Origin of the sequence: Streptomyces sp. A2-16, from assembly GCF_018128905.1 — a bacterium.
GTDB lineage: Bacteria > Actinomycetota > Actinomycetes > Streptomycetales > Streptomycetaceae > Streptomyces.
Genome location: NZ_CP063808.1, coordinates 8,771,137 through 8,886,479, shown reverse-complemented (window position 1 = coordinate 8,886,479; position 115,343 = coordinate 8,771,137). Strand labels below are relative to the sequence as shown.

Sequence of the window (115,343 nt, the reverse complement as noted above, 5' to 3'; positions counted from 1 at the left end):
CTGGGCTCCGGTCCAGCCGGCTTCTCGCGGTCCCCAGGGACGCTCAGGAGGGCCGGGCGCCGAGCCGGTGTCGGGGATGTCCCTCGGTGCGCCCGAGCCCGTGCGCGTGGACGGAGTTCAGAGCACCCGCTGCTTGGGCCGGGTCGGCTTGCTGCTCGCCGCCTGCTCCGCTTCCTCCAGGAAGGACTCCGCGCTCGCCACGGCCTCGCGGGCCGGGAGGGTCTTGAAGACCCAGCTGCGGTAGGACCAGAAGCGGAAGAGGGTCGCGATGCCGATGCCGACGAACTTGAAGATGTTGCTCTGCAGCGGGCTGTCCCAGCCGAAGCCGTAGGTGGCGGCGTACAGAATGCCGTTCTCGATGACCAGGCCGACCACGCTGAACAGCAGGAACAGGGTCAGTTCCTTCGTACGGCCGCTCTTGTCGCGGTCGCGGTACGTGAAGTAACGGAACCCTATGTAGTTGAAGATGATCGCCACGACCGTGGCGATCACGCTCGCCCGGACCACCGGAAGCTCGGTGAGATGGCGGACGAGGTTGAAGACGACGAGGTTGACGAGGAGCCCCGCGCCGCCCACCGCACCGAATTTGGCGACCTCGCGAACGATCCTTCGCAGCCCTGAGGAACCATGTCCCATGGTTGTACAGTCCCCCAGTCGGGTCGGTCAGTCGAGTGATTTCGTCAACTCACTCATGCTAACCATCCCCTCTACCCGTTGCCTGTGGATGAACTCACACACAGGGAAACAAGCTGGTAAGAGGACCGGTAAGAGGCGCGGAATCCGGCCGCCGTGGCGTGACCGATACCCTGTCGTCGTGACGTTCCCGGTAGTCGGCATGGTCGGCGGGGGCCAGCTCGCGCGTATGACACACGAAGCAGGCATCCCGCTCGGCATCAGGTTCAAGCTTCTCAGTGACACCCCTCAGGATTCCGCGGCGCAGGTGGTGAGCGATGTCGTCATCGGCGACTATCGCGACCTCGACACGCTCCGCGAGTTCGCGAAGGGCTGCGACGTGATCACCTTCGATCACGAACACGTACCCACCGAGCACCTCAGAGCCCTGGAGGCGGACGGCATCCCCGTGCGCCCCGGCCCCGACGCGCTCGTGCACGCCCAGGACAAGGGCGTGATGCGGGCGCGGCTCGACGCGATCGGCGTGCCGTGCCCACGGCACCGGATCGTGAGCGACCCGGCGGACGTCGCCGCGTTCGCGGCCGAGGGCGACGGTTTCCCCGTCGTCCTCAAGACCGTCCGCGGCGGCTACGACGGCAAGGGCGTGTGGGTGGTCGACTCCGCCGAGGAGGCCGCGGACCCCTTCCGGGCCGGAGTGCCCGTCCTCGCCGAGGAGAAGGTCGACTACGTCCGCGAGCTCGCCGCCAACGTCGTACGGTCGCCGCACGGCCAGGCCGTCGCCTACCCGGTCGTCGAGTCCCAGCAGGTGAACGGCGTCTGCGACACCGTGATCGCCCCCGCGCCCGAGCTCGACGAGGCCCTCGCGCTCAGGGCCGAGGAGATGGCGCTCAGCATCGCCAAGGAGTTGGACGTCGTCGGCCACCTCGCCGTCGAGCTGTTCCAGACCCGCGACGGCCGCATCCTCGTCAACGAACTCGCGATGCGCCCGCACAACTCCGGGCACTGGACGCAGGACGGCGCGATCACCTCCCAGTTCGCCAACCACGTCCGGGCCGTCCTCGACCTCCCGCTCGGCGACCCGCGCCCCCGCGCGAAGTGGACCGTCATGGTCAACGTCCTCGGCGGCGACTTCCCCGACATGTACTCCGCGTACCTGCACTGCATGGCCCGCGACCCCAAGCTGAAGATCCACATGTACGGCAAGGACGTGAAGCCCGGCCGCAAGGTCGGCCACGTCAACACCTACGGCGACGACCTGGACGACGTTCTCGAACGCGCACGTCACGCTGCCGGCTACCTGAGAGGCACGATCACCGAATGAGCCCCGTTGTTGGCATCGTCATGGGTTCGGACTCCGACTGGCCCGTCATGGAGGCCGCCGCGCAGGCCCTCGACGAGTTCGAGGTCGAGTACGAGGTCGACGTCGTCTCCGCGCACCGGATGCCGCGCGAGATGATCGCGTACGGCGAGCAGGCGGCCGAGCGCGGCCTGAAGGTCATCATCGCGGGGGCCGGCGGAGCCGCCCACCTCCCGGGCATGCTCGCCTCCGTCACCCCCCTCCCCGTCATCGGCGTCCCGGTGCCGCTGAAGTACCTCGACGGCATGGACTCGTTGCTCTCCATCGTGCAGATGCCGGCCGGCGTCCCGGTCGCGACCGTCTCCGTCGCCGGCGCCCGCAACGCCGGTCTGCTCGCGGCCCGCATCCTCGCCGCCCACGACGAGGAACTCCTCGGCCGGATGCGGGAGTTCCAGCAGGAACTGAACGACCAGGCCACCGAGAAGGGCAAGCGCCTGCGGTCCAAGGTCGAGGGCTCCAACGGCTTCGGCTTCGGCAAGTGACGGCCGCGGGAACGCTGGGGACGGCCCGGGAACTCCTGCGCGAGTTTCCGGTCGTCGACGGCCACAACGACCTGCCCTGGGCGCTGCGCGAACAGGTCCGCTACGACCTCGACGCCCGTGACATCGCCACGGACCAGTCGGCCCACCTGCACACCGACCTGGCACGCCTGAGGGCCGGCGGGGTCGGCGCGCAGTACTGGTCGGTGTACGTCCGCTCGGACCTGCCCGACGCGGTGCCGGCGACGCTGGAACAGATCGACTGCGTACGGCAGTTGATCGCGCGGTACCCGGCGGAGCTGCGGGCCGCGCTCACCGCCGCGGACATGGAGGCGGCGCGCGCACAGGGCCGCATCGCCTCGCTCATGGGGGCCGAAGGCGGTCATTCGATCGCCAACTCCCTTGCCACGCTACGCGCGTTGTACGCGCTCGGCGTGCGCTACATGACCCTCACCCACAACGACAACGTGGACTGGGCGGACTCGGCGACGGACGAACCCGGCGTCGGAGGGCTCTCGGCCTTCGGCCGCGCGGTGGTCCGGGAGATGAACCGCGAGGGCATGCTCGTGGACCTCTCGCACGTGGCGGCGACGACCATGCGGGACGCGCTGGACGCGAGCGAGGCGCCGGTGATCTTCTCGCACTCCTCCTCGCGCGCCGTGTGCGACCACCCGCGCAACATCCCGGACGACGTCCTCGAACGCCTGCCGTCCAACGGCGGCATGGCCATGGTGACCTTCGTCCCGAAGTTCGTCCTCCAGGCCGCCGTCGACTGGACGGCCGCGGCCGACGAGAACATGCGCGAGCACGGCTTCCACCACCTCGCGACGACCCCCGAGGCGATGAAGGTGCACCGCGCCTTCGAGGAGCGCACCCCGCGCCCCGTCGCCACGGTCGCGACGGTCGCCGACCACCTGGACCACATGCGCGAGGTGGCCGGCGTGGACCACCTCGGCATCGGCGGCGACTACGACGGCACGGCCTTCACCCCCGACGGCCTGAACGACGTCTCCGGCTACCCGAACCTCATCGCCGAGCTCCTGGACCGCGGCTGGTCGCGCACCGACCTCGCCAAGCTCACCTGGCAGAACGCGGTGCGGGTACTGGGCGCGGCGGAGGACGTGGCACGCGACCTCCAGGCCACGCGGGGGCCGTCCAACGCGACCCTCTCCGAGCTCGACGGCTGAGCTCCCGCGGCACCTTCGACCTGGTGGCGGGGCGGCCCACGGCGCCCGGACGGCCGTACCCCCGAACGCCCCGCCCACCAGGAAGCCCCTCGCGCTCCGTGCGACGGTGACCGTACGGCGATCAGGAAGATCACGACGTACGGAGCCCGTCATGGCAGATCTCCAGGACGAACTGCACCCCCCGGCCGGCGTCGAGGAGCTGCCCCAGCTCTTCGACGCCGTGCCGGAGCTGTACACGCCCGTCTCCGACCCGGACGCCGAGCCCCTGGAGCGCGCCCGCGCGATTCTCGCCGCCCACCCCGTCGCCGACGGTTACAGCGGACTGCCCTGGGCCCTGCGGCACCTGCCCTGGTTCGACCTGGAGCTCGGCGAGAGCGCCGTGGACACCGATGTGCCGAGGCTCAGGGAGGGACACGTGGGCGCCCTGATGTGGTCGCTGCACCTGCCCGAGGGGCTCGACGGGGACCGTGCCGTCGGCGCCACCCTGGAGCAGCTCGACCTGGTGAAGACGGTCGTACGGAACCATCCCGAGGGGCTGCGCCTGGCCCGCACCGCGGGGGAGACCACCGACGCCCGCAACTGCGGACGCGCCGCCGTCCTGCTCGGCCCCGCCGGTGCCGCCGCCCTCGGCGACTCGCTCGGCATCCTGCGCTCCCTGCACGCTCTCGGTCTGCGCGCCCTCACGCTGTCCGGGGTGTCCTGGGCGAGCGAGGCCGGGCTCACCCGGTTCGGCGAGGAGGTGCTGCGCGAGATGAACCGGCTGGGAGTCCTCCCCGACCTCTCCGGTGCCTCCGAGGCCACCATCCGGCGGGCCCTCGCGGTGTCCAAGGCGCCCCTGCTGTTCACCCGCTCCGCGGCCCGCGCCCTGCGCCCCCACCCCGCGAACCTGCCCGACGACCTGCTCGCCGAGCTGGGCGCCGCCAAGGGCCTGTGCATGGTGCCGCTGACCGCCGAGCAGACCGGCCCGACGGTCCGGGACGTCGCCGACCATCTCGACCATGTGCGCGCGGTCGCGGGCGCCGAGTGCGTGGGTCTGTCCGGCACCTACGACGCCGGCACCGCCCACCCGCAGGAACTCGGCGACGCCTCCTGCTACCCGCACCTCGTCGCCGAACTCCTGCGCCGTGACTGGGACGAGGCCGACCTCGCGCTGCTGACCTGGGGCAACGTCCAGCGGGTGCTGCGCGAGTCCGACTTCACCGCGAGAGCGGCACAGCAGCGACGCGAGCCGTCCACCGCGAAGATCGCCGGGCTGGACGGCTAGCGGACGGCGCGGTGCGGGACCGATCCGGTGGCGGGTGGGACGGCCCGGCCGGGCGGCCCGGCGATCTTCGCGGTGCGGAATCGATCCGGTCACGCGTGAGCGCGAGCCCGGGCGGCCGGCCGGCGCCGCCGCCCGGGGCTCAGGGCCGGTCCGGCACGGGTCGCCTCGGCGGATCGCCGGACCGGCGGATGACGGCCGGCGCTACACCGGGTCGATCCGGCAGAGGCAGAAGGGGTGGCCGGCCGGGTCCGCGTAGACCCGGAAGTCCTCCTTGTCCTCGGCGTGCAGCAGCCGCGCGCCCAGCTCCAGCACCCTGGCCTCGGCCGCGTCGATCTCCTCCCATGTGGACCCGCCGTCGAAGTCCAGGTGGAACTGCTGGGAGTTGCGATCCGCCCGCGGCCACTCCGGCGGGGTGAGTCCCGGCGCGCTCTGGAAGGCCAGCCGGGGGCCGCCTGGGACGCGCAGGACGACCCAGTCGGGGTCGTCGTCCTCCGGGGTGCCGCCCACGATGCCGGCGTAGAAGCGGGCGAGCGCGCGGGGGTCGGGGCAGTCGAGCACGACGGAACGGAAACGTGCGACGGTCACGAGAGCTTCCTCCTGTTCGGCGGGCGGTTCAGCAGGCGCAGAGGCAGAACGGGTGCCCCGCCGGGTCGGCGTACACACGGAAGGTGCGGGAGCGGTCCTCGGTGTCCAGCGGCTTCGCCCCGAGGGCCAGCACCTCCTTCTCGGCGGCGTCCAGGTCCGGGACGGTCAGGTCCAGGTGGAACTGCTGCGAGGCGTCGGCCGAGGGCCACTTCGGCGGTACGAAACCGGGGGCGGCCTGGAAGGCCAGCGACGGTCCGGCCGGGGTCTTCAGGTCCACCCATTCGCCCTCCCCCTCGACGGTCCCGCCGAGGACACCGGCGTAGAACCCGGCGAGCGCGCGGGGGTCAGGACAGTCCAGTACGACGGCTCCGAGCTCGGCTACGGCCATGGCTTCCTCCTTGAAGCGCGGTTACCTGTAGAGGCGAGTAACCAGTAACGGTTACCGCATGCTCCCGCATCGGGGGTAACGTCGCAAGGGAATTCCCTAGCTAGGTGGCCTGCAGTCATGAGTGAGAGATCGCCCGCGCCCGGGGGGCTGGTCCTGGTCGAGTCCCTGGTCAACACGGTGGATCTGGAGTCGGGCGCCGACGCGCTGGACTCGGCGGAGGGGCGGGCGCGGTTCCGGATCGCCGAGGGGGAGCTGGCGCAGGCGCGTGAGCTCCGGGAGTCGCTGCGGGTCGCTCTGCTGGCCCACGCGGGACACCCGCCGCACCGCGCGGTGACGCCGCTGGGGGAGCTGCTGGCGGGCGCGCCGCTGCTGCTCACGGTCGCCGAGGCCGACGGCGCGGCCGCCCTCGCTCCCGCCGACGCCGGGCCGCTGCTCTCCCGCGTCGCCGCCGCCGTCGCCGAGTCACTGGTCGCGGGGACGTGGAGCCGCCTGAAGGCCTGCGAGGCCGTGGACTGCCACTGGGCGTACTACGACCGGAGTCCGGCGGGGCGGGGCCGCTGGTGCTCGATGCAGGTGTGCGGGGCGCGCGCCAAGATGCGGCGGTACCGGGCCAGAGGGTGAGAGGACGGGGAGTGAGAGGACAGGGTGACGGGTGTCATCCCCAACTCCTCGGAAAGCGGTTCCCGAAATGTGGCGGGGGTGTGGAGAATGGCCGTGGACGCCGTTCCGGCCGACTGAGCCTCGGCCGGAACGGCGTTCACCCATGAGACATGCCCGCGCGGACGCCGTCCTGCGTCCGGAGCCGCCCGTCCTCAGGCCGTCGGCCGCCCCATCGCCCGGTACGTCCAGCCCGCCTTGCGCCACAGGGCCGGGTCCAGGGCGTTGCGGCCGTCGAGGACGACCTTGGCCGCCGCCACCTCGCCGAGGGCCGCCGGGTCCAGTTCGCGGAACTCACGCCACTCCGTGAGGTGGAGCACGACGTCGGCGCCCCGGACCGCGTCCACCGCGGTGTCGGCGTAGCCGAGGGTGGGGAAGAGGCGGCGGGCGTTGTCCATGCCCTTCGGGTCGTAGACCGTGACCTGACCGCCCTGGAGGTGGATCTGCCCGGCGACGTTCAGTGCGGGCGAGTCCCGGACGTCGTCCGAGTCGGGCTTGAAGGTGGCGCCGAGCACCGCGACCCGCTTGCCGAGGAACGGCCCGCCGCCCAGTATCTGCCGGGCCAGCTCCACCATCTGACCGCGCTGGCGCATGTTGATCGAGTCGATCTCGCGCAGGAAGGTCAGCGCCTGGTCGGCACCGAGCTCTCCCGCACGGGCCATGAAGGCGCGGATGTCCTTCGGCAGGCAGCCGCCGCCGAAGCCGATCCCGGCCCGCAGGAACTTCTTCCCGATCCGGTCGTCGTAGCCGATGGCCTCCGCCAGCTTGGCCACATCGCCGTCCGCGGCCTCGCACACCTCCGCCATCGCGTTGATGAAGGAGATCTTGGTCGCCAGGAAGGAGTTCGCGGAGGTCTTCACCAGCTCGGCCGTCGGGAAGTCGGTCACCACGAACGGCGTGTCCTCGCCGAGCGGCGTCGCGTACACCTCGCGCAGCAGCTGCTCCGCGCGCTCGCTGCGCACACCGACCACGATCCGGTCCGGGTGCAGCGTGTCGTTCACCGCGAACCCCTCGCGCAGGAACTCCGGGTTCCAGGCCAGCTCGGCGTCCGCGCCCGCGGGGGAGTGGTCGGCCAGGTAGCGGGCCAGCCGGTCGGCGGAACCGACCGGCACCGTCGACTTGCCGACGACGAGGGCGGGCCGGGTCAGGTGCGGGGCGAGCGAGGCGATCGCGGAGTCGACGTACGACATGTCGCAGGCGTACTCGCCGTGCCGCTGAGGGGTGTTCACACACACGAAGTGCACGTCACCGAAGGCGCCCGCCTCGGCGAAGTCCATGGTGAAGCGGAGCCGGCCGGTGGAGCCCTCGATCCCGGCGACATGCTTGCGCAGCAGGTCCTCCAGGCCCGGCTCGAACATCGGGACCTCGCCCCGCTGGAGCATCTCGATCTTCTCGGGCACCACGTCGAGCCCCAGCACCTCGAACCCGAGCTCGGCCATGGCCGCGGCGTGTGTCGCGCCGAGGTAGCCGGTGCCGATCACGGTGATCTTGAGGGCCATGGAGACTCCAGACGGGGGGACGGGCCTGTGCGCGCCCGAGCATAGTCGGAGCGTCTGGCGGGCATTTTTCCCGCTGTCGCCAAGCTCACGTATCACTCCCGTGGGCGGACCCCTAAAATTTGAGTTACTTAACGGTAATTAGCGCAGGCAATGCAGCGTCCTTGGAGCGTGAGAGACCTTGGCCGGATCGGCTGACTTCGACCTGTACCGCCCGTCCGAGGAGCACGACATGCTCCGGGACGCCATCCGTTCGCTGGCGGAGGCGAAGATCGCGCCCTACGCCGCCGCGGTCGACGAGGAGGCCCGCTTCCCGCGCGAGGCGCTGGACGCACTGGTGGCGAACGACCTGCACGCCGTGCACGTCCCCGAGGAGTACGGCGGCGCGGGCGCCGACGCGCTCGCCACGGTGATCGTGATCGAGGAGGTCTCGCGCGTCTGCGTCTCCTCCTCCCTGATCCCCGCGGTGAACAAGCTGGGCTCCCTGCCGGTGATCCTCTCCGGCTCCGAGGAGCTGAAGAAGAAGTACATGACCCCGCTCGCCAAGGGCGAGGGCATGTTCTCGTACTGCCTCTCCGAGCCCGACGCGGGCTCCGACGCGGCCGGCATGAAGACCAAGGCGGTCCGCGACGGCGACCACTGGATCCTCAACGGCGTCAAGCGCTGGATCACCAACGCGGGCGAGTCCGAGTACTACACGGTGATGGCCGTGACGGACCCCTCCAAGCGCTCCAAGGGCATTTCGGCGTTCGTCGTCGAGAAGTCCGACGAGGGCGTCTCCTTCGGCGCCCCGGAGAAGAAGCTCGGCATCAAGGGCTCCCCGACCCGCGAGGTCTACCTCGACAACGTCCGCATCCCCGCCGACCGCATGATCGGCGAGGAGGGCACCGGCTTCGCCACCGCGATGAAGACCCTGGACCACACCCGCATCACCATCGCGGCCCAGGCCCTCGGTGTCGCGCAGGGCGCCCTCGACTACGCCAAGGGCTACGTCCAGGAGCGCAAGCAGTTCGGCAAGGCCATCGCCGACTTCCAGGGCATCCAGTTCATGCTCGCCGACATGGCCATGAAGATCGCCGCCGCCCGCGCCCTGACCTACCAGGCCGCGGCCGCCTCCGAGCGCGGCGACAAGGACCTCACCTTCCAGGGCGCGGCGGCCAAGTGCTTCGCCTCGGACGTGGCGATGGAGGTCACCACGGACGCCGTCCAGCTCCTCGGCGGCTACGGCTACACCCGTGACTACCCGGTCGAGCGCATGATGCGCGACGCCAAGATCACGCAGATCTACGAGGGCACGAACCAGGTCCAGCGCATCGTCATGGCGCGCAACCTGCCGTAGCGCGCAACCTGCCGTAGCCGGTCCGACCGGCCGACGACCGAGCCCCCGGACGTGTTCCGGGGGCTTTTGTCGTGATGCGGGTGGGGTGTTTCGGGGTGGATTGTTGGCGTCCGCCCGATGGCGCCCGGCGGGGCAGGGGCGTAGGACGGAAGGACACGGGGCCCGCCCCGGGCTCCCGCGTCCCCCAGGAGGAGCCATGACCCAGGCCGAGAGCATGTCCGCGATGAGCAAGGAGATGCAGGACTGCGTGGCGGCGTGCATGGAGTGCCACAGCGTCTGCGAGGAGACCATGAGCTCCTGCATGCAGATGGGCGGCCAGGGGCAGATGCCGATCATGCGCGCGCTCATCGACTGCGCCGACATGACTCGCATGTGCGCGGACATGATGATGCGCCGCTCGCCCATGTCGGCGGAGATGTGCGCGATGTGCGCCAAGGCGTGCGAGATGTGCGCCGAGGCGTGTATGTCCATGCCGGACGATCCCCAGCTGATGCGCTGCGCCGAGGCGTGTCGCCGCTGCGTGGAGACCTGTCGGGCGATGGCGGGCATGGCGATGTGACACCGGCCGGCCGTGGTCGGGGGCACCCTTCTGGGTGCCCTCGACCGTGCCTTGGGCAGGCTGGCGCCATGACTGATGCGACGGAGACCTTCGACGCGACCGAGCGGACGATGTGGTCGGGGCGGACCGAGGCGTACGCGGGCAGCTTCGCACGGCTGTGCGCCCACCCCGTGGAGACCCTGCTGGATGCCGCCGGGGTCGGGGCGGGAACGCGCGTCCTGGACGTAGGCACCGGCACCGGTACGGCGGCTTCGGCCGCGGGGGCGCGCGGGGCACGGGTGAGCGCGGTGGACGCCGACGCCGGAATGGTCGCGGCGGCCCGGACCGCGGGGGTCGACGCCCGGATCGGCGTACTGCCCGAACTTCCTTACGCGGACGCCGAGTTCGACGCCGTCGTGGGCAACTTCGTCCTCAACCACGTCGGCCGTCCCCGCACCGCGCTGGCGGAGCTGCGGCGGGTGCTGCGCCCGGGCGGCACGACGGCCCTGACCGTGTGGGCCGGAGGCCGCCAGAGCGGCATGGAGCTGCTGGGACGGGCCTGCGAGGCCGCGGGGGCGGTACCGCCCGACCACCTGCCCCGCCTCGCCCCCGAGGAGGACTTCGGCCGTACGGCGGAGGGGTTCGCGGCGCTGCTCGCGGAAGCCGGCCTCGCTGACGTCCGGTGCGCGGAAGTGGTCTGGGAGCACCGCCCCAGCGCCGAGGAGTGGTGGAGCGGGGCCGCCGCGGGCATCGGCACCATCGGGCTGATCGTCACCTCGCAGAGCCCCGAGACCGTCGTACGGATCAGGCGGGAGTACGACCGTCTCGCGGCCGAGTTCGCCGACGGAGAAGGCCGGTTGGTGCTGCCGTACACCGCGCTGCTCGGCTCCGGGCGGCGGGCGTAGGGCGGTGGGCGCAGGCCGGACATGACGAGAGGGCCGGCCCGCCGGACCGGCCCCGCACGGTGACTCCTCGCCCTCAGTTGCCCGTGACCGTGACCTTCTCGTCGTTGTTCAGCTCCTGCACCAGCTGCTTCACCTTCGCCTTGTCCCAGACGAGGTTGCCTCCGCTGGACCCGGAGATCGGCATGTTCAGCGAGGTGCCGTCGCCGCCGTTGACGCCCTTCATCGCGAAGAACATGGACCCCAGGTCGTACAGGCCCATGTCCTTGTCGACGATGAGCGAGTCCAGGCCCGCGCCGAGCGTCGGGTAGAGCTTGAAGGGGTTCAGGACCGTGGCGGGGGTGGCCACCTGGTGGGCGAGGGCCGCGAGGAACTTCTGCTGGTTCTTGGTGCGCTGCAGGTCGGACGCGGCGAACGCGTGCCGGGTGCGGACGAAGGCGAGCGCCTGGTCGCCGTTCAGCTTCTGCTTGCCCGCCTTGAAGTCGGCGCCGGAGTACTTGTCCTTGAAGCCCTTGTCGATGTCGATCTCGACCCCGCCGACCGCGTCCACGATGCTCGCGAAGCCCGCGAAGCCGATCTCGACGTAGTGGTCGATGCGCAGCCCGGTGTTGAACTCCACCGTGCGCACCAGCAGCTCGGGCCCGTCCTCGGCGTACGCGGCGTTCAGCTTCACGTGCCGGCCCGTGCCCTTGTACGTCTTGCCGGACTCGGAGCCCACGAAGGTCGGGATCTCCACGTCCGAGTCACGCGGCAGCGAGATCAGCGTGTCGCCGTTGCTGCCGGTGTGCAGGATCATCATCGAGTCGGTGCGCTTGCCCTCGGCGGAGCCGGTGTGCAGCTGCTTCTTCTGCTCCGAGGAGAGCCCGGCGCGGCTGTCCGAGCCGACGATCAGGTAGTTGGTGCCGTCGCCCTGCTCCGGCCGGTCGATGACCTTGGACAGGTCGACCTCGCGGTTGAGCTTGGAGTCGGCCCAGAAGTAGGTGGAGACGGTCGTCACGATCAGCCCGGTGATCACGACGATCGCGGTCCACTTGATCCGCTTGCGCCAGTTCGGCGCGGGCCGCGGACCCCGGCCGCCGGCCGGGTCGCCGGGGCCGTCGTAGCCACCGCCGCCGGGGCTGCCGTAGACCTGACCGGTGTTGTAGCCGCTGTCGTAGTCACCGCCGTAGCCCTGGCCGTCGACGTACGACGGCTGCTGCTGCGGTACGCCGTTGCCGTACGGCGGCGCGGACGGGCCCTGGCGGCCGTACGCGCCCTGCCCGGGCGCCGCCTGACCGCGGCGGACCTGCCGCATCACGCGGGCGCTCTCGGGCTGTGCGCTCGCGCTGCCGCGTCCGTACCGGTCTCCGCGGTTGTCGCCGGACCATCCCTCGGGCCAATCGTTCATGCGCCCCAGTGTGCCGGTACCTGCTGTGCCCTATACAAGGGTCGTCGGAAAATCAGGGCAGCGCTGTTGCCAAGCTGACACAAATTCCCGGATTGTCATCACGGCATAGGGTGGGGGCATGACAGACCAGGCCACCGCCACCCCCGCCGAACCGGGGACTCCGGAGATCCCGGGCAAGCCCACCTCGGCGTCCCGCACCACGCTGAGCCACATCATGACCCAGGCCGACACCAACCTCCTCGGTACCGTGCACGGCGGCGTGATCATGAAGCTTGTGGACGACGCGGCGGGCGCAGTGGCCGGGCGGCACAGCGGCGGGCCCGCGGTCACCGCCTCCATGGACGAGATGGCGTTCCTGGAGCCGGTCAGGGTCGGTGACCTCGTCCATGTGAAGGCCCAGGTCAACTGGACCGGCCGGACCTCGATGGAGGTCGGGGTGCGGGTTCTGGCCGAGCGCTGGAACGAGTCCACGCCCGCCACCCAGGTCGGCTCCGCCTACCTCGTCTTCGCCGCGGTCGACGCCGGGGGCAGGCCGCGCCGGGTCCCGCCGGTGCTCCCGGAGACGGAACGCGACAAGCGCCGCTACCAGGAGGCCCAGATCCGCCGCACCCACCGCCTGGCACGCCGCCGGGCGATCATGGAACTGCGCGAGAAGCGAGCAGCGGAGGGCTTCGAGGACTGACAGGTCGCCGCCCCTCCTCCCCACCGCCTCCGGCGCCGGTCCTCCGCTCCGCACGGGCGCGGTCGGTGCATGCGGGCGCATTCCCGCACCAGCACCGTCGTCCCGGCCCGCGCACCCACCCCCGACGCCGTACCGGGCACGACGAGGGTCCCTCGATCTCCGCGCGCCGGGCCGCGGCCTCCGGGCGGGCGCGTGCCCGCTGCCGCGGCGGACCCGGACTCCGGCTCCTCGCCTACGCGCAGCCGACCTCGTCCCCCGTCACCACTCCGAACTCCCCCTGGAGCTCGTCCTCGGCGCGGACCTTCCGTACGCGTTCGAAGTCCGTGCCCGCGATCACCTTCAGCACCGCCCCCTGGCCCTTCACCGCCCGCAGCTCGCTGCCGGGCAGGGCCGCCGACAGGGAGCGGGCCGAGCGGTCCCAGCGGGGGTCGTAGGCGACGACCGTGCGCTTGACGGTGTGGTCGGCGGAGTTCACCGGGTTCCCCGTCGTGCGGAAGCCCGTCGACGCCAGCGCCGCGTCGACCCGCTTGCCGAGGCCGCCGGTCGCCGTGCCGTTCTCGACCTGGACGCGGATCTGCTGCGGGGCCACGGGGACGAGGAGCGCCTTGCTGCGCGGCTTGTACGCGGCCAGCGGCTGGTCCTCGCGCAGCGACTTGAACAGCCGCGCCGACTTCACCGGGTCCCACTTCAGGGTCGACCCCACGCCCTTGACGGCGTATCCCATCTGCCCGATCGGCACGGTCGTGAACTCCGACGAGGAGGGGGAGAAGTTCCGCATCGCCCGGCCCAGGTCGAGCAGCTCGTCCGTGCCGAAGCCCTTGTCGGCGCGCACGGAGCCGAGCACGGCCCGGGTCACGTCGCGGAACTTCATCGGGTTCAGCAGGATCCCGGACGACGTCGCCCGCTCGATCAGCGCCGCGAGGAACCGCTGCTGCCGCTTCATCCGGCCGAGGTCGGAGGAGCCGTCGGCGTGCCGGGAGCGGACGTACTGGAGGGCCTGCCCGCCCATCAGCCGGTGCCGGCCCGCCGCCAGGTCGAGGCCGGTGTACGCGTCCTTCAGCGGGTCGGCGTTGCAGATCTCGACCCCGCCGAGCACGTCCACCGTCTTCATGAAGCTGGTGAAGTCGACCTCCAGATAGTGGTCGACCTTCACATGGGTCATGCTCTCCACGGTCCGCACGGTCAGCTGCGGGCCGCCCTCCGCGTAGGCCGCGTTGAGCTTGATGGGGTGCCCGTGGTGCCGTTCCCCCGTGGTCCCGTCGACATGCGCCGGCGTCATCGCGTACGAGTCCCGCGGCAGGCTCACCACGCTCGCCCGTTCCCGGTCCTCCGAGATGTGCACGATCATGATCGTGTCGGTGCAGTGGCAGGGCGCCCCGCCCAGCCGGTACTTCTGCCGTTCGGCCTCGGTGATCCTGTCGCGCCCGTCGGTGCCGACCAGCAGCACGTTCATGCCGTGCCCGGCGCGCGGCCGGTTCTTCATGTCCTTGAAGGGGTCCACGCGTGCGATGTCCGCGTCGAGGCTGGTCATCACCGCGTGGCCGATCCCGGCGGAGGCCAGCACGACGACGGACAGCGTGGTCGCCGCCCGCATGGCCCAGCGGGGCCGTTTCCGTCGTACGGGTGGCCGGGCGGGCCGGCGCTGCGGCGGGCGGGGACGGGTGGCGGAGGGGCGGGGCGGTGTGGCGGGCATGGGGGGACACCTCCGCGAGGAACAGCCGAACGAGGGATCCTGAGCACCGTAGGCCCATACGATCTGCGACGACCGGCACCGCCCCGGGCGGGGCGCATCGGTGTCCCCCGTTCGCGGTAACGTGAGCCCCCTATGAACGCCAAGCCCGATGTGCGGCTCCCCGCCGTATCTGTGATCATGCCCGTCCTCAACGAGGAGCGGCATCTGCGCGGAGCCGTCCAAGCGATCCTCGCGCAGGAGTACGCCGGTGAGATGGAGGTCGTGATCGCCCTCGGTCCCTCCACGGACCGCACGGACGAGATCGCGGCCCGGCTCGTGGCCGAGGACTCCCGCGTCCACACCGTCCCGAACCCCACCGGCCGCACCCCCGCCGCCCTCAACGCCGCGATCAAGGCCTCCCGCCACCCGATCGTCGTCCGCGTCGACGGGCACGGCATGCTCTCGCCGAACTACATCGCCACCGCCGTACGGCTCCTGGAGGAGACCGGCGCGCAGAACGTCGGCGGCATCATGCACGCCGAGGGCGAGAACGACTGGGAGCACGCGGTCGCCGCCGCCATGACCTCGAAGATCGGTGTGGGCAACGCGGCCTTCCACACCGGCGGCGAGGCCCAGCAGGCCGAGACGGTCTACCTCGGTGTCTTCCGGCGCGAGGCGCTGGAGCAACAGGGCGGCTACAACGAGGAGTTCATCCGCGCCCAGGACTGGGAGCTCAACTTCCGGATCCGCGAGGCGGGCGGGCTCATCTGGTTCTCGCCCGAGCTCAGGGTGTCGTACCGCCCGAGGCCGAGCGTGAAGGCCCTCGCCAAGCAGTACAAGGACTACGGCCGCTGGCGGCACGTCGTCGCCCGCTACCACGAGGGCTCCATCAACCTGCGCTACCTCGCCCCGCCGACCGCCGTGTGCGCGATCGCGGCCGGGATCGTGGTGGGCGCCGCGCTGACCCCGCTCGGCTTCGTGATCCCCGGCGGCTACCTCGCGGCGATCGTGCTGGGCTCGCTGCCGGCCGGCAAGGGCCTCCCGCTGAAGGCCCGCCTCCAGATCCCCGTCGCCCTCGCCACCATGCACATGTCGTGGGGCTACGGCTTTCTGACCAGCCCGCGCTCCCTCGCGAAGCGGGTCATCGCCTCGCGCCGGCCCGCGGTGCTGAACGAGGCGTGAGTCGCATCACCAGGTGAACCCCGGGTTGACGTGCATGCAGGCCGACTCGTCCGCCCCGTTGAGGGCCTCAGCCGTCTTCGGGGTGGTGTCGTCCTTCTTGGCCGCCCTGTACGTCGTACCCTCGCGCCAGTCCGCTCCCACGACGAGCGTGACCCCGGAGACATCGGTCGACTTCTTCACCGAACTCAGCGGAATGCCCAGGGACTTGGCGACCGCCTGGGCATCACCCTCCAACTCGGCGCTCGGGTAGCGCACAAGCGTCTTCGCCTCGGTCAGGGACCCCGTCCGGTCGGAGACCGCCTTGTCGTAGCCCTTCTCCGCCAGCAGTCCGGCCACCGTGCTCGCGCGGCCGCTCGCCGCGGCCAGGGCGCTGGTGCGGGTGCCGTTCTGGACCAGGACCCCGATCTCGTCCTTGGCGGCGGCCGGGTCGGTGGAGGACTCCTCCGCCTTCTCGGCGGTCGCCTTCTTCGCGTCCTTGCCGTCCAGCGCGATGTCCTCGCGCACCAGCCGGAACAGCTGCTCGGCGTCCTCGGTGGGCTCCACGCGCGCGCCGACGTATCGGTTCGGCATGGTCGTCATCGTGATGCGCTCCGGCTCGACCTTGCGCAGTTCGTTGCTGAGGTCGTAGAGCTCCTTCACGGTGCCGAGCCCCGAGTCGACCGTGATGGCCCTCGTGGCCTGCTCGGCGAGCTTGCGCAGCTTGTTGGGGCTGCTCAGGGTGGCGTTGGCACGCAGCTCGCGGACCATCGAGTTCATGTACATGTGCTGGGCCTTGGCGCGGGCGAGGTCGCTGCCGTCCTCGAAGCCGTAGCGGGTGCGCAGCCACTGCAGGGCCTGCTTGCCCTTGACGGAGGTGGTGCCCTCCTCGAGCTTCAGGCCGGAGCCGTGCCCCTGGCTGTCCCGCGACAGGATGTTGGCGTCCACGCAGACCGGGACACCGCCGATGGCGTCGGCCATCGACACCACGCCCGAGAAGTCGACCATCATGAAGTGGTCGATGTGGATGCCGGTGAGCTCCTGCCAGGTGGCCACCGTGCAGCCCGGGCCGCCGTGGCCGAGGCTCTGGTTGGTCATCGCCCGCCCGTTGCTCGCCGCGTACACCTTGCCGTCGTCCGGATCGGTGCACTTGGGGATCTTCACGAGGGTGTCGCGGGGCATGCTGACGACCGAGAGGTTGGTGCGGTCGGCGGACAGGTGCAGCAGCATCTGCACATCCGCGAGCGGGGTGGAGCCGAAGGTCTCCCTGGCGCCGCCGAGTTCCTGGTTCTCCTTGCTGTCGCGGGCGTCGGACCCGATCAGCAGGATGTTCAGCGGGGTCTGGCCCGCCGCGTTCGGCGTCGGCTCGGCGACCTTGTTGTCGCCCAGGTTCAGGTCGTCCTGCTCGATGTTGGAGTTCAGGTGCCGGTAGTAGAGGTAGCCGGTCCCGGCCACCGCGAGTATCAGCACCGACAGTGTGGCCGCGGACCATCTGAGCACCCGGTGCTTGCGCGGCGCCCTCCGACTGCCGGGTCCGCCGTCCGCCTCTGTCTCCGGAGCGACTTCCTGCACGCTGTATTGCGTTGTCAACGTTCCTGTCCTCCCCACCCACCCCACCGGACCCGCAGCCATGCCACGGGCCCGCCGCACGTCTTAGACATACGACGGGCCCGTGAGGTTGCCCTACGAACCTGTGCCGGACCTGGGGACCGGCTCGCGGTCCCCCGTGGACCTCAGCTCGCGCACTGCGGCTTGTCGGCGGTGGACTTGTCCACGTTCGGAGCGGCCGTGGACGAACTGAGCTTCACACCCGCGCCCTTGAAGTCCTTGCCCAGGGTCAGGGTCATGGCCGGCAGGCCCTGGGCGTTGGTGACGCTCTTGCCGGGCTTCAGAGCCGAGCCGGACAGGCCCATGATGTCCGCGAGCCGGCGGGCCTGGTCGGCCTGGTCGGGGTCGTACTCCAGGGTCGTCTTCGCCAGCGTCGCCTCGGCGTTGCCCCCGTTGTCGGACTTCAGCACACCCGCCTCGGTCTGGAGGTAGGCGAGCTGCTGCTGGGCACTGCCCGCGGCCGCGCCGCCGTTGAGGATGCGCACCCGTACGTCGGACGCGGCGGACTTGGTGCCCTTGAGCCGGGCCGCGACCTCGGCCTTCTCCTTCTTCTGCTGGGCCTTGACCTCGGTGAAGGAGACGTCGGTCCGGATCGCCTCGAAGATCGCGGGGGCCTTCGCCTCGTCGACCACCACCGTCGCCTTGATCTTCTCGGCGGGGTTGTCGACCACCGGGATCGTCATGAAGCTGATGTTCTTCGTGGGCACCTTCTTCAGCTCCAGCGCGATGTCCTTGAGCGTGCCGACCTTGCCGATGGCCGTGTCCACGGTCAGCGCGTTGGTCGCGGCCTCCGCCAGCTTCAGCAGTTTGGTGGGGCTGGTGAGGGTGTCGCCGGAGGTCATCTTGCGCATCAGCGAGCCCAGGAACTGCTGCTGCACCTTGATCCGGTCCAGGTCGCCCTCGTTGCCGAAGGCGTGCCGGGTGCGCACGAAGGCGAGGGCCCGCTCGCCCTCCACGGTCGACTTGCCCGCGGGCAGGACGAGCTTCGACTTCTTGTCGTCGACAGCTTTCTCCACACAGACCTCGACCCCGTCGACCGCCGTGGTGAGGGTCTTCACCGCGTTGAAGTCGGCCATCACGAAGTGGTGCGGCTTGATGCCGGTGGCCGCCTCGACGGTGCGCATCGTGCAGCCCGCGTCCCGGCCGGCCTCACCGAGGCTCCGGTTGAAGCGGACGCCGTCCAGCCCGGCGACGACCGTCTCGGAGCCGTCCTCCTTCTTGGTCTGGCAGTCCGGTATGTCGACGATCAGGTCGCGCGGGATGCTGAGCGCGGTCGCGTTCGAACGGTCCTTGGCGACGTGCAGCAGGATCGTGGTGTCCGCGTGGCCGACGCTGCCCGCGTCGCCGTAGCCCTCGTTGCCCGCGCCGGTGCGCTTGTCGGTGCCGATGATGAGGATGTTGAAGGCCTCGTCCTTGCTGAAGTTGCTCGCGGCCGCGTCCCCGACATCGGTCGTGCCGACGTTGCCTTCCAGGTGCTTGAGGTAGAAGTAGCCCGTCGTGGCACCGGCGACCAGGACGAACGCCATCGTGCCGCCGGTCCACAGCAGGGCCTTCTTCGCCTTCGACTTCTGCTTGACCGGACGCCGGCCGCGCCGCCCCGGCAGCGGTTCCTCGGGCGGCGCGCCCCGCCGTCTGCGCGGCGGCGGGACGTCCCGGCCGGGGGCCACGGGCGTGGTCGTACGGGCGCTCGGCGCACCCGTCCTGCTCGGTACGGGTGCGGGTCTGCGCGGACCGGGCACGGCCGACTGCGGTGCGGAAGGGGTCAGTCGCAGTTCGTATTCGCCGGTGTTCGGATTGAGCACCCACTGGTCTGCGGGGTCGACGTCGTCCGCCCGCCCACGGCCTTGTGCGTCCACGTTGTCCGAATCCTCCGTCAGGGCCACGCGGCGATCGCTGGATCGCTCACACTATCCGCCCGGTTGGGCCTTGAGCGACGTGAGTTGTTCCTGCTCCGATCCTGTAAGTATGTACGTACGCCCGGCCCGCTCCGTTCGGCCCCCGCCCGTTCCGTTCGACTACCAGCGGTAGACCCAGTAGACCTCCATGCACTGCCCGGTGTCCGAACCGTTGATGGCGTCCACGTTGCCCGGCATGTCACCGGCCTTGGCCTCGGGGCGCTTCGGATAGGTCGTCCCCTCGCGCCAGTCGGCGCCCACGACGAGGGTGACCCCGGAGACGTCGGTCGACTTCTTCACCGAACTCATGGGGATTCCCAGGGACTTGGCGATGCGCTGGGCGTCGCCCTCCAGGTCCGCGCTCGGGTAGCGCACGACGGTCCGGTCCTCGGAGAGCCCCGCCGTGGCGTCCTTGGACGCCTGCGAGAAACCTTTTTGCACGAGCTCCTGGGCGAGCGTGCCCGCCCGTCCGCTCACCGGGCCGAGCGTGGAGGTCGCCGTCGCGTTCTGCACGAGGACGCCGATCTCGCGGTCCGGTGCGGAAGGGGCCTTCGTGGGCTGGGCCTTCTTCTTCCCGCCCGAGGACGCCTTGCCGTTCTTGTCGAGGGCCACGTCGTCGCGGAGCATCTCCCACAGCTTGTCGGCGTTCGCGCCGTCGGGCACCACGTGATCGCGGTTCTGCTGATCCTGCACGTTCGGCATCGTCACCGAGGTGATGCGGTCCGTCGGCACCGACTTGAGCTGCATGCCCAGGTCGTAGAGCTTCTTGACCGAGCCGATCTCCTCGGAGACCTGGAGGGACTTGGTGGCCGCCTCGGCGAGACCCATCAGCCGCGGGGTGTCCGTGAAGACGTTCTGCCCCTTCAGCGTGCGCATCATCGAGTTCAGGTACATGTGCTGGGCCCTGGCCCGCATCAGGTCGCTGCCCCAGGCGTGCCGGGTGCGCAGCCACTGCAGGGCCTCCTTGCCCTGGACCTTGTGCGTTCCCGCCCGCATCTTCAGCCCGGAGCCGCCGGGCACCGCGGCCGTGGGGCGGTCCCACACGTTCTGCTTCACACAGACGTTGACCCCGCCGATGGCGTCCGCCATCCGCACCACGCCCGCGAAGTCGATCGTCATCCAGTGGTCGATGTAGACGCCGGTGAGGTTCTGCCAGGTCGCGAGCGTGCAGCCGGCGCCGCCGCGGGCCAGGGAGGCGTTGATGATGTCGGTGGTCGCCGGAAAGGTCTTGCCGGTGTCCGGGTCCGTGCACCTGGGGATGTCGACCCGGGTGTCGCGCGGGATGCTCACCATGGCGGCGCTCTTGCGGTCCGCGGAAAGGTGGATGAGCATCTGCACGTCGCCTCGCGGCGGGTCGCCGCGGTTGTCCCGGCTGCCGCCGAGCTTCACGTTCTCGTCGGAGTTACGGCTGTCCGAGCCGATCAGCAGGATGTTCAACGGCGTCTGCCCGGCCGCGTTGGCCTCGGTCCTGTGCGCCTTGGAGTCACCGCTGCTGCGCTCGCCCTTGCGGATGTTGCCGTTGAGATGCTGGTAGTAGAGGTATCCGGCGCCGGCCGTGCCGAGTATCAGCACGGCGAGCGTGGTCGCCCCCCATCTCAGCACCCGGTGCTTGCGCTTGCCGCGCCGCCGCCCGTGCCGCCCGCCGCCGTCCCCTGTGCCCCCGCTCCCGCCGCCCCCGTCGGCTTCCCGCGGCCCTGGAGCGGGCCGGGAAACCGGCCGCGTCCCCTCCTCGTGCACACCACTGTGCGCCATCCCCTGTCTCCCCACCCTCACGCCGAACCAACGAAAAGACCTGTCGTGCGTCCTCTTAGACGCATTACAGGCCCCTGAGGTCACCGCGGAACCGGCGAACACGCTCCCACCTGCGCCGCCCCGCCCGAAACGAACGCCCGACGGCCCCTGCCGGGACCGCTCGGACACCGCGCGCTCGCCCGCGGCGGACGCTTCGGCACCCGCCCGCCCCGACGCGCGACCGGCCTCTCAGGTCACCTCACTTGGCGCACTCGACCTTGTCGGCCGTGGACTGCTGCACTCCCTCGGGGGCCTTCGTCGCCGTGGTGAAGGAGACGCCGGCGCCCTTGAAGTCCTTGCCCAGAGTCAGCGTCATCGTGGGCAGGCCCTGGGAGTTGGTGACGCTCTTGCCGGGCTTCAGCTGCGCTCCGGACAGGCCCAGGATGGCCGCGAGCCGGCGCGCCTGGTCGGCCTGGTCCGGGGCGTACTCCAGGGTCGTCCTCGCGAGCGAGGTGCCCGCGTTGCCCGCGTTCTCCGACTTCAGCACGCCCTCTTCGTTCTGCAGGTACTCCAGCTCGGCCTGCGCGCTGCCCGCCGCCGCACCGCCGTTGAGGATGCGCACCCGCACCTCGGACGCGGCGGACTTGGTGCCCTTGAGCCGGGCCGCCTCCTTCGCAGCCTCGGCGCTCTTGGACGCGCTCGCCTTCTTCTTGACCTCGGTGAAGGACACGTCGTTCTTGATCATGTCGAAGACCGTGGGGGCCGTGGCGTCGTTGAGGACGACCGTCGCCTTCACCTTCTCCGCCGGGTTGTCGACGACCGGCACGGTGGTGAAGGTCAGGTTCTTCACGTTCAGCTTGCCCAGCTCCAGACCGAGGTCCTTCAGCTTGGAGATGCTGTCGAGCTGCGAGTCGACGGTCAGCGCCTTGGTGCCCGCCTCCGCCAGCTTGATCATCTTCGTCGGATCGGTGAGCGTGTCGTTCGACTTCAGCTTGCGCATCAGCGCGCTCAGGAACTGCTGCTGGAGCCCGATCCGGCTCAGGTCACCGCCGAAGCCGACCGAGTGCCGGGTGCGCACGAACGCGAGGGCCTGCTCGCCCGAGATGGTGTGCGTGCCCTTCGACAGCTTGAGCTTGGAGTCCTCGTCGTCGATGTCCTTGCCGAGACAGACCTCGACCCCGCCGACCGCCGTGGTCAGCGTCTTGACCGCGTTGAAGTCGGCCACCATGAAGTTGTCGGCCTGGATGCCGGTGAGTTCCGTGACGGTCCGCACGGTACAGCTGGGCGTGCGTTCGTCCTGGCCCAGGCTCGTGTTGAAGCGGACGTTGTCCGTGCCCGGGATGACCTTGGTGCTGCCGTCCGCCTGGGTGGTCGGGCAGTCGGGGATGTCGACGATCAGGTCGCGCGGGATGCTCAGCGCGGTCGCGTTCGTACGGTCCTTGGAGACGTGCAGCAGGATCGTGGTGTCCGCGTGGCCGACGCTGTTCTTGTCGCCGTAGCTCTCGTTGCCCGCGCCGGTGCGCTTGTCGGTGCCGATCAGCAGGATGTTGATCGCCTTGTCGGTCTGGAAGCCACCGGTGCTCGCGCCGTCGTCGGAGACGGACGTGATGTTCCCGTTGAGGTGGCGGATGTAGAGATAGCCGCCGCCCGCGGCCGCGATCAGCACGAACGCCATCGTGCCGCCGGTCCACAGCAGGGCCTTCTTCGCCGTCGACTTCTTCTTGACCGGCCGGCGTCCCCGCCGGCCCGGCAGCGGTTCCTCGGGCGGGGCACCCCGCCGCCTGCGCGGCGGCGGCACGTCACGGCCGGGCGCCACGGGGGTGGTCGTACGACCGGCGGGCACGCCCGCCCTGCTCGGGGAGGGCATGGATCCACGGGGACCGGGAACACCTGACTGCGGTGCGGAAGGGGTCAGTCGCAGTTCGTATTCACCGGTGTGCGGGTTGAGTACCCACTGGTCTGCGGGGTCGATGTCGCCCGCCCGCCCACGGCCTTGTGCGTCCACGGTTGCTGAATCCTCCGTCGGCCGGATGCACCGGAGCGCTCACACTAGCCGCCCGATTCGCCGACAGGTTACGACGGTGACAAATTCCACGTCCCTACAACCGGGCAATCCGCCCATTTGCTCGGACACCGCTTCCCCGCCTTGGTAAACGCTTTACCCGCAGGTGTCCTCGGCGGCCGTGTTGCCGCGGAAGGTGGGCGTCCCGCCGCCGTTCTCAGTTTCTTCATAGGGTTCTTCGTCATGCGAATGTTCTGAAACCCTCGGGGCTTTCTCCGTCACCTTCACCGGCGCATCCTTGCGCAACCGTTCGAAAAGCCGCCGGGCCTCGGGTTCCGCGAGTTGATCACGATTGCGGTCGTGGACGTACGGCTCCCGCGGCACGGTAAGGAATTGCACATGCCCGGTGGGGATGTGCCGCAGCCCGCGCACGAGTTCGTAGAGCCCGCGCAGACTCGCCAGACCGGGATCGGTGGTGAGCGAGGAAGTCGCCGCGTCCAGCACGGGATAGAGCTTCACCGGATTCAGCAGTACGTCATTGCTCTGCACCTTGTTGACGAGGGCTCCGAGAAAGCGCTGCTGACGGTCCATCCGGTCGGTGTCGCTGCCGTCGCCGAGGGACTTGCGGGCCCGCACATAACCGAGCGCCTGCTCGCCGTTCAACGTCACCCGCCCCGCCGGAAGCCGCAGCTTGGCGGCCTTGTCGTCGATCGGTTCGTCGAGGCAGACGGTCACTCCGTCGACGGCGTCCACCATGTCCTTGAACCCGTGGAAGTCGACGACCATGTGATGATCCACGCGAATGTTCGTGAGTTTCTCGACGGTCCGGATCGTGCAGGCCGAACCGCCCTTCTGGAAGGCGTGGTTGAACATCGCGAACACGGGCCGGCCGCGGCTCCCGTCCGGGCCCCGGCAGGCCGGTATGTCCACCATCAGGTCCCGCGGCAGCGACACGGCGGTCGCGGTGCGCCGCCCGGCGGCCAGGTGCAACAGGATCGTGGTGTCCGACCGTTCGGTCCCGGAGTCCCGCCCGTAGCGCGCGTTGCCGTCCCCCGACCGCGAGTCCGACCCGATCAGCAGTATGTTCTGTGCGTCCTTGACGAGCGAGGTCGGCCGCTCGCTCTCGTACCGGGCGAGCTCGGCGGCGGCCGCGTCATCCGGCGTGATGTTCCCGTCGAGCTTGGCGTAGACGGCCCATCCGGCACCGGCGGCGACGAGGACGAGCACGGTGGCGCCGAGCCCGGCACCGCGCAGCCACCGCCGCCGACGCCGCCGTACGAGCCCTTCACCGTGAGCCGACGCCCCGAGGCCGGGTCCGAGGGGGTGAGCGCTGTCGGTCACGGGTCGGCCCACCCCTCATGGCGTAGGGATCTGTTCCTACGACCATGACGCGGACCGGTTCCCGAGGGGCGCCGGTACTGCTCCACTCGGGTGACTGCTCCGGCCGGGCGGAGCGGAGCTCTGTCGATGCGCGGCTGCGCCGCGTGGGGCGTGACCAGCCACGAGATCAGGGTGCGGCTGCGGGCGTGGCCGACCGTGAGATCAGGGTGCGGCTGCGGGCGTGGCCGACCGCGAACGAGCCGCAGCCGCAGACCGGACGAGACCGCCTCTCTCAGCGGCGCACGACGCTCACCCGCTCGTCCTCGATCCGCTTGGCCAGCGCCTCCTCGCCCAGCTGCTCCGGATTCCGGCACAGCACCACGGAGCCCCCGGTGGCGAGCGGCCCGTACAACCCGGCGCACAGCCCGTCCCACGTGTCGTACGGCAGCCCCGACAGCACGCGGTCCCCGGTTCCCTCGGCCCGGGCCCGCTCCACGACCTCCGCCGCGCTGAACTCCCGCCCGGCCACGACCAGCGCGGGCTCGTCAGGATCCACCGGAGCGAACGGAACGAACCGGTCGCCCTGCCCCGGCACCTCCACCGCGTAGTCCACGAACCCGTCCGGCGGCTGCGGGAACCGTCCGCCCAGCGGCCGCAGCGCCAACGCGACCCGCTCCCCGGAACAGGCCCGCGCCGCCTCCAGCGCATCCGGCCCGCTCACCACGACATCGGCCGAGGAGGGATCCCCGTCGACGTCCGCGACCACCCCCACCGACGCGCACGCCAGCAGCCACACCGCCGTCTGCCAGTGCGCGGGCAGCAACAGCGCCACCCGGTCGCCCGGCGCGGCGGCGAGGTCGCCCTGGAGGAGGTTCGAGGTCTTGGCCACCCAATTGGCGAAGGTGGCCACGGACAATTCGACACGTTCGCCCGTGGCGTCGTCGTAGAAGGTCACCAGGGGGCGGCCGGGATCCGCGGCGAGCGCGGAACGCAGCAGGTCGGCAGGGGTGCGATCGGTGGCGTTCACCCGCGAAAGGGTACGCGGGCCCGCGGCCGGACACCCCCGCGCGGGGCCACCGGTTCGGCGCAACAGCACCCGACGGTCCGTCAGTTCCCCAATGGACAGATTTATATGACTATGTCCAGGATCGGGAACATGCGTGGACTTCTTGCTTCCTCGATCGGCGTCACCTGCGCCGCCGCCCTCGCCCTGCCCCTCACCTCACCCGCGCTCGCGGCGAGACCGGCGTCCCCGGCGGCCGCCGGGCCGGCGGCCGTGCGACAAGCGCCGGCCGCGGAAGCCCTCGGGGGCACGCAGTCGCTGCCCCTCGCGCCCCTCGCCTCCCGCGACCGCACCCTCGCCCCGGTCGCCGAACAGGGCCTGCCCCGCCGGGACGTACGGCACTTCTCCCTCGTGGGCGTGATCTGGGACGACCCGGACGCCGTGCTGAACGGCCGCGTCCAGGTCCGCACCCGTGCCGTCGGCACCGACACCTGGTCGGGCTGGCAGGACCTGGAGACCCACAACGACGACGCCGCCGACCCCGGCACGGCCGAGCGCACCTCCGGCCGCGTCCACGGCGCCACGGCACCGCTGTGGGTGGGCGACTCGGACGGTGTGGAGGTGCGGGTCCGCGCCGAGGCCGACCGCAGGACCGAGGACACCGCCCGCGGATCCCGTACGGCGACGACGACCGCTGCTCTTCCGACGGGTCTGCGTCTGGAACTGGTGGACCCGGGGGAGAGCGCACCGGCGCCCACCCGGCGGGAGACCGAGGTGACGGGCGCCGCCCAGCGCGGGACGGCTGGGGCGGGCGCCGCCCGTCGAGCCGTCGCGCCCCGCTCCGCACCCACCGCCGAACCGGCCGAGGCACGCGCCGCGATGGACGCGGCCGCCGCCAACGCCGGTCTGGCCGGCCTCGGCGCCACGGAGATCCCCGCACTGGACCGGCGGCAGACCGAACAGGAGCTGTTCGCCCTGCGTGCGGGGGAACTGACGGCCCAGCAGCGGGTGAAGCCGTACATCGGGCCGCGCCCGCGCATCGTCACCCGGCGCGGCTGGGGCGCCGACGAGGGGCTGCGCGAGCGGAAGTTCGTGTACACGAAGAAGGTCAAGGCGGCCTTCGTGCACCACACGGCGTCCGGCAACGGGTACCGCTGTACGCAGGTGCCCTCGCTCATTCGCGGTATCTACCGGTACCACGTCAAGAGCATGGGCTGGCGTGACATCGGCTACAACTTCCTCGTCGACAAGTGCGGAAACATCTACGAGGGCCGGGCGGGTGGCGTGGCGAAACCGGTCCTCGGCGCCCACACTCTCGGTTTCAACAGCAACAGCATGGGGATCGCCGTCCTCGGCAGCTACGGCTCCAAGAAGCCGCCCGCCGCCGTCACGAAGGCCGTCGCACGGCTCAGCGCGTGGAAGCTCGGTCTGCACGGCGCCAACCCGAAGGGCAAGACGTACCTGAAGTCGGGCGGTGGCAACCTCTACCCGAAGGGCAGGAAGGTACGACTGAACGTGATCTCCGGTCACCGGGACGGCTTCGCCACGGAGTGCCCCGGATGGCAGCTCTACCGCAAGCTCGGGTCCACCCGCACGACAGCTGCCCGTCTCCAAGGTCGTTGACGGTCGCTGGGGACCGAGGAGAGCGCGCAGGAGAGCTCGTACCACCCGTTTCACCGCCGTCGGGGGGCAGGCGCGAATGCCGCACGGCCGCCGAAGGTGCCGCACAACGGTCTGCATACACTGGCCGGTCGCAAGGCAGTTCGGGCCGGTCCCGGCAGGAAGCGGAGACGACAGGTGACAGAAGCGATCCTCCTGGTCGGCGGCAAGGGCACGAGGCTGCGACCTCTCACGGTCCACACCCCGAAGCCCATGGTGCGTGCGGCGGGCGTCCCCTTCCTCACCCATCAGCTGGCCAGAGCGAGAGCGGCGGGCGTCGACCACATCGTCCTCGCGACGAGCTACCTCGCGGAGGTCTTCGAACCGCACTTCGGCGACGGTTCGTCCCTGGGGCTCCACCTCGAGTACGTCACCGAGGAGGAGCCCCTCGGCACGGGCGGCGCGATCCGCAACGTGGCCGCCCGTCTGCACTCCGGCCCCGACGACCCGGTCCTGATCTTCAACGGCGACATCCTGACGGGCCTGGACATCAGGGCCCTGGTGCGCACCCACGAGACGACGGGCGCCGACGTCTCCCTGCACCTCACGAAGGTCACCGACCCCCGGGCCTACGGGCTGGTCCCCACGGACGGGACGGGCAAGGTCCTCGCCTTCCTGGAGAAACCCCAGACCCCCGAGGAGATCGTCACCGACCAGATCAACGCGGGGGCGTACGTCTTCCGCCGCTCGGTCATCGACACGATCCCGCAGGGCCGTCCGGTCTCGGTCGAACGCGAGACCTTCCCCGAGCTCCTCTCGGCCGGGGCGCATCTCCAGGGCATGGTGGACTCGACGTACTGGCTGGACCTCGGCACCCCCGCCGCCTTCGTCCGCGGCTCGGCGGACCTGGTCCTCGGCCGGGCCCCGTCCCCGGCGGTCCCCGGCCGCTGCGGCGACCGCCTGGTCCTCCCCACGGCGAGGGTCGCCCCCGACGCGAAGCTGACGGGCGGCACGGTGGTGGGGGAGGGCGCGTACGTCGCGGAGGGCGCGCGCGTCTTCGGCTCCACGATCCTTCCGGGCGCGGTGATCGAACCGGGCGCCGTCATCACCGACTCCCTGATCGGCACCAGGGCCCGCATCGGCGAACGCTCCGTCCTCACCGGCACGGTCATCGGCGACGGCGCGGTCATCGGCGCCGACAACGAACTACGGGACGGCGTGCGGATCTGGTGCGACGCCCGCATCCCGGCGGGAGCGGTCCGCTTCTCGTCGGACCAGTGAGCCGGGCCCCATCGAAGGACCGGTGAACGGGACGGGACGCGACGGGTAGGGGGTTGGGGTCGGGGCGGCGGGGGCGAGAAACCCCCGGCACCCCACTCCGTCACAGCCTCCCGATGTCCCCCCGGGTCATCCGCGGCGCCCGCCGAGCAGGCGTACGCCCGCTCAACAGGATCAACCGAGCCGCCCGATGCCGCTGCCCCGCATACGGCTCCAGCAACGACAGCATCGCCGCGTCATCCGCGTCCCGGTCCCCCGCCAGCGCGAACCCCACGATCCCCGGCAGATGCAGATCCCCCACGGTCACCGCGTCCGCCGCCCCATGACTGCGCTGCACCACCTCCGCGGAGGTCCACGGCCCCACCCCCGGCACCACCTCCAAGCGGGCCTGGGCGGCAGCAGGAGACATCCCCACCGCCTCCTCCAGCCGCGCGGCGACCCGCACGCACCGCAGAATCGTCGACGCCCGCTTGTTGTCCACCCCGGCCCGATGCCACTCCCACGACGGAATCAACGCCCACGTCCGCGGCGCCGGCATCACCCACAACCGCCCACCCGCCGCGGGCCCGGGCGCAGGCTCCCCGAACTTCCGCACCAGCAACCGCCACGCCCGATACGCCTCGTCGGTCGTGACCTTCTGCTCCAGCACGGACGGAATCAACGACTCCAGCACCAGCCCGGTCCGCGTCAGCCGCAACCCCGGCCGTCGATGCCAGGAGTGCGCCACGACCCGATGCCGGGGCACGAAGGCGGAAGGGTCGTCCGCGGCGCCGAGCAGCTCGGGCAACCGCGACAGCAGCCACTCGCCCCCGGGCCCCCACGCCTCGCCGCGCACCTCACCGCCGTACACACGGACCCGCAGGGTCCCCGGCCCGACGGGCGTACGACTGGCGCGCCACACGGACCCGTCCGGAAGCGCCCGGAAGGTGGGATCCGCGGGCCCCCGCCGCAGTGCCCCGAGCACCAGCCCGAGATCGACGGGCCACCCCGGCGACCACTTCCGCACGAGCGGGGCCTCCGTCGGCGCCGGAGCCCGCCGCGCCGCGGGTACGACGACCTCGCCACCGCGCACGGTCGTACGGGTGGGCCGCGGAGCGAAGCGTCCTGCCACGAGTGAAGTCCTGGGATACGAGAGGAACCGGTGGGAGCCCTACGAGACTAGGCGCAAGACCGGGCCCACCACCGCACCTCGACCGAACCGGCGCATGTCACCGCACCTCGATGAAGCTCCCCGCGTCCCGCTCCGGCCGGGGCCGGGGCGCCTCCGCCGGATGCCCCACCGCCACGGCCCCCATCGGATCCCAGTCCGCCGGCAGCCCCAGCACCTCCCGCACCACCTCGCGGCAGAACATCGTGGACGACACCCACGCCGAACCCAGCCGCTCCCCGGCCAGCGCGACGAGGAGGTTCTGCACGCCGGCGCCCGCGGCGACGACGAACATCTCCCGTTCGGCCGCGTCCCGCCGCGTATCGCCGTAGCTGTGCGAGCCGTCCATCACCAGACAGGGCACGACGAGATACGGCGCCTTCCGCAGGACGTCACCCCGGCGGACCCGCTTGGCTATGGACTCCTCGGACTTCCCGTCCCGCCGCAGATCGGCGATCCAGGCGTCCCGCATGGCGTCCAGCAGTCCGGTCCGCGAGTCCTCGGACTCCAGGAGGACGAACCGCCACGGCGTGGTGTGGTGCGGTGCGGGCGCGGTGACGGCCGCGGCCACGGCCCGCCGCACGGCTGCGGGGTCGACCGGCTCGTCCGTGAAGGCCCGCACGGTACGGCGCTGGGTGACCGCTTCCCGCACCGCCTCCGAGGTGCCGAGCCGGAACATGTCGTCGCGCGCGTGGCGCACCATGGCCCGCGCCCCCTCCCCGTGCTCCTCGGACACGACCGGCGCGAGCCCACGCACGACGGCGACGGGCAGCCCGGCGGCCTTTCCCTTGACGAGATCACCGGCGGCGGCCAGTTCGTCGGCCGTCGCCACGACGGTCGCGCTCAGCGGATTGCCGTACGCGTCCGTCCCGCCCCGCAGATCGTCCAGCACCCGCACCCCGGCCGCCCCGATCGCGACATCGGTGAGCCCGGCGCGCCAGGGCCGCCCGAAGGTGTCGGTGACGAGGACCCCGACGTCGATCCCGAGGGCGTCGCGCAGCCCGTCCCGGATCGCCCGCGCGGACGCGTCCGGGTCCTCGGGCAGCAGGAGCACGGTCCCCGAAGGGGTGTTGGACGCGTCCACCCCTGCGGCGGCCATCACGAGCCCCTGCCGGTTCTCCACGATCCTGAGCGGCCCGCGCCGGGCCACGACCCGCACGGTCTCCGCGTCGATCGCGGCCTCCCGGTCGGCGGCCTCGACGACCCGCCCCTCCGCCTTGGAGACGATCTTCGAGGTGACGAGAAGGACGTCCCCGTCGGCCAGCCCGGGCTCGGCGGCGGCGATCATCTTGGCCAGGTCGTCCCCGCGCTGCACCTCGGGAAGTCCGGGGACGGCCCACACCCGGTAGCCGTCGGCCTCGGCAGGCTTCTCGCTCAAGCTCCGCGCACCTCCTCCGCCAGCTCCAGCGCCTCCCGGGCCATCCGCGCGGTCGCGTCGAGGTCGGTCATCATCAGCGGTACGGCCCGGCAGCGGATGCCGGCCGACTCGATCCGGTCGACCGCGCCCGCGTCCACGGTGTCGACGAGCCAGCCGTCCAGCAGCCCCGAGCCGTAGTGCTCGGCGACCGCCGCGGCCGTGGACTCGACGCCGACCGCCGCGAGGACCTTGTCGGCCATGCCGCGCACGGGCGCGTCCCCGACGATGGGGGACAGGCCCACGACCGGCACCCCGGCCTCGGCGATCGCCTCGCGGATCCCGGGCACGGCGAGGATGGTGCCGACGGACACGACCGGGTTGGACGGCGGGAACAGCACGACGTCCGCCTCCGCGATCGCCTCGAGGACGCCCGGCGCGGGCTTGGCCTGCTCCGCGCCCACCGGCACGACCGCGTGGGCCGGCACGGACGCCCGCAGTCGCACCCAGTACTCCTGGAAGTGCACGGCCTTGCGCTCACCGTCGATCTCGACCGCGACATGCGTCTCGACCCGGTCGTCGGTCATCGGGATCAGCCGCACCCCCGGCTTCCACCGGTCGCACAGCGCCTCGGTCACCGCGCTCAGCGGATATCCGGCACCGATCATCTGCGTGCGCACGATGTGCGTGGCGAAGTCCCGGTCCCCGAGCCCGAACCACTCGGGCCCGACCCCGTACGCCGCGAGCTCCTCCTTGAGGTGGAAGGTCTCCTCGGCCCGCCCCCAGCCCTGCTCCTCGTTGATGCCGCCGCCGAGGGTGTACATCACCGTGTCGAGGTCGGGGCAGACCTTCAGGCCGAAGAGGTGGATGTCGTCCCCGGTGTTGCCGATGACCGTGATGTCCGCGTCCGGCGCGGCCTGCTTCAGACCGCGCAGGAAACGGGCACCGCCGATGCCGCCTGCCAGAACCACGATTCGCATGGAATCCAGTCTCGCAGGCGGGTACGACAACGTGTCACGCGGTTACGGCGTCCACCTCGCCGTAGTGCGCCGGAGCGGTGCAGGCCGTGTGCATCGGCATCTCGGTCAGGCCCGGGTAATAGACGTGCAGGCTCACCGCCGGCTCCAGCGCGTCGTTGACGACCTCGTGCACGTACCCCGGTGCGAACACCCGCTGCGCCCCGGCACCCAGCGCGCGCGTGCCCCGCTCGGTCCGCTCGGTCAGCGCGCCCTCCAGGACGGTGAGGACCCCGGAGGAGCGGCCGTGGTCGTGCAGCCCGCTGCCCTGGCCCGGGACCCAGGACAGCAGCCACACCTCGTAGCCGGGCCCGGTCCGCAGCCGGTGGTACCAGCGGCTGGTCGCGTCGAACCGGACGAGATGCGCCCACTGCGAGCGGTCGGCGGCGATGGCACGGGCCAGTCCGACGAAGTCGGCGACGGTGGCCGGGTGCTCCCGGGGCGCCTGGAGGAGGTGCGGCACCTCGAGGAGGTCGCCGGCGATCTGGAGGTCGTTGTCGCTGTTCATGGGGTGCGGTGGGTCCTCGGCGAAGAGTGTGGGGGCTGGCTGGGTGTCGCGTCCGTCCCCCGGGTCGCGGGGAGACAGGAGGGCCCGGGTGCGGGCGGGAACAAGCAGCCGAGTCACGGTGGACTCAGGGACAGCCGGAGCGCGTTGGGCTCAACAGCTGGAACAGCAACAACAGCTACAGCGAGCGCGGGCAGCACCGTGGGACCCGGCCGTGCGGGTCGAGGTGAGCGCCAAGTTCGCGAGCATGCCCACAAGGACAGCGGTTCACACCTTCACTGTCAACTCGACACCCTGCGAGTGGGACATGTTTCACCTCATCCGGTCCATCTCCATGGTGAAAGGTTTGTGCAGGCGCCGACCGGGACACATGGTGCGCACGACCGGGCGCTCGGGCCGCGCGACTTCGCACGACTTCCCCGCACGCTTACGGAACGAGTTCGAACTGATGGGCGTCCTTCCCCGTACAGGCCCGAAAGGCCTGGCGCGGTTCGGCGGCCCTCTGGGGTCTCCTCTGCTTGTCAAGGTTTATGCCGATTTGAACACTTTCAGCAAGGCCTTGGTTCCGCAGAGTGAATAAGGGGCCCAATAGCAGATCTCGGCTTGACTCGCCCGGAGCAGCACACTTGTAATTTCACTCGTGTCGTTCAGCCGAAATCGGTAACGGCCGTCACACGGGGACGCGAAGACAGACGAGGGGCGCACATGACCGAGCTGGTGCAGCAACTGCTGGTCGACGACGCGGACGAGGAACTCGGCTGGCAGGAGCGCGCGCTGTGCGCCCAGACCGACCCCGAGTCCTTCTTTCCCGAGAAGGGCGGCTCCACCCGCGAGGCCAAGAAGGTCTGCCTCTCCTGCGAGGTCCGCTCCGAGTGCCTCGAATACGCCCTCGCCAACGACGAGCGCTTCGGCATCTGGGGCGGCCTGTCGGAACGCGAACGCCGCAGACTGAAGAAGGCCGCCGTCTGAGGCGAGACCCGCCTCGCCGCCCTTTTCGCACGCAACCGAACGGCCCGTCGCACCTGGGTTATCCACAGGCGGCGGGCCGCCGTCTTGCCCAGCCGATAGTGTGGGCGCTCGTCCGAGACGCCTCGCCGCCCCCTCAGGGCACAGGCGTCCACCGCAGTCCACCGAACCGGGGCCCGTACCTCGATGTCCGTGCACAGCCACACGGCAGCCCAAGACCACGCTGCCACTCCTGAGTTCCCGCGTCATGTGGTGACCGCGGTGCTCGTCTCCCACGACGGCGCCCGCTGGCTGCCCGACGCGCTCGCCGGGCTGCTCGGCCAGGAGCGCCCCGTGCAGTTCGCCATGGCCGCCGACACCGGCAGCGCGGACGACTCCGCCCAGCTGGTCACCGACGCCCTCGGCGCCGACCGGGTCCTGCACCTCGCCCGGCGCACCGGCTTCGGCCAGGCCGTCGAGGAGGCCGCCCGCACCGCGCCGGTCCTGACCCCGGACGAGCTGCCCTATCTGAAACGGCCCAGCGGCTGGGACCCGGTCACCCGCACCTGGCGCGACGACGCCTACGACATGCCGGAGCTGCCGCACGGCGAGCCCGTCCAGTGGCTGTGGCTGCTGCACGACGACTGCGCCCCCGAACCCGACGCCCTGGCCCAGCTGCTGCGCGTCGTGGACAACGAACTGGAGCTCGGCCGCGACGACGTCGCCGTCGTCGGCCCCAAGCTCCGCGGCTGGTACGACAAGCGCCAGCTCCTGGAGGTAGGCGTCTCCATCGCCCACTCCGGCCGCCGCTGGACGGGCCTGGACCGCCGCGAACAGGACCAGGGGCAGCACGACCACGTGAGGTCCGTGCTGTCGGTGTCCACCGCCGGCATGCTGATCCGCCGCGACCTCTTCGAGCAGCTCGGCGGCTTCGACCGGCGCCTGCCCCTCATGCGGGACGACGTCGACCTGTGCTGGCGCGCCCAGGCCGCGGGCCACCGCGTCCTCATCGCCCCCGAAGCCGTCGTCCGCCATGCCGAGGCGGCCTCCCGCGAGCGCCGCACCGTCGACTGCGCGGGCCGCACCACCGCCTCCCCGCACAAGGTCGACAAGGCCGGCGCCGTCTACACCCTGCTCGTCAACACCCGTACGGCCGCGCTGCCCTGGGTGCTGGTGCGGCTGGTCGTCGGCACCCTGCTGCGGACCGTCGCGTACCTCGTCGGCAAGGTCCCCGGACAGGCCCTCGACGAGATCCGCGGTCTCCTCGGCACCCTGCTGCGGCCCGAGCGGATCATCGCCGGGCGGCGCAGGCGCGGCACGCCGGTCGTCGACAAGGCCGAGCTCAGACAGCTGTTCCCGCCACCCGGCGCGACCGTGCGGGCCACCGTGGAGCAGGTCGCGGGCAACTTCTTCGGCGGCTCCGACACGGACACCTCCACGGCCGGACGCCACGGCGGCGGCATCGAGTCCGGGCCCGGCGGCGACGACGCGGAGTTCCTGGAGATCGAGCAGTTCGCCCGCCTCAAGCGCATCGCCCGCAAGCCGGGACCGGTGCTCTTCCTGACGCTGCTGCTCATCGCCCTGGTCGCCTGCCGCAACCTCCTGGGCGGCGGCGCGCTCTCCGGCGGCGCCCTGCTGCCCGCCCCGGCGGACGCGAGCGAGCTGTGGTCGCGCTACGCGGACGCGTGGCACGCGGTGGGCGCCGGCGGCACCCCGTCCGCGCCGCCGTACCTGGCGATCATCGCCGCGCTGTCCTCCGTGCTGTTCGGCTCGACCGGCCTCGCGCTGACGCTCCTGCTGATCTGCTCGGTGCCGCTGGCCGGTTTCACGGCCTACTTCGCCTCCCGCCCGCTCGTCGAGTCCCGCCTCCTGCGCGCGTGGGCGGCCGTCGTCTACGCCTTCCTGCCCGCCGCCACCGGCGCCCTCGCCGGCGGCCGTGTCGGCACCTCCGTCCTCGCCGTCCTGCTGCCGCTCATCGCGCGCGCGGGCGTCGCGGCGGGCGGGCTGACGAACAGCACGGGCACGCGTGGCAGCTGGCGCGCCACCTGGGCGTTCGCCCTCCTGCTCACGATCACCACCGCGTTCACGCCGATCATCTGGCCGATCGCGCTGATCCTCGGCATCGGCCTGCTGGTGGTGCGCCGCGGCGACATCACCGCCTACGGCCTGCGCTTCCTGGCCCAGTTCGGCACACCCCTGCTGGTCCTCGCGCCCTGGTCCCTGACGCTGCTCCCGTTCGGCTTCTTCGAACAGGCGGGCCTGGAGTACGGCTCCTCGACCGCCTCGGCCCTCGACCTGCTCGGCGCGAGCCCCGGCGGCCCCGGCACCGTCGACGGGCTGATGCTCATCGGCATCGTGCTGGCCGCGCTCGCCGCCCTGCTGCGCACCGAGCGCCAGTTCGGCATCTGGACGGCCTGGGCGGTGGCCCTGGTCGGACTCGTCTTCGCGGTCCTGTCCAACGAATCGACCTGGGCGGGCCCCGCCACCCTCGTCTACGGCCTCGCCCTGCTGGCCGCCGCCATGCTCGGCGCCGACGGGGCACGCGCGCGTGTGGCCGAGCAGAGCTTCGGCTGGCGCCAGCCGGTCGCCGCCCTGATCGCCTTCGCCTCCGCGGCGGGCCCGCTGCTGGTCGCCGCCGGCTGGATGCTCGGCGGCGCCGACGGACCGCTGGAGCGCCGCGACCCCGTGCAGGTGCCCGCGTTCGTCGCCGAGGAGAGCGGCACCCGCGACCAGGCCCGCACCCTCGTCCTCGACAGCGACTCCGCCGCCCACGTCGGCTACATGCTGGTGCGTGGCTCCGGCGCCCGCCTCGGCGACGCCGAACTCGCCGCGGCCGACGGGGAGAACGACAAGCTGGACAAGGTCGTCGCCAACCTCGTCGCCGGCTCCGGCGCCGACCAGGCGAACCAGCTCGGCGGCTTCGCCGTGCGGTACGTCCTCGTCCACAAGGGCGCGCCCCGCGAGGTCACACGCGTGCTCGACGCCACACCCGGCCTGACCCGGCTCAGCCAGCAGGACGGCAGCGGACTGTGGCGGGTCGACCAGGAGGTCGCGCGCGCCACGATCGTCGCCAAGTCCGGCTCCGGCACCGCGACACCCGTGGCCGCGGGCCCCGTCGACATCCGCACCACCGTCCCGTCCGGCGCCGAGGGGCGGATCCTGCGCCTCGCCGACAGCGCCGACGAGGGCTGGACCGCCACCCTCGACGGCAGCCCGCTGACCCCCACCACGGTCGACGGCTGGGCCCAGGGCTTCGAACTCCCCGCCTCCGGCGGCACATTGGACGTCACCTTCGACGACCCCTTCACCCACACCCTCTGGCTGTGGATCCAGGGCTCCCTCGCCGTCGTCCTCGTGGTCATGGCCCTGCCCGGCCGCCGCCGCGACGTCGACGACGACCTCCCCGAGGAGCAGGTCGTCCCCGCCCAGCCCGTGGCGGGAGAGGGCCGCCGCGCCCGCCGGCTGCGCGCCCAGGCCGAGGCCGAGGAGACCGGCGCGCCGGAGGACTTCCCCGCTCCTGAGCAGGAGACCCCCGCCGCGGTTCCGCAGCAGTCCTACGGCGACTGGGACGCCCCGAGCTACGCGAACGCCGAGTACGGCACCTACGCCGACGGCCAGTACCAGGAAGCCGCCCAGCAGTACCCGGCCGGCGGCTACGACCAGCAGCCGTACCAGGCGGACCCCTACCAGGGCGGCCAGTACGACCCGTACGCCTACGGCGGGCAGAACCAGCAGACGCCGTACGACCAGACGTACGGCGGTCAGTACGAGCAGCAGTACGACCAGGGCTACGACCCCGCCTACGACCCGGCGCAGCAGCACCCGGGCGCCCCCGGCAGCGAGCGCCCCGACGGGAGTCAGCAGTGAACCGCACCACCGTGTCCCTCATCGCCGGCACCGCGGCGCTCGCCGCCGTCACCGGATTCGCCACGCTCAGCCCGCCGCAGGCCGAGAAGACCGCCAGGACGGCCGCCGAGCTGCCCGTGGAGCGCACCAGCCTGCTGTGCCCGACGCCGAGCACCTCCGACATAGCGGAGACGGCGTACACGTCGTTCACGCCCGTCACCAAGGACGCGGGCAGCGGCGGCAAGGCCGAACTCCGGGCGGCCGCCGAGGAGTCGGACGGCAAGAGCGCCCGCGGGAAGAAGGCCGCCAAGCCGGTCCTCAAGCCCGCGGAACCCGGCAAGCCCGCCACCGGTGACACCTCCGGCGGCGACGCGCCGGCCCTCGTGGGCACCGCCGAGGGGAAGTTCGCACCCGGCTGGACCGTCCAGGAGACCACCGAGGTCGCTGCGGGCTCCGGACGCGGGCTGCAGGGCGTCAACTGCTCCGCTCCCGACACCGAGTTCTGGTTCCCGGGCGCGAGCACGGCCGCCGACCGCACCGACTACGTCCATCTGACCAACCCCGACGACTCCGCCGCCGTCGTCGACATCGAGCTCTACGGCAAGGACGGCGCCCTGGACTCCACGCTGGGGGAGAGCATCACCGTCGCGCCGCACTCCAGCGACCCGATCCTGCTGTCCACGCTCACCGAGGAGAAGCAGGAGAACCTCACCGTCCATGTGAACGTCCGCAGCGGGCGCGTGGGCGCGGCCGTGCAGGCGCTGGACGACAAGCTCGGCGGCGACTGGCTGGCCGCCTCCACGGACCCGTCCGGCAGCCTGGTGCTGCCCGGCATCCCGAAGGACGCCACCGCCGTGCGCCTGGTCGCCTTCGCGCCCGGCGACTCCGACGCCGACCTGAAGGTGCAGCTGGCCTCCCCGACCGGCCTGATCACCCCCGCGGGCAACGAGACACTGCACGTGAAGGCGGGTATGACGACCTCCGCCGACCTTGGTGACGTCACCCGCGGGGAGGCCGGTTCGCTGGTCCTCACCCCCACCGACTCCTCCGTGCCGGTGGTCGCCGCGCTGCGGGTCGTCCGCGGCAAGGGCGACGACCAGGAGACGGCCTTCATCCCGGCCACGCGGCCCGTGGGCACGCGCGCGACGGTCGCCGACAACAGCGCCAAGGGCACCACCCTCTCGCTGACCGCCCCCACGCGCGCGGCCACCGTCAAGGTCACGGCTTCGGCGGGCAGCGAGGGCGGCGAGGCCGTCTCGAAGACGTTCACCCTCAAGGCGGGCACCACGGAGAACGTGTCGGCCCCGACCCCGACCGGCCTCAAGGGCACCTACGCCCTCACGGTGGAGCACGTCTCAGGAGGGCCCGTCTACGGCGCCCGAACCCTGGCGGCGACGGAGGACGGCGTCCCGGGCTTCACCGTCCAGACCCTCCCGGACGACCGGGGCCTGGTGGCGGTGCCGGAGGCGGACCAGGACCTCTCGGTGCTCCAGAAGTAGCCCGGGACGATCCGCGGGCGGTTCAGTCCTCGCCGTACCGCGGATCGACGGTCTCGGGAGTGAGTCCCAGCAGCTCGGCGACCTGCTCCACGACGACCTCGTGCACCAGCGCCGCTCGCTCGTCGCGTCCCTTGGTGCGGATCTCCACGGGCCGCCGGTAGACGACCACGCGCGCGGGGCGTCCCTCGCGCGCCGGGATCGTGCCGCCGAGCGGCACCGCCTCGTCGTTCCAGGACCGCCCGTCCAGCCGGGGCACCTCCAGGACCAGGAAATCGATGTCGGCGAGCTGCGGCCAGCGCCGCTCCAGGCGCTCCACGGAGTCCTGCACCAGGTCCGCGAACGCCTCGGCCCGGCTCGCGGCGAGCGGTACCTGAGGCGGGGCGATCGGGCCGCGCATGCCTCGTCCGTGGCGATCACGGCGGCGGGGCCCGGGGCCGGTGGCGCGGGGCGGTACAGGGTTGTCCATCACTGGTGAAGGGTAATCCCCGCCGCACTCCCGCGCCCGGCACCCACGCGGTACCCCGGACGTGGCCCGAAACGACGTACGGGCGCCTCGTACGGCATGTCGGCAGTTGACCATTCCAGCCAAGGTTGGGCTCGATTCCGTATCTCTCCAAGACCGTCGAACTCAAGGCAATTGACATGGTTTGCGCCAAGTGGTGACCGGGTGCAGGTGTGTTCGGCCCCTCGAAAACGGCTGTCGGCGCAGGTCATGGCCGTGTGATCGGAGTTGCGTGTGGGGCGTCTCACAGCACGACACGGTGGAGTGACCTGGGGGAGAGTCGTCGCGGCCCGCTCAAGAGTGCGGTACCGTCCAACGTCGTGAGCCCTGTACGTCGCTGTTCGCGCACCGCTTGCGGCCGTCCCGCCGTCGCGACGCTGACGTACGTCTACGCCGACTCGACCGCGGTCCTCGGCCCGCTCGCCACCTACGCCGAACCCCACTGCTACGACCTGTGCGCCGAGCACTCCGAGCGCCTGACCGCCCCGCGCGGGTGGGAGGTCGTGCGGCTCCTCGACGGCTCGGCCCCGGCCCGGCCCAGCGGGGACGACCTGGAAGCGCTTGCCAACGCCGTGCGCGAGGCGGCCCGTCCGCAGGAGCGCGCCGCCGAGGCAGGTGGCGGGGCTCGCAGGGCCGACCCGATGGAGGTCGCGCGCCGCGGCCATCTCCGGGTGCTGCGCTCTCCCGACAACTGACCTGTCCCTTGTGTGCGTTCGGTGTGCGTTCGGCTCGGTGACGCACGCCCATTGACGGGCCCTTGGCGCGGACACGACCATTCCGTAAGCCGAAGTGAGAAATCGCTTTCCGCATGACGGAATCGGGGAGGCGCCCGTGTACGTCCAGGAACTCGAACCCGTCGCCGGCTCGCTGGGCCTGTCCGCCCTCGTCGCGGCCCTGCCGCTGGTGATCGTCCTCGTCCTGCTCGGCGGCGTCCGCGTGAAGGCGCACCTGGCGGGCCTCACCGGCCTCCTGGCGGCCGCTCTGGTCGCCTGGCTCGCCTACGGCATGCCACTGGGCCAGACGCTCTCCAGCGCCGCCCAGGGAGCCGCGTTCGGCCTCTTCCCCATCCTGTGGATCGTCGTCAACGCCCTGTGGGTGTACCGGATGACCGTCCGCACCCGGCACTTCGACATCCTGCGACGCTCCTTCGGGCGGCTCTCCGACGACCCACGCATCCAGGCCCTCGTCGTCGCCTTCTGCTTCGGCGCGCTCCTGGAAGCCCTCGCCGGGTTCGGCGCCCCGGTCGCGATCTGCTCGGTCATGCTCGTCGCCCTCGGCTTCGACCCGGTCCGCGCGGCGGTCGTCGCCCTGGTCGCCAACACCGCCCCGGTCGCCTTCGGCGCCATGGGCACCCCGGTCGTGACACTCGCTCAGGTCACCGGGCTGCCGCTGGACGACGTAGCGTCCGTGGTGGGCCGTCAGACGCCTCTGCTCGCCCTGGTGGTGCCCCTGGTGCTGGTCTTCCTGGTCGACGGCAGGAGAGGTCTGCGAGAGACCTGGGTGCCGGCCCTCGTCTGCGGAGTTGCCTTCGCCGTCGCCCAGTTCGCGGCCTCCAACTACCTCTCCGCGCAACTCGCCGACATCGGCGCCGCCTTGGCCGGTGCGGGCGCCCTCGTCGCCGTACCGCTCGCACGCAGGCCCGCCGCCGAACCGGTCCGCGCCGCCGTCCTCACGGGCACGCGCAGCGAGGACCTCGACGAGGCCGACCCGCGCGGTGAAGTCCTGCGCGCCTACGCGCCGTACGCGCTGATCGTCGTGATCTTCTCCGTCGCGCAGATCCCCGTCGTCAAGGACTGGCTGGCCAAGACGACCCAGACGTACGACTGGCCCTTCCTCGACGTCGTGAACCCCGCCGGGGATCCGGTCGGCGGCAACGTCTTCACCTGGCCGGTCGTCTCCACCGGCGGCACCCTCGTGCTGCTCGCGGGGATCCTGACGGCCCTCGTGCTCGGCGTGCACGCGCGCGTGGCGGTCCGCGAATGGGCGGCCACCGTGCACGAGTTGAGGTTCGCGATCCTGACCGTGACATCGGTGCTGGCGCTCGCCTACGTCATGAACCTCTCCGGGCAGGCCGCCACCATCGGTCACTTCGTGGCGGCCGCGGGCGCCGGGCTGGCCTTCCTGTCGCCGGTCCTCGGCTGGTTCGGGGTGGCGGTCTCCGGCTCGGACACCTCGGCCAACGCGCTGTTCGGCGCGTTGCAGGTGACGGCGGCCCGCGAGTCCGGGCTGTCGCCGGAACTGCTGGCCGCCGCCAACAGTTCCGGCGGGGTGCTCGGCAAGATGATCTCGCCGCAGAACCTCACCATCGCCTGCGCGGCCGTCGGGCTCGCCGGCCGTGAGGGGGACCTGCTGCGCAAGGTGCTGCCCTGGAGCCTCGGACTGCTGCTGGTGATGTGCCTGATCGTGGTCGGTCAGAGCTCGCCCGTGCTGGGCTGGATGCTGCCCTGAAGCCCTGACCTCAGACAACGGCCGGCGTCCGGTGAGCTCCCGCACGACGCGCTGTCAGTGCGTGCGGGTAGTTTGTGGTGACCGACAGGACTTTCAGAAGGGTTGGCCGTGGCTGATCTGTCACAGCTCGTGAAGGCGTACGACGTGCGCGGAGTCGTTCCCGACCAGTGGGACGAGACGCTCGCCGAGCTCTTCGGCGCCGCCTTCGTCCAGGTGACCGGGGCGAGCGCCATCGTGACGGGTCACGACATGCGGCCCACGTCCCCGGGCCTGTCGCGGGCCTTCGCGCGCGGAGCGGCCGCCCGTGGCGTGGACGTCACCGAGATCGGCCTGTGCTCGACCGACCAGCTGTACTACGCCTCCGGCGCGCTGGACCTGCCGGGCGCGATGTTCACCGCCTCCCACAACCCCGCCCAGTACAACGGCATCAAGATGTGCCGGGCGGGCGCGGCCCCGGTCGGTCAGGACACCGGCCTGGCCGAGATCCGTGAACTGGTCGAGCGGTGGAGCGAGACGGGCGCCCCGGAGTCCGCGGCCGCCACGGGAGCGATCAATCAGCGGGACACGCTGGAGGACTACGCCGCCCACCTGCTCTCCCTGGTCGACCTGGCCACCATCCGCCCCCTGAAGGTCGTCGTCGACGCGGGCAACGGCATGGGCGGCCACACCGTCCCCACCGTCTTCTCCGGACTGCCGCTGGACACCGTCCCGATGTACTTCGAGCTGGACGGCACGTTCCCGAACCACGAGGCGAACCCCCTGGACCCGGCCAACATCGTCGACCTGCAGAAGCGGGTCCGCGAGGAGGGGGCCGACCTCGGCATCGCCTTCGACGGCGACGCCGACCGCTGCTTCGTCGTCGACGAGCACGGCGACCCGGTCTCCCCGTCCGCCATCACCGCACTCGTGGCCTCCCGGGAGCTCGCCAAGCACGGCGGCAAGGGCACGGTCATCCACAACCTGATCACGTCCTGGTCGGTCCCGGAGGTCGTCGAGGAGAACGGCGGCACACCGGTACGCACGCGCGTGGGCCACTCCTTCATCAAGGCCGAGATGGCCAGGACCGGCGCGATCTTCGGCGGCGAGCACTCCGCGCACTACTACTTCAAGGACTTCTGGAACGCCGACACCGGCATGCTGGCGGCCCTGCACGTCCTGGCCGCGCTCGGTGGCCAGGACGGCCCGCTGTCGTCCCTGGTGGCCCAGTACGACCGCTATGTCGGCTCCGGCGAGATCAACTCCACGGTCGCCGACCAGGCGGACCGCGTGGCGGCGATCAAGGCCGCCTACGGGGGCCAGGAGGGCATCGCGACCGACGAGCTCGACGGCCTCACGGTCACCGCCGCCGACTGGTGGTTCAACGTCCGCCCGTCCAACACGGAACCCCTCCTGCGCCTGAACGCGGAGGCCCGGGACGAGGCGACGATGACGAAGATCCGGGACGAGGTCCTGGCGATCATCAGGGCGTGACCGCCGGGCGCCCGCGCCGCGGCGGGGGCGCCACCATCACTCGCCGTCCGACCCCGGAGCCTGCACCGCGGAGACGGCGGCGGCGAGCGCCTCCGGGTCGCCCTCGGCGAGTGCGTCGAGGAGTGCCTCGGAGGCGACGGGCTCGGGGACGTCGAGGCCCTCGGTGAGCTGGTCGAACTCGCGGAAGACAGCCGGGGTCGAAACACCGCGCTCCGCCATCGCCCGCTGCCCGGGGGGCGTCTGGGGTGCGGTCCCAGTCCTTGAGCCGGCCGGGCGGGTCCGAGGCCGACCTCGGTCTCGGTCTCGGGGGCTGGGCTTCTGGTTTGCGGTCTCAGCTCTTGCGCCGGTCGGAAGTACGGTGCCCACTTCTGTCTCGAACTCCCTCCCTCTCTCGGGGTCGGATTTCTGGGGGTGCGGTTCCGGTCCTTGAGCCCGTCCGGCTGGGAGGCCGAGGCCCACTTCCCTCTCGAACTCCCACCCACTCTCGCGGGTTGGGTTTCTGGGGGTGCGGTCCCGGCCGTTGCGCTCGTCCGGCGTGGGAGGCCGAGGCCCACCTCCGTCCCGCCCCTCGGGGCTTGGCTTCCGGCCTCAGTCCCTTTCCCTCGGCCCGTCCGGCGTTTGAGGACGAGGCCCCTTCAGGGCCGAGGCGGGGAACGAGGGCCGCAGCCCCCAGGACGGGGTCGAAGGGGCAGCGCCCCTGGAGGACGGGCCGGGTAGGGGCGGCGGGGCGAAAATCCCCCACGGCCCCCGACCCCGACCTCGCCCCAACCCCGGCACCCCCCTCTCCCCGGCGGTACCCTGACCAGGCACATCCGCACAAGCAGCCGTACCGCTCCCGAAGGGAACCCCCATGCCGCTCGAAGCCGGCCTCCTGGAGATCCTCGCCTGCCCGGCCTGCCACGCCCCCCTCAAGGAGCAGGACACCGAGCTGATCTGCACCGGCCAGGACTGCGGCCTGGCATACCCCGTCCGCGACGGCATCCCTGTCCTCCTCGTCGACGAGGCCCGCCGCCCCGCGTGAGCGCCCCGCGGCCGCGTGAGCGACCCGCTGCCGTGGGCGAGACAGCGCCCCGGCTCCCGTAAGCCACAACGACACAGCGACCACCGGCGTCCCGGACCCGCCCGACCGACGACCCGGCGAAGCGACAACTCGGCGTCCCAAGGACCCGGCGAAGCGACAATCCGGCGTCCCGGAGACCCGGAGCGACAATCCGGCGTCCCGGAGACCCGGCGATCGGAGGCTGCCGCCCCATGCTCGACGAATCGCTGCTCGACACCCCCGAGGCCCTCTCGGAGGCCGACCGCCGAGGCCTGCTCCGCGGCGCCGCAGAGGCCGGCGCCCGCGTCCGCACAGCGGCCCGGCACGCCGCCGAGGCCGGCGTCAACGACCTGAAGCCCGACGGCCGCCCCCGCGCCGTCCTCATCGCAGGGCCCGGCGCCGCCGCCACCTGCGCCGCCGACCTCCTCGGCACACTCGCCGGCGCCGGAAGCCCCGTCACCCGCCTCGCCCCCACCGGAGTCGCCCCCGCCGCGGGCGCCCTGCGCTGGGAACTCCCCGGCTGGGCCGGCTCGGTCGACCTGCTCCTCATCGCCACCCCCGACGGCACCGAACCCGGTCTGTCCCTGCTCGCGGACCAGGCGTACCGCCGCGGCTGCACCGTCGTCGCCGTGGCTCCGGCCCGCACCCCGCTCGCCGAAGCGGTCGAGGGCGCCCACGGCCTGTTCGTGTCCATGGCGACCGCGCCGTACGAGGAGGACACAGCCCTCACCGCGTCCGCTCCCGGCGTCCTGTGGGCCCTGCTCACCCCGCTCCTCGCGATCCTCGACCGTGCCGGCCTGCTCAGCGCCCCGCCCGACGCGCTGGAGAAGATCGCCGACCGCCTCGACCACATCGCCGAGCGCTGCGGACCCGCCATCGCGACCTACAGCAACCCCGCCAAGACCCTCGCCGCCGAACTCGCCGACGCGCTCCCGGTGATCTGGACCGAGGGCACCTCCGCGGGTCCCGCGGGCCGTCGTTTCGCCGCCGCCCTCGCCGAGCTCTCCGGTCGCCCCGCCGTGGTCTCCGAACTGCCCGAGGCCCTCGCCGCGCACAGCACCCTGCTCGCCGGACCGCTGGCCGCCAGTGCCGATCCCGACGACTTCTTCCGCGACCGCGTCGAGGAGGCTCCCGCGCTGCACGCGCGTGTGGTGCTCCTTCGCGACCGTCCGATCGGGGGCCTCAGCGCCGCCCCGTCCGCCCGCGACTTGGCCCTGAGCCACGACACGCCGATCAGCGAGCTGGAACCGGAGGCCGGCGGCGAGATCGAGACCCTCGCGGAACTGATCGCCGTCACCGATTTCGCCGCCGTTTACCTGGCGCTCGCCTCGGGGGCCTGACGTTGCCCAGGACGCCCTGATCGCCGTACGTACAGAAAGAGCCTGATGGACCGCCTCGACAACACCATCCGCCCCTACGCCTGGGGTTCCACCACCGCCATCCCCGAACTCCTCGGCGTCCGGCCGACCGGTGAGCCGCAGGCGGAGATGTGGATGGGCGCCCACCCGGGCGCCCCCTCACGCACCGGCCGGGGCACGCTCGTCGAGGTCATCGACGCGGACCCGGCGAAGGAACTCGGCGCCGAGGCGGTCTCCAGGTTCGGCCCCCGCCTGCCCTTCCTGCTCAAGATCCTGGCCGCGGGCGCCCCGCTCTCCCTCCAGGTGCACCCCGACCTGGCCCAGGCGAAAGAGGGCTACGACGACGAGGAGCGCCGGGGCATCCCCGTGGACGCGGGACACCGCAACTACAAGGACGCCAACCACAAGCCCGAACTGATCTGCGCGCTCACCGAGTTCGACGGCCTGTGCGGCTTCCGCGAACCCGCGCGCGCGGCCGAGCTGCTCGACGCACTCGGCGTCGACTCCCTCAAGCCGTACGTCGACCTCCTGCACGCCCGTCCCGAGGAGGCGGCCCTGCGCGAGGTCCTGACGGCCGTTCTGACCGCCGACCGCGAGGAGATGGCCCACACGGTCACGGAGGCCGCGGCCGCCTGCGCCCGCCTCGGCGGTGACCACGCTCCCTACGCCGACATCGCCCACCACTACCCGGGCGATCCGGGCGTCATCGCCGCGATGCTCCTCAACCACGTCCGGCTCCAGCCCGGCGAGGCCCTGTTCCTCGGCGCCGGCATCCCGCACGCGTACCTGAACGGCCTGGGCGTCGAGATCATGGCCAACTCCGACAACGTCCTGCGCTGCGGCCTGACCCCCAAGCACGTCGACGTCCCCGAACTCCTGCGCATCGTCCGTTTCGAGGCCGCCGACCCGGGCGTGCTCCGCCCCGAGGCGTCCCCCGACGGCGAGGAGGTCTACGAGACTCCCATCGACGAGTTCCGACTGTCCCGGTATGTCCTCCCCGAGGGCGCCGCCACGCACGACCTGACCCGTCCGACCCCACAGATCCTGCTCTGCACGGCAGGTTCCGTGCGAGCCGGGGAACACGAACTGAGCCCCGGCCAGTCGGTCTTCGTCCCGGCGGGCGAGAAGGCCGAGGTGTCCGGCACCGGCACGGTCTTCCGGGCGACCGTGATCGTGTGACGGCGACGGCGGCGAAGGCGAGTGGGACGGTGACGTGTGATCGTATGACCGGCCCTGTGGACGGATGAGACGCCCGTGCCGGGCGAGGCTGCAAGAATGGCCCACCGGCAAAGGACGGGCAAAGGCCTGGACGGCGTAGAGACACTTGAGGCGAAGGGACAACGCGACCAGATGAGCGCGTCAGGCGGAACCAGGGCGATCGTGGCGGCACTCGGCGCCAACCTCGCGATCGCGGCATCGAAGTTCGTGGCGTTCGCGTTCAGCGGCTCGTCCTCGATGCTCGCCGAGGGCGTGCACTCCCTCGCCGACTCCGGCAACCAGGCCCTGCTGCTGCTCGGCGGCAAGAAGGCCCAGCGCGAGGCCACCCCGCAACACCCCTTCGGCTACGGCCGCGAGCGCTACATCTACGCGTTCCTGGTCTCCATCGTCCTCTTCTCCGTCGGTGGCATGTTCGCCGTCTACGAGGGCTACGAGAAGATCAAGCACCCGCACGAGATCGAGCACTGGTACTGGCCGGTGGGCGTCCTCGTCTTCGCGATCATCGCCGAGAGCTTCTCCTTCCGGACGGCCATCAAGGAGTCCAACCCGCTGCGCGGCGACCTCTCCTGGAAGGAGTTCGTGCGCCGCGCCAAGGCGCCCGAGCTCCCGGTCGTGCTCCTGGAGGACTTCGGCGCCCTGGTCGGTCTGATCCTGGCCCTCGGCGGCGTCGGCCTGGCCCTGCTCACCGGAGACGGCGTCTGGGACGGCATCGGCACCCTCTGCATCGGCATCCTGCTCATCCTGATCGCGCTCGTCCTGGCCGTGGAGACCAAGTCCCTGCTCCTCGGCGAGTCCGCCGGCCTCGATGCCGTGCGGAAGATCGAGACCGCGATCGTCGACGGCGACACCGTCACCGGCATCATCCACATGCGCACACTTCACCTCGGCCCCGAGGAACTGCTCGTCGCCGCGAAGATCGCCGTCCAGCACGACGACACGGCGGCCGAGGTCGCCTCCGCGATCAACGCCGCCGAGTCCCGCATCCGTGAGGCCGTCCCGATCGCTCGCGTCATCTACCTCGAACCGGACATCTACAGCGAGTCCGAGGCCGCCAAGGGTGCCGACCGGGAGGCGACCCCGGGCGGACCGGCCCCGCATCCCGCCGAGCACTGATCACCGGACCGCGACGGCTGTACGGGCCCGCGTCCCCACCGGGACGCGGGCCCTCCCGTCACCTGATCTCGCTCAGCACCTCAAGGACGGCCCTCTCGTCCGGCGCCGCGACGAGCCGCGCCCGGAACTCGGGATCCATCAGCTTCCGCGACAACAGCGCCAGGATCCGCAGATGTTCGTCGCCCGCGGCCGCCTCCGGTACGGCGATCATGAACACCAGCCCGGCCTTCGTACCGTCCAGCGAGCCCCACTCGACGCCCTCGGCGGACCGCGCGAACCCGACGACGGGCGCGGTCACGGCATCCGTCTTGGCGTGCGGGATCGCGATCTCCTCCCCGAGCCCGGTGGTGCCCTGCTCCTCCCGCCGCAGTGCGGTGGCGACCAGCTCGTCCAGGTCCGCCACCTTGCCGGTCCGGGCGAGCAGCGCCGCCATCTCCCGGATCGCGGCTTCCTTGTCCCGGGCGTCGAGAGCGACCTTCACGGTCTGTTCGGTGAGGTAGCCGGAGAGGACCTCGCGTTCCGGTCGGGCGTCGGCGTCGGCGTCGGATTCGGCAGTGGCCTTGGTGTCGGCTTCGCCTTCGGCTTCGGCAGAAGGGGTGCCGCGGGCTTCCGTCCCACCGTCGGCCGCCGCAGCGGCTCCGTGTCCGACACGAGTTGCGGGTTCGGCATGAGGTGCGCGCTCGGTACGTGCAGCAGGATCCGTAGCCGCGGGAGTCCTGGCCGGTGCCGCCTCCGCGGCGGCCGTACTCGACGAGGCCACGACCCGCTGCGCCACCACTGCAGCGGCGGCTCCACCGGCCGTCGCACCGACGCCCACCCCGACCAGCTCGGGCTCCAGCGGCCCGGCCGCATCCGGCCCGGCCACCGGCGCCGCACTCGTGCGCCGCCGTTCGCTGATGTCGACCAACGTGACCGTCGTCAGCGCGGTGACCGCCGCGCCGATCAGCACGGCCACGAAGAACATCGGCACCCCGCTCACCGCACCCAGCACCGCGACGATCGGCCCGCCGTGCGGCACCGCGTCCTCGACCCCGGCGACGCCGGCGATGGCACCGGCGACCGCGCCACCGAGCATGTTGGCCGGGATGACCTGCGCGGGCCGCGCCGCCGCGAAGGGGATCGCACCCTCGGAGATACCGAAGCAGCCCATGAACAGCGAGGCGAGCCCGGTCTCCCGCTCCTGCTCGGTGTAGAGCCGCTTCCGTATCAGCGTGGCCAGCCCCTGTCCCAGTGGCATGACCGGGATCGCGGCCGCGCACATGCCCATGACCGTCTGGTTGCCGGTCGCGATCAGCCCCGCACCGAACAGGAACGCCGTCTTGTTGACCGGCCCGCCCATGTCGAACGCGATCATGAGCCCCAGAATCGTGCCCAGCAGGATCGCACTGGTGCCGGTCATCCCGCTGAGCCAGTCGGTCAGGTGCTCGAACACCCAGGAGATCGGCTTCCCGATGACGTAGATGAAGAACAGCCCGAGCGCCGTCGTCGCCACGATCGGGATCACGATGATCGGCATGATCGGCTGCGCGAACTTCGGAACCTTGACCTTCTTGATCCACAGCACCAGATACCCGGCGAGGAACCCGGTCACGATCGCCCCGATGAACCCGGCGCCCGCCTTCGAGTCGTACAACGACCCCGTGTTCGCGATCCACCCGCCGATCATGCCGGGGACCAAGGCAGGCCGGTCCCCGATGGCGTAGGCGATGTACCCGGAAAGGATCGGCACCATCAGCGTGAAGCCGATCACGCCGATGTTGTTGATGTCCATCCAGAAGGAGTCCTTCGGGATGACCAGGCCGCCGGACGGGTCCGTGTGCCCGCCGAGCGAGAGCGAGATCGCGATCAGCAGCCCGCCGACCACCACGAACGGGATCATGTAACTGACCCCGTTCATCAGCGCCTTGTACCCGACACTCCGCTCCTTGCCGCCGCCCGACGCAGAAACGTCCCGGGGGGTGCCGGCCCTGTGCACGGGCGCCGACCGCACCCGCTCGATCAACCGCTCAGGATGGTGGATTCCCTCCGCCACGCCCACGGTCAGAACCCGCTTGCCCACGAAACGGCTCAGGTCCACGTCCTTGTCAGCGGCGACGATGATGCCGTCCGCGGTGCTGACATCGTTGTCATCGAGGACATTTTCAGCCCCGATCGATCCCTGCGTCTCCACCTTCATGTCGATGCCACGGCTCGCGGCGGCCTGCGCGAGCTTCTCCGCGGCCATGTACGTGTGAGCGATGCCGGTCGGGCACGCGGTCACCGCGAGCAGCTTCAACCGCTGCCCGTCGCTGTCGCCGCCCGTGGGGGGAGGCCCGGCTGGACTGGTCACGTCGATCTCCTCACGCCTTTGTCACGCGGGAACGCCGTCCCGAGCGCCCCGCAAGATCGATCAGCTGCGCCGATCGCTGTGCATCCTCCCGCACCTGCCCAGGCCACCCAAGGACAAAAGCCCCTCGGTGACCTGGTCCGTTGCCACCCGATCCGCGCCCGCCCCGGAACCCGGTCGCACCCCGGCGTTGTTCCCGACATCACCCTGTGATCGGCTTGATGTATTCGGAGACGGACTGGGGTGGCCCGGCCGACCGGTGTAGCTTGGGACGGAGCCAGACGTCGCTGCTGATGGCGGTCGGGCGGTCCCACCGCGGACCGACCGAGGGAGAGAGGGCCTCCGACGGACTGCGCTGCGCGCACCGGGCATGCCTGTGTCCTCTTCGGGCACCCCTGTGTCCGCCGCCGCGCAGACCAGCCGTACCCACCTCGCCCCAACCCCGAGGAGCAGCTCGCAATGACGACTGTCGAGAACCGACAGGACTTCAAGGTCGCCGACCTCTCCCTGGCCGAGTTCGGCCGCAAGGAGATCACCCTCGCCGAGCACGAGATGCCCGGCCTGATGGCGATCCGCAAGGAGTACGCCGAAGCGCAGCCGCTTGCCGGCGCCCGCGTCACCGGCTCCCTGCACATGACCGTGCAGACCGCCGTCCTCATCGAGACCCTCGTCGCCCTGGGCGCCGAGGTCCGCTGGGCGTCCTGCAACATCTTCTCCACCCAGGACCACGCGGCCGCCGCCATCGCCGTCGGCCCGAACGGCACCGTGGACAACCCCCAGGGTGTCCCGGTCTTCGCCTGGAAGGGCGAGACCCTGGAGGAGTACTGGTGGTGCACGGAGCAGGCTCTGACCTGGCCGAACACCCCCACCGGCGGCCCCAACATGATCCTGGACGACGGCGGTGACGCCACCCTCCTGGTCCACAAGGGCGTCGAGTACGAGAAGGACGGCAAGGTCCCCTCGGTCGACACCGCCGAGAACGAGGAGCACCGGGTCATCCTGGAGCTCCTGAACCGCACCATCAGCGACGGCTCCCAGAAGTGGACCCAGCTCGCCTCGGAGATCCGCGGCGTGACCGAGGAGACCACGACCGGCGTCCACCGCCTGTACGAGATGCACCGCGACGGCACCCTCCTGTTCCCGGCGATCAACGTGAACGACGCCGTCACCAAGTCGAAGTTCGACAACAAGTACGGCTGCCGCCACTCCCTGATCGACGGCATCAACCGCGCCACCGACGTCCTCATCGGCGGCAAGACCGCGGTCGTCTGCGGCTACGGTGACGTGGGCAAGGGCTGCGCGGAGTCCCTGCGCGGCCAGGGCGCCCGCGTCATCGTCACCGAGATCGACCCGATCTGCGCCCTGCAGGCGGCGATGGACGGCTACCAGGTCACGACGCTGGACGAGGTCATCGACAAGGCCGACATCTTCGTCACCACGACCGGCAACAAGGACATCATCATGGCCGCGGACATGGCCAAGATGAAGCACCAGGCGATCGTCGGCAACATCGGTCACTTCGACAACGAGATCGACATGGCCGGCCTCGCCCAGATCCCCGGCATCGTCAAGGACGAGGTCAAGCCGCAGGTCCACACCTGGACGTTCCCCGACGGCAAGGTGATCATCGTCCTGTCCGAGGGCCGCCTGCTGAACCTGGGCAACGCCACCGGCCACCCGTCGTTCGTGATGTCCAACTCCTTCGCGGACCAGACCCTGGCCCAGATCGAGCTGTACACCAAGCAGTCCGAGTACCCGACCGACGTCTACGTGCTGCCCAAGCACCTCGACGAGAAGGTCGCCCGCCTCCACCTGGACGCCCTGGGCGTGAAGCTGACCCAGCTGCGCCCGGAGCAGGCGTCGTACATCGGCGTCGAGGTCGACGGCCCGTACAAGCCGGACCACTACCGCTACTGAGCCGTACGGCACAGCAGCAGTTCCTCCGAGGCAGGCCCCCGCACCCCCGTGCCGGGGGCCTGCCCCTTTGGCCTTGTGACCCCGCTTCGGCCGGCTCCCTCACCGGGCGACCGTCAGGCCGGACAGGCCCCACAGCCGCACCCGTCAGAACCCAGGACCCCCATGCCCCGCGGCCGATATTCGCTCCACGATCCGCACGATCACACCCCCCTTGCGGAAGAACACTTCCAGTGCGCCCCCGGCCCGTCCGGCTGGCGCTACGTCTCTCAAGTCACCACCCCCGCGGGTGATCACAGCGGCTCGGTCGACCTCACCCTCGACGAACTCGGCCGCCCCATCCGCCTAGAACTGCACGCGGCGAGCTGGCAGGTGCGCGGTGCCGCGCTCGACGGCGTCACCTGGGTCCGCACCGACCCCACCGGAACCCACGCCACGGAAGGCAATGTCCCCGCCCACGCCTTCACCGGCACATCCCCGGCGTTCCTCGTCGCCACCACCCGTCTCCTGCGCCTCACCCCCTCCGCATCAGCAACCCGCGTCCGTCTCGTGGCCTTCACGGACCCCGTCCTCGCCCCGCGCACCGTGGACCAGTCCTGGACCTTGCTGAAAAGAGAAGCACACGCCACTGACAACGGCCCTCTGACCGTGGAGGAATACCAGGTCACAGCCCTGGACACCGGCGAGCAGCACACCGTGCACCTCGCCGGGGACGTGGTCCTCGCAGCCCCCGGAATCGAGCTGGAGGACCTCGAATCACCGCCGTCGACGTTCCCTGAGACACCGCGGGACTGAATCGGCGTCAGCAGACGCCCGAGCCGACACCTGCCACCTGCGGCGTCCCGGGCCCCGCGGCGTCCCGGGCATTTGCGGGATCAAGCCGGAGGAACGAACCCGGACGCGGGCCTGTCCTCCGACGAGACGGCGGGTCGAGGCCCGTTGGAGGACTCCGCGGGCGATGTTCCATCGACCGGAACCCCGGGGCGCCCAGGACGCTCTCCGACCGCGGCCGCCTCGACGCCGTACGAGACAGGCGGCACGAAAGGTGACGCGACAGGCGGCTGAGGCGAGGACGGGGCAGCGGACTGCACCCCCGGATACGGGTAACCGCCCTGCGCCCCGACCGCCGGACCAGGTCCCACCGCAGGACCGTGTCCCACCGCAGGGAACGCCCCGGTCTGCGTCGTACCGCTGCCGAAGGCCCGCCGGGACTCGCGGGCCTGGCGCTCCTGCACCACCGCCGCCAGATACGCACCCGGCGGCACGTCCCGGGGCGCCGGAGCCCCCGTACGTGCCGCAAGATCCGACGCCAGCCGCTCCGCCATGGCCCAGCCGACCTGCGGATCGAGTTGGTGCATCCGCGTCAGGTACTGGCGGACGGCGAGCCAGAGGCCGTCGGGGACCGCCGACAGATCGAGCTCGGAGAAGCGTCCGGCCAGCCAGGGCGGAGGCGGCGGCACGAATCCGCTGGGCGCCACGGGAATCCGCTCCCGCACGACCAGCGTCCCCGCGAACACGTCACCGAGCCGACGCCCACGCGCCGAGACGAGCGAGGCGATACAGGCGACGACCCCGAAGGTCATCAGAATCTCGACCACGCCGATCGCACCCCGCACCAGCGCATGCCGGAACCGGATCGGCCCGCCGTCGTCGCGCACCACGCGAAGCCCCACGGCGAGCTTCCCCAACGACCGCCCGTGGCTGAGCGTCTCGACCGCGATCGGGCCGCCCACCAGCACGAGCAGGAACGCGGCGATCGACAGCGCCATCTGAGCCGCGTCGTCCAAAGAAGCGGAAGCGGCCACCAACGCGATGGTCACGGCGATGTACACGACCACGGCCACGATCAGATCGATCAGTACGGCCAACGCCCTGCTGGGCAGCCTCGCAGGGCGCAACTCAAGCGCCACCGCCTCGCCCGTCACCAGCTCACTCAACGCCTGCCGTCCTTCCCCTGACCTGCCTCGTGAACAGCCAGTCTGCCAAGCTGAGGGCGCATCGCACCCCAGTACGACAAGCTGACATCCACGACGGACCGCCGACGATCAGCCGAGGAGCAGGCAAACCGATGGACCTCGACGTCTTCGTCACCGCCCACCGAGCCGAGTGGGACCGCCTAGACGCCCTGCTCAGGCGCCAGCGCCGCCTCAACGGCGCCGAGACGGACGAACTCGTCGCCCTCTACCAGCGCACCGCCACCCATCTGTCCCTGATCCAGTCCAGCGCCCCGGATCCGCAGCTCACCGGCCGGCTCAGCCAACTCGTGGCACGCGCCCGCAGCGCCGTCACGGGAACGCGCCGCGCCTCTTGGCGTGATGTCACCCGCTTCCTCGCGTACGGCTTTCCCGCCGCCGTCTATCGATCGCGCCACTGGTGGGTGCCCACCGCGCTCCTGTCCACCGCCGTCGCGGCCCTCCTGGGCTGGTGGATCGGTACCCACCCCGAAGTGCAGTCCTCGATCGCGGCCCCCAGCGAACTGCGCGAGCTCACTCGCCCCGGCGGCCAGTACGAGACGTACTACTCCAGCCATCCCGCGGCGTCCTTCGCAGCCCAGGTCTGGACGAACAACGCACAGGCCGCTGCCACCTGCCTGGTCCTGGGAATCTTCCTGGGACTTCCGGTCCTCTGGATCCTGTTCCAGAACATGCTCAACCTCGGCATCGGTGCCGGTCTGATGTCCTCGGTCGGCCGTCTCGACACCTTCCTCGGTCTCGTCCTCCCGCACGGCCTCCTCGAACTCACCGCGGTCTTCGTCGCAGCGGGCACCGGCCTGCGTCTCGGCTGGACGCTGATCGATCCGGGCCCCCGCACGCGACGCACCGCACTTGCGGAGGAGGGCCGAGCCGCCGTCGGCATGGCAATAGGCCTCGCCCTTGTCCTGTTCGTCTCCGGCGCCATCGAAGGCTTCGTCACCCCCTCCGGCCTGCCCACCTGGGCCCGCATAGCCATCGGGATCCTCGCCGAACTGGCCTTCCTCGCCTACGTCTTTGTCCTGGGCGGACGAGCTGCCCGCGCCGGTGACACGGGTGACGTCGAGGCGGCCGAACGCAGCGCCACGGTCCCGACCGCCGCCTGATGTGCGAGGGGCCGCGCTGAACTGCTACTGTCTCCTTCGCCCCGCAGGAGCCGTTGACACGGCCCATGCGGGGAGGTAGATTCGAACAGTTGCCTGGAGCCGGGTTCATCCCGCTCGGCAGTAGTGAGTGTCTGTCTGCTTCTAGAAATCCTGATTTCAAAGAAGCCCCCATCCCGATGAATCGGAAACAGATGGCCGGTCAGTCCGGTCTGAAACTTCTGATAATGTTGGGAGCGCCGGAAAGGGAAACGCGAGAGCGGGAACCTGGAAAGCACCGAGGAAATCGGAACCGGAAACGGTCTGATAGAGTCGGAAGTGCAAGACCGAAGGGAAAAGCCCGGAGGAAAGCCCGAGAGGGTGAGTACAAAGGAAGCGTCCGTTCCTTGAGAACTCAACAGCGTGCCAAAAATCAACGCCAGATATGTTGATACCCCGTCTCTCTCGGTTTCGAGAGGGCGAGGTTCCTTTGAAGAAAACACAGCGAGGACGCTGTGAACGACCGCCTTATTCCGGTGGTTGTTCCGCTCTCGTGTGTGTGCACCCGATTACGGGTAAACATTCACGGAGAGTTTGATCCTGGCTCAGGACGAACGCTGGCGGCGTGCTTAACACATGCAAGTCGAACGATGAACCACTTCGGTGGGGATTAGTGGCGAACGGGTGAGTAACACGTGGGCAATCTGCCCTTCACTCTGGGACAAGCCCTGGAAACGGGGTCTAATACCGGATACCACTACCGCAGGCATCTGTGGTGGTTGAAAGCTCCGGCGGTGAAGGATGAGCCCGCGGCCTATCAGCTTGTTGGTGAGGTAATGGCTCACCAAGGCGACGACGGGTAGCCGGCCTGAGAGGGCGACCGGCCACACTGGGACTGAGACACGGCCCAGACTCCTACGGGAGGCAGCAGTGGGGAATATTGCACAATGGGCGAAAGCCTGATGCAGCGACGCCGCGTGAGGGATGACGGCCTTCGGGTTGTAAACCTCTTTCAGCAGGGAAGAAGCGAAAGTGACGGTACCTGCAGAAGAAGCGCCGGCTAACTACGTGCCAGCAGCCGCGGTAATACGTAGGGCGCAAGCGTTGTCCGGAATTATTGGGCGTAAAGAGCTCGTAGGCGGCTTGTCACGTCGGGTGTGAAAGCCCGGGGCTTAACCCCGGGTCTGCATTCGATACGGGCTAGCTAGAGTGTGGTAGGGGAGATCGGAATTCCTGGTGTAGCGGTGAAATGCGCAGATATCAGGAGGAACACCGGTGGCGAAGGCGGATCTCTGGGCCATTACTGACGCTGAGGAGCGAAAGCGTGGGGAGCGAACAGGATTAGATACCCTGGTAGTCCACGCCGTAAACGGTGGGAACTAGGTGTTGGCGACATTCCACGTCGTCGGTGCCGCAGCTAACGCATTAAGTTCCCCGCCTGGGGAGTACGGCCGCAAGGCTAAAACTCAAAGGAATTGACGGGGGCCCGCACAAGCAGCGGAGCATGTGGCTTAATTCGACGCAACGCGAAGAACCTTACCAAGGCTTGACATACACCGGAAAGCATTAGAGATAGTGCCCCCCTTGTGGTCGGTGTACAGGTGGTGCATGGCTGTCGTCAGCTCGTGTCGTGAGATGTTGGGTTAAGTCCCGCAACGAGCGCAACCCTTGTTCTGTGTTGCCAGCATGCCCTTCGGGGTGATGGGGACTCACAGGAGACCGCCGGGGTCAACTCGGAGGAAGGTGGGGACGACGTCAAGTCATCATGCCCCTTATGTCTTGGGCTGCACACGTGCTACAATGGCAGGTACAATGAGCTGCGATACCGTGAGGTGGAGCGAATCTCAAAAAGCCTGTCTCAGTTCGGATTGGGGTCTGCAACTCGACCCCATGAAGTCGGAGTTGCTAGTAATCGCAGATCAGCATTGCTGCGGTGAATACGTTCCCGGGCCTTGTACACACCGCCCGTCACGTCACGAAAGTCGGTAACACCCGAAGCCGGTGGCCCAACCCCTTGTGGGAGGGAGCTGTCGAAGGTGGGACTGGCGATTGGGACGAAGTCGTAACAAGGTAGCCGTACCGGAAGGTGCGGCTGGATCACCTCCTTTCTAAGGAGCATCTAGGCCGCCAAGCGTGCTTGGTGGTCCAGGGCCATTACGCAGGCAAACGTTCTGCGGTGGTTGCTCATGGGTGGAACGTTGATTATTCGGCCGGTTTCACGGGTCGGAGGCTGCAAGTACTGCTCGCAAGAGCGTGGAAAGCATGATCTCCGGACGGGATCTGGTCGGGCACGCTGTTGGGTGTCTGAGGGAATGAACCCCCTCGATGCCGGCCCCAGTGAACTCGGAGTGTTGCTCCGGGGTGATGGGTGGCTGGTCGTTGTTTGAGAACTGCACAGTGGACGCGAGCATCTGTGGCCAAGTTTTTAAGGGCGCACGGTGGATGCCTTGGCACCAGGAACCGATGAAGGACGTGGGAGGCCACGATAGTCCCCGGGGAGTCGTCAACCAGGCTTTGATCCGGGGGTTTCCGAATGGGGAAACCCGGCAGTCGTCATGGGCTGTCACCCATACCTGAACACATAGGGTATGTGGAGGGAACGCGGGGAAGTGAAACATCTCAGTACCCGCAGGAAGAGAAAACAACCGTGATTCCGGGAGTAGTGGCGAGCGAAACCGGATGAGGCCAAACCGTATGCGTGTGAGACCCGGCAGGGGTTGCGCATGCGGGGTTGTGGGATCTCTCTTTCACAGTCTGCCGGCTGTGAGACGAGTCAGAAACCGTTGATGTAGGCGAAGGACATGCGAAAGGTCCGGCGTAGAGGGTAAGACCCCCGTAGTCGAAACATCAGCGGCTCGTTTGAGAGACACCCAAGTAGCACGGGGCCCGAGAAATCCCGTGTGAATCTGGCGGGACCACCCGCTAAGCCTAAATATTCCCTGGTGACCGATAGCGGATAGTACCGTGAGGGAATGGTGAAAAGTACCGCGGGAGCGGAGTGAAATAGTACCTGAAACCGTGTGCCTACAAGCCGTGGGAGCGTCGGAATGAAAGCTTGCTTTCATTCTCGTGACTGCGTGCCTTTTGAAGAATGAGCCTGCGAGTTTGCGGTGTGTTGCGAGGTTAACCCGGGTGGGGTAGCCGTAGCGAAAGCGAGTCCTAATAGGGCGTTTGAGTAGCACGCTCAAGACCCGAAGCGGAGTGATCTAGCCATGGGCAGGTTGAAGCGGAGGTAAGACTTCGTGGAGGACCGAACCCACCAGGGTTGAAAACCTGGGGGATGACCTGTGGTTAGGGGTGAAAGGCCAATCAAACTCCGTGATAGCTGGTTCTCCCCGAAATGCATTTAGGTGCAGCGTCGTGTGTTTCTTGCCGGAGGTAGAGCACTGGATAGGCGATGGGCCCTACCGGGTTACTGACCTTAGCCAAACTCCGAATGCCGGTAAGTGAGAGCGCGGCAGTGAGACTGTGGGGGATAAGCTCCATGGTCGAGAGGGAAACAGCCCAGAGCATCGACTAAGGCCCCTAAGCGTACGCTAAGTGGGAAAGGATGTGGAGTCGCAGAGACAACCAGGAGGTTGGCTTAGAAGCAGCCACCCTTGAAAGAGTGCGTAATAGCTCACTGGTCTAGTGATTCCGCGCCGACAATGTAGCGGGGCTCAAGCGTACCGCCGAAGTCGTGTCATTGCAGCAATACGCCCAACGGCGGCTGTGATGGGTAGGGGAGCGTCGTGTGCCGGGTGAAGCTGCAGCGGAAGCTAGTGGTGGACGGTTCACGAGTGAGAATGCAGGCATGAGTAGCGATACACACGTGGGAAACGTGTGCGCCGATTGACTAAGGGTTCCTGGGTCAAGCTGATCTGCCCAGGGTAAGTCGGGACCTAAGGCGAGGCCGACAGGCGTAGTCGATGGATAACCGGTTGATATTCCGGTACCCGCTGTGAAGCGTCAAACATCGAACCAGGCGATGCTAAGTCCGTGAAGCCGCCCCGGAGCCTTCGGGCAAAGGGGAGTGGTGGAGCCGACGAACCAGACTTGCAGTAGGTGAGTGATGGGGTGACGCAGGAAGGTAGTCCAGCCCGGGCGGTGGTTGTCCCGGGGTAAGGGTGTAGGCCGTGCGATAGGCAAATCCGTCGCACTTGTGGCTGAGACCTGATGCCGAGCCGATTGTGGTGAAGTGGATGATCCTATGCTGTCGAGAAAAGCCTCTAGCGAGTTTCATGGCGGCCCGTACCCTAAACCGACTCAGGTGGTCAGGTAGAGAATACCGAGGCGTTCGGGTGAACTATGGTTAAGGAACTCGGCAAAATGCCCCCGTAACTTCGGGAGAAGGGGGGCCATCACCGGTGATTGAATTTACTTCATGAGCTGGGGGTGGCCGCAGAGACCAGCGAGAAGCGACTGTTTACTAAAAACACAGGTCCGTGCGAAGCCGTAAGGCGATGTATACGGACTGACGCCTGCCCGGTGCTGGAACGTTAAGGGGACCGGTTAGTCACATTTCGGTGTGGCGAAGCTGAGAACTTAAGCGCCAGTAAACGGCGGTGGTAACTATAACCATCCTAAGGTAGCGAAATTCCTTGTCGGGTAAGTTCCGACCTGCACGAATGGCGTAACGACTTCTCGACTGTCTCAACCATAGGCCCGGTGAAATTGCACTACGAGTAAAGATGCTCGTTTCGCGCAGCAGGACGGAAAGACCCCGGGACCTTTACTACAGTTTGATATTGGTGTTCGGTTCGGCTTGTGTAGGATAGCTGGGAGACTGTGAAGCTTGGACGCCAGTTCAGGTGGAGTCGTCGTTGAAATACCAGTCTGGTCGTGCTGGATGTCTAACCTGGGTCCGTGATCCGGATCAGGGACAGTGTCTGATGGGTAGTTTAACTGGGGCGGTTGCCTCCTAAAGAGTAACGGAGGCGCCCAAAGGTTCCCTCAGCCTGGTTGGTAATCAGGTGTTGAGTGTAAGTGCACAAGGGAGCTTGACTGTGAGACCGACGGGTCGAGCAGGGACGAAAGTCGGGACTAGTGATCCGGCGGTGGCTTGTGGAAGCGCCGTCGCTCAACGGATAAAAGGTACCCCGGGGATAACAGGCTGATCTTCCCCAAGAGTCCATATCGACGGGATGGTTTGGCACCTCGATGTCGGCTCGTCGCATCCTGGGGCTGGAGTCGGTCCCAAGGGTTGGGCTGTTCGCCCATTAAAGCGGTACGCGAGCTGGGTTTAGAACGTCGTGAGACAGTTCGGTCCCTATCCGCTGCGCGCGTAGGAATATTGAGAAGGGCTGTCCCTAGTACGAGAGGACCGGGACGGACGAACCTCTGGTGTGCCAGTTGTTCTGCCAAGGGCATGGCTGGTTGGCTACGTTCGGGAGGGATAACCGCTGAAAGCATCTAAGCGGGAAGCCTGCTTCGAGATGAGTATTCCCACCCCCTTTGAGGGGTTAAGGCTCCCAGTAGACGACTGGGTTGATAGGCCGGATCTGGAAGCCCAGTAATGGGTGGAGGTGACCGGTACTAATAGGCCGAGGGCTTGTCCATATTTGCTCGCGTCCACTGTGTTAGTTCTGAGGCAACGACCGTGTTGTGTTTCCGGTCTAACTTCATAGTGTTTCGGTGGTCATAGCGTGAGGGAAACGCCCGGTTACATTCCGAACCCGGAAGCTAAGCCTTTCAGCGCCGATGGTACTGCAGGGGGGACCCTGTGGGAGAGTAGGACACCGCCGAACAATTTTTGGGAAAACCCCCGTGCCATTCAGCACGGGGGTTTTCTGCGTTTCAAGTCCGTTTGACGCAAGGGGGCGCTGTGCGCCCCCTTCTTTTGTTTACAGACGCCCAGCTGCTTTCAACGCCAGATATGCGTCGGCCAGTGCCGGCGCCAGGTCGTCCGGAGTCGCGTCGACAACAGTCACTCCGTGGCGGCGAAGCTGCTCTGCCGTGCGATCACGTTCCGTCTGGGCCTGGGCGGCAGCCGCGGCTTCATAGATCGCGTCGACGTTGCCGCGGGCCGTTGCCATACGGGCGATATGAGGGTCCGCCACTGAGGCCAGCAGGACCGTATGCCGTTGGGTGAGCTGAGGAAGCACGGGCAGCAGGCCCTCTTCGATGGGCGCCGCGTCGAGACTGGTGAGCAGCACGATCAGGGAGCGGCGAGGGGCTGTACGCAGCGCTGTGGCCGTGAGACCACGGGCGTTCGTCTCGACCAGTTCGGGCTCGAGCGGGGCCATCGCGTTGACCAGGGCGGGGAGCAAATCGCTTGCTGTTCGGCCTTGGACCAGGGCGCGAACTCCCCGGTCGTATGCGAGGAGGTCCACGCGGTCGCCGGCGCGGGAGGCCAGGGCGGCCAGGAGCAGGGCCGCGTCCATGGAGGCGTCGAGGCGAGGTGCGTCACCCACGCGTCCGGCCGATGTGCGGCCCGTGTCGAGGACCACGAGGATGTGGCGGTCGCGTTCGGGGCGCCAGGTGCGCACGGCGACAGAGGTCTGACGGGCCGTGGCTCGCCAGTCGATGGAACGGGTGTCGTCGCCGGGGACGTACTCGCGCAGGCTGTCGAACTCCGTGCCCTCGCCGCGGGTGAGGAGGCTGGTGCGGCCGTCCAGTTCACGCAGGCGGGCGAGCTTCGAGGGGAGATGCTTACGGCTGGTGAACGGCGGCAGGACACGGACCGTCCAGGGGACCTTGTGGGTGCCCTGGCGGGAGAAGAGCCGGAGTGGGCCGTAGGAGCGAATCGTCACTCGGTCGGCCTGGCGGTCGCCGCGGCGGGTGGGGCGCAGGCGAGTGGTGAGGCGTCGGCGTTCGCCGGCGGGGACCGTCAGTCGGTGACGGGAGGCCTCTACCTCCGTCCCGGGCTGCCAGCTGCTGGGAGGCCAGGCGTCGCGGACTTGGGCGCGGAGGGGGCGGCCGGACGGGTTGGTGACCGTGAGGGTGACGTCGGCTGTCTCGCCCAGGCGGGCGGAGGTGTCGCCGGATCGGGTCAGGCCGAGCCGTCGTACGGGAGCTGCCAGGGCGAAGTCGCAGGCGCAGGCCACCGCAAGGGGGGCGTTGACCGCGAGGATGCCCGTCCAGCTCGGTTCCCAGATGCCGATGGGGACGGAGCCCAGGGCGGCGATGAGGGCCGCGCGTCCGGTGAGGGGCATCAGCGGGGGACCGGGACGTGGGCGAGGATCGCGTTGATGACGGAGTCGGCTGTCACGCCTTCCATCTCGGCCTCCGGGCGCAGTTGTACGCGATGGCGGAGAGTGGGGAGGGCCAGGGCCTTCACGTCGTCGGGGATGACGTAGTCGCGGCCTGTCAGCCACGCCCACGCGCGAGAGGTGGCCAGGAGGGCCGTGGCGCCGCGGGGGGAGACGCCCAGGGTGAGGGACGGGGACTCGCGGGTGGCGCGGCAGATGTCGACGACGTAGGCCGTGATCTCGGGGGAGACCGTGGTCTTGGCTACTGCGGCGCGGGCGGCTTCGAGGTCGGCGGGGCCCGCCACGGGGCGTACGCCGGCGGCCTTGAGGTCGCGGGGGTTGAAGCCTTCGGCGTGGCGGGTGAGGACGTCGATCTCGTCCTGGCGGGAGGGGAGCGGGATCGTCAGTTTGAGGAGGAAGCGGTCCAGCTGGGCTTCGGGCAGGGGGTAGGTGCCCTCGTACTCCACGGGGTTCTGGGTCGCGGCGACCAGGAACGGGTCGGGGAGGAGGCGGGGGGTGCCGTCGACGGTGACCTGGCGCTCCTCCATGGCCTCCAGGAGGGACGACTGGGTCTTGGGCGGGGTGCGGTTGATCTCGTCCGCGAGGAGGAGGTTGGTGAAGACCGGGCCGGGCTGGAAGGAGAACTCGGCGCTGCGGGTGTCGTAGACCAGGGAGCCCGTCACGTCGCTCGGCATGAGGTCGGGGGTGAACTGGACGCGCTTGGTGTCGAGTTCGAGTGCGGATGCGAGGGCGCGGACGAGCAACGTTTTGGCGACCCCGGGGACTCCTTCCAGTAGTACGTGTCCGCGGCAGAGGAGGGCGACGACGAGACCGGTCACGGCGGGGTCCTGGCCGACCACGGCTTTGGCGATCTCGGCGCGCAGGGCCTCCAGGGAGGCCCGGGCGGTGTCCGGGTTCCCGGTGGTCCCGGCGTTGTCAGTGGTCGGGTCCATCATGAACGGCGTACCTCTCTTTCGAGGGCGTCGAGTTGGTCGGCTAGGGAGATGAGGGCTGCGTCGTCGCCGGGCGGCGGGCCGAACAGCAGGGAGTGCAGGGGCTGCCCGTCCCCGTCGGAGCGGAGATGGGCGGACAGGGCGGGCAGCAGGGCTTCGGGTGCGTGCGCCTGGGCGACGGGGACGCCTACGAGGGGGGCGAGGCGGGTGCGGGTGGTGGAGCGAAGAGCCGTGGCCGCGCGGTCGCGGGCGTTGGCCTTGCGGTAGAGGCGGGCGCGTCCTTCGACGGTTTCGGAGGCGCGGATCGCCACGGGGAGTTTCTCGGGCACGAGCGGGCCCAGCCGGCGTGCCCTCCACAGGGCGGCGAGTGCTGCCGCGAAGAAGAGCTGAAGTGTGCCCCAGAGCCAGCCCGAGGGGAGCAGATCGAGGAAGCCCTTTTCCTCGTTCGGGTCGGTGGCGGACACATCGGAGAGCGAGGGGAGGTACCAGACCAGATGGGGGCGGGAGCCGAGGAGTTGGAGGGCGAGCGAGGCGTTGCCCTGCTCGTCGAGGGTGTCGTTGCGGAGGATGTCGGGCGCGCCGAGCACCACGGTGTCGCCGTCCCCGGAGGTCGCCGGGATGCGCACCAGGGTGGGCAGGCGCTCGCTGGGGTAGCACTCGTCGTTGCCGGGGTGGGTGACGGTGTAGCGGACGCCGCCGGTGTCGGCGCGGCCCGCGCGCCGGGCCGCCGGAAGGCCGCAGTCGGGGGAGAGCGTGGAGTCGAGGCTGGTGGCGGGGTCCGCGACGACGCCGGGCGCCAGCCGTTCCACGGACCAGCTGCTGGGGGCGACGAGGACGGTGCGGCCGTCGGAGTCGGCGGTCGCGGAGTGCAGTTGGCTCTGCTGGCGGTGTGTCAGGAGGTCGGGTACGGCGATCAGAAGCGTGGTGTCGGGGCCGGCCGCGGCGCGTGCCTCGCTCAGGGTGGTGACCACGCGCGTGTCGACGCCTCGGTCGGCGAGGAGTTCGGCGACGGCGCGGCTCCCGTAGGGGTCGGCGGAACGCGGGTCGAGGCTGCCGTGCTGTTCGCTGGAGCGGATCGCCGCGATCGCCACGGCCGCGACGAGAAGCAGCACCAGGGCGATCACGATCCCTCGCGTGCGGCTCCACACCTGGCGAGCGGTGGGCGAGGCCGAGGTGGACGGGAGCGTGGCCTCTGTGGTCATTCGGCGGCTCCCGGGCGGGCGTTGTGGTCCGCGCTGGGGCTGCTGCTCGTGCTGTTCATGCCACCCGTCCCGCCGGTGCCACTCGTGCTGCTTGTGCCGCTCGTGCTGTTCGCGAGGACCGGCTTGGTGCGTTCCAGGTCGCGGTCGACTTCGGCGATGCGGTGGTACGACTGCTCGGTCGCGGCTCGGCCGCCGTACGTGACGTCGTCGAAGTCCCGGGCCGCGGAGCGCAGCCGGTCCGAGTGGGAGGGCAGGGCGCGGCCTGCCTCCGCGGCGGCCTCGTCCGCGGTGCGGCCTGGGCGGATGTCCAGGAGGGCGCGTTCCTCCAGGGAGCGGACGATGGCGCGCATGCGCTCCTGTACGGCCTGGTTCCAGTGGCCCTGGGCGGCGTGGGCCTCGGCGGCCGCGCGGTGGTCGGCTGCGCTGCGGGGGCGGTCGTCGAACAGGGCCGCGGCGGAGGCGGGTCCGCGGCGCGGAGTGCCCAGGCGCCACCACAGTGCGCCGACGACCAGGACGACGGCGGCGATGACGACGACCAGGCCGAGTGGTCCGCCCGGTGTCGCGGACGAGGCGGCGTTGAACAGCTTGTCGACCCAGTCCCAGAACGCGTTGAGGGCGCGCTGGAACCAGCTCGGGTCGTTCTCGTGGTACATGCGCTTGGACAGCTCGCGGCGTGCCGCCTCCCGCGCGGGGTCGCGCGGGATCGTCAGCGGTGGTTCGTCGTCAAACCGTGCCGGTGACAGCACAAGGCTGTCGACGGCGCGCAGCATGGTGACCGCTCCCCCCGGCAGGTTCACCGCATCAGCTCCCGGGAGTGGGGCCGGTGCCGTAGCCCTGGACGCCGGCCGCGCGGGCCAGTTCGAGGTCGAGGGCCTCGCGGCGGATGCGCTGGTCGATGTACAGGAGCACGGTGACACCCGCCGTGATCGGGAAGGTGATCATGGAGCCGATCACCGAGCCGATTCCGCTGATGATGAGGAAGGTCCAGCCGAGGTCGCCGGTGCCGTTGACGAAGCCGCCGACGCCTTCGCCGCTGAGTGCCGCGGCGAGGAAGGTGAAGGGGATGACGACGATCGCCGCGACGATGTTCGCGATGATCCCGGCCAGCAGCTGGATGCCCAGGACCCGCCACCAGGAGCCGCGGACCAGCTTGGTGGAGCGGCTCATCGACTTCACGATGCTCTGCTTTTCCAGCATCAGCGCGGGCGATGCCAGGGAGAAGCGGATCATCAGCCACAGCGCGACGACACCGGCGCCGAGGAGGCCCAGGATCACGAGGGCGATACCGCCTCCGTTCGAGCCCGCGGCGGCGACCAGGATGCCGGGCAGTGCGCCTACGGCGAGGATGCCGAAGGTGATGAGCAGCAGCAGGAAGATCAGGCCGAACAGCCTGGGGACCTGCGGGCGGGCGTCGCGCCAGGCCTCACCGGTGGTGACCGGCCTGCCGAGCACGGCCCGGCTGGTGACGGTCGTCAGCAGCGCGGTCGCGGCGACGGTGCCGATCAGGGAGATCAGGAAGACGACGGTGCTGCCGAGCATGGTCTCGCCCAGGGCGCGGGTCAGCTCGTCGGCGCTGGCACTCGGGTCGTTGAGAGCCTCGGTCCCCGCGCTGTCGTTGAGGACGAGGCCCTGGAGGAGGATGACGAGGACCTCGGTCACGACGGCGACGGTCAGCGAGATGCCGAGGACCGTGCGCCAGTAGGTGCGCATGGTGGAGACCGCGCCGTCGAGGATCTCGCCCACGCCGAGGGGGCGCAGGGGGATCACGCCGGGCTTGGCGGCGGGCGGAGGGCCGCCCCAGCCGCCGCCCCAGCCCGGGGGAGGGCCGTAGCCTCCGGGCGGTCCGGCGGGGGGCTGGGACCCCCAGCCGGGGCCGGGCGGCGGGGGCGGAGGAGCCTGGCCGGGAGCGGCGGGGCCTGTGGGAGCGGACCACTGAGCGGGTGGCGGCTGCTCCTGGGACCACTTCGAGCCTGCGTCCTGCGGATTGTCCTCGGGCTGCTGCGCGGGGTTCGCGGTGTCGGGCCGGGCGGCGGGCTCGGCGGAACCGGACGTACCGGGCTCCTGCCCGTCGGACGGGGCGGATCCGGGCGAGGCCCAGCCCGGAGTGTCGTTCATCGTCGCTCCTTCACGGTGCCCGTCCGCGGTCGCGGCGGCAGGTTGGCAGCCATCGTGCCATGGGGTGGTCGGCGACGGACCAGCCGCGGTAGGGGCTGCACACCTTCAATACTCCGGCGGACAAGGGGCAGACTGACCGCATGGCTGATCAGTACGTGCAATCCGGCGAGGACAGCAAGCCCACCGAGATACCGGCGATCCGCTGGGAGGAGCCACCGGAAGGTCCCGTGCTGGTGCTTCTCGACCAGACGAGACTGCCGGCGGAGGAAGTCGAACTGGTCTGTACGGACGCGTCCGCGCTGGTGGAGGCGATCCGTTCGCTCGCCGTGCGCGGGGCGCCGTTGCTCGGCATCGCGGGGGCGTACGGGGTCGCGCTCGCCGCCGCGCGGGGGTTCGACGTGGACGAGGCGGCGGCCGTGCTGGCGGGTGCGCGTCCGACCGCGGTGAACCTCGCTGTCGGGGTGCGCAGAGCCGAGGCCGCGTACCGGGCCGAGCTCGGGAAGAGCGGTGACCAGGAGCGGGCGGCCGGGGCGGCGCTGGCGGCCGCGCAGCGGCTGCACCGGGAGGACGCGGCGGCGAGTGCCGCGATGGCCGAGCGTGGGCTGGCGCTGCTGGACGAGCTGCTGCCGGGCGGCGGGCACCGGATCCTGACGCACTGCAACACCGGTTCCCTGGTGTCGGGCGGCGAGGGGACGGCGTTCGCGGTGGCGCTCGCGGCACACCGCGTGGGGCGGCTGCGGCGGCTGTGGGTGGACGAGACGCGCCCCCTGCTCCAGGGAGCCCGGCTGACGGCGTACGAGGCGGCGCGCAGCGGGATGGCGTACACCTTGCTGACCGACAACGCGGCGGGCTCGCTGTTCGCGGCCGGGGAGGTGGACGCGGTGCTGATCGGGGCCGACCGGATCGCGGCCGACGGCTCGGTGGCGAACAAGGTGGGGAGCTATCCGCTCGCGGTGCTCGCCCGGTACCACCATGTGCCGTTCATCGTGGTGGCCCCGGTGACCACGGTGGATCCGGGCACGCCGGACGGGGCGTCGATCGAGGTGGAGCAGCGAGCCGGCCACGAGGTGACCGAGATCGTGGCGCCCCAGGTGCCGGTGGCGGGCACCGGGGCGGGCGGCGGGATTCCGGTGGCACCCCTTGGCACGCAGGCGTACAACCCGGCCTTCGACGTGACGCCGCCGGAGCTGGTGACGGCGATCGTGACGGAGGAGGGCGTGGTGTCGCCGGTGACGGCCGAGGCCCTCGCGGAGTTGTGTGCGAGGTCCGGGGAGGTGACGATCAGCTGATCCGGATGTGGTCGCCGCGTATGCCGTCCGAAACCGCGGCTTGCGTCCTCGGCGGTGATCGAGGCAGACAGTGACCGTCCGGTACGACTAAGGTCACTGATCGGTGAGCTGTCTCACCACTGCCTTCACCACTGTTATGAGAATGGGATGATGTCGTTTATGAAGGGACGAGTCCTTGTCGTCGACGACGACACCGCACTTGCCGAGATGCTGGGCATTGTGCTGCGTGGTGAAGGTTTTGAGCCGTCTTTCGTAGCCGACGGTGACAAGGCGCTGGCCGCGTTCCGTGAGGCCAAGCCGGATCTGGTGCTGCTGGATCTGATGCTGCCCGGCCGGGACGGTATCGAGGTGTGCCGTCTGATCAGGGCGGAGTCCGGGGTGCCGATCGTGATGCTGACGGCCAAGAGCGACACCGTGGATGTCGTCGTGGGGCTGGAGTCCGGCGCCGACGACTACATCGTGAAGCCGTTCAAGCCGAAGGAGCTCGTGGCCCGCATCAGGGCGCGGCTCCGGAGGTCGGAGGAGCCGGCTCCCGAGCAGCTCGCCATCGGTGACCTGGTCATCGACGTGGCAGGGCACTCCGTGAAGCGGGAAGGGCAGTCGATCGCGCTGACGCCGCTGGAGTTCGACCTGCTGGTCGCGCTCGCGCGCAAGCCGTGGCAGGTGTTCACGCGTGAGGTGCTGCTCGAGCAGGTGTGGGGTTACCGCCACGCCGCCGACACCCGGCTCGTCAATGTGCATGTACAGCGGCTGCGCTCCAAGGTCGAGAAGGACCCGGAGCGGCCGGAGATCGTGGTGACCGTCCGTGGTGTGGGTTACAAGGCAGGGCCCAGCTGACATGTCCGGAGACAGTGCCGCTTCGTCGCCCGGGCGGACCGGGGCGAGTGCGGGGCGGCCTGTCGGCAGGGCGAAGGCCGACTCCCGCTGGAGGCGGTTCTTCGAGGGCGGCCTGCTCCAGGGCGGAGTTCAGGGCAGCCCTGTCCTGAGGCTGTTCATGCGATGGGTGCGCCGGCCGCTGCTGCCCGTGATGCGGCTGTGGCGGCGCAACATCCAGCTCAAGGTCGTCGCCACGACCCTGCTGATGTCGCTCGGCGTGGTTCTCCTGCTGGGCTTCGTCGTGATCGGGCAGGTGCGCAACGGGCTCCTCGACGCCAAGGTGAAGGCCTCGCAGAGCCAGGCCACCGGAGGGTTCGCGGTGGCCAAGCAGAAGGCGGACGAGGCCGGTGCCGGGACCGACGACGCGGCCACGGCCGACGGCCAGTCCGACCAGTTCGTCATCGAGTGGATGAGCAACCTCGTCTACTCGCTGTCCAGCGGCGGCCAGGGCGCCTTCGACGTGGTGACCCTGCCCGTGGGCGGCGACAGCGGCAGCGGTCGGGGGCCGCGGGCCTCCGGCGACGTCGATCCGGCGGCCAGCGTTCCCGAGGCGTTGCGCGAGAAGGTCGACGACAGTACGGCGGCCGCCCAGAGCTACACCCGCATCGTCTACGACGCCGACGAGGAGTCCCAGCCCGCCCTCGTCATCGGCAAGCAGGTCAACGACCCCAACGGCGACCCGTACCAGCTGTACTACCTCTTCCCGCTCACCCAGGAGGAGAAGTCGCTCAGCCTGGTCAAGGGCACCCTGGCGACCGCCGGGCTCTTCGTCGTCGTACTCCTCGGAGCCATCGCCTGGCTCGTGGTGCGGCAGGTCGTCACGCCGGTGCGGATGGCGGCCGGGATCGCCGAGCGGCTGTCCGCCGGGCGGCTGCAGGAGCGGATGAAGGTCACCGGCGAGGACGACATCGCGCGGCTCGGTGAGGCCTTCAACAAGATGGCGCAGAACCTCCAGCTGAAGATCCAGCAGCTTGAGGACCTGTCGCGGATGCAGCGGCGGTTCGTGTCGGACGTGTCGCACGAGCTGCGGACGCCGCTGACGACCGTGCGGATGGCCGCCGACGTCATCCATGACGCGCGCGAGGACTTCGATCCGATGACCGCGCGGTCGGCCGAACTCCTTGCCGACCAGCTGGACCGGTTCGAGACGCTGCTCGCGGATCTGCTGGAGATCAGCCGGTTCGACGCGGGTGCGGCGGCGCTGGAGGCGGAGCCGATAGACCTCAGGGAGGTCGTGCGGCGGGTCGTCAGCGGCGCCGAGCCGCTCGCCGAGCGCAAGGGCACGACGGTGCGGATCGTGGGAGACCAGCAGCCCGTCGTCGCCGAGGCCGACGCCCGGCGGGTGGAGCGGGTGCTGCGCAATCTCGTCGTCAACGCCGTCGAGCACGGCGAGGGCAGGGATGTCGTGGTCAAGCTGGCCTCGGCGGGCGGGGCGGTCGCGATCGCGGTGCGCGACTACGGTGTCGGGCTCAAGCCCGGCGAGGCCACGCGCGTGTTCAGCCGCTTCTGGCGGGCCGACCCGGCACGCGCGCGTACCACCGGCGGTACGGGCCTCGGTCTGTCCATCGCCCTGGAGGACGCGCGGCTGCACGGCGGCTGGCTCCAGGCGTGGGGTGAGCCGGGTGGTGGCTCGCAGTTCCGGCTGACGTTGCCCAGGACGGCTGACGAGCCGCTGCGGGGCTCGCCGATACCGCTGGAGCCCAAGGACTCGCGTCGCAACCGCGGACTCGACGACGCCGGCCTGCCGCGCGGGGGCGCGGACAAGGCGGCCACCGTGCCGGTCCAGCCGAAGGGCGACCAGGTGATCTCCCGGGACCCGATAACACCCCGGGCGGCCGCGATGCCCCCTACCGCCGATCCGACGGCGCTGCCCGGCAACGGCGCGCGCGTGGTGCCCCGGCCGACGTCGAGTGCGCGACGGCCGGACGGCACGTCCGCAGGGGACGCGCCCGGCGGTGAGACCGCGGGCGGTCCGGACGCCGGGCCGCAGGAGTCGTACGAACAGCAGGGGGAGGCATTCCGTGGGCGCTGACCGCGAGGGTGGCGGCCGGCGTACGCCGGGGCGTGCGGCGGTGTACGCCGCCTGTGGAGTCGTACTGCTGGCGGGGTGTGCCTCCATGCCGGACAGCGGCGATCTGCGCGGGGTGGACTCCACACCGCGGCAGGACACGCAGGTACGGGTCTTCGCGATGCCACCGCAGGAGGACGCGGAGCCCACGGACATCGTGCAGGGCTTTCTCGAGGCACTGACCAGCGACGATCCGAACTACGAGACCGCCCGCAAGTACCTGACCGGGAGTGCGGCGAAGCAGTGGCAGCCCGGGTTGTCCACCACGGTGCTCGACGACGGACCCGGCGCCGACGTCCTGCGGCCCGCGGACCGGGAACAGGGCGACGACACGTCGTTCATGCTGTTCGGCACCAAGGTGGCCGTGGTGGACGGGCAGCAGTCGTATGCGCCCGCCTCCGGCGCCTACCGGGAGACCGTGCACCTGGTGCACGACAAGAAGACCAAGCAGTGGCGGATCGACAGCCTTCCGCAGGGTGTCGTCATGGGGAAGTCGGACTTCCAGCGCAACTACATGGCCGCCAACAAGTACTACTTCGCCTCGAACACCAGGGCGGTGACGGCTCCGGAGACCGTGGCGGTCGCCGATCCCGTGTATGTACGCGAGCGCGTGGACCCCATGACGCAGTTGGTGCGGTCCCTGCTCAACGGGCCGACGAGCTGGCTCGACCCTGTGGTCAGGACGAGTTTTCCCACCGGTACGGCCCTCAGGAAGGGCGTGTCCCTGGCGCCCGACGACCGGAACACGCTGACGGTGCCGCTCAACGCCAAGGCCAGGAACGTCGGTTCGGACCAGTGCAAGGCGATGGCGGCCCAGCTGCTGTTCACCCTGCAGAACCTCACCCCCGCCGTGGACGACGTCGACCTGCAGGCGGGCGGCAAGCAGTTGTGCTCCGCCACCGAGAGCGACGCCAACGGGGACGCCACGCGCGGCTCGGTCGAGAACCCCGAGTTCCTCTACTTCGTCAACGGCGAGCACCGGCTTGTACGGATCCCGGCCGAGCCGCAGGGCGGCGGTGCGAAGGCCGTGCCGGTGCCGGTGCCCGGGGCGCTGGGAGAGGGTGACAAGGACCTGAGGTCGGTGGCCGTGTCCCGGGACGAGCACACGGCGGCCGGTGTCAGCCTCGACGGAACCTCGCTGTACGTCGGATCGCTGGTGTCGGGCGGGTCGCTCGGGGAGCCGGTGCTGGTCAGCAGCGGCAAGACGGCCGAGGACCGGCTCACAACGCCGAGCTGGGACACCGAGGGCGACCTGTGGGTGGCCGACCGGAACCCCGCCGATGAGCGGCTGCTGCTGTTCAAGGAGGGCGCCGGCAAGCCGCTGGTGGTGGCGACTCCTGGGCTGGACGGGCGGATCAAGGATCTGCGGGTGGCCGCGGACGGGGTGCGGATCGCGCTCGTCGTGGAGAAGGGCGGCAAGCAGTCGCTGTTCGTCGGGCGGATCGAGCGCGAGGGCAGGACCGGGGATCCGCAGAGCGTCTCGGTGCGGGAGCTGCGCTCCACGACACCGGATCTGGAGGAGGTCACGACCATGTCGTGGGCCGGCGACAGCAGGCTCGTGGTGGTCGGGCGCGAACAGGGCGGTGTGCAGCAGACGCGTTACGTCCAGGTCGACGGGTCCACGCCGGAGGGGCCGCCGCCGGCCGCGCTCACCGGTGTGAAGGAGATCGCCGCGTCCGAGGACGACGAGATGCCGTTGGTGGCGTACTCGGAGGACGGGATCGTACGGCTGCCGTCCGGGGCGCAGTGGCAGAAGGTGGACGCGGACGGGACGGCGCCGGTCTATCCGGGATGACGTGATGACGTGAGGGACCGCGCTGTCGGAGCGGCCGCTTTTGCCGGGGTGAGTGAGGCTCTGGTGGGGGTGGCCGCCTTTTGTGAGGCGGGGTGTTCGCTGGGCGGGCACGGGGCGGATTCGTCGTACGAGGGTCGAGGCGCGGGCTTTGTTCGGCCGACCGGGCGCCTGTATCGGTTGGCTGTATGGGGCCGGTATTTGTGGTGGGAACTGTTGTTCGTTCCGGGGGTGGGGTTTTCCACAGGGAGTTATCCACAGGGGTGGCCGGTCAGGTTCGGCGTTGGCACAGTGGTGGGCATGCGGGGGTGGTGGCAGGACCTCACCGATCTGGTGCTGCCGGCCGAGTGCGGAGGCTGCGGGATGCCTCGCACGGTTCTCTGTCCGGAGTGCCGTGCCGCCCTGGACGGGGCCGCACCGAGCCGGGTGCGACCGGTGCCGGAGCCGCCCGGTCTGCCGGTCGTGCACGCGGCGGCTCGGTACGAGGACTCGGTACGGGCGGTGTTGCTCGCCCACAAGGAGAGGGGTGTGCTGGGCCTCGCGGGGCCGCTCGGGACGGCTCTGGCGGGGGCTGTGCGGGCGGGAGTGCGGGAGGCGTGCGGTGGCGGGTGGACGGGGGAGGAGTTCGGTGTGCCGGTGCTGCTCGTTCCCGTGCCGTCCGCGCGGCGGGCCGTTCGGGCTCGGGGGCATGATCCAGCGCGGCGGATCGCGCTCGCGGCGGCCCGGGAGCTGCGTCGGGCGGGGACTCCGGCGCGGGTGGTGGCCGCACTGCGGCAACGGCGAGGGGTTGCCGACCAGTCGGGGCTCAACTCCCGCCAGCGGCTCGACAATCTCGCCGGTGCGCTGACGGTGGTTCCGGGTGGCGGACGGCTCCTTGCCGAAGGGCTGGTCGTGCTCGTCGACGACCTGATGACCACGGGCGCGTCCCTGGCGGAGGCGGCGCGGGCCGTTCGTGAGGGGAGGGTGCGGGAGAACCCGGAGACGAGGGCTCGGGAGGATCGGGAGGCGAGCCTTCCAGAAGGCCGGGGCGCCAGCAGGCAGGACGACTTTGGGTGTTGCGGTGAACAGATGGCGGTGCGACACCGTGATCTACGGCAACAGGGGGTAGGAGGCCGCAATGGTGGTCGGCCGTCGGAGGGGGGTGCGTGGTCCGGTGAGTGTCGGTCGGAGGCGGGGGCTCGGCAAGGGCAGCGGCGGCAGGACCTGGGCGGACCCCGTGGTGGACGAGTGGTGGCTGGAAGCGGCGATGAGGGGTCGGGCCTCGTGTACACCGCTGCAACGCGGGAAAGCATGGGGGAACGGATGACTCCAGTGACGGAGGAGGACACGGCCCGGGAGCGCTGCATGGCGACAGCGGCGGACGCCGGTTGCGTCCGCGACGTGATCTGCGCGGCTGTGGTCGCGGCCTCGCCGGATTCTTTCGAAATAAACCGGAACTGACTGTGTAGTTGCATCGTTGCAGGTTACGAGAGGGTCAATTCACCTGAACGGAGGTACGCCGCAGTAGAGGGTGACGACATCCGTCCAGGCGAGATATGTTCGGTTGTGAGAGAAAGGCGCAGGCCACACCTCGCAAATCCGAATGCCGTGCCCGCGGGATTTCCACCATCACCCGCGACGGTGGAATGGAGATCTTGCCCGCGGGGGAGGAGGTGGAAGTCACCGAGTCCGAGGTTCCGGGGCTCACCGGAGCCTGGTGCAAAAGGGAGACGCTCCGCATCGAGGCGGAGCGATCCGGGAACGGAGTTCTGCGTGGACATCGTCGTCAAGGGCCGCAAGACCGAGGTGCCCGAGCGGTTCCGCAAGCACGTGGCCGAGAAGCTGAAGCTGGAGAAGATCCAGAAGCTCGATGGCAAGGTGATCAGCCTCGACGTCGAGGTGTCCAAGGAGCCGAACCCCCGACAGGCCGACCGTTGTGACCGAGTGGAGATCACGCTCCGCTCCCGCGGTCCGGTGATCCGGGCGGAAGCGGCAGCCAGCGACCCGTACGCGGCACTCGACCTGGCGGCGGAGAAGCTGGACGCGCGGCTGCGCAAGGAGCACGACAAGCGCCACACACGCAGGGGCGCACGGCGGCTCACGGCCGCTGAGGTCGCCGACCACGTTCCGGACGCGGCCACGCTCAACGGCAACGGCCATGTCGTCCACCAGGAAGAGTCGGACGGCGTACCCACCAAGAAGATCGGCTCGCTGGAGATCAAGGGTGAAGGCCCCCTCGTCGTCCGTGAGAAGACCCACGTCGCGTCCCCGATGACCCTCGACCAGGCGCTCTACGAGATGGAACTGGTCGGGCACGACTTCTATCTGTTCGTCGACTCCGAGACCAAGGAACCGAGTGTCGTCTACCGGCGGCACGCCTACGACTACGGCGTCATCCACCTGAGCACGGACCCGATGGTCGCCCGGGCGCACTCTCCCGCGGCCGGCGACACGACGGGCAGCTGACCCTCCCGGATGACAGCTGAGCCGGTGCCCCTGGAGCGCGTGTGCGCCCCCAGGGGCACCCGCGTGCGACCACTTCGCGACCCGCTCTGTCACCTCACTGTCGTCCGGGCATGAAATCATGGCCGCACCGGCCCAACCGGTGGGTCGTTGCCTTGGGTTGGCGATGGCACAGGATCAGCCACAGCCTTCAGGGGGAGGAATGATGGCGGACAGCTTCGGACCGCTGCACGGCGAGGATGCCGGCGACGGCGTCGTCGGCATGGACGCGGAAGCGGGCTCTGCACGCAAGGAGCCCATCCGGGTGCTTGTCGTGGACGACCATGCACTCTTCCGGCGTGGACTGGAGATCGTGCTCGCGGCCGAGGAGGACATCCAGGTCGTGGGGGAGGCGGGTGACGGCGCCGAGGCCGTGGACAAGGCCGCCGACCTGCTGCCGGACATCGTTCTGATGGATGTGCGGATGCCCAAGCGGGGCGGGATCGAGGCCTGCACCTCCATCAAGGAAGTGGCCCCCAGCGCGAAGATCATCATGCTGACGATCAGCGATGAGGAAGCCGACCTCTACGACGCGATCAAGGCGGGCGCGACCGGATATCTCCTGAAGGAGATCTCGACGGACGAGGTGGCCACCGCCATTCGCGCCGTCGCCGACGGGCAGTCGCAGATCAGCCCGTCCATGGCGTCGAAACTGCTCACCGAGTTCAAATCCATGATCCAGCGGACCGATGAGCGTCGGCTGGTGCCGGCTCCGCGGCTGACGGATCGGGAGCTCGAAGTCCTCAAGCTCGTCGCCACGGGTATGAACAACCGCGATATCGCGAAGGAGTTGTTCATCTCCGAGAACACCGTGAAGAACCATGTGCGCAACATCCTGGAGAAGCTGCAGCTGCACTCCAGGATGGAGGCCGTCGTCTACGCGATGCGCGAGAAGATCCTAGAGATCCGCTAGTTCCTTCACGAGGGGTGCGTGGAGTTCGGGAGCGTCCACCCGATCGACCCGAATGCCCGTGCAGTCCACCCAGCTCGCCGCTTCGGCAAGGGCCTGGGCCACCGCCGGGACCGCCTTCGGGCCGTCCAGGGTGACCTGCCTGGCCACCAGCGTGGTTCCCTCCCGGGCCGGGTCCACGCGGCCTACCAGACGGCCACCGGCCAGCACCGGCATCGCGAAATAGCCGTGAATCCGCTTGGGCTTGGGGACGTAGGCCTCCAGGCGGTGGGTGAAGCCGAAGATCCGCTCCGTACGCGCGCGTTCCCAGATCAGGGAGTCGAACGGGGACAACAGGGTGGTGCGGTGGCGGCCGCGCGGGGGCGTCTCCAAGGCCGCGGGGTCGGCCCAGGCGGGCTTGCCCCAGCCCTCGACCGCGACCGGCACGAGGCCAGAGTCGGCGATCACGGCGTCGACCTGCTCGCCCTTGAGGCGGTGGTAGTCGGCGATGTCCGCGCGGGTGCCGACACCCAGGGACTGCCCGGCGAGACGGACCAGACGGCGCAGGCACTCGGCGTCGTCCAGCTCGTCGTGGAGCAGATCGGCTGGGATGGCGCGCTCGGCGAGGTCGTACACGCGTTTCCAGCCGCGGCGCTCCACGCAGACCACCTCGCCGTACATCAGCGCGCGCTCGACGGCGACCTTGGTGCCGGACCAGTCCCACCACTCGCTGGTCTTCTTCGCGCCGCCCAGTTCCGTGGCGGTGAGGGGGCCTTCGGTGCGCAGCTGCTTGATGACCTGGTCGTAGGTGCCGTCCGGGAGCTGGTGGTTCCAGTGCGGGCGGCCGCGGTAGGCGCGTCGGCGGAAGGCGAAGTGGGGCCACTCCTCGATCGGGAGGATGCACGCCGCGTGCGACCAGTACTCGAAGGCATGGGGCCGTGCCGGAGACGCGCCGAGGGGAGCAGTGGTCCAGTAGGCGTTCTCCACCGTCCTGCGGCCCACCGCGCCGAGACGGGCGTACGGGATCAGCTCGTGGGACCGGGCGAGGACCGAGATGGTGTCGAGCTGGACCGCGCCGAGGTGACGCAGGACGCCGCGGACTCCGGCCCGGCGGTCGGGGGTGCCGAGGAAGCCCTGGGCACGCAGCGCGATGCGGCGTGCCTCGTCGGCCGAGAGGTCGGTGGTGGGAGGCGGGGTCGTCATGGATCAGAAGATAGGGCCCGGCACTGACAACGCGAGATGATCTGCGGATCTACCCGGAGGCGGGGAGGTACTGCGCCGTCGACGGCAGGCCAAGGTCCGAGGGCAGCAGCGCGCCCACCCAGCAGTCCCGGCGCACGCCCTGGTGGACCATGCCGGAGCGCAGGACGCCCTCGACGACGAAGCCGGCGCGCTCCGCCACCGCGCGGGACGGCTGGTTGCCCACTTCCGCGCGCCATTCCACACGGTCGATGGGCAACGTGAAGGCCCAGCGGGAGGCGGCGAGCACGGCCTCGGTGACGTAGCCGTTGCCGCGGTGTTCCTTGGTGGCCCAGTAGCCGATCTCGGCCATGCCCCCCGAACGCATGGACAGACCCAGCATGCCCACCAGGTCCTCCCCTTCGGGGAGGAAGATGCCCCAGGTGAACATCGTGTCGTTCGCCCAGCCTTCCGGGACCAGTTGCTCCGTGAAGCCCTGGGCGTGCTCGACCAGGTAGGGCGAGGGGATCGTGGTCCAGCGCAGGATGTCCGGGTCCTGCACGGCCGCGAGGACCGTCTCGGTGTCCCGCGGGGTGGGCGTGCGCAGCAGGAGACGGTCTGTGGTCAGGGTGACGTGTTCCATCAGCCGATTCTGCTCGGGTGTTCGGTGGTGGCGCCATGTTTTTGCTGTGAGTGAGCGGGTGATCACAATTCGCGCAATTCGTGAGCGTGCCGCGGCACCATCGGCGTTCCCCGTCCGTTGTCCCCTTTGAAACAGATTTGAAAGAGCTGACAGTCGGCGTACCCGGCAGGCCTCCCGACGCGGTGGTGTCCTCGCATACGATGGCCGTTGCTCAGCAAGCCAAATGGAAACCGACCGTCCCAGGCCCGACCGGCAAGGAGACCAACCCCCGTGTCCGTCCTCTCGAAGATCATGCGTGCAGGCGAAGGCAAGATCCTGCGCAAGCTGCACCGCATCGCGGACCAGGTCAACTCCATCGAAGAGGACTTCGTCGACCTCTCCGACGCCGAGCTGCGGGCCCTCACCGAGGAGTACAAGCAGCGGTACGCCGACGGTGAGAGCCTGGACGACCTGCTCCCCGAGGCGTTCGCCACCGTCCGCGAGGCCGCCAAGCGCGCGCTCGGTCAGCGCCACTACGACGTGCAGATCATGGGCGGCGCCGCCCTCCACCTCGGCTACGTGGCCGAGATGAAGACCGGTGAGGGCAAGACCCTCGTCGGCACGCTGCCCGCGTACCTGAACGCGCTGTCCGGCAAGGGCGTCCACCTGATCACGGTCAACGACTACCTGGCCGAGCGCGACTCCGAGATGATGGGCCGCGTCCACAAGTTCCTGGGCCTCGAGGTCGGTTGCATCCTCGCGAACATGACGCCGGCCCAGCGCCGCGCGCAGTACGCCTGCGACATCACGTACGGCACGAACAACGAGTTCGGCTTCGACTACCTGCGCGACAACATGGCGTGGTCCAAGGACGAACTCGTCCAGCGCGGCCACAACTTCGCCATCGTCGACGAGGTCGACTCCATCCTCGTCGACGAGGCCCGTACGCCGCTGATCATCTCCGGCCCGGCCGACCAGGCCACCAAGTGGTACGGCGACTTCGCCAAGCTGGTCCTGCGCCTGAAGAAGGGCGAGGCGGGCAACCCGCTCAAGGGCATCGAGGAGACCGGCGACTACGAGGTCGACGAGAAGAAGCGCACGGTCGCCATCCACGAGTCCGGTGTCAGCAAGGTCGAGGACTGGCTGGGCATCGACAACCTCTACGAGTCGGTGAACACCCCTCTGGTGGGCTACCTCAACAACGCCATCAAGGCGAAGGAGCTCTTCAAGAAGGACAAGGACTACGTCGTCATGGACGGCGAAGTCATGATCGTCGACGAGCACACCGGCCGTATCCTCGCCGGCCGCCGCTACAACGAGGGCATGCACCAGGCGATCGAGGCGAAGGAAGGGGTGGACATCAAGGACGAGAACCAGACCCTCGCCACGATCACCCTCCAGAACTTCTTCCGCCTGTACAAGCGCCACGACCACAACGGCAAGGAACAGCCCGGTCTGTGCGGCATGACCGGTACGGCGATGACCGAGGCCGCCGAGTTCCACCAGATCTACAAGCTCGGCGTCGTCCCGATCCCGACCAACCGGCCCATGGTCCGCAAGGACCAGTCGGACCTGATCTACCGCACCGAGGTCGCGAAGTTCGAGGCGGTCGTCGACGACATCGTCGAGAAGCACGAGAAGGGCCAGCCGATCCTCGTCGGTACGACGTCGGTCGAGAAGTCCGAGTACCTCTCCCAGCAGCTCAGCAAGCGCGGCGTCCAGCACGAGGTGCTGAACGCCAAGCAGCACGACCGTGAGGCGACGATCGTCGCCCAGGCCGGCCGCAAGGGCGCCGTCACCGTCGCCACCAACATGGCTGGCCGTGGTACCGACATCAAGCTCGGCGGCAACCCCGAAGACCTCGCCGAGGCGGAGCTGCGCCAGCGCGGCCTCGACCCCGAGGAGCACATCGAGGAGTGGGCCGCGGCCCTGCCCGCCGCCCTGGAGAAGGCCGAGCAGGCGGTCAAGGCGGAGTTCGAGGAGGTCAAGGAGCTCGGCGGGCTCTACGTCCTCGGTACCGAGCGGCACGAGTCGCGCCGTATCGACAACCAGCTGCGCGGTCGTTCCGGCCGACAGGGCGACCCCGGCGAGTCCCGCTTCTACCTCTCCCTGGGCGACGACCTGATGCGCTTGTTCAAGGCCCAGATGGTCGAGCGCGTGATGTCGATGGCGAACGTCCCGGACGACGTCCCGATCGAGAACAAGATGGTCACGCGCGCGATCGCGTCCGCGCAGTCGCAGGTCGAGCAGCAGAACTTCGAGACCCGTAAGAACGTCCTGAAGTACGACGAGGTCCTCAACCGCCAGCGCGAGGTCATCTACGGCGAGCGGCGCCGCGTCCTGGAGGGCGAGGACCTGCAGGAGCAGGTCGTGCACTTCATGGACGACACGATCGACGCGTACATCGCGGCGGAGACCGCCGAGGGCTTCGCGGAGGACTGGGACCTCGACCGGCTGTGGGGCGCGTTCAAGCAGCTCTACCCGGTGAAGATCACCGTCGAGGAGCTGGAGGAGGCTGCGGGCGACCGCGCGGGCCTGACCGCCGAGTACATCTCCGAGTCCATCAAGGACGACATCCACGAGCAGTACGAGGCGCGTGAGGCGCAGCTCGGCTCCGAGATCATGCGTGAGCTGGAGCGCCGGGTCGTGCTGTCGGTCCTGGACCGCAAGTGGCGCGAGCACCTCTACGAGATGGACTACCTCCAGGAGGGCATCGGCCTGCGCGCGATGGCCCAGAAGGACCCGCTGGTCGAGTACCAGCGCGAGGGCTTCGACATGTTCACCGCCATGATGGAGGGCATCAAGGAGGAGTCCGTCGGCTACCTGTTCAACCTGGAGGTCCAGGTCGAGCAGCAGGTCGAGGAGGTCCCGGTCGAGGACGAGAAGCCGTCCCTCGCCAAGCAGGACGCGGTCCCGGCCCAGGGCGGCTCGCGTCCCGAGATCCGCGCGAAGGGGCTCGACGCCCCGCAGCGCAGGGACCTGCACTTCTCCGCGCCGACCGTGGACGGCGAGGGCGGTGTCATCGAGGGCGAGTTCTCCGACGACGACGAGCCCGTGCGCTCCGAGGCGGACGGCCTCACGCGCGCGGAGCGTCGCAAGCAGTCCCGTGCTCGGGGGCGGCGCAAGAAGTAGTGCCTACGGTGCGAGGGGCGCTGTTGCGGATCGACGTGACGGCGCCTGTCGCGCCGGGCGGATCGACGTGACGGCGCCCGGAGCGCCGTAGCGAACGAAGGGCCGGTCACCTGCGGGTGGCCGGCCCTTCGGCGTGAGAGCGACGCGCGGGCTTCTCCGGGCCTGTCAGTCGTCGTCCGGACGGGGAGCCCGGGGGCCGCCCAGTTCGACCGCGGTGCACCGCCAGCGGAGGTCCTGGCCCTGTTCCAGGCGGAAGGCCATGGCACGCAGCTGGTCACCGGCGCCGATGCGGGCGAAGGCCTCCACGGCGCCCTGGCGGGGGACGTAGTAGCCGATGTCCCGGACGACAGGGCGGGTGCCGCGGGTGCGCAGGGGGCCGCGCTCGGCGAGCCGCGCCAGCTCGTCGTAGGCACGCCCCGCGGTGTGCCGGAGCATCGAGTGGACGGGGCGCTGGCCGCTCAGGACCGCGAGGAGGAGATCGGCGAAGAGATCGGTGGGGCGGGGCTGGGGGACGGGCTGGAGGGCCGCTGGGCGGCGCGGGGTCTGGGCTGGGACGACCGGGGTGAGTGCGGGGGCGGGGCGGGGGCCGGCGGGTGAGGGGGCGGGGGTTGTGGTGGTGCTGTGCATGCTGGTGGCGCTGCCGCTCGGGCCGGTGGGTGCGGTGCTCGTGCCGGTGGTCGCAGTGTCGGCCGAGGCGGTGATGTGCGTGCCCGTGGTGTTCGTGCCGGCCGAGGCGGTGATGTGCGTGCCCGTGGTGTTCGTGCCGGCCGAGGCGGTGCTGCCGCTGCCTGCCGTCTTCGTGGCCACCGAAGCAGTGCCGCGCGTGCCCGTGGGGGTGGTGCCGTTCGTCGTGGCGCGTCGTGGGGCTGTCGTGGTCGTCTCGGGTCGGCCCGGGGTGCCGTGCGGGCGGCTGTCCGCGGGGCCCGTGCGGGTGCGGGAGCTGTTGGGGGAGCCCGGCGGGCGGCCGTCGCCGGGGGCCGTGCGAGGCGTGCTGCCGCCGGGGGCTCGGGGCGGTGTGCCGCCCGGGCGGCGGGAGTCACGGCGGGCCGGCGGGCGGGTGCCGGGGTGGTGCTGGGCCCTGGTCATGACCTTGTTCATGGGATCCCCGTTCTGCGGGCCCGGCGAGTACCGGGCAGTAACTTCTCGTTGGGGATCTTGTACGGGGCCGCGGGCCGCTGCGGCAAGGAAGCGGCGGGCCGGGTCGGGCGGCCGGAATGTTCACCTATCAGGGTGATCTGAGGGGGTGGCGGCCCGTGGCTGCGGGGGCGGGGAGGGTGAATTCCGGGACCGGGGTGGACGCCCGAGGGGGTCTGGGCGGGGACTCGAAAGGGGACGCCCGCACGTATCCTGAAGGCCGTCGCGGAGCCCCTCCGATGATGTTCTCCGACCACGAAAGCGGCCAGCCATGCGCGTCTACGTCCCCCTGACCCTCTCCGGTCTCGCCGAGGCGTACAAGACGGGTGAGCTGGGGCCCGGACCGCTCCTCGCCTACGCCGTCACGCCCGGCCTGCGCGAGTGGTACCTCTCCGACGACATCGAGGAGCTGGAGTACGCGGCGCTGAACCGGGCCGCGCTGGCATCGCTGCGGCTGCTCGCCGCGGACGCCGGTGCGGTGCGGCGCCGGGTCGTGGTGGCCGTCGACGTGGCCGACGGGGCGGCGGCCGCCGATCCCGACCGGGCTCTGGATCCCGCCGCGCTGGGTGAGGTGAAGGTCGCCGGGACGGTGAGGCTGGCCAAGGCGGCCGCGGTGCACGTCGACGCGGACGACGCGGTGGAGGACGTCACCGCCGCCGTGGACGCGCTGAAGGCGGCGGACGCCGGGGACGACGACGCGCAGTTCGTCGTGGACGGCGCCGAGGACCACGAGCTGCTGTGGTACGCGACGCAGGAGATCCCGAACCTGGTGGGTCTGGGCGGCTGAGCCTGTTCTCCTGCGTGCCGGGTCATGTCTTTACCCGCTGTGACCTGCTCGTCTCATGATTGTCAGTGGGGGCGGGTACGTTTTTGGCATGGGGAAGCTGACAGGGGCGCACATCGTCTGGGACTGGAACGGCACGCTGTTCCACGACAATGACGCGATCATCGGGGCGACGAACGCGGCGTTCGGCGAGCTGGGGCTCGCGCCGATCACGATGGAGCAGTACCGGGCGCTGTACTGCGTGCCGGTGCCGAAGTTCTACGAGCGACTGCTCGGCCGGCTGCCCACCGACGCGGAGTGGGAGGTCATGGACGAGACCTTCCACCGGTACTACGCCGAGCACCGGGTCGGGTGCGGGCTCACCGACGGGGCGGTGGAGCTGCTCACCGGGTGGCGGTCGGCCGGGCGCAGCCAGTCGATCCTCAGCATGTACGTGCACGACGAGCTGGTCCCGCTGGTGCGGGGGTTCGGGATCGAGGCGCACTTCCTGAGGGTGGAGGGGCGGACCGGACCGTCCGGCGGCAGCAAGGCGGAGCACATGGAGCGGCATCTCGCCGCGCTGGCGGGAGTGGACGCGACTCGGACCGTGGTGATCGGGGACGCCGCGGACGACGCGGTGGCCGCGATGCGGGTGGGGGCACGGGCCGTGCTCTACACCGGCGGGTCGCACAGTCGGGCCAGCCTCGAGGGGGTGGGGGTGCCCGTGGTGGACACCTTGGCCGAGGCGGTCGCGGAGGCCGAGCGAATAGCCGCGTGACGGTTCGCGTCAGCCCCGCGACCCCGGAAGGGCGGTATACGCGCCTCGTCGGCTAGGTCACCGGCGCCTTCGCCCTCAGCACTGTCAGGAACTCCCTCATCCAGCCCGGGTGGTCCGGCCAGGCGCGGGAGGAGACCAGGGTGCCGTCGACGACCACCTCGGTGTCCTGGAAGGCCGCGCCCGCGGACTGCATGTCCGGTTCCAGGGCCGGATAGGCCGTGACCCGGCGGCCGCGGAGGCTGTCGATCGCCGCGGTGAGCAGGGGGCCGTGGCAGATCTGGGCGACCGGCTTGTCCGCGTCGAAGAAGGACTTGAGGATCTTGCGGAGCTCGGGGTCGTTGCGCAGGTACTCGGGGGCGCGGCCGCCGGGGATGACGAGCGCGGCGTACTGGCCGGGGTCGACCTCGGCGAAGGCCAGGTCGGCGGGCCAGGTGTAGCCGGGTTTCTCGGTGTAGGTGTCGAAGCCGGGTTCGAAGTCGTGGACGACGAACCGGAGCTGCTTGCGGGCAGGGGCTGCGATGTGGACGTCGTAGCCCTCCTCGCGGAGGCGCTGGTAGGGGTACAGGACCTCCAGTGACTCTGCTGCGTCACCGGTGACGATGAGGATTTTTGCGGTCATGTCGGCAAAGTGCACCGACAGGACGCACTTGCCAAGAGGGCGCGCGAAGGGGAGGGAGGAAGGTCATGGCCTGGATGCGGCGCAGACACTGTGCAGAGTGTCAAAGTTCCACCCCTGGTTTTGTACACATACGGCTCATGACGGGCCCCCTGTGAGGAGCGATAGCCTTGGTGGCGTGATCAGCGCGATAGTTCGCGGGGGCATTGTGGCTCCCGCCCCGCGCCCGGTGAGCACGGAACACCTCCGTGGCCGGGCGGCGGCCGCTGGTCCTCGCGGGCGGGACGGGGCCGTAGGGGCCCTCATGACGCCGAGCACACCCTCGTCACCGGCGCGGCAGAGAGCAGCGTCACACCTGGCGGGCGTGTCGAGAATGGCTGATATCCCCCCGCTCATCTCACCTTGCGGCATAGCGTCGGAGCAGACCGGAGACCCCGGGCCGTGGCGTCGAGCCGCAGGGGAAGAGGCCGTACTTCCTTCTACGTCACGCAACGGCGCGCGACAGGAGTCAGAGGACAATGCAGACCAAGCTGGACGAAGCCAAGGCCGAGCTGCTCGAGAGGGCCGCGCGGGTAGCTGAGAACAGCCCGGCCGGGGGGCACCTACCGACTGGGACGACGGACGAGGGCACCCCCCGCACCCCGGACACCCCGGACAGCGAGACCGTGCTCGCGTTCCTCCAGCGCTACTACCTGCACACGGCCCCGGAAGACCTCGCCGACCGCGACCCGGTCGACATCTACGGAGCCGCTCTCTCCCACTTCCGGCTGGGCGAGACGCGCCCGCAGGGCACGGCCAACGTGCGGGTGCACACGCCCACCGTGGAGGAGAACGGCTGGACGTGCACCCACTCGGTCGTCGAGGTCGTCACCGACGACATGCCCTTCCTCGTCGACTCAGTCACCAACGAGCTGACCCGGCAGGGACGCGGCATCCACGTCGTCATCCACCCCCAGGTCGTCGTCCGCCGCGACGTCACCGGCAAGCTGATCGAGGTTCTCACCGCCCCGCCCTCCGCCGGCGACCTCCCGCACGACGCGCACACCGAGTCCTGGATCCACGTCGAGATCGACCGTGAGACCGACCGCGGCGACCTGAAGCAGATCACCGCCGACCTGCTGCGTGTCCTGTCCGACGTCCGGGAGGCCGTCGAGGACTGGGAGAAGATGCGGGACGCGGCCCTGCGGATGGCCGACGAACTGCCCGCCGAGCCCATCGCCACCGACCTGCGCGACATGGAGATCGAGGAGGCCCGCGAGCTGCTGCGCTGGCTGGCCGACGACCACTTCACCTTCCTCGGCTACCGCGAGTACCAGCTCAGGGCGGACGACTCGCTCGCGGCCGTCCCCGGCACCGGTCTCGGCATACTGCGATCCGACCCGCACCACGCCGGCGAGGAGGGCCACCCCGTCAGCCCGTCCTTCGAGCGGCTGCCAGCCGACGCCCGCGCGAAGGCGCGTGAGCACAAGCTGCTCGTGCTGACCAAGGCGAACAGCCGGGCGACGGTGCACAGGCCGTCGTACCTCGACTACATCGGCGTCAAGAAGTTCGACACTGACGGCAATGTCGTCGGCGAGCGGCGTTTCCTCGGCCTGTTCTCTTCCGCCGCCTACACCGAATCCGTGCGCCGGGTTCCGGTCATTCGGCGCAAGGTGGACGAGGTGCTCGAAAGGGCCGGTTTCTCGCCCAACAGCCACGACGGCCGCGACCTGCTCCAGATCCTGGAGACCTACCCGCGCGACGAACTCTTCCAGACCCCGGCCGACGAGCTGGAGTCCATCGCCACCTCCGTCCTGTACCTCCAGGAACGGCGGAGGCTGCGCCTCTACCTGCGCCAGGACGAGTACGGCCGCTACTACTCGGCCCTCGTCTACCTGCCCCGCGACCGCTACACCACCGGCGTCCGCCTCAGGATCATCGACATCCTGAAGGAGGAACTCGACGGCATCAGCGTCGACTTCACGGCCTGGAACACCGAGTCGATCCTGTCCCGGCTGCACTTCGTGGTCCGCGTCCCGCAGGGCACCGAGCTGCCGCAGCTCAGCGACGGCGACAAGGAGCGCATCGAGGCCCGCCTGGTCGAGGCCGCCCGCTCCTGGGCCGACGGCTGGGCCGAGGCGCTCAACGCCGAACTCGGCGAGGAGCACGCCGCCGAGCTGGCGCGCCGCTACGGCAACTCCTTCCCCGAGGGCTACAAGGCCGACCACACCCCGCGCTCCGCGGTCGCCGACCTGGTCCACCTGGAGCGGCTCACCGAGGAGAACTCCTTCGCGCTCAGCCTGTACGAGCCGGTGGGCGCGGCCCCCGAGGAGCGCCGCTTCAAGATCTACCGCAAGGGCGACGCCATCTCCCTGTCCGCCGTCCTGCCGGTCCTCAACCGGCTCGGCGTCGAGGTCATGGACGAGCGGCCCTACGAACTGCGCTGCTCGGACCGCAGCGTCGCCTGGATCTACGACTTCGGCCTGCGCATGCCCAAGTCGCAGAACGGCGGCAGCGACTACCTGGGCGACGACGGCCGCGAGCGCTTCCAGGAGGCCTTCTCCGCCACCTGGACCGGCAAGGCGGAGAACGACGGCTTCAACGCCCTGGTGCTGAGCGCCGGTCTGAACTGGCGCCAGGCGATGGTGCTGCGGGCGTACGCCAAGTACCTGCGCCAGGCGGGCTCGACGTTCAGCCAGGACTACATGGAGGACACCCTCCGCAACAACGTCCACACCACCCGGCTGCTCGTCTCCCTGTTCGAGGCGCGGATGTCGCCGGACCGCCAGCGCGCCGGCCACGAACTCGTCGACGCCCTCCTGGAGGAGCTCGACGCGGCGCTCGACCAGGTCGCCTCCCTGGACGAGGACAGGATCCTGCGCTCCTTCCTCACCGTCATCAAGGCGACCCTGCGCACCAACTTCTTCCAGGAGGCCGCGGGCGGCAACCCGCACGACTACGTCTCCATGAAGTTCGACCCCCAGGCCATCCCCGACCTCCCGGCCCCGCGCCCGGCGTTCGAGATCTGGGTGTACTCGCCGCGCGTCGAAGGCGTGCACCTGCGCTTCGGAAAGGTCGCGCGCGGCGGGCTGCGCTGGTCCGACCGGCGTGAGGACTTCCGCACCGAGATCCTCGGCCTGGTCAAGGCCCAGATGGTGAAGAACACCGTCATCGTGCCGGTCGGCGCCAAGGGCGGCTTCGTCGCCAAGCAGCTGCCCGACCCGTCCGTCGACCGGGACGCGTGGCTGGCCGAGGGCATCGCCAGCTACAAGATGTTCATCTCGGCCCTGCTCGACATCACCGACAACATGGTCGCCGGTGAAGTCGTCCCGCCCGCCGACGTCGTACGTCACGACGAGGACGACACCTACCTCGTCGTCGCCGCCGACAAGGGCACCGCGACCTTCTCCGACATCGCCAACGGGGTCGCGGAGTCGTACAACTTCTGGCTCGGCGACGCCTTCGCCTCCGGTGGCTCCGCCGGCTACGACCACAAGGGCATGGGCATCACCGCCCGCGGCGCCTGGGAGTCCGTCAAGCGGCACTTCCGCGAACTGGACCTCGACACCCAGTCCGAGGACTTCACCGTCGTCGGCATCGGCGACATGTCCGGTGACGTGTTCGGCAACGGCATGCTGCTGAGCGAGCACATCCGCCTGGTCGCCGCCTTCGACCACCGGCACATCTTCATCGACCCGAAGCCCGACGCGGCCACCTCCTACGCCGAGCGCCGCCGCATCTTCGACCTCCCGCGCTCCAGCTGGGCCGACTACAACACCGAGCTGATCTCCACGGGCGGCGGCGTCTTCCCCCGTACCGCCAAGTCCATCCCGGTCAACGCCCACGTCCGCGAGGCCCTCGGCATCGAGGACAAGGTCACCAAGATGACCCCGGCCGACCTGATGAAGGCGATCCTCAAGGCGCCGGTGGACCTGCTGTGGAACGGCGGCATCGGCACGTACGTGAAGGCGTCCACCGAAACCCACGCGGACGTCGGCGACAAGGCCAACGACACGATCCGCGTCGACGGCGGCGACCTGCGCGTGCGGGTCGTCGGCGAGGGCGGCAACCTGGGCCTGACCCAGCTCGGCCGGATCGAGTTCGCGCTGCACGGTGGCAAGATCAACACCGACGCCATCGACAACAGCGCGGGCGTGGACACCTCCGACCACGAGGTGAACATCAAGATCCTGCTCAACGGCCTGGTCACCGACGGCGACATGACCGTCAAGCAGCGCAACAAGCAGCTCGCCGAGATGACCGACGAGGTCGGCCACCTGGTCCTGCGCAACAACTACGCGCAGAACATCGCGATCGCCAACGCGCTGGCTCAGTCCAAGGACATGCTCCACGCCCAGCAGCGGTACCTGCGCCACCTGGTGCGCGAGGGACTCCTGGACCGGGCCCTGGAGTTCCTGCCCACCGACCGCCAGATCCGCGAACGCCTCGGCGCCGCACAGGGCCTGACCGGCCCGGAGACGGCCGTGCTGCTGGCGTACACGAAGATCACGGTCGCCGACGAGCTCCTGCACACCTCCCTGCCGGACGACCCGTACCTGCGCACGCTGCTGCACGCGTACTTCCCGTCCGCGCTGCGCGAGAAGTTTCCCGAGCACATCGAGAACCACCCGCTGCACCGCGAGATCACCACGACCGTCCTGGTCAACGACACGGTCAACACCGGTGGTACGACCTACCTGCACCGCCTGCGCGAGGAGACCGGCGCCTCTCTGGAGGAGATCGTCCGGGCGCAGACCGTGGCCCGCGCGATCTTCCGCTCCGGCGTCGTCTGGGACGGGGTCGAGTCGCTCGACAACAAGGTCGAGGCCGCCGTACTCACCCGGATCCGCCTGCACTCGCGGCGCCTCGTCGAGCGCGGCACGCGCTGGCTGCTCAACAACCGGCCGCAGCCGCTCCAGCTCACCGAGACCGTCGAGTTCTTCGCCGACCGTGTCGAACAGGTGTGGTCGCAGCTGCCGAAGCTGCTGCGCGGCGCCGACCTGGAGTGGTACCAGAAGATCTACGACGAGCTGAGCGGCTCCGGCGTCCCGGACGAACTCGCCACACGCGTGGCCGGGTTCTCCTCCGCCTTCCCGACGCTGGACATCGTCTCGGTCGCCGACCGCATGGGCCGCGACCCGATGGATGTCGCCGAGGTGTACTACGACCTCGCCGACCGCCTCCACATCACCCAGCTCATGGACCGCATCATCGAGCTGCCCCGCGCCGACCGCTGGCAGTCCATGGCCCGCGCCTCCATCCGCGAGGACCTCTACGCGGCCCACTCGGCGCTGACCGCGGACGTCCTGGCGGTCGGCAACGGCACCTCGACGCCCGAACAGCGCTTCAAGGCATGGGAGGAGAAGAACGCCCCGATCCTCAGCCGCGCACGCACCACCCTGGAGGAGATCCAGAGCTCGGACGCGTTCGACCTGGCCAACCTGTCGGTCGCGATGCGCACGATGAGGACACTGCTGCGGCAGCACTCGTAATCGGTACGACGTGATCGATACGGCGTAGGCATACGACGACGAGGGCGCCCCGGGCCGGATGGCTCGGGGCGCCCTCGCTCGTGCGGTCAGCCGCCGGGACGGAGGCTCAGGCGGCGACCTTCGGCTGCGCCTTCGCCTTGTCCGGGCCGCCCGTGAAGTCCTCGTAGGCCGCCAGGACCTCGTCGGTGGGGCCGTCCATGCGCAGTTCGCCGCGCTCCAGCCACAGCACCCGGTCGCAGGTGTCACGGATCGACTTGTTGCTGTGGCTGACCAGGAACACCGTGCCCGCGTGCTTGCGGAGCTCACGAATGCGATCCTCGGAGCGCTTCTGGAAGGAACGGTCACCGGTGGCCAGGGCCTCGTCGATGAGCAGGACGTCGTGGTCCTTGGCCGCGGCGATGGAGAAGCGCAGCCGGGCCGCCATGCCGGAGGAGTAGGTGCGCATCGGGAGGGTGATGAAGTCGCCCTTCTCGTTGATGCCGGAGAAGTCGACGATCTCCTGATAGCGGTCCCTGACCTGCTCGCGGGACATGCCCATCGCGAGGCCGCCGAGATGGACGTTGCGCTCGCCGGTGAGGTCGTTCATCAGCGCCGCGTTGACGCCGAGGAGGGAGGGCTGGCCGTCGGTGTAGATACGGCCGTTCTCCACTGGGAGCAGGCCCGCGACCGCCTTGAGCAGGGTCGACTTGCCGGAACCGTTGGTGCCGATCAGCCCGATCGCCTCGCCCCTGTACGCGACGAACGACACGTTCTTGACGGCGTGCACCTTGCGTACGCCCGCCGCCTTCTCGGCCTGACCCCGGCGCAGCATGCGGTTGAGGGCGGCGGTCGCCGAGCCCTTGCCCGCGCCGGTGCCGTTGACGCGGTAGACGATGTCGACGCCGTCGACCACGACGGTGGGGATCTGGTCGTTCGCGATGTCAGCCACGGCCGTACGTCTCCTCAGCCTTCCAGAAGTAGATGAAGCCGCCGACGCCGGCGACCAGCGCCCAGCCCACCGCGATCGCCCACACGTGGTGCGGCAGCTGGCTGGCGTGGAAGCTGTCGATCAGGGAGTAGCGCATCAGGTCGATGTAGACGGCGGCCGGGTTGGCCTGGAGGACGGGCACCACCCAGGACGGCCAGTCGTGGTGGCCCTTGGCCAGCTTGTCGATGCTCCACATCACGCCCGAGACGTACATCCAGGTGCGCAGGACGAACGGCATCAGCTGCGCGATGTCCGGCGTCTTGGCGCCCATCCGCGCCATGATCATCGAGACGCCCGCGTTGAAGACCGACTGCAGGACCAGCGCCGGGACCGCCAGCAGCCAGGACGCGGCGAGCGGGACACCGAAGCAGAGCAGGATCACGACCAGGGCGGCCATCGAGAACAGCAGCTGCTGGAGCTGCTGGAGGGCGAACGAGATCGGCAGCGCGGCCCGCGGGAAGTGCAGTGCGCGCACGAGGCCCAGGTTGCCGGAGATCGCGCGGGTGCCCGCCATGATCGAGCTCTGCGTGAACGTCCAGATGAACACGCCCGTGACCAGGAACGGGACGTAGTCCGGCACATTCCTCTTGGTGCCCAGCAGCACACCGAAGATGAAGTAGTACACCGCCGCGTTCAACAGCGGGGTCATCACCTGCCAGACCTGGCCCAGCTTCGCCTGGCTGTACTGCGCGGTGAGCTTGGCGGTCGAGAACGCGGTGATGAAGTGACGCCGTGCCCACAGCTGGCGGACGTACACGGGCAGTGAGGGGCGGGCGCCGCTGACCGCGAGGCCGTGCCGGGCGGCCAGGGCCGAGAGGTCGCCTTCGGCCGGGGGCGCTGTCGGGGGCGGTGTGTCGAGGACCTGGCTCACATCCGCTGCTTTCACTCGGGGGGTGGGGGTGGTGCGCGTGCGGCCGGCGTGCCCGTCATCCTCCGTTTCCTTACGTGACTCTTCACGTTTTCTTACGTCGGGACGGGACCGTATCGTCGCAACGTGAGCGTAGGACGAGTGAGCGTCGGAACGCAACCGTTTCGTCGTCACGGATTACGTCGGGACGCGACCGTATCGTCGCGACGCGCACGTCGCGGTGGGCCGCGTCACGACGAAACCGCCTCGTCGCCACGACTCGCGTCGGAACGGGACCGTTTCGTCGCTACGCCCTATGCTGGTCCGCATGACGACCAACGCCGACGCGCCGCAGACCCGTCCGCGCCGCCGTGCCCCGGCAGGAGCCGCCGTACTCCGTGAGGATGTGACGGAAGCCATTCGGGCCGCCGTCTTCGAGGAGCTCGCGGCCGTCGGCTACGCGCGGATGTCGATCGAGGGAATCGCGCGCCGCGCGGGCGTCGGCAAGACCGCGGTCTACCGCCGTTGGCGTTCCAAGCTGCACCTGGTCCTCGATGTCGTCTCGGAGATCGCGGTGATGGGCCTGCCGGTGCCGGACACGGGCTCGTTGGAGGACGATCTGCGGATGCTGTACGAGGTGACCTCCCGGGCGTTGCGGCATCCGGTGGCCTCGCAGATCATCCCGGACCTGCAGGCCGAGGCGGCCCGCAACCCCGAGATCGCGGAGGCTCTGCAGAACGCGTTGCAGAAGGGCCAGGAGGGTGTGGCCAGCAACATCATCACGGCGGCCGAGCGGCGCGGGGAGCTCCGCGCGGGCTTCAACGACGAGCTGGCCCTGGATCTGATCTCCGGCCCTCTGTACTGGCGCTCGGTGGTGATCCGCAGCCCGAAGCTGCCGAAGGGGTATCTCGCGGCGCTGGCCCGGGCGACGACGGAAGCCTTGAAGGCGCTCTGACCCTCAGCGCTCCTGCCCCTGCCCCCGCTCCTGCCCCCGCCGCCGCCCCCGCCCCTGTCCGGGCCCGTCGGCGTCCGGTGCCGCCCGCAGGGCGAGGAGTTCCGGGGCGAGTACCCGGATCCGGCCGCCGCCACCGCTGTCGGCGGGGCCGATCAGTCCGTCCCGTCGGAGCCGGGAAAGGGCGCGGTTGACCGTGACGCGGGTGACGCCGAGGAGGTCGGCGAGTTCGCGCTGGCCGCCCGGCAGGGGGACGTGGCCGTCGGTTCCGGCCTGGCTCAGCCCGTCCAGGAGCCAGGCCGCGAGGCGGGCCTCGCAGGGGAGGGTGGCCGTGTCGGTGAACCGTTCCTGCTGGGCGCGGGCCTGGCCGGCGAGGAGCCGGAGGACGTGGGCGCGTACGGCCGCGGAGTCGTCGAGCAGGGCCGTGAAGCGGGCGCGGGGGACGGCCCGTACGGCACATGGGGTGAGCGCGGTGAAGGTCGCCGTGTGGCCGGCTCCGTCGAGCAGGGCGACCTTGTCGAGGGCGCAGGGTCCGGTCCAGGTTCCGAACCGTACGACCCGCCCGGTGGTGGTCGTGGCGGACGCGGACGCGGTGCCGTCGAGCAGGACGAGCAGATGGTCGGCGGGGCTGCCCCGGCCGCGCAGGGTCTCTCCGGGGGCGTAGTGGCGGGGGACCGAGGTGTCCCACAGGCGGCGCAGGTCGGGCTCGGGGAGTGCGGCGAACAGGGGGACGTGCTGCAGCCGCCGCCAGTCGGCTGCCGTGGGCATGGCGACGGCTCCTTTCCACGCTGTATCGGCTGATACAGACCTGTGGGGCGGCCCGAGCCTAGCGTCGGCGCGTCGGTTCGTTGCCTGGAAAGGGGACCTTGTGCTTGTCGTGGAACTCGCCTTCACGCCCGCGCCCGAACGCCTCGCCGCCCGGCCCGCGCACCGTGCGGCGCTCGGCCGACTGCATGCCGAGGGGAAGCTGTTCGCCGCGGGGCCGTGGGCGGACGACCAGGGGGCGATGTTGGTGTTCGCGGTGGAGCGGGCCGAGCTGGAGGAGATCCTGGCGGCGGATCCGTACTACCGGTCCACTCCCGGAGTCGAGGTCCGCGCGGTCCGCGAGTGGGCGCCGGTCGTGGGCGCCGCCTCCGTCAACTCGTGAAAAGACGGGGGTAAGCGGGGGAACTGTCCGTTGCTCCGCCACGGCTGATGCCGTGGGGTCCCGGTCCACCGGGACCGGATCCCACGGCATCAAGCTCGGGTCCCGTGCGCCCCCCGGCACCCCGAATCGACCTTCCGAAAAGGCAGCGCCCGAAGGACCTACTCGATGACCAGCTCGACCTCGATGTTGCCGCGGGTGGCGTTGGAGTAGGGGCAGACCTGGTGGGCCGTCTCGACGAGCTTGCGGCCGGTTGCCGCGTCCACGGAGTCGGGGAGTTCGACGCGGAGGGAGACCTTGAGGCCGAAGCCCTCGCCCTGCTTGCCTATGCCGACCTCGGCGGTGACGGCGGCGTCGCTGACGTCCACCTTGGCCTGGCGGCCGACGAGGCCGAGGGCGCTGCCGAAGCAGGCGGCGTAACCGGCGGCGAACAGCTGCTCCGGGTTGGTGCCCTGCCCGTTGCCGCCCAGCTCCACCGGCGGGGCCAGCGCGACGTCGATCTTGCCGTCGTTCGTGTAGGCGCGGCCGTCGCGGCCGTGGGTGGCGGTGGCGACAGCGGTGTAGAGCGCGTCCATGAAAGACCATCCCTCTCGAAGTCTGTTCCGGCGGCTCTTCCGCGGCCGCCTCACGGTCGTAAGTAGAGCACACAATTCAATTGCGCACAACTAAATGGCTCGCAAGGGCTATCCTGGACGCATGGACAAGTCCCCGACCGCCACTCCGGCCGCCATCGACTGGCTCCGTCTGGACCAGCAGATCTGCTTCTCCCTGAACGCGGCCTCCCGTGCCTTCGGCAGCGTCTACCGCGTGATCCTCAAGGACCTGGGGATCACCTACCCGCAGTACCTGGTGATGCTGGTGCTGTGGGAGCACGGCGACCTGCCCGTCAAGAAGCTCGGCGAGCACCTGCGGCTCGACTCGGGCACCCTGTCCCCGCTCCTCAAGCGCCTGGAGGCGGCCGGCCTGGTCCGGCGCGAGCGCAGTGCCCGTGACGAGCGCTCGGTGGAGGTGCGGCTCACCGAGGAGGGCGTCGCCCTGCGCGAGCGCGCGGTGCAGGTGCCGCGCCGGATCGTCTCGGCGACCAGCTTCGACGTGGACGAGATCCGCGACCTGCGGGCCCGCCTGGACCAGCTCACCTCGGCCCTGGACGCGGCGGTGCACGCCGAGCTGCCCGACGAGAACTGACGGGGCGGCCACTCACCGAGAATCAGTGCCGGCACCGCAGGTGTCCCCGCGGTGGCGCCCATCGGCCGGTTCCGGCGCGGAGTGTCCTGGTTGCGGTGGTGCCCGGCCCGATCCAGGAGTCCCCTTCCCTCCAGGGAGGGGAGAATGATGCGCGGACACGGGTCAACCGAAGAGGGGACGGCCGTACATGACCTGGCTGATCACCGGCGGCGCCGGCTACATCGGGGCGCATGTCGTGAGGGCGATGACCGGGGCGGGCGAGCAGGCGGTCGTGTACGACGACCTGTCCACCGGCGTCGCCGAGCGCGTGCCGGCCGACGTGCCGCTGGTGGTGGGTTCCACGCTGGACGCCGAGCGGGTCGCGCACACCCTCGCGGACCACGAGGTCACCGGGGTGGTCCACCTCGCGGCGAAGAAGCAGGTCGGCGAGTCGGTCGACCTGCCGCTGCACTACTACCGGGAGAACGTCGAGGGTCTGCGCGTCCTTCTGGAGGCGGTGACGACGGCCCGGGTCCCCTCCTTCGTCTTCTCCTCCTCCGCGGCGGTGTACGGCATGCCGGACGTCCCGCTGGTGACGGAGCGGACCCCGTGCGCGCCGATGTCCCCGTACGGCGAGACCAAGCTGGCCGGCGAGTGGTTGGTCCGCGCCACGGGCCGCGCGACCGGCCTCGCCACGGCCTGTCTGCGCTACTTCAACGTGGCGGGCGCGGGAAGCCCCGAGCTGGCCGACACAGGCGTCTTCAACATCGTCCCCATGGTCTTCGAGAAGCTCACGCAGGACGCGGCCCCGCGCATCTTCGGCGACGACTACGACACCCCCGACGGCACCTGCGTCCGTGACTACATCCACGTCGCCGACCTGGCCGAGGCCCACGTGGCCGCCGCCCGCACCCTGCAGACCTCCCCCGGACGCGACCTCACCGTCAACATCGGCCGCGGCGAGGGCGTCTCCGTCCGCGAGATGATCGACCACATCAACGCGGTCACCGGCTACGACCGCCCCCCGACCGTCGCCCCCCGCCGCCCCGGCGACCCGGCCCGAGTCGTCGCCTCCGCCGACCTGGCGGCCACCGAACTCGGCTGGAAGGCCAAGCACGACGTCCAGGACATGATCACGTCGGCGTGGGAGGGATGGGTGCGGCTGCATCCGGAGGCGGCCCGGGGATAGCGGCGGGCGACGGCGGGCCGCCCGGGCCACGCGACGTCCGGCGCCCCGGCCGCCCCACCGGGCGCCAGGTGGACGGGCGGGTCGGGGTGGGCCGGGACGTGCTGCGCGGCATGCTTCGCCCCTCCTAGAGGGTCTCGGTGACGGGCGTGTCCGTCGCGGGGCGCGGCACGGAGGTCAGCGGAGGACGCTCGAGCGCGGCCGCCGCCGACGGCACCGGATGCCGGTCGGCCGGCGGGATCACCGGCGGCAGCTCGGTCTCGCCCAGGATGACATGGCGTACGACCCGTTCGGCGGCGCGGCCGTCGTCGTACGGGCAGAAGCGCTCGCGGAACGCCGAGCGCAGCTGGGTGGAGCGGGAGCCGCGCCAGTGGCCGGTGGCGAAGATGTCGGTCAGCTCGTCCTCGCTGCGCGCGATCGCCCCCGGCGCGAAGGACCGCAGGTCGAAGTAGGTGCCGCGGGCCGCCTCGTACGCCTCCCGGTCGTCGCTGTGGATCACGATCGGGCGGTCCAGGTTGGCGTAGTCGAACATCAGGGACGAGTAGTCGGTGACCAGCGCGTCCGAGGCCAGGCACAGGGACTCGACGCTCGGGTGGCCGGTGACGTCGATGACCCGGCCGCTCGCGGGGGAGACGAGCGGGCCGCCGTGGCGGTGGTGGGCGCGGGCCAGCACGACGAAGCGGGGGCCCAGGCGGCGCACGAGGCGGTCCAGGTCGAGTGTGGTGTGCTGGGTGCGCCGGTAGTCGCGGTACGTGGGCGCGTACAGGATCGCGACCGAGCCCTCGGGGATGCCGAGCAGTTCGCGCAGCCGCCGTACGTCCTCCGAAGTCGCCCGCTGGAACACGTCGTTGCGCGGCTGGCCGTAGGGGAGCGTGGTGTAGCCGCCGGGGTAGACCCGCTCCCAGGTCAGGGTGGTGTGGCGGTTGGGCGACAGCAAGTAGTCCCAGCGGTCGACGTCGCGCAGCATCGCGTCGAAGTCCAGGTCCCGTGCCGCGGCCGGGCGTTCCTGGAGGTCAAGGCCCATGTGCTTGAGGGGCGTGCCGTGTTGGGTCTGGACGAGGATCTGGCCGGGGCGCTTGACCAGGCGGCGGTCGAAGCCGTCGTTGGCGACGAGGTACTTGGAGCGGGCGAGCGCCGTCCAGTAGGCGGCCGTGCCGGGGCGCAGCCTCGCGGTCGCGGTCGGGATCGTGTGGTGGTGCTCCGGGCGGGCGATCCAGGCGGTGCGGATGTGCGGGGCGAAGGTGCGGAACGCCTCCTCCAGCGCACCTGGGTTGCAGCCGTGGCCGCGGCCCCCGTGGGCGGCGAAGACGGCACGGTCCGCGCGCAGGGGAAGACGGAGCTGGACGCGGTAGTGGAGCCGCAGGGCGGTCGCGTGCAGGGCCTTCGCGAGGCGGACGAGCGGGCGGGCCGTTCCTCGGCCGAGTCCCTGGGCCAGTTCCGCGAGCCGCTGGGTGCGGTACAGACCCAGGCGGATCACGGTGTGGCGCAGCCGGGAGCGCGCCGGGACGGAGTGGCCCGGGGTGCGGTGGGCGCGGCAGTGGTCGCGGGCCCGCTTCAGGAACTCGGCGCGGCTGCCGCGCGGAAGGAGGGCGCGGTCGGTGAACACCGCCGACAGGTGGTCCACCATCAGGCGGAACAACAGCGGCCGCCACTGGGCGAGTTCGGGGTGCGCGTCGGTGTGCGCGAAGACCCTGTCGTACTGGTCGAAGAGGTCGAAGTGGCCGGCCGTGGCGGCGGTTTCGGTGTGCCGGCGCCGCCGGTGGTGGACGCAGACCCGGTCCAGGGTGGCGATCGACTCGGCGGTCGTCAGGACCGGGTAGGTCCAGGGCAGGTCCGGGTGCTGGCCGGGCGGGAAGGCGAAGCCCCCGCGCTCGACGAACTCCCTGCGGTACGCCTTGTTCCAGGCCACCGGCGGCACCCGCAGCAGCCCCGGGCGGTCCTCCAGGCGGAACGGCGCCGGGCCCTGCTCGGTGAGCTGCCCCGCGAAGGCGTCGCGGACGGTCTCTCCCGACCAGTGGGCGAGCTCGTGGTCGTGGACCAGGACGTCCGGCTCGCCGGTCTCCTTCAGCCGGTCCGCGATCGCTCGCAGCGCGTGCGGGGCGAGGGTGTCGTCGCCGTCGAGGAACAGCAGGTAGTCGCCCGTCGCCACGGCCGTCCCGGCGTTGCGGGCGGGGCCGAGGCCCGTGTTCCGCGCCAGGTGGACCGCCCGGACCCGTGGATCGCGGGCCGCGAACTCGTCGACGATCTCGCCGCACGCGTCCGGCGAGCGGTCGTCGACCGCGATCAGCTCGAGATCCTCGTACGACTGCGACAGCACCGATTCCAGGCAACCGGGCAGATACGCCTGCACCTTGTACGCGGGGACGATGACACTGAACCTGGGCACGGCACATCCATGGGTCGGCACGGGAGTTCTGCCCGGGAACGCCCCATGAAGGCGCTTGGTTACGGCCCGTACGGCATTCGGGCGAACGCGAAGGGGCGGGCCGGTGTCGGCCCGCCCCCTCAAGTCGGCTTCCGTACGGGCTACTTGACCGCGCCCGCCATCACACCGGAGACGAACTGCCGCTGGAACGCGAAGAACACGATCAGCGGAATCACCATGGAGATGAACGCGCCTGGTGCCAGCACGTCGACGTTGTCGGCGAAGGCACGCATCTGGGTCTGCAGGGCGACCGTGATGGGCTGGCTGTCGGCGTCCGTGAACACCAGGGCGATCAGCATGTCGTTCCACACCCACAGGAACTGGAAGATGCCCAGGCTCGCGATCGCGGGCGCGCCCAGCGGCAGCACCACCCTTGCGAACAGGCGCAGTTCACCCGCACCGTCGAGCCGGGCCGCCTCCAGGAGTTCGCGCGGGATCTCGGCGAAGAAGTTCCGCAGCAGGAACACCGCGAACGGCAGGCCGAAGCCGGTGTGGAAGAGGACCACGCCGAAGATGTTGCCGAACAGGCCGAGCTTGCCGAAGAGTTCGGCGATCGGGATCAGCGCCACCTGCACCGGCACCACCAGCAGACCGACCACGCCCATGAACCACCAGTCGCGGCCCGGGAAGTCCATCCACGCGAACGCGTAACCCGCGAGCGCGCCGATGACGATCACCAGGATCGTCGCCGGGACCGTGATCAGGATGGTGTTGACGATGGAGCCGGTGATGTCGCTGTTGTGCAGGAGCTTGTCGTAGCTGTCGAGGGTGAGCTGGGACGGCTTGGTGAAGACCGTCCACCAGCCGCTCGCGGTCATGTCCTCGGGGCTGCGCAGCGAGGAGATCAGCAGGCCGATCGTCGGAACCAGCCAGAACAGGCCGACGAGCACGAGGAGCACACTGATCACGCCCCCGCTGACCCGCTCCACCAGCCGTGAGCCGAGGGACTGCTTCACCTTCGTGTCCCCGGCCGACGCCGTCTCGGGAAGCCTTTCGGCCTGGGTCGTCATCGCCGTACCTCCCGCCTGAGCCGCCGGATGTTGAACCACATCACCGGGATGACGAGCAGCAGCAGGAACACCGAGATGGCGCTCGCGATGCCCGGCTGGTCCTCGGAGAAGCCCTTGCGGTACAGCTCCAGCGCGAGGACGTTCGCGTCGTCCTGCGAGGAGCCGGGGGCGATGATGTAGACGAGGTCGAAGATCTTCAGGACGTTGATCATGAGGGTGACGGTGACGACCGCGAGGACGGGTGCGAGGAGCGGGACCGTGACCCTGCGGAACACCTGCCACTCGCTCGCGCCGTCCACCCGGGCCGCCTCCAGGAGTTCGCGGGGGATGCCCGCGAGCCCGGCCGCGATCAGCACCATCGCGAAACCGGCCCACATCCAGATGTACGACCCGATGATCGACGGCGTCACCAGCGACGGGCCGAGCCAGTCCAGGCCGTTGTAGGCCTCCTTGAAGTTGCTCGCCGGAAGCCGTAGTTGAGCCCCGTCGGCCTTCTCCGAGAAGGAGAACGTGCCGTCGTCGCCCGCCTTCGCCGTCTCGACGACCTTGCCGTCCTTGACCGCCTCGATCTTCATGCCGGGGTAGCCGAGTTCGCTCGGGTCGACCCCGCCGAGCTTGCCGACCCCCTTGCCGCGGGTGAAGTCCTGCCAGGTGGTGCCGGTGATCCGGCCCGGGTCCGCCTGGGGCGCCACGGCCTTCTTGGCGTCGCCAGGCATCTGCTCCGGGGCGACACCCACGAGCGGCAGCGTGACCGTGCCGCCGGTTTGGACCGTGGCCTTGGTGATGAAGCCGCCGCCCTGGGCCACCAGCGGCGAGTCCCGGCCCGGGTGGGCCTTCGGGAACGACGAGGACTGCACGAACGTGTCGTGCACGCCCACCCACACCGCGTTCGCGAACCCCTTGTCCGGGTCCTGGTCGTAGACGAGGCGGAAGATGATGCCCGCCGCCAGCATCGAGATCGCCATCGGCATGAAGACGACCAGCTTGAACGCCGTGCCCCAGCGGATCCGCTCGGTCAGCACCGCGAAGATCAGACCGAGAGCGGTGGCGATCGTCGGCGCGAACACCACCCAGATGACGTTGTTCTTCAGGGCCGTGCGGATGCCGTCGTCGGTGAACAGGGCCTTGTAGTTGTCGATCCCGGCGAAGCCGTCGCCCGACTGGTTGTAGAAGCTGCGGACGATCGAGTACCCGATCGGGTAGACCACGAGTGCGCCCAGCAGCACGAGGGCGGGCAGCAGGAACAGCGCTGCCACGGTCCTGCGCGTGCCGGTCACGCTCTTGCGCGACTTGGGGGAGGCAGGGGTCGGTGGGACCCCTGCCTCGGTGGCCGACGTCATCGCGTCAGTTCCCGTAGGCGGCCGCCGCGTCGGCCTCCAGCTTCGCCTGGGTGCCCGCGACGTTCTTCGGGTTGGCCAGGAAGTCCTGGAGCGCCTTCCACTCGCCCTTGCCGGGCGTGCCGCCGAAGGCCTGCGGGGCCTGGTCGGACATGTCGAAGCGGAAGTCGTCACCCGACTCGATCAGGGCCTTGGCGATCTTCTGCTGCACCGGGTTCGGATACGCCGAGATGTCGACGCTCTTGTTCGGCGAGAGGTAGCCGCCCAGCTTGGCCTGGATCGTCGCCGCTTCCGGGGAGGCCAGGAAGGTGGCCAGTGCCTGCGCCGCCTTGGAGTCCTTCAGGATCACCGCCGCGTCGCCGCCGGAGACCACGGGGGCGGTGTCACCGACCTTCGGGAAGGGGAACACCTTCGCGTCGGTGCCCACCTCCGCCTTGGCCGTCTGGATGTTGACCTGCGCGAAGTCGCCCTCGTAGACCATCGCCGCCTTGGGCTGGTCACCACCGGTGAAGGTCTGGGTCACCGAGGCCGGGAAGTCCGTCTGGAGCGCGCCGGTCGCGACGTAGTCCTTCTTGCCCCAGACCTGGGCCAGCGTGGTCAGGGCGTCCTTCACGGACGGGTCCGTCCACTTGATCTCGTGCTTGGCCAGCTGGTCGTACTTCTCCGGGCCGGCCTGGGACAGGTAGACGTTCTCGAACCAGTCGGTCAGGGTCCAGCCCTCGGCGCCGCCCACGGAGAACGGGGTCACGCCCGAGTCGTAGACCGTCTGCGCGGTGGTCAGCAACTCGTCCCAGGTCTTCGGCTCGGTCGCGCCCGCGTTCTCGAAGACCTTGGCGTTGTACCAGATCAGGGACTTGTTGGCGGCCTTGTAGTAGACGCCGTACTGGGTGCCGTTGACCTTGCCGATGTCCTGCCAGCCCTGCGAGTAGTTCTTGGCGAGTTCCGCCTTGGCCTCCGCGCCCAGCGGCTTCGCCCACTTCTTGTCCACGGCCTGCTTGATCGCGCCGGGCTGCGGGAGCATCGCAACGTCCGGCGGCTGACCGCCCGCGACCTTCGAGCCGAGGAAGTTGACGATCGGGTCCTGCGCGGGCACGAAGGTCACCTTGGCGCCGGTGCGCTTCTCGAACTCCGCGAGGACCTTCTTGAAGTTGGCCTGCTCCTCGCCGCTCCAGACGGCGGCCACCTGGAGGCTCTGTCCGTTCAGCTTGGGGAGGGTGACGCCGGTGCCGGTCTCCTTGCCGCCGGTCGCGCCCGTGTCACTGCTCTTGTCGTCGTCTCCGCCGCATGCGGAGAGCGAGAGGGCGAGGGCTGCCGCGAGGGCGGCCGCCGCGGTCCTCGCTGCCCTGGGCTTGCGGTTTGTGCTGCTCGTGCTGCGCATCACGTCCCCGTTCCTCGTTCCTCGTCGAACGTTGAGGGTGTCCCGTGCGAACTGGTCTACGCCGGGAGAACGGGGTCGGCAAGGGCGCGTCGGCTGTCAAGCGGGAGATCGTTGCGGCCTCGTGACCAGTACGGGCGCGTCCGGGCACACGACAAAGAGGGGCAGCCTGATTGGGCTAAAGCAGTGACGGCACCTCTGCTGCTGCGACTTCCCTCGCTGCCCGTTCCAATGCGCTGGCGAGCAGAGCAAGATCTGTCGGGCCGTTCCCCAGCTCGCGGACCGGGCGGCGGGTCGGGGGGTCGCCCATGCGCTCCCACTCCAGGGGAACGACCGTCGGGCGCAGGGTCGCCGTACGGGGGATACGGCCCGTGACGCGGCCCGCCTGGAAGGCCGTCACCCGGCCGTCGGACCAGGTCAGCCGGCCGCGGCCGGGCGCCGGTTCGTCCGGGCCGGTGGCCTGGGCGTCCAGGGTGACGCGGAGGGTGGCCCGGCGGGCCGCCTCCCATTCCGCCGTACGGCCGCCCGGGCCGGTCGCGGCCACCAGGTGGACGCCCAGGCGCTCGCCCTCGCGGGACACCGCCTCCAGCGCGCGTATGACCGAGCCGGCGGCCGGCCGGCCGGGGGAGCCGAGCGGCGGGGAGACCAGGGCGTCGAGGTCGTCCACGATCACGACGAGCCGGGGGAGCGGGGGTGCCGTCTCCGTCCTGCGGCGGGCCGCCCCGGGGCGCAGGCGGATCGTGGAGCTGGGCGGTGAGTCGAGGTCGGCGGCGGCTGGGTCGCCGCCGGCGCCCGCGGTGCCGGCGCCCGCGGTGCCGGCCGTGCCCCGGGGGGACGCCGTGCGCTGGGCGACCATACGGCCGGACAGCTCCCGTCCGGTGTGCCACTCCGCGAAGTCGGAGCGGCCCAGCAGCTCCGCGCGCCGCTTCAGCTCGGCGCTCAGGGACTGGGCGAACTCCCGCATCCGGACCGGGTCGTTGGCGGTGAGATGGGTGGTCACATGCGGTACGTCCGTGCACACGTGCAGACCCTCGCCGTGGCCGCCCGCTCCGGAGGGGGCACCCCCGGCACCCCCGGCGCCGACGCTGTCCCGGCCGTCCATCAGGACGACGCTGAGGCGGTCGGGGCGCTCGGCCGCGGCCAGCGAGGCGACGACCGCCCGCAGCAGTTCCGTACGGCCGCTGCCCGCGGGGCCCTCGATCAGCAGGTGCGGGCCCTCGGCCACGAGGTCGGCGCAGACCGGGCCGCGCGGTCCGGCCCCCAGCACGGCCCACGCCCGGCCGCCGAGCGACTCCGGGTCGTCGGCCGCGTCCGCCCAGCGGGTCATCAGCGACGGTGGGGTGGCCCGGGCCAGACCCAGCTCGTCCAGCAGCCGTGCCGACTGGGGCAACGGCGAGGACACGCGCGCGTGGCCCGCGCCGGCGGTCCCGTCCGTCCGCAGGGGGGCCAGCGCCCGGGCGAACCGCTCGGCCCAGGCGGCGGAGACGGCGTCCACGGCGGCGACCGTGCCGTGGCCGACCGGGGCCGGGACGGGGGCGGCGGTGAGGTGGAGGGTGTCGGTGTCGCCGCGCGTGCCCGCGCCGGTGGTGCGGGCCCCTGCGCCGCTGCGGGGCGCCTCCGCGTGGCGTGCGCCGACCGGGGACGGGGCGGTGCCGGGGCGGGAGGCGTCGGAGTCGGGGCGGCCGGGCTCCGTGCGGTCGCGGGAGGTGCCGGTGCCGTCGGGCACGGGGCGATGGGCGGCGGCACCGGTGTCGTCGGGACCGGGGCCCGTCTCCGCGGGGACCCCCGCCCGGGCCACCCGCATCAGCCGCAGTGCCGTCGCCACGTCGCCGCTGAGCAGGCCGACCGCGCCGCATTCGCGGAACGTCGGGGCCGCCGCGCACGCCGCTTCGTAGGTCTCGGTCACCGGAGAGGCGGGCGAGGCCGGGGCCGTCTCGGCCAGGCACACGATGTGGATGCCGGCCCGGGGGCCCTCCGCCGCCAGCCGCGCCACCGCCTTGCGCAGATCCGCGCCGCCGGGATCGCCGTCGACGACGACCACGGTGTAGGGGCCCGGGAAGCCGCCGCCCGTCTCGTCCTCCGCGTCGTCCCGGGCCCAGGAGGGCCGTCGGGCGGTGGTGCGGGGGCGGTCCTGGGAGGCGCCGGAACGGGCGGCCGGGATCGGCCCGCGGGCCGGGGCGAGCGTCGCGTCGGCCAGGTGGTCGTCCAGGCGCCGCAGGAGCTCGTCGGTACGGGCCGCCGCCTGTTCGCGGTCGTGGGCGAGGAGCAGCCGGCAGTCCTGGCCGTGCCCGGGGCGGACATGGGGGAGCCAGCCGAGCCAGGACCACTCGGCGGTGCGCTCCTGCGCGGACCGGGAGCGGTCCGTGCTGATCAGGACGATCTCCAGGGTCTCGGGCGCGTGCAGGGCGGCGAGCTGGGCCACCACCGCGCGGGCCAGCCCGGCGAGCCGCGCGCGCGGACCGGCCAGGCCCAGTGCGCCGGCCTCGCGCAGATCCGCGGTGACCGGAACGGCCGGCAGCAGCCCCGAGCCGTCGGGGGCCGCCCGGTCGGCGGTGCCGAGCCGCACGGTGAGGGCCTCCGGATGCCCGGGCCCGCGCTCCCACAGACGCGCGCCGGGACCCAGAGCCGTCAGCAGCAGGGCCGCCGGATCGGGCCAGACCTCGGGCACCTGGGCCGCGGTGGCCGACGGCACCGGGGCGACGGGCGCGGCCGCATCGTCGTACGCCTCGTCCCGCTCGGGCATCTCCTGCTCGCCCCGCCCGCCGGCCAGTCGCCGGGCCCACGCGGACAGCCCGCCGCGCCGCCGCACGCCCTGCGGTACGTCGGTGCCGCGCAGGGGGGTGCCCTTGCGGCGGTCGGTGGCGGGGGCGTCCGGGGCGTCGGCCGCAGGGGCGTAGGGGCCGTCGGGGACGGCGGTCGCGGAGGGCGGGGCCTGGTCGGCCGGTGGGGGCGGGGGGACGGCGGTCGTGCGGGTCACTTCGAAGGAGCCCGGTCCGGACCGGCCGCCGTGGGTGTCCCCGCCGGGAACGCCGCCGGTGTCGGCCCGGCGCTCGATCCGGGGTGCGCCGCCCTGACCCGGTACGACCAACGACGGCTCGGTGGGGCCGTGGCCCTGCGCCCCGGTGGTCTCGGGGCCGCCGCCCGACGCGCCCCAGCTCGCGGAGCCGTAGGCGTGATGGGTCCGGTCGGCGGGTGCACCGGGCGAGGCGTCGCCTGTGTCACGGCCGCCCCGCGCGCGTGCCGAGCCCTCGGCCGACCCCGTGTCCGAGGCGCCGGCCGACACCCTGCCCCGCGCTCGGGGCGAACGCTCGGCCTGTGCGGGGACCGGGGCGGACGCGCCGCCCGCAGCCTGACCGGCGCCGGGGCGGAACCCCGCCGTGCCGGATCCGGCGGCACGCTCCGAACCCCCGCGCGCCCCGATCACGCCCGTGCCATGACCGGCACTGCCCGACCCGCTCGCCGTTGCCGGGGCGGGTGCCCGGCCTCCGCTCTGCGTCTGCCCGCCGCGGCCGGTCCGCGCGGCGTCCGCGCCTCCGGGGCCCCGCTCGTCGCCCTGCGCGGGGCCGTCCCCGCCGGGGGTCACGCGCACATGGCCCTCGCCGTCCGGTTCCGTCCCGAGCCGTCGCCCTCCGCTCGGCGACAGCCGGAGCACCGACTCACCGATCCTCAGGAGCGCTCCCGGGGGGAAGCGGACCGGGCGCGTGCCCACGCGGGCGCCGTCCAGCGTCGTGCCGTTCGTGGAGTCCAGGTCGGCCACCGAGACGCGGCCGTCGGCGCCGACCGTGACCGCGCAGTGCAGGCGGGAGACGTCGGGGTCGTCCAGGGGGACGTCCGCGTCGGCGGAGCGGCCGATGTGGATCTGGCCGCCGTGCAGCAGATGGACGCCGCCCGCGTCGGGCCCCGCGACCACATGGAGCTGGGTGGGGGCCTCGTCGAGCTCGGGGTGGGGCTCGGGGGCCGCCGGGGCGCCCACGGACAGCACGGCGCCGTCGATCAGCGGCGGCTCGCCCAGGGTGGCGCGCTGGGCGTCGAGCCGCTCCCCGTCCGCGTACAGCACGACCGGGCCGCCCCCGCGCTCGGCCTCGCCCGCGCGGGAGGTGCTCCCGTCGGTGGGGACCACGGAGGCGAGGGCGGTCGCCACCGCGGCCAGCGCGGTGCCGACGGGAGCCGTGACCAGCACGTCGCAGCTCGCGGCGCGGCCCCGGGCCCGGTCGGGCGGGCCCAGCGGGTCTACGACGGTCAGCCGGATCTGCATCGCCGTCAGCGGTCCCTTCTGCGCGGACGAGTTCGCGGACAAGCACGCGCCCAAGTTCGTCGGCCTTGACGGTAGGCATCCTCGCACCTGCCACTGACAACGCGCCCGCCGCCCGAGGGCAAGTGATCTTGATTGGTCAGCTCTGCCCCCAAAAGTGCCTGACCAGTGCAGCGCCGACGATCACTTGAGATCGGTCACGTCAACCGTCCGGCAACCGGGAGACCCGGACGGAGCGTCTTTCCTTCGAACGTGCTTGGCAACGCTTACGTAGTGCCAGGAGGAGCGGCACTACAGTGGGTCGGAAGTGGGTCGGAACGACAGCAAGCAGCAGGGAGTGCATGACGTGCGGCCGGTAGGCAGCAAGTACTTCCTCGAGGAGCCGCTCGGACGCGGTGCCACGGGGACCGTGTGGCGAGCCCGCCAGCGGGAGACCGCGGGCGCCGAGGCCGCCGTACCCGGGCAGCCGGGCGAGACCGTCGCGATCAAGGTCCTCAAGGAGGAGCTCGCGAGCGATCCGGACATCGTGATGCGGTTCCTGCGCGAGCGCTCCGTCCTGCTCAGGCTGACCCACCCGAACATCGTGCGGGTGCGTGACCTGGTCGTCGAGGGCGATCTGCTCGCCCTGGTCATGGACCTGGTCGAGGGTCCCGACCTGCACCGCTACCTGCGGGAGAACGGCCCCTTCAGCCCGGTCGGCGCCGCTCTGATCACCGCCCAGATCGCCGACGCCCTCGCCGCGAGCCACGCCGACGGCGTGGTCCACCGCGACCTCAAGCCGGCCAACGTGCTGCTGCGGCAGTACGGCGGCCAGATGCACCCCCTGCTGACCGACTTCGGCATCGCGCGCCTCGCGGACTCCCCGGGCCTGACCCGGACCCAGGAATTCGTCGGCACGCCCGCGTACGTCGCGCCCGAGTCCGCCGAGGGCCGCCCGCAGACCTCCGCCGTGGACATCTACGGCGCCGGGATCCTGCTGTACGAGCTGGTCACCGGCCGTCCGCCGTTCGCCGGCGGCTCCGCCCTCGAAGTCCTGCACCAGCACCTGAGCGCCGAACCGCGCCGTCCCTCCACGGTCCCCGACCCGCTGTGGACGGTCATAGAGCGCTGCCTGAGCAAGAACCCGGACCGCCGTCCCAGCGCCGAGAACCTCGCGCGCGGGCTGCGTGTCGTCGCCGAGGGCATCGGCGTGCACGCGAACTCGGCACAGATCGCCGCCGCGGAGAACGTCGGCGCGCTGCTGCTGCCCGACCCGGACCCGGCGGCCGTCCCGGAGACGCCCGGCGCCGCCGACCCGACGCAGGTGCTGCCGCACGGCGCGGGTGCCGTCGACCCGAACGCCGCCACCAGCTTCCTGCCGCACACCCACCCCGGGCACCAGGTCGGCGCCGCCGACCCCACCGCCGTACTGCCGACGAACCGGGGCGGTGCGGCCGACCCGACCGCCGTCATGCCGCCGGTGCCGCCCGGACAGCCGGGCCAGTACGGGCAGCAGGGCCAGCAGGGCCAGTCCGGTGGACCCGAGGACCCGCACCCCTGGCAGAACCAGCTGCGCGCGGCCCGGGACCGCAACGAACAGACGCAGGTCCAGTACCTCGACCCCAACGAGGACCCGCTGCGCCGCCGCCCCCAGCGGCAGGTCGCCAGGCCGCAGCAACAGCAGCCGCCCCAGCGGCAGCAGCGGCCCCCGCAGCGGCCCCAGCAGGGCGGCTACGGCCGTCAGCCGCAGCAGCAGCCCCAGCAGTACGCCCCGCAACAGCCGCAGCGCTACGCGCCCCCGCCGCAGCCCGAGCGCCCCGCGCGCGAGCCCCGGCAGCCGCGCCAGCGCAGCGCCAACCCGATGAGGATCCCGGGTCTGGGCTGCCTCAAGGGCTGCCTGTTCACGCTCGTCATCCTCTTCGTCGCGAGCTGGCTGATCTGGGAGCTGAGCCCGCTCCAGGAGTGGATCGGCACCGGCAAGAGCTACTGGCAGCAGCTCGGGGACATCGTCGACACCGTGAGCAAGTGGATCGGGGATCTGGGCGGAAACTCCTCAGGTCAGCAGTAAGTCTGGGGATTTGTCGACATCCGGCGGGTGATTTCCGTCTCCGCGGTGAAGGTTGGCTCCTCCGGCGCGTAGCTTTAGCGACAACACGCGTCTGTAGGAGCAGTCTTGGCACGGAAGATCGGCAGCCGGTACACCGCCAACCAGATCCTGGGGCGGGGCAGCGCCGGCACGGTGTGGCTGGGCGAGGGACCCGAGGGGCCCGTCGCCGTCAAGCTGCTGCGCGAGGATCTCGCGTCCGACCAGGAACTCGTCGGCCGCTTCGTCCAGGAGCGCACGGCGCTGCTCGGGCTCGAGCACCCCCATGTGGTCTCCGTACGGGACCTCGTGGTCGACGGCAACGACCTCGCGCTCGTCATGGACCTGGTCCGCGGCACGGATCTGCGCACCCGGCTCGACCGAGAGAAACGGCTCGCCCCCGAGGCGGCGGTCGCGATCGTGGCGGATGTCGCGGACGGCCTGGCCGCGGCCCACGCGGCGGGGGTCGTGCACCGGGACGTGAAGCCCGAGAACATCCTGCTGGACATGCAGGGACCGCTCGGCCCCGGCGGCGCGCACCCGGCCCTGCTGACCGACTTCGGCGTGGCCAAGCTCATCGACTCGCCGCGCCGGACCCGGGCCACGAAGATCATCGGGACGCCGGACTACCTGGCGCCGGAGATCGTCGAGGGACTGCCGCCGCGGGCCTCCGTGGACATCTACGCCCTCGCGACCGTCCTGTACGAGCTGCTGGCCGGGTTCACGCCGTTCGGTGGCGGGCACCCCGGGGCGGTGCTGCGGCGGCACGTCACGGAGACGGTCGTGCCGTTGCCCGGCATCCCCGACGAACTGTGGCAGCTGATCGTGCAGTGCCTGGCGAAGGCCCCCGCCTCGCGGCTGCGGGCGTCCGAGCTGGGAACGCGGCTGCGGGAACTGCTGCCGCTGCTGGCCGGGATGCCCCCGCTGGACGTGGACGAGCCGGACGCGGAGTCGGAGGAGGAACCGGAGGGCGAGGCGCCGACAGCCGCCTCCGACGGGCAGCCGGTCCCCTCCGGGCGGCCGGTGCGGCGCGGAGCCGTGCCGCTGGTGCCGGGCGCGAAGCCGGCCGACTCCAACCGGGACACGCACACGTCGATGCGGGTGCCGGCGCCCGACGAACTGGCCGGGGGTGCGCGGGGGACCGCCCGGGCGCCCCGGGCCGCGGGTGCGCCGCGTCCGGGTTCGGCCCGGCACCGGGTGGCCACGCGGCGGCGCCGGCTGGCTGTCGGGGCCGCGGCGCTGCTGCTGGCGGTCGCCGCGGGGATCGGGGTGTGGGCGGCCACGTCGGGGGACGACGCGGGGGCCTCTCCGCAGGACAGCGGCAACTCGGCGCCCGCTTCGCCGTGAGCGGCACCGGGGGCGGCGGCCCCCGGTGACGACGGTGGACGGGCGAGGTCGGTTGCCACAGCCGTTAGGCTGGAGGGCGTGGCAGTCGTCGATGTATCCGAAGAGCTCAAGTCCCTCTCCTCGACCATGGAGTCGATCGAGGCCGTTCTGGACCTCGACAAGCTGAGGGCAGACATCGCCGTGCTCGAGGAGCAGGCGGCCGCGCCGTCCCTGTGGGACAACCCGGACGAGGCGCAGAAGATCACCAGCAAGCTGTCCCACCTCCAGGCGGAGGTCAGGAAGGCGGACGCGCTGCGCGGCCGCATCGACGACCTCTCCGTGCTGTTCGAGATGGCCGAGGAGGAGGACGACCCGGACACCCGTGCCGAGGCCGAGTCCGAGCTCACCGCCGTCAAGAAGGCGCTCGACGAGATGGAGGTGCGCACCCTCCTCTCCGGCGAGTACGACTCCCGTGAGGCGCTCGTCAACATCCGCGCCGAGGCCGGCGGTGTCGACGCGGCCGACTTCGCCGAGAAGCTGCAGCGGATGTACCTGCGCTGGGCGGAGCAGAAGGGTTACAAGACCGAGGTCTACGAGACGTCGTACGCCGAGGAGGCCGGCATCAAGTCGACCACCTTCGCCGTGCAGGCGCCGTACGCCTACGGCACGCTCTCCGTGGAGCAGGGCACCCACCGGCTCGTCCGGATCTCGCCGTTCGACAACCAGGGCCGTCGCCAGACGTCCTTCGCGGGCGTCGAGATCCTGCCCGTGGTCGAGCAGACCGACCACATCGAGATCGACGAGTCCGAACTGCGCGTGGACGTGTACCGGTCGTCCGGGCCGGGTGGTCAGGGCGTCAACACCACCGACTCCGCGGTGCGGTTGACCCACCTCCCCACCGGCATCGTCGTCTCCTGCCAGAACGAGCGGTCGCAGATCCAGAACAAGGCGACCGCGATGAACGTCCTCCAGGCGAAGCTGCTGGAGCGGCAGCGCCAGGAGGAGCGGGCCAAGATGGACGCCCTCAAGGACGGCGGCAGCTCCTGGGGCAACCAGATGCGTTCCTACGTCCTGCACCCGTACCAGATGGTCAAGGACCTGCGCACCGAGTTCGAGGTCGGCAACCCCGAGGCCGTGTTCAACGGCGAGATCGACGGCTTCATCGAGGCCGGGATTCGCTGGCGCAAGCAGCAGGAGAAGTAACTTTGTCGACTTGACCATCCTTGTGCAACTGCCGCCCATCGGGCGGCAGTTGCCTTATGTCTGGGTTTTACATCACACTCACAGACCGCTTTCCCCGGCAAAGAGCGCTTACCAGGACATCGTGCCCGCAACGGCCTTGACGTTGCTTTGAAAAATGGGAAAGGTAAAGCGCGGCATGCGTATCTCTGGGGCGCATGTGAACCGGGGGACTTGAGCACACAGCTACCTTCTCCCGTCGATCACGGCCCCGAGCGCCGCCTCATTGACGATGAGCTACTGGGGGTAGCAACCACATGACGAAGAAGACGCGGATCCGGATCGCGCGCATAGCCGCCGGTGCCGTGATCGCGGCCGGTGCATCGCTGACCGCCGCCGGCGCCGCTTCCGCGCTGGAGATCGGTGTGAGCGTGGACGAGAGCGGGGTCGGCGTGAACGTCGACACCGGCCTCGGCGACGACCCGACCGACCCCGGCACCGAGATCCCGACGGACCCGGGCACCGAACTCCCCACGGACCCCGGCACCGAGGTGCCGACGGACCCGGTCACCACGCCGCCGGTCACCGAGGAGCCGACCGACCCGACCGAGGAGCCCACCGAGCCCACCGAGGACCCGACCGACCCGGGCAACGGGAACGGCAACGGCAACGGCAACGGGAACGGCAACGGCAACGGCAACGCCGGGGGCGGCAACAGCAACACCAGCCCCGACGGCGGTTCCAACACCTCCACCCAGGAGGAGGGCTCCTCGGCCCTGACCGAGACCGGCACGGACACCACGTCCAACACCTCGGCCCAGGGCAACGGCCAGCAGCTGGCCGAGACCGGTGCCGGCCAGACCGCCTTCCTGGTGATCGGTGCCGCCACGATGATCGCCGGCGGTGTCGGCTTCCGCCTCCTGCCGCGCCTGGCGGGCGGCCGCGGTGGCGCTGCCGCCTGACGGTGACACCCGGTAGTCGCACGACATCCTAGCGTGCGCGTGCTGTACGACGAAGGGCCCGGAGCGTGTCCGCTCCGGGCCCTTCCGTATGTCCTCGGCCGTCGGCTACGCGGTCTGGTGCGCCAGCAGCGCCAACGCCGCGATCAGTACCGCGAGCAGGGCGATCAGGGCCATCGGGTTCAGGCCGGCGAAGGGGCTCTCCTGCTGCAGCCGCTCGCGGTTCGCGCGGCACACGGGGCACCGGCCCTCGCTCACGGGCGCCGCGCAGTTTGCGCACACCAGGCGGTCGTACGTCATGCGCGTCACCCTTCCTGCGAATGCTGTCCACTGGGGAGAACGCCTCCGGGTCGCAGAACGTTCCCCTCCCTACTGTGCCAGGTTCCTCCGGGAGCCGCCTGTGCGCTGCCGAAGCATGGGATTCCAGGTCGGCACAAAACCGCCCATCCGATACGCAACCCGAACCGGCGCCTGCGCTCCCGCACCCGGTTCGCGTATGGTCACGCTCATCTACCCCCGGCCTACCGTGGTGCATCCGTGATCCGATTCGACAACGTATCCAAGGTCTACCCCAAGCAGACCCGCCCCGCACTCAGGGATGTCTCCCTGGAAGTGGAGAAGGGCGAGTTCGTGTTCCTGGTGGGATCCTCGGGCTCCGGAAAGTCCACCTTCCTGCGGCTGGTGCTCCGCGAGGAGCGGACCAGCCAGGGGCAGGTGCACGTCCTGGGCAAGGACCTCGCGCGCCTGTCCAACTGGAAGGTGCCGCAGATGCGCCGCCAGCTGGGCACGGTGTTCCAGGACTTCCGGCTCCTGCCGAACAAGACCGTCGCCGAGAACGTCGCCTTCGCGCAGGAGGTCATCGGCAAGTCGCGCGGCGAGATCCGCAAGTCCGTGCCGCAGGTGCTCGACCTCGTCGGGCTCGGCGGCAAGGAGGACCGGATGCCCGGCGAGCTGTCCGGTGGTGAGCAGCAGCGCGTGGCCATCGCGCGGGCCTTCGTGAACCGGCCCAAGCTGCTGATCGCCGACGAGCCCACCGGCAACCTCGACCCGCAGACCTCCGTCGGCATCATGAAGCTGCTCGACCGGATCAACCGGACGGGCACGACCGTGCTGATGGCGACGCACGACCAGAACATCGTGGACCAGATGCGCAAGCGCGTCATCGAGCTGGAGAAGGGCCGCCTCGTCCGCGACCAGGCACGCGGCGTCTACGGCTACCAGCACTGACCGCCGTTCGTAGAGTCCCCGGAAAGGCCTGAAGAAGACGCCATGCGCGCCCAGTTCGTACTCTCCGAGATCGGTGTCGGTCTCCGTCGCAACCTGACGATGACGTTCGCGGTCATCGTCTCCGTCGCCTTGTCGCTCGCCCTGTTCGGCGGGTCGCTCCTGATGAGCGACCAGGTCGGCGCCATGAAGGGCTACTGGTACGACAAGGTCAACGTCTCGATCTTCCTCTGCAACAAGAGCGACGCCGAGTCGGACCCCAACTGCGCCAAGGGCGCGGTGACCGAGGACCAGAAGAAGGACATCCTCTCCGACCTGAAGAAGATGTCGGTCGTCGAGACGGTCATCCACGAGTCGCAGGACGAGGCGTACAAGCACTACAAGGAGCAGTTCGGCGACTCCCCGCTGGCCGCGTCCCTCACCCCGGACCAGATGCAGGAGTCGTACCGGATCAAGCTGAAGGACCCGGAGAAGTACCAGGTCATCGCGACCGCCTTCAACGGGCGTGACGGCGTGCAGTCCGTGCAGGACCAGAAGGGCATCCTGGACAACCTCTTCACCATGCTGAACCTGATGAACCGGGCCGCGCTCGGCGTCATGGCGCTCATGCTGATCGTCGCCCTGCTGCTGATCGTCAACACGGTGCGTGTCTCGGCGTTCAGCCGTCGGCGGGAGACCGGGATCATGCGGCTCGTGGGCGCCTCCGGCTTCTACATCCAGGCGCCGTTCATCATGGAGGCCGCCGTCGCCGGCGCGATTGGGGGCGGGCTCGCCTGTGTCTTCCTGGTCGTCGGCCGGTACTTCACCGTCGATCACGGCATGGCCCTGGCCTCCAAGCTCAACCTGATCAACTTCGTGGGCTGGGACGCCGTCCTGACCAAGCTGCCGCTCATTCTCGCGGCGAGCGTGCTGATGCCCGCGTTGGCCGCGTTCTTCGCGCTGCGCAAGTACCTGAAGGTGTGACGCATGCCAAGAGGGCCGTACGGTCAACCGGCCGTGCGGCCCTCTTGCGTTGTCCTAGACTCACCGGCATGTCGGGCCGAGATCTGTTCTGTCAGCCCCGCCGCATCCGCCGCGGGGCGGCCCTGACATTGGTGTTCGCGAGCGTGCTGGTGGCCGGCGCGGCGACCGGCTCCTTTCCCGAGGCGGACGGCGGCGACCGCAAGTCCTCGTCGGACCCGGCTCGTTCGGCCGCACCCGTGGGTCACCACGAGGACGTGGCCAGGGCGGCCGAGGAGGCCATGGCCGAGGGCACGCCCCCCAAGGAGGCCGCCGAGCGCGCCGTCAGCCGCAGCGGGGACCGCTGGGGTGCCGTCTACTCCCGCGGCGAGTACGAGGAGTTCGAGGAGGCTCTCGACGGCCAGTACACCGGCGTCGGCCTGTGGGCGCGACGCGAGCGGGACGGCCGTATCGAGGTGACCAGGGTGAGTTCGGACTCGCCCGCGGCCGCCGCCGGGATCCGCAAGGGCGACCGGCTGCGCAGCGTCGACGGGGAGCGGGTCGACGGGCATCCGGTCACCGAGGTGGTCTCCTTACTGCGCGGCGACGCCACCGACGCGGCCGCCGGTACGGCGGTCCGGCTGGGCCTGGAGCGCGGCACGCACGCGTGGACGCGGACCGTGCGGCGGGCCCGTCTGTCCACGGACTCGGTCGCCGTCCGGGAACTCGCCGGCGGGATCACCGTCATCAGGATCGACTCGTTCACCAAGGGCGTCGGGGACGAGGTCCGGGACGCCGTACGGCAGGCTCCGGCCGGCGGCGGGATCATCCTCGACCTGCGCGGCAACTCCGGCGGGCTGGTCACCGAGGCCGTCACCACGGCGTCCGCCTTCCTGGACGGTGGCCTGGTCGCGACCTACGACGTCGACGGGGAGCAGCAGGCGCTGCACGCCGAGCCCGGCGGGGACACCACCAGGGCGTTGGTCGCGCTGGTCGACGGCGGGACGATGAGCGCGGCCGAACTGCTCACTGGGGCCCTTCAGGACCGGGGGCGGGCGGTGGTCGTGGGGTCCCGGACCTTCGGCAAGGGTTCGGTGCAGATGCCCAGCCCGCTGCCGGGCGGCTCCGTCGCCGAGCTGACCGTCGGGCACTACCGCACCCCGTCCGGGCGAGGTGTGGACGGGCGGGGGATCACGCCGGATCTGGAGGCGGACGACCAGGCCCTGCAGCAGGCGGAGACGGTGATCGCGGGATTGGGCGCCTGAGAGAGGCGTTCTCGGGCGCGGTCCGTTCGCCGCTCGATTAAGGGCTGGCCCCGGCCCCCCTTCGTAGTGCGAAAATGGGGGGACTATGAGCAAGGGAATGTACGTACCGAAGGAGTCCCAGCCGAAGCAGGGTGGCGGGGGCGGCAAGGCGCGGGACGGGGAGAAGGGCGGCAAGCGCAAGATCGTCGCCCAGAACAAGAAGGCCCGGCACGACTACGCGATCATCGACACCTACGAGGCCGGGCTGGTCCTGATGGGCACCGAGGTCAAGTCGTTGCGCGAGGGCCGG

85 protein-coding genes, 3 rRNA genes and 2 pseudogenes (1 of these 90 running past the window's edge) are annotated in these 115,343 nt (G+C 70.5%); 51 read left to right on the top strand and 39 right to left on the bottom strand.

Annotated elements, in window-relative coordinates; translation table 11 throughout:
* Positions 1–117 precede the first annotated feature (117 nt).
* Positions 118–636 (bottom strand): GtrA family protein, encoded by a 519-nt coding sequence (locus tag IOD14_RS39790; protein ID WP_212672832.1) that lies wholly within the window; start codon positions 634–636, stop codon positions 118–120.
* A 178-nt stretch (positions 637–814) separates the two neighbouring features.
* On the opposite strand from IOD14_RS39790, the gene IOD14_RS39785 reads away from it, so the two are divergent.
* The 4 genes from IOD14_RS39785 (at position 815) to IOD14_RS39770 (ending at position 4,920) form a co-directional block, all read left to right on the top strand.
* Positions 815–1,954, top strand: coding sequence for a 5-(carboxyamino)imidazole ribonucleotide synthase (locus IOD14_RS39785; protein ID WP_123989734.1), 1,140 nt, complete (start codon positions 815–817; stop codon positions 1,952–1,954).
* Positions 1,955–1,974: 20 nt separating this feature from the next.
* Positions 1,975–2,472, top strand: a complete 498-nt coding sequence (gene purE / locus IOD14_RS39780; RefSeq protein WP_123992682.1) for a 5-(carboxyamino)imidazole ribonucleotide mutase — start codon at positions 1,975–1,977, stop codon at positions 2,470–2,472.
* Positions 2,469–3,656, top strand: coding sequence for a dipeptidase (locus tag IOD14_RS39775; protein ID WP_123989733.1), 1,188 nt, complete (start codon positions 2,469–2,471; stop codon positions 3,654–3,656). Before purE ends, IOD14_RS39775 begins: the two co-directional genes overlap by 4 nt.
* A gap of 151 nt (positions 3,657–3,807) precedes the next feature.
* A complete protein-coding gene (locus IOD14_RS39770; protein ID WP_123989732.1) occupies positions 3,808–4,920 on the top strand; it encodes a dipeptidase in 1,113 nt (370 codons plus the stop codon).
* 201 nt (positions 4,921–5,121) lie between these two features.
* Here IOD14_RS39770 and IOD14_RS39765 read toward each other — a convergent pair whose 3' ends face one another.
* Positions 5,122–5,505 (bottom strand): VOC family protein, encoded by a 384-nt coding sequence (locus IOD14_RS39765; protein WP_123989731.1) that lies wholly within the window; start codon positions 5,503–5,505, stop codon positions 5,122–5,124.
* A 28-nt stretch (positions 5,506–5,533) separates the two neighbouring features.
* Positions 5,534–5,893, bottom strand: a complete 360-nt coding sequence (locus tag IOD14_RS39760; RefSeq protein WP_123989730.1) for a VOC family protein — start codon at positions 5,891–5,893, stop codon at positions 5,534–5,536.
* A 117-nt stretch (positions 5,894–6,010) separates the two neighbouring features.
* Here IOD14_RS39760 and IOD14_RS39755 point away from each other — a divergent pair, with 117 nt between their 5' ends.
* The gene (locus IOD14_RS39755; protein WP_212672831.1) at positions 6,011–6,514 is read left to right on the top strand and encodes a CGNR zinc finger domain-containing protein; all 504 of its coding nucleotides are present in this window, start codon (positions 6,011–6,013) and stop codon (positions 6,512–6,514) included.
* A 191-nt stretch (positions 6,515–6,705) separates the two neighbouring features.
* On the opposite strand, the gene IOD14_RS39750 is transcribed toward IOD14_RS39755, so the two are convergent.
* Complete coding sequence (locus tag IOD14_RS39750) at positions 6,706–8,049, bottom strand: UDP-glucose/GDP-mannose dehydrogenase family protein (protein WP_123989728.1); 1,344 nt, start codon at positions 8,047–8,049, stop codon at positions 6,706–6,708.
* A gap of 178 nt (positions 8,050–8,227) precedes the next feature.
* Here IOD14_RS39750 and IOD14_RS39745 point away from each other — a divergent pair, with 178 nt between their 5' ends.
* The 3 genes from IOD14_RS39745 to IOD14_RS39735 all read left to right on the top strand — a co-directional run bounded on the left by IOD14_RS39745 (position 8,228) and on the right by IOD14_RS39735 (position 10,828).
* Positions 8,228–9,385, top strand: a complete 1,158-nt coding sequence (locus IOD14_RS39745; protein WP_123989727.1) for an acyl-CoA dehydrogenase — start codon at positions 8,228–8,230, stop codon at positions 9,383–9,385.
* A gap of 196 nt (positions 9,386–9,581) precedes the next feature.
* Positions 9,582–9,944 carry a four-helix bundle copper-binding protein gene (locus IOD14_RS39740; protein WP_123989726.1) on the top strand — a complete coding sequence of 121 codons (363 nt, stop codon included), beginning with the start codon at positions 9,582–9,584 and terminating at the stop codon, positions 9,942–9,944.
* 68 nt (positions 9,945–10,012) lie between these two features.
* Positions 10,013–10,828, top strand: coding sequence for a class I SAM-dependent methyltransferase (locus tag IOD14_RS39735; protein WP_212672830.1), 816 nt, complete (start codon positions 10,013–10,015; stop codon positions 10,826–10,828).
* A 73-nt stretch (positions 10,829–10,901) separates the two neighbouring features.
* Here the strand turns inward: IOD14_RS39735 and IOD14_RS39730 are convergent, their stop codons facing one another.
* Positions 10,902–12,212, bottom strand: a complete 1,311-nt coding sequence (locus IOD14_RS39730; RefSeq protein ID WP_123989724.1) for an LCP family protein — start codon at positions 12,210–12,212, stop codon at positions 10,902–10,904.
* Positions 12,213–12,330: 118 nt separating this feature from the next.
* Here IOD14_RS39730 and IOD14_RS39725 point away from each other — a divergent pair, with 118 nt between their 5' ends.
* Complete coding sequence (locus IOD14_RS39725; RefSeq protein WP_123989723.1) at positions 12,331–12,894, top strand: acyl-CoA thioesterase; 564 nt, start codon at positions 12,331–12,333, stop codon at positions 12,892–12,894.
* Positions 12,895–13,126: 232 nt separating this feature from the next.
* On the opposite strand, the gene IOD14_RS39720 is transcribed toward IOD14_RS39725, so the two are convergent.
* Positions 13,127–14,587 (bottom strand): LCP family protein, encoded by a 1,461-nt coding sequence (locus IOD14_RS39720; RefSeq protein WP_123989722.1) that lies wholly within the window; start codon positions 14,585–14,587, stop codon positions 13,127–13,129.
* A gap of 132 nt (positions 14,588–14,719) precedes the next feature.
* Here IOD14_RS39720 and IOD14_RS39715 point away from each other — a divergent pair, with 132 nt between their 5' ends.
* The gene (locus IOD14_RS39715) at positions 14,720–15,748 is read left to right on the top strand and encodes a glycosyltransferase family 2 protein (protein ID WP_212672829.1); all 1,029 of its coding nucleotides are present in this window, start codon (positions 14,720–14,722) and stop codon (positions 15,746–15,748) included.
* Between the two features lie 6 nt (positions 15,749–15,754).
* Here IOD14_RS39715 and IOD14_RS39710 read toward each other — a convergent pair whose 3' ends face one another.
* The 6 genes from IOD14_RS39710 to IOD14_RS39685 all read right to left on the bottom strand — a co-directional run bounded on the left by IOD14_RS39710 (position 15,755) and on the right by IOD14_RS39685 (position 25,307).
* Complete coding sequence (locus IOD14_RS39710; protein ID WP_212672828.1) at positions 15,755–17,296, bottom strand: LCP family protein; 1,542 nt, start codon at positions 17,294–17,296, stop codon at positions 15,755–15,757.
* Positions 17,297–17,457: 161 nt separating this feature from the next.
* Positions 17,458–19,188 carry an LCP family protein gene (locus IOD14_RS39705; RefSeq protein WP_123989719.1) on the bottom strand — a complete coding sequence of 577 codons (1,731 nt, stop codon included), beginning with the start codon at positions 19,186–19,188 and terminating at the stop codon, positions 17,458–17,460.
* 159 nt (positions 19,189–19,347) lie between these two features.
* Entirely contained in the window at positions 19,348–20,979 is a 1,632-nt protein-coding gene (locus IOD14_RS39700) for an LCP family protein (RefSeq protein WP_212672827.1), read from the bottom strand.
* A gap of 238 nt (positions 20,980–21,217) precedes the next feature.
* Positions 21,218–22,963, bottom strand: coding sequence for an LCP family protein (locus IOD14_RS39695; protein WP_212672826.1), 1,746 nt, complete (start codon positions 22,961–22,963; stop codon positions 21,218–21,220).
* A gap of 153 nt (positions 22,964–23,116) precedes the next feature.
* Positions 23,117–24,301 (bottom strand): LCP family protein, encoded by a 1,185-nt coding sequence (locus IOD14_RS39690; RefSeq protein ID WP_123989717.1) that lies wholly within the window; start codon positions 24,299–24,301, stop codon positions 23,117–23,119.
* A 271-nt stretch (positions 24,302–24,572) separates the two neighbouring features.
* The gene (locus IOD14_RS39685) at positions 24,573–25,307 is read right to left on the bottom strand and encodes a TIGR03089 family protein (protein ID WP_212672825.1); all 735 of its coding nucleotides are present in this window, start codon (positions 25,305–25,307) and stop codon (positions 24,573–24,575) included.
* 129 nt (positions 25,308–25,436) lie between these two features.
* Here IOD14_RS39685 and IOD14_RS39680 point away from each other — a divergent pair, with 129 nt between their 5' ends.
* Complete coding sequence (locus IOD14_RS39680; RefSeq protein WP_249126182.1) at positions 25,437–26,906, top strand: peptidoglycan recognition protein; 1,470 nt, start codon at positions 25,437–25,439, stop codon at positions 26,904–26,906.
* A gap of 174 nt (positions 26,907–27,080) precedes the next feature.
* On the top strand, positions 27,081–28,163 hold the full coding sequence (locus tag IOD14_RS39675; protein WP_123989715.1) for an NDP-sugar synthase: 1,083 nt from the start codon (positions 27,081–27,083) through the stop codon (positions 28,161–28,163).
* A gap of 100 nt (positions 28,164–28,263) precedes the next feature.
* Here IOD14_RS39675 and IOD14_RS39670 read toward each other — a convergent pair whose 3' ends face one another.
* The 4 genes from IOD14_RS39670 to IOD14_RS39655 all read right to left on the bottom strand — a co-directional run bounded on the left by IOD14_RS39670 (position 28,264) and on the right by IOD14_RS39655 (position 32,185).
* Positions 28,264–29,271, bottom strand: a complete 1,008-nt coding sequence (locus IOD14_RS39670; RefSeq protein WP_212672824.1) for a DNA-3-methyladenine glycosylase 2 family protein — start codon at positions 29,269–29,271, stop codon at positions 28,264–28,266.
* A gap of 97 nt (positions 29,272–29,368) precedes the next feature.
* Complete coding sequence (locus IOD14_RS39665) at positions 29,369–30,685, bottom strand: coenzyme F420-0:L-glutamate ligase (protein WP_212672823.1); 1,317 nt, start codon at positions 30,683–30,685, stop codon at positions 29,369–29,371.
* A complete protein-coding gene (gene cofD, locus IOD14_RS39660) occupies positions 30,682–31,641 on the bottom strand; it encodes a 2-phospho-L-lactate transferase (RefSeq protein ID WP_123989712.1) in 960 nt (319 codons plus the stop codon). Before cofD ends, IOD14_RS39665 begins: the two co-directional genes overlap by 4 nt.
* 34 nt (positions 31,642–31,675) lie before the next feature.
* Positions 31,676–32,185, bottom strand: coding sequence for a cysteine dioxygenase family protein (locus IOD14_RS39655; RefSeq protein ID WP_123989711.1), 510 nt, complete (start codon positions 32,183–32,185; stop codon positions 31,676–31,678).
* A 702-nt stretch (positions 32,186–32,887) separates the two neighbouring features.
* On the opposite strand from IOD14_RS39655, the gene IOD14_RS39650 reads away from it, so the two are divergent.
* From IOD14_RS39650 to IOD14_RS39640, 3 genes are all read left to right on the top strand, one after another.
* Positions 32,888–33,151 carry a WhiB family transcriptional regulator gene (locus IOD14_RS39650; protein WP_003990679.1) on the top strand — a complete coding sequence of 88 codons (264 nt, stop codon included), beginning with the start codon at positions 32,888–32,890 and terminating at the stop codon, positions 33,149–33,151.
* A gap of 183 nt (positions 33,152–33,334) precedes the next feature.
* Entirely contained in the window at positions 33,335–36,994 is a 3,660-nt protein-coding gene (locus tag IOD14_RS39645; RefSeq protein WP_249126181.1) for a glycosyltransferase, read from the top strand.
* Complete coding sequence (locus IOD14_RS39640; protein WP_212672822.1) at positions 36,991–38,472, top strand: DUF5719 family protein; 1,482 nt, start codon at positions 36,991–36,993, stop codon at positions 38,470–38,472. Before IOD14_RS39645 ends, IOD14_RS39640 begins: the two co-directional genes overlap by 4 nt.
* Before the next feature lie 22 nt (positions 38,473–38,494).
* Here IOD14_RS39640 and IOD14_RS39635 read toward each other — a convergent pair whose 3' ends face one another.
* The gene (locus IOD14_RS39635) at positions 38,495–38,938 is read right to left on the bottom strand and encodes a metallopeptidase family protein (protein WP_123992679.1); all 444 of its coding nucleotides are present in this window, start codon (positions 38,936–38,938) and stop codon (positions 38,495–38,497) included.
* A gap of 356 nt (positions 38,939–39,294) precedes the next feature.
* On the opposite strand from IOD14_RS39635, the gene IOD14_RS39630 reads away from it, so the two are divergent.
* The 3 genes from IOD14_RS39630 (at position 39,295) to IOD14_RS39620 (ending at position 42,892) form a co-directional block, all read left to right on the top strand.
* Complete coding sequence (locus tag IOD14_RS39630) at positions 39,295–39,669, top strand: DUF3499 domain-containing protein (protein ID WP_212672821.1); 375 nt, start codon at positions 39,295–39,297, stop codon at positions 39,667–39,669.
* A gap of 136 nt (positions 39,670–39,805) precedes the next feature.
* The gene (locus IOD14_RS39625; protein WP_212672820.1) at positions 39,806–41,422 is read left to right on the top strand and encodes an L-lactate permease; all 1,617 of its coding nucleotides are present in this window, start codon (positions 39,806–39,808) and stop codon (positions 41,420–41,422) included.
* 102 nt (positions 41,423–41,524) lie between these two features.
* The gene (locus IOD14_RS39620; protein WP_212672819.1) at positions 41,525–42,892 is read left to right on the top strand and encodes a phosphomannomutase/phosphoglucomutase; all 1,368 of its coding nucleotides are present in this window, start codon (positions 41,525–41,527) and stop codon (positions 42,890–42,892) included.
* Positions 42,893–42,961: 69 nt separating this feature from the next.
* Here IOD14_RS39620 and IOD14_RS39615 read toward each other — a convergent pair.
* Positions 42,962–43,114: pseudogene (locus IOD14_RS39615) on the bottom strand (4-(cytidine 5'-diphospho)-2-C-methyl-D-erythritol kinase); the annotation flags it as partial.
* A 628-nt stretch (positions 43,115–43,742) separates the two neighbouring features.
* Between IOD14_RS39615 and IOD14_RS39610 the strand changes: the two are divergent.
* The 4 genes from IOD14_RS39610 (at position 43,743) to IOD14_RS39595 (ending at position 47,620) form a co-directional block, all read left to right on the top strand.
* Positions 43,743–43,913 (top strand): Trm112 family protein, encoded by a 171-nt coding sequence (locus IOD14_RS39610; RefSeq protein WP_007382472.1) that lies wholly within the window; start codon positions 43,743–43,745, stop codon positions 43,911–43,913.
* Positions 43,914–44,143: 230 nt separating this feature from the next.
* Complete coding sequence (locus IOD14_RS39605) at positions 44,144–45,271, top strand: SIS domain-containing protein (RefSeq protein ID WP_123989705.1); 1,128 nt, start codon at positions 44,144–44,146, stop codon at positions 45,269–45,271.
* Between the two features lie 45 nt (positions 45,272–45,316).
* Positions 45,317–46,468 (top strand): mannose-6-phosphate isomerase, class I, encoded by a 1,152-nt coding sequence (manA, locus tag IOD14_RS39600; protein ID WP_212672818.1) that lies wholly within the window; start codon positions 45,317–45,319, stop codon positions 46,466–46,468.
* Between the two features lie 171 nt (positions 46,469–46,639).
* Positions 46,640–47,620 carry a cation diffusion facilitator family transporter gene (locus IOD14_RS39595; protein ID WP_123989703.1) on the top strand — a complete coding sequence of 327 codons (981 nt, stop codon included), beginning with the start codon at positions 46,640–46,642 and terminating at the stop codon, positions 47,618–47,620.
* A gap of 58 nt (positions 47,621–47,678) precedes the next feature.
* On the opposite strand, the gene IOD14_RS39590 is transcribed toward IOD14_RS39595, so the two are convergent.
* On the bottom strand, positions 47,679–49,949 hold the full coding sequence (locus IOD14_RS39590; RefSeq protein WP_212672817.1) for a fructose-specific PTS transporter subunit EIIC: 2,271 nt from the start codon (positions 49,947–49,949) through the stop codon (positions 47,679–47,681).
* A gap of 456 nt (positions 49,950–50,405) precedes the next feature.
* Here IOD14_RS39590 and ahcY point away from each other — a divergent pair, with 456 nt between their 5' ends.
* Positions 50,406–51,863, top strand: a complete 1,458-nt coding sequence (ahcY, locus tag IOD14_RS39585; RefSeq protein ID WP_123989701.1) for an adenosylhomocysteinase — start codon at positions 50,406–50,408, stop codon at positions 51,861–51,863.
* A 162-nt stretch (positions 51,864–52,025) separates the two neighbouring features.
* On the top strand, positions 52,026–52,655 hold the full coding sequence (locus tag IOD14_RS39580; RefSeq protein ID WP_212672816.1) for a hypothetical protein: 630 nt from the start codon (positions 52,026–52,028) through the stop codon (positions 52,653–52,655).
* An 80-nt stretch (positions 52,656–52,735) separates the two neighbouring features.
* Here IOD14_RS39580 and IOD14_RS39575 read toward each other — a convergent pair whose 3' ends face one another.
* Complete coding sequence (locus IOD14_RS39575; protein WP_212672815.1) at positions 52,736–53,797, bottom strand: RDD family protein; 1,062 nt, start codon at positions 53,795–53,797, stop codon at positions 52,736–52,738.
* Positions 53,798–53,928: 131 nt separating this feature from the next.
* Between IOD14_RS39575 and IOD14_RS39570 the strand changes: the two genes are divergently transcribed.
* From IOD14_RS39570 to rrf, 4 genes are all read left to right on the top strand, one after another.
* A complete protein-coding gene (locus IOD14_RS39570; protein ID WP_123989698.1) occupies positions 53,929–54,936 on the top strand; it encodes a stage II sporulation protein M in 1,008 nt (335 codons plus the stop codon).
* Positions 54,937–55,494: 558 nt separating this feature from the next.
* Positions 55,495–57,020 (top strand): 16S ribosomal RNA (locus IOD14_RS39565).
* Positions 57,021–57,327: 307 nt separating this feature from the next.
* A 23S ribosomal RNA gene (locus IOD14_RS39560) occupies positions 57,328–60,450 on the top strand.
* A 71-nt stretch (positions 60,451–60,521) separates the two neighbouring features.
* Positions 60,522–60,638 (top strand): 5S ribosomal RNA (gene rrf / locus IOD14_RS39555).
* Together the 16S, 23S and 5S rRNA genes form the textbook arrangement of a ribosomal RNA operon.
* 96 nt (positions 60,639–60,734) lie before the next feature.
* Here rrf and IOD14_RS39550 read toward each other — a convergent pair.
* From IOD14_RS39550 to IOD14_RS39530, 5 genes are read right to left on the bottom strand one after another with little or no spacing between them, the layout of a single operon-like run.
* Complete coding sequence (locus IOD14_RS39550; RefSeq protein WP_212672814.1) at positions 60,735–62,045, bottom strand: DUF58 domain-containing protein; 1,311 nt, start codon at positions 62,043–62,045, stop codon at positions 60,735–60,737.
* The gene (locus IOD14_RS39545; RefSeq protein WP_123992677.1) at positions 62,045–63,034 is read right to left on the bottom strand and encodes a MoxR family ATPase; all 990 of its coding nucleotides are present in this window, start codon (positions 63,032–63,034) and stop codon (positions 62,045–62,047) included. The genes IOD14_RS39550 and IOD14_RS39545 overlap by 1 nt, the downstream gene beginning before the upstream one ends.
* Positions 63,034–64,236 carry a DUF4350 domain-containing protein gene (locus tag IOD14_RS39540; protein ID WP_212672813.1) on the bottom strand — a complete coding sequence of 401 codons (1,203 nt, stop codon included), beginning with the start codon at positions 64,234–64,236 and terminating at the stop codon, positions 63,034–63,036. Before IOD14_RS39540 ends, IOD14_RS39545 begins: the two co-directional genes overlap by 1 nt.
* On the bottom strand, positions 64,233–65,006 hold the full coding sequence (locus IOD14_RS39535) for a DUF4129 domain-containing protein (protein WP_212673496.1): 774 nt from the start codon (positions 65,004–65,006) through the stop codon (positions 64,233–64,235). The genes IOD14_RS39540 and IOD14_RS39535 overlap by 4 nt, the downstream gene beginning before the upstream one ends.
* A 31-nt stretch (positions 65,007–65,037) precedes the next feature.
* Positions 65,038–66,351, bottom strand: a complete 1,314-nt coding sequence (locus IOD14_RS39530; protein WP_123989695.1) for a glycerophosphoryl diester phosphodiesterase membrane domain-containing protein — start codon at positions 66,349–66,351, stop codon at positions 65,038–65,040.
* A 140-nt stretch (positions 66,352–66,491) separates the two neighbouring features.
* On the opposite strand from IOD14_RS39530, the gene mtnA reads away from it, so the two are divergent.
* The 7 genes and pseudogenes from mtnA to IOD14_RS39500 all read left to right on the top strand — a co-directional run bounded on the left by mtnA (position 66,492) and on the right by IOD14_RS39500 (position 75,770).
* Positions 66,492–67,640 (top strand): S-methyl-5-thioribose-1-phosphate isomerase, encoded by a 1,149-nt coding sequence (mtnA, locus tag IOD14_RS39525; RefSeq protein ID WP_123989694.1) that lies wholly within the window; start codon positions 66,492–66,494, stop codon positions 67,638–67,640.
* A gap of 147 nt (positions 67,641–67,787) precedes the next feature.
* On the top strand, positions 67,788–68,477 hold the full coding sequence (mtrA, locus tag IOD14_RS39520) for a two-component system response regulator MtrA (protein ID WP_187281934.1): 690 nt from the start codon (positions 67,788–67,790) through the stop codon (positions 68,475–68,477).
* 1 nt (position 68,478) lies between these two features.
* Positions 68,479–70,548: an MtrAB system histidine kinase MtrB gene (mtrB, locus tag IOD14_RS39515; protein WP_123989693.1), complete on the top strand. Its 2,070-nt coding sequence runs from the start codon at positions 68,479–68,481 to the stop codon at positions 70,546–70,548.
* Complete coding sequence (locus IOD14_RS39510; RefSeq protein ID WP_123989692.1) at positions 70,538–72,379, top strand: LpqB family beta-propeller domain-containing protein; 1,842 nt, start codon at positions 70,538–70,540, stop codon at positions 72,377–72,379. The genes mtrB and IOD14_RS39510 overlap by 11 nt, the downstream gene beginning before the upstream one ends.
* A 297-nt stretch (positions 72,380–72,676) precedes the next feature.
* A pseudogene (locus IOD14_RS44655) lies at positions 72,677–73,330 on the top strand (ComF family protein); the annotation flags it as partial.
* A 798-nt stretch (positions 73,331–74,128) separates the two neighbouring features.
* A complete protein-coding gene (gene raiA / locus IOD14_RS39505; RefSeq protein ID WP_123989690.1) occupies positions 74,129–74,821 on the top strand; it encodes a ribosome-associated translation inhibitor RaiA in 693 nt (230 codons plus the stop codon).
* Positions 74,822–75,023: 202 nt separating this feature from the next.
* The gene (locus IOD14_RS39500) at positions 75,024–75,770 is read left to right on the top strand and encodes a response regulator transcription factor (RefSeq protein ID WP_123992675.1); all 747 of its coding nucleotides are present in this window, start codon (positions 75,024–75,026) and stop codon (positions 75,768–75,770) included.
* On the opposite strand, the gene IOD14_RS39495 is transcribed toward IOD14_RS39500, so the two are convergent.
* Complete coding sequence (locus tag IOD14_RS39495; protein WP_212672812.1) at positions 75,756–76,949, bottom strand: crosslink repair DNA glycosylase YcaQ family protein; 1,194 nt, start codon at positions 76,947–76,949, stop codon at positions 75,756–75,758. The genes IOD14_RS39500 and IOD14_RS39495 overlap by 15 nt on opposite strands.
* A 49-nt stretch (positions 76,950–76,998) precedes the next feature.
* Positions 76,999–77,568: a GNAT family protein gene (locus tag IOD14_RS39490; protein WP_212672811.1), complete on the bottom strand. Its 570-nt coding sequence runs from the start codon at positions 77,566–77,568 to the stop codon at positions 76,999–77,001.
* Between the two features lie 270 nt (positions 77,569–77,838).
* Here IOD14_RS39490 and secA point away from each other — a divergent pair, with 270 nt between their 5' ends.
* The gene (secA, locus tag IOD14_RS39485; protein WP_123989687.1) at positions 77,839–80,679 is read left to right on the top strand and encodes a preprotein translocase subunit SecA; all 2,841 of its coding nucleotides are present in this window, start codon (positions 77,839–77,841) and stop codon (positions 80,677–80,679) included.
* A gap of 165 nt (positions 80,680–80,844) precedes the next feature.
* Here the strand turns inward: secA and IOD14_RS39480 are convergent, their stop codons facing one another.
* Positions 80,845–81,777, bottom strand: a complete 933-nt coding sequence (locus tag IOD14_RS39480) for an Rv3235 family protein (protein ID WP_212672810.1) — start codon at positions 81,775–81,777, stop codon at positions 80,845–80,847.
* Between the two features lie 307 nt (positions 81,778–82,084).
* Between IOD14_RS39480 and IOD14_RS39475 the strand changes: the two genes are divergently transcribed.
* Positions 82,085–82,600: a hypothetical protein gene (locus IOD14_RS39475; RefSeq protein ID WP_123989685.1), complete on the top strand. Its 516-nt coding sequence runs from the start codon at positions 82,085–82,087 to the stop codon at positions 82,598–82,600.
* Positions 82,601–82,688: 88 nt separating this feature from the next.
* Positions 82,689–83,354 carry an HAD hydrolase-like protein gene (locus IOD14_RS39470; protein WP_123989684.1) on the top strand — a complete coding sequence of 222 codons (666 nt, stop codon included), beginning with the start codon at positions 82,689–82,691 and terminating at the stop codon, positions 83,352–83,354.
* 52 nt (positions 83,355–83,406) lie between these two features.
* Here IOD14_RS39470 and IOD14_RS39465 read toward each other — a convergent pair whose 3' ends face one another.
* On the bottom strand, positions 83,407–83,973 hold the full coding sequence (locus IOD14_RS39465) for a DJ-1/PfpI family protein (protein ID WP_212672809.1): 567 nt from the start codon (positions 83,971–83,973) through the stop codon (positions 83,407–83,409).
* 515 nt (positions 83,974–84,488) lie between these two features.
* Here IOD14_RS39465 and IOD14_RS39460 point away from each other — a divergent pair.
* Positions 84,489–89,441, top strand: coding sequence for an NAD-glutamate dehydrogenase (locus IOD14_RS39460; RefSeq protein WP_123989682.1), 4,953 nt, complete (start codon positions 84,489–84,491; stop codon positions 89,439–89,441).
* A gap of 106 nt (positions 89,442–89,547) precedes the next feature.
* Here the strand turns inward: IOD14_RS39460 and IOD14_RS39455 are convergent, their stop codons facing one another.
* Entirely contained in the window at positions 89,548–90,369 is an 822-nt protein-coding gene (locus IOD14_RS39455) for an ABC transporter ATP-binding protein (RefSeq protein ID WP_123989681.1), read from the bottom strand.
* Positions 90,362–91,279 (bottom strand): ABC transporter permease, encoded by a 918-nt coding sequence (locus tag IOD14_RS39450; protein WP_212672808.1) that lies wholly within the window; start codon positions 91,277–91,279, stop codon positions 90,362–90,364. Before IOD14_RS39450 ends, IOD14_RS39455 begins: the two co-directional genes overlap by 8 nt.
* Before the next feature lie 292 nt (positions 91,280–91,571).
* Here IOD14_RS39450 and IOD14_RS39445 point away from each other — a divergent pair, with 292 nt between their 5' ends.
* Entirely contained in the window at positions 91,572–92,210 is a 639-nt protein-coding gene (locus IOD14_RS39445) for a TetR/AcrR family transcriptional regulator (RefSeq protein ID WP_174269149.1), read from the top strand.
* 3 nt (positions 92,211–92,213) lie between these two features.
* Here the strand turns inward: IOD14_RS39445 and IOD14_RS39440 are convergent, their stop codons facing one another.
* Positions 92,214–92,975: a Crp/Fnr family transcriptional regulator gene (locus IOD14_RS39440; protein WP_212672807.1), complete on the bottom strand. Its 762-nt coding sequence runs from the start codon at positions 92,973–92,975 to the stop codon at positions 92,214–92,216.
* 100 nt (positions 92,976–93,075) lie between these two features.
* Here IOD14_RS39440 and IOD14_RS39435 point away from each other — a divergent pair, with 100 nt between their 5' ends.
* Positions 93,076–93,354: a YciI family protein gene (locus tag IOD14_RS39435; RefSeq protein ID WP_212672806.1), complete on the top strand. Its 279-nt coding sequence runs from the start codon at positions 93,076–93,078 to the stop codon at positions 93,352–93,354.
* Positions 93,355–93,512: 158 nt separating this feature from the next.
* On the opposite strand, the gene IOD14_RS39430 is transcribed toward IOD14_RS39435, so the two are convergent.
* Positions 93,513–93,926: an organic hydroperoxide resistance protein gene (locus IOD14_RS39430; protein ID WP_212672805.1), complete on the bottom strand. Its 414-nt coding sequence runs from the start codon at positions 93,924–93,926 to the stop codon at positions 93,513–93,515.
* A gap of 121 nt (positions 93,927–94,047) precedes the next feature.
* Between IOD14_RS39430 and IOD14_RS39425 the strand changes: the two genes are divergently transcribed.
* Entirely contained in the window at positions 94,048–94,536 is a 489-nt protein-coding gene (locus IOD14_RS39425; RefSeq protein WP_123989675.1) for a MarR family transcriptional regulator, read from the top strand.
* A gap of 187 nt (positions 94,537–94,723) precedes the next feature.
* Complete coding sequence (gene galE / locus IOD14_RS39420) at positions 94,724–95,704, top strand: UDP-glucose 4-epimerase GalE (protein WP_212672804.1); 981 nt, start codon at positions 94,724–94,726, stop codon at positions 95,702–95,704.
* Between the two features lie 124 nt (positions 95,705–95,828).
* Here the strand turns inward: galE and IOD14_RS39415 are convergent, their stop codons facing one another.
* The 5 genes from IOD14_RS39415 to IOD14_RS39395 all read right to left on the bottom strand — a co-directional run bounded on the left by IOD14_RS39415 (position 95,829) and on the right by IOD14_RS39395 (position 106,103).
* On the bottom strand, positions 95,829–98,087 hold the full coding sequence (locus IOD14_RS39415) for a bifunctional glycosyltransferase family 2 protein/CDP-glycerol:glycerophosphate glycerophosphotransferase (RefSeq protein ID WP_212672803.1): 2,259 nt from the start codon (positions 98,085–98,087) through the stop codon (positions 95,829–95,831).
* 140 nt (positions 98,088–98,227) lie between these two features.
* On the bottom strand, positions 98,228–99,136 hold the full coding sequence (locus tag IOD14_RS39410; RefSeq protein WP_123989672.1) for a carbohydrate ABC transporter permease: 909 nt from the start codon (positions 99,134–99,136) through the stop codon (positions 98,228–98,230).
* The gene (locus IOD14_RS39405; protein ID WP_123989671.1) at positions 99,133–100,476 is read right to left on the bottom strand and encodes a sugar ABC transporter permease; all 1,344 of its coding nucleotides are present in this window, start codon (positions 100,474–100,476) and stop codon (positions 99,133–99,135) included. Before IOD14_RS39405 ends, IOD14_RS39410 begins: the two co-directional genes overlap by 4 nt.
* Before the next feature lie 4 nt (positions 100,477–100,480).
* Positions 100,481–101,851 carry an ABC transporter substrate-binding protein gene (locus tag IOD14_RS39400; RefSeq protein ID WP_123992674.1) on the bottom strand — a complete coding sequence of 457 codons (1,371 nt, stop codon included), beginning with the start codon at positions 101,849–101,851 and terminating at the stop codon, positions 100,481–100,483.
* 175 nt (positions 101,852–102,026) lie between these two features.
* Entirely contained in the window at positions 102,027–106,103 is a 4,077-nt protein-coding gene (locus IOD14_RS39395) for an FHA domain-containing protein (RefSeq protein ID WP_212673495.1), read from the bottom strand.
* A gap of 343 nt (positions 106,104–106,446) precedes the next feature.
* Here IOD14_RS39395 and IOD14_RS39390 point away from each other — a divergent pair, with 343 nt between their 5' ends.
* The 4 genes from IOD14_RS39390 (at position 106,447) to IOD14_RS39375 (ending at position 111,629) form a co-directional block, all read left to right on the top strand.
* Positions 106,447–108,147 carry a serine/threonine-protein kinase gene (locus tag IOD14_RS39390; protein ID WP_212672802.1) on the top strand — a complete coding sequence of 567 codons (1,701 nt, stop codon included), beginning with the start codon at positions 106,447–106,449 and terminating at the stop codon, positions 108,145–108,147.
* Between the two features lie 105 nt (positions 108,148–108,252).
* Positions 108,253–109,509 (top strand): serine/threonine-protein kinase, encoded by a 1,257-nt coding sequence (locus tag IOD14_RS39385; protein ID WP_212672801.1) that lies wholly within the window; start codon positions 108,253–108,255, stop codon positions 109,507–109,509.
* A gap of 78 nt (positions 109,510–109,587) precedes the next feature.
* The gene (prfB, locus tag IOD14_RS39380; RefSeq protein ID WP_123989667.1) at positions 109,588–110,691 is read left to right on the top strand and encodes a peptide chain release factor 2; all 1,104 of its coding nucleotides are present in this window, start codon (positions 109,588–109,590) and stop codon (positions 110,689–110,691) included.
* 293 nt (positions 110,692–110,984) lie between these two features.
* Positions 110,985–111,629: a hypothetical protein gene (locus IOD14_RS39375; protein ID WP_212672800.1), complete on the top strand. Its 645-nt coding sequence runs from the start codon at positions 110,985–110,987 to the stop codon at positions 111,627–111,629.
* Positions 111,630–111,734: 105 nt separating this feature from the next.
* Here IOD14_RS39375 and IOD14_RS39370 read toward each other — a convergent pair whose 3' ends face one another.
* Complete coding sequence (locus IOD14_RS39370; protein WP_123989665.1) at positions 111,735–111,926, bottom strand: hypothetical protein; 192 nt, start codon at positions 111,924–111,926, stop codon at positions 111,735–111,737.
* Between the two features lie 237 nt (positions 111,927–112,163).
* Here IOD14_RS39370 and ftsE point away from each other — a divergent pair, with 237 nt between their 5' ends.
* From ftsE to smpB, 4 genes are all read left to right on the top strand, one after another.
* Entirely contained in the window at positions 112,164–112,853 is a 690-nt protein-coding gene (gene ftsE / locus IOD14_RS39365; protein ID WP_007382424.1) for a cell division ATP-binding protein FtsE, read from the top strand.
* Between the two features lie 42 nt (positions 112,854–112,895).
* Positions 112,896–113,813 (top strand): permease-like cell division protein FtsX, encoded by a 918-nt coding sequence (gene ftsX / locus IOD14_RS39360; RefSeq protein WP_123989664.1) that lies wholly within the window; start codon positions 112,896–112,898, stop codon positions 113,811–113,813.
* Positions 113,814–113,881: 68 nt separating this feature from the next.
* Positions 113,882–115,054: a S41 family peptidase gene (locus tag IOD14_RS39355; RefSeq protein WP_174269148.1), complete on the top strand. Its 1,173-nt coding sequence runs from the start codon at positions 113,882–113,884 to the stop codon at positions 115,052–115,054.
* Between the two features lie 97 nt (positions 115,055–115,151).
* Positions 115,152–115,343, top strand: the 5' end (the start) of a protein-coding gene (gene smpB / locus IOD14_RS39350; RefSeq protein WP_123992672.1) for an SsrA-binding protein SmpB. The gene runs 351 nt beyond the window's last position; 192 of the gene's 543 nt are visible here — the first part of the coding sequence; the start codon lies at positions 115,152–115,154; the stop codon falls past the right edge of the window.

Excerpts from the sequence above, each read along its gene's own strand:
- IOD14_RS39400 (WP_123992674.1), bottom strand. The coding sequence starts at position 101,851 with ATGCGCAGCACGAGCAGCACAAACCGCAAGCCCAGGGCAGCGAGGACC.
- ftsX (WP_123989664.1), top strand. The coding sequence starts at position 112,896 with ATGCGCGCCCAGTTCGTACTCTCCGAGATCGGTGTCGGTCTCCGTCGC.
- IOD14_RS39720 (WP_123989722.1), bottom strand. The coding sequence starts at position 14,587 with ATGCCCGCCACACCGCCCCGCCCCTCCGCCACCCGTCCCCGCCCGCCG.
- IOD14_RS39655 (WP_123989711.1), bottom strand. The coding sequence starts at position 32,185 with ATGAACAGCGACAACGACCTCCAGATCGCCGGCGACCTCCTCGAGGTG.
- IOD14_RS39750 (WP_123989728.1), bottom strand. The coding sequence starts at position 8,049 with ATGGCCCTCAAGATCACCGTGATCGGCACCGGCTACCTCGGCGCGACA.
- IOD14_RS39570 (WP_123989698.1), top strand. The coding sequence starts at position 53,929 with ATGGACCTCGACGTCTTCGTCACCGCCCACCGAGCCGAGTGGGACCGC.
- IOD14_RS39410 (WP_123989672.1), bottom strand. The coding sequence starts at position 99,136 with ATGACGACCCAGGCCGAAAGGCTTCCCGAGACGGCGTCGGCCGGGGAC.
- ahcY (WP_123989701.1), top strand. The coding sequence starts at position 50,406 with ATGACGACTGTCGAGAACCGACAGGACTTCAAGGTCGCCGACCTCTCC.
- IOD14_RS39460 (WP_123989682.1), top strand. The coding sequence starts at position 84,489 with ATGCAGACCAAGCTGGACGAAGCCAAGGCCGAGCTGCTCGAGAGGGCC.
- IOD14_RS39650 (WP_003990679.1), top strand. The coding sequence starts at position 32,888 with ATGACCGAGCTGGTGCAGCAACTGCTGGTCGACGACGCGGACGAGGAA.
- IOD14_RS39475 (WP_123989685.1), top strand. The coding sequence starts at position 82,085 with ATGCGCGTCTACGTCCCCCTGACCCTCTCCGGTCTCGCCGAGGCGTAC.
- IOD14_RS39540 (WP_212672813.1), bottom strand. The coding sequence starts at position 64,236 with ATGACCACAGAGGCCACGCTCCCGTCCACCTCGGCCTCGCCCACCGCT.
- IOD14_RS39490 (WP_212672811.1), bottom strand. The coding sequence starts at position 77,568 with ATGGAACACGTCACCCTGACCACAGACCGTCTCCTGCTGCGCACGCCC.
- IOD14_RS39430 (WP_212672805.1), bottom strand. The coding sequence starts at position 93,926 with ATGGACGCGCTCTACACCGCTGTCGCCACCGCCACCCACGGCCGCGAC.
- IOD14_RS39760 (WP_123989730.1), bottom strand. The coding sequence starts at position 5,893 with ATGGCCGTAGCCGAGCTCGGAGCCGTCGTACTGGACTGTCCTGACCCC.
- IOD14_RS39770 (WP_123989732.1), top strand. The coding sequence starts at position 3,808 with ATGGCAGATCTCCAGGACGAACTGCACCCCCCGGCCGGCGTCGAGGAG.
- IOD14_RS39725 (WP_123989723.1), top strand. The coding sequence starts at position 12,331 with ATGACAGACCAGGCCACCGCCACCCCCGCCGAACCGGGGACTCCGGAG.
- IOD14_RS39550 (WP_212672814.1), bottom strand. The coding sequence starts at position 62,045 with ATGCCCCTCACCGGACGCGCGGCCCTCATCGCCGCCCTGGGCTCCGTC.
- IOD14_RS39465 (WP_212672809.1), bottom strand. The coding sequence starts at position 83,973 with ATGACCGCAAAAATCCTCATCGTCACCGGTGACGCAGCAGAGTCACTG.
- IOD14_RS39445 (WP_174269149.1), top strand. The coding sequence starts at position 91,572 with ATGCTGGTCCGCATGACGACCAACGCCGACGCGCCGCAGACCCGTCCG.
- IOD14_RS39370 (WP_123989665.1), bottom strand. The coding sequence starts at position 111,926 with ATGACGTACGACCGCCTGGTGTGCGCAAACTGCGCGGCGCCCGTGAGC.
- mtrA (WP_187281934.1), top strand. The coding sequence starts at position 67,788 with ATGATGTCGTTTATGAAGGGACGAGTCCTTGTCGTCGACGACGACACC.
- purE (WP_123992682.1), top strand. The coding sequence starts at position 1,975 with ATGGGTTCGGACTCCGACTGGCCCGTCATGGAGGCCGCCGCGCAGGCC.
- IOD14_RS39530 (WP_123989695.1), bottom strand. The coding sequence starts at position 66,351 with ATGAACGACACTCCGGGCTGGGCCTCGCCCGGATCCGCCCCGTCCGAC.
- IOD14_RS39740 (WP_123989726.1), top strand. The coding sequence starts at position 9,582 with ATGACCCAGGCCGAGAGCATGTCCGCGATGAGCAAGGAGATGCAGGAC.
- IOD14_RS39645 (WP_249126181.1), top strand. The coding sequence starts at position 33,335 with ATGTCCGTGCACAGCCACACGGCAGCCCAAGACCACGCTGCCACTCCT.
- IOD14_RS39680 (WP_249126182.1), top strand. The coding sequence starts at position 25,437 with ATGCGTGGACTTCTTGCTTCCTCGATCGGCGTCACCTGCGCCGCCGCC.
- IOD14_RS39545 (WP_123992677.1), bottom strand. The coding sequence starts at position 63,034 with ATGGACCCGACCACTGACAACGCCGGGACCACCGGGAACCCGGACACC.
- cofD (WP_123989712.1), bottom strand. The coding sequence starts at position 31,641 with ATGCGAATCGTGGTTCTGGCAGGCGGCATCGGCGGTGCCCGTTTCCTG.
- IOD14_RS39405 (WP_123989671.1), bottom strand. The coding sequence starts at position 100,476 with ATGACGTCGGCCACCGAGGCAGGGGTCCCACCGACCCCTGCCTCCCCC.
- IOD14_RS39495 (WP_212672812.1), bottom strand. The coding sequence starts at position 76,949 with ATGACGACCCCGCCTCCCACCACCGACCTCTCGGCCGACGAGGCACGC.
- IOD14_RS39790 (WP_212672832.1), bottom strand. The coding sequence starts at position 636 with ATGGGACATGGTTCCTCAGGGCTGCGAAGGATCGTTCGCGAGGTCGCC.
- IOD14_RS39395 (WP_212673495.1), bottom strand. The coding sequence starts at position 106,103 with ATGCAGATCCGGCTGACCGTCGTAGACCCGCTGGGCCCGCCCGACCGG.
- IOD14_RS39610 (WP_007382472.1), top strand. The coding sequence starts at position 43,743 with ATGCCGCTCGAAGCCGGCCTCCTGGAGATCCTCGCCTGCCCGGCCTGC.
- mtrB (WP_123989693.1), top strand. The coding sequence starts at position 68,479 with ATGTCCGGAGACAGTGCCGCTTCGTCGCCCGGGCGGACCGGGGCGAGT.
- IOD14_RS39425 (WP_123989675.1), top strand. The coding sequence starts at position 94,048 with ATGGACAAGTCCCCGACCGCCACTCCGGCCGCCATCGACTGGCTCCGT.
- IOD14_RS39375 (WP_212672800.1), top strand. The coding sequence starts at position 110,985 with ATGACGAAGAAGACGCGGATCCGGATCGCGCGCATAGCCGCCGGTGCC.
- IOD14_RS39580 (WP_212672816.1), top strand. The coding sequence starts at position 52,026 with ATGCCCCGCGGCCGATATTCGCTCCACGATCCGCACGATCACACCCCC.
- IOD14_RS39595 (WP_123989703.1), top strand. The coding sequence starts at position 46,640 with ATGAGCGCGTCAGGCGGAACCAGGGCGATCGTGGCGGCACTCGGCGCC.
- IOD14_RS39440 (WP_212672807.1), bottom strand. The coding sequence starts at position 92,975 with ATGCCCACGGCAGCCGACTGGCGGCGGCTGCAGCACGTCCCCCTGTTC.
- IOD14_RS39605 (WP_123989705.1), top strand. The coding sequence starts at position 44,144 with ATGCTCGACGAATCGCTGCTCGACACCCCCGAGGCCCTCTCGGAGGCC.
- IOD14_RS39735 (WP_212672830.1), top strand. The coding sequence starts at position 10,013 with ATGACTGATGCGACGGAGACCTTCGACGCGACCGAGCGGACGATGTGG.
- IOD14_RS39355 (WP_174269148.1), top strand. The coding sequence starts at position 113,882 with ATGTCGGGCCGAGATCTGTTCTGTCAGCCCCGCCGCATCCGCCGCGGG.
- IOD14_RS39480 (WP_212672810.1), bottom strand. The coding sequence starts at position 81,777 with ATGAACAAGGTCATGACCAGGGCCCAGCACCACCCCGGCACCCGCCCG.
- galE (WP_212672804.1), top strand. The coding sequence starts at position 94,724 with ATGACCTGGCTGATCACCGGCGGCGCCGGCTACATCGGGGCGCATGTC.
- IOD14_RS39700 (WP_212672827.1), bottom strand. The coding sequence starts at position 20,979 with ATGGCGCACAGTGGTGTGCACGAGGAGGGGACGCGGCCGGTTTCCCGG.
- IOD14_RS39500 (WP_123992675.1), top strand. The coding sequence starts at position 75,024 with ATGGCGGACAGCTTCGGACCGCTGCACGGCGAGGATGCCGGCGACGGC.
- IOD14_RS39535 (WP_212673496.1), bottom strand. The coding sequence starts at position 65,006 with ATGCTGCGCGCCGTCGACAGCCTTGTGCTGTCACCGGCACGGTTTGAC.
- mtnA (WP_123989694.1), top strand. The coding sequence starts at position 66,492 with ATGGCTGATCAGTACGTGCAATCCGGCGAGGACAGCAAGCCCACCGAG.
- IOD14_RS39730 (WP_123989724.1), bottom strand. The coding sequence starts at position 12,212 with ATGAACGATTGGCCCGAGGGATGGTCCGGCGACAACCGCGGAGACCGG.
- IOD14_RS39470 (WP_123989684.1), top strand. The coding sequence starts at position 82,689 with ATGGGGAAGCTGACAGGGGCGCACATCGTCTGGGACTGGAACGGCACG.
- IOD14_RS39635 (WP_123992679.1), bottom strand. The coding sequence starts at position 38,938 with ATGGACAACCCTGTACCGCCCCGCGCCACCGGCCCCGGGCCCCGCCGC.
- IOD14_RS39715 (WP_212672829.1), top strand. The coding sequence starts at position 14,720 with ATGAACGCCAAGCCCGATGTGCGGCTCCCCGCCGTATCTGTGATCATG.
- manA (WP_212672818.1), top strand. The coding sequence starts at position 45,317 with ATGGACCGCCTCGACAACACCATCCGCCCCTACGCCTGGGGTTCCACC.
- IOD14_RS39755 (WP_212672831.1), top strand. The coding sequence starts at position 6,011 with ATGAGTGAGAGATCGCCCGCGCCCGGGGGGCTGGTCCTGGTCGAGTCC.